This window comes from Nocardia sp. CNS-044, assembly GCF_059570515.1.
The window spans coordinates 925117-1037131 of sequence record NZ_JCANSX010000005.1 but is presented as its reverse complement, the minus strand read 5'-3'; the positions used below and the strand labels follow the sequence as shown (position 1 = coordinate 1037131).

Sequence of the window (112015 nt, the reverse complement as noted above, 5' to 3'; positions counted from 1 at the left end):
TCGCCCTTAGCCAGCTCGACGGAATCGTTGCTCCCGGCGCTGACACCCTTCGCCAGCTCGACCGAATCGGCGCTCCCGGCGCTGGCATCCTTCGTCAGCTCGACCGAATCGGCGCGCTTGGAGCTGACCTCCTGGCTGACGGAATCGGCCCCCTGCACTGACGACGCACTCTCGGCGCTGACACCCTTAGCAGTCCCAGCACTTCCCGCACTCGTCACCGCCGCGGCACCGACCCGCTCGGTGACCTTCTCCGTCACCGCGGACGCGTCCTCCACCGGCGGCCCCGCCGACCGACTGGCCCGCCTGCGCGTGCGATGTGCATCTCCGTTGATTTCACTCATCGTTGCTGCTCCTCGAACATCGCCTGCCAGCTGGACGGTACCGTGCCGGAACCACCGGGTCCGATATCTCCCTGTCGGTAGGTCCGGCCGTCGGGGCCGATGTAGACACCGGTAGCCGGATCGTAGGACTTCGCCGCCGCGGGCGTGCTGTACGACGCGGGCGCGACCTCGGTCCCTTCGGGCTCGGACCCGCTCGCGGGCGCCACCGGCTGCGGCGGGCCGAACGGCGGGTTGTCGCCCACCGGCACGTAACCGGTACGGCACAGCTCCGGCGTCGGCGCGCGCACGCCCGGGTACTCCATGCACGGCGTGTTGCGGATGCCACGCACCTCGATGGGCGAGTCCTGCGGGATCTTGCAGTAGAGGCCGGGCGGCGTGTCGACGATATCCAGTTCGCTCGGCGAGCGGCGCTCGTCTTCGGGCAGGAAGCCGGTGGTGCAGGCGGGCGGGTCGTTGACCGTCGCCATGAAGTCGACGAGCACGCCGTATTCGACCGGGCCGCGCACCGCGGTCATCAGCGCTGCCACCAGTGGCGGGTACACGACCAGGATCTGTTCGAGTCCCGCGTGGTAGATGTTGGTCACCTGACCGACGCTGACCAGGTTCGAAAGCAGCAGCGGCAGTGTCGGTTCCAGATCCTGGAACTGCGCGGTCACCCGCCGCACGGCGGCCGGGCCTTCGCGCAGGATGTTGGTGAGCGCCGGGTCGTGCGCGCGCAGCTGATCGGTGACGGTGGCCAGGTCGGCGGTCCACGACCGGATCGCCGCGTCCGAGCGGATCTGGGTGTCCAGCAGCGGACCGATCTGCTCGATCAGTTTCTTGGTCGGCTCGCTGCTGTTCTGCGCCTCCTGCACGAGCAGCGAGGCCGAGTCGATGAAGCGCTGCAGATCCGGTCCCGCGCCGTTGAAGGCGCGGAAGGCCTCGTCGATGACCTGACGCAACCGCGTGTCGGCGACGCTGGAGAGCAGGCGATCGGTCTGGTCGAGCAGCGTGCCGACGTCCTGCGGCAGCTTGGTGCGATCCTGCGGAATCACCGCACCCGCCGCCAGATTGCCGCCCTTGGGGCTCTCCGCGGGAATCAGGTCGACGTACTGTTCGCCGATCGCCGAGACACTGCGCACCCAGGCGTCGACGTCGGAGGGGATCTTGTAGTCGCTGTCGATGGACAGCTTCGCCTCGACGCCGTCCGGCGTGAGCCGGACCTCTTGCACCTTGCCCACATTGGTGCCGCGATAGGCCACGTTGGCGGTCGGGTAGAGGCCGCCGGTCGCGGCGAGCTGCACGGTGACGTCGTAGCGCCCGATGCCGAACATGGCGGGCAGCTGTACGTAGGTGCCCGCCATGATGGTCAGGCCGATCACGGTCAGCACGGCGAAGATGCCGAGCTGCACGCGGACGAATCGGGTCAGCTTCATCGGCCCGGACTCCCTTGCGGCGCAATGTTTCCCGCTCCCGGCAGCGGCACGGTCAAACCTGGAATGGCGGGCAGACCGGGTATCGGCGGCAAACCGGGGATGGTCGGCGTCGGCTGGCCCGGGGCGGGCGTCTGCAGCGGGCCGGTCGCCGGGTTGCCGCTGTCGCTCGCGGTGGGCGGGGCGAAGCTGCCGACCACGCCCTCGACACCTCCGAACCGGCCGCCGAGCGGGGTACCGGTGAGCCAGTTGGAGTCGAGGCGCTTGGCCGTCATGTCCACCGTCATGAACAGATTCAGGTAGTCACCCTTGATCGCCTTGTCGAGGTTCTTCATCGGGAACGGGAAGGTGAGCAGGATCTTCAGCGACTCGATGAGGTTGTTTCCCGTGTCGGACAGCTGCTGGAGCACCGGCTCGAGGTTAGCGAGGTTCGCCTTCAGGTTCTCCCCGCTCATGCTGACGACCCGCTGGGTCACGTCGCTCAGCTCACCGAGCGCGGTGATGGCGTGGGTGATGTTCGCCCGCCGGTCGGCGAGCACGGTCAGCGCCGGGTGGATGCGCTCGATCGCGCTGCCGAGGACGTCGCGCTGCTGCGCGAGCTGCCCGCCGAGGCGGTCGAGGCCCTCCAGCGCGGCGATGATGTCGCCGGTCTGCGCCTGCAGGTTGGTGGTGAGCTCGTTCAGCTGCGGAAGCAGGTCGCGGATAGCGTCCTCGCGTCCGCTCAGCGCGGCGTTCAGCTCGCGAGTGATGGTCTCGAGCTGCGCGACGCCACCGCCGTTGAGCACCACTGACAGCGAGGAGAGCACCTGCTCGGTGGTCGGGAACGCACCGGCCCGATCCAGCGGGATGACGTCGCCCGCCTTCAGCTCGCCCTCCGCGGGCACGTCGGTCGGCGGACCGAGTTCGATGTGGTTGCTGCCGAGCAGACTGGTCTGGCCGATCTTGGCGACCGCGTTGGCGGGCAGTTTCACGTCGGGGTTCAGCGAGACGGTGACCAGCGCGTGCCAGTTCTCCACCTCGATGCCGGACACCGTGCCCACCGGGACGTCGTGCACGCGCACCGGCGAATTCTGAGTCAGCGTGGTGACATTCGGCATCTGGATGCGGATTTGGTAGGAGCCCTCGCCGGTGCCTTCGGCGCCCGGCATCGGCAGCGAGTTCAGTCCGTCCCACTGGCAGCCGGTGGCGCCGAGGGTCAGCGCGACACCCATCGCGAGGACGGCCGTCTTCCGCAGCGGTCGCATCATCGCCCTCCTCCCGGAATGGCCAGGCCCGCAAGGCCACTCGGCACGCTGATCGGCGCGGGCTGCGGTGTCGGCGCGGGTGCGCGCTCCTCCAGGCTCGGCGGGCTGTACGTCAGCTGGTTGGGGAAGGCGTGCACCCCGGTGGCCGGGTTCGCCATGATCGGCACGTAGTTCATGGCCAGCGAGTCGATGACCGGCGCGAGATAGGTGGCGCACAGATCGGCGGAGCGATCGGAATCGTTCTCCTCCAGCGCGCGCACCGAGCCGCACAGGAAGCTCAGCGGGTCGGCCGGGTTGTTCAGCGCGATCGCGCCGGTGACAGTGCCCTGGGCAGGCTTGTAGAGCTGGTAGAAATTCACCAGCGCCGTCGGGCCCGAGTGCAGCACCCGTTCCAGCTCGGGGCGCTTGTCCACCAGGATCTGGGTGACCTCGGCCAGTCGCTGCACGCCCTCGGTGAGCTCGGCTCCGCCGCCGTCGAGGAAGCGCTTGACGTCGGCCATCGCGATATCCAGATTGTCCAGTCCCGCACCGAGATCCGACGAGACGCCGGCCAGCACCGAAGACACCGAGGCGAGCCTGCCGCCGAACTGAACGATCTGCTCGTTGCTCGCCGAGAGCACCTCGACGAACTGCTGCAGGTTGCGGATGGTGCCGAACAGGTCGGTGCGCCCGTCGGAGAGGGTGGTCAGGGTGGCCGAGAGTTCGCGCAGGGTCTCGCGCATCCGGTCGCCGTTGCCGTCCAGGTTGTCCGCCGCGGTGTTGACGAAGCGTCCGAACGAGCCCTGCTCGTCGTCGCCGACCGGGCCGAGAGTAGTTGCCAGCTTGGACAACTCGGCCTTGATGTCGTCCCACTCCACCGGGACCGCGGTGCGCTCGATCGGAATGGTCGCGCCGTCGGTCAGCTTGGGTCCGCCGGTGTAGGCCGGGGCCAGCTGGATGAAGCGCGCCGAGACCAGCGAGGGCGAGATGATCACCGCGCGCGCGTCGGCGGGGATGTCGATGCCGCGATCTATGGTGAACTCGACCCTGACCTGTTCGCGGCCGGGCTCGACCTTGTCGATCCTGCCGACGTCGACGCCGAGCACCCGCACGTCGTCGCCGACGTAGAGGCCCGTGGTGGACGGGAAGAACGCGGTGACTGTCGTGGTCCCGATCTTGGTGATGCCGCGGTACGTGCCCGCGAGCACCAGCGCGGCGACCAACACGCCCGTGAGTATCCACACCCAACGAGGGGCCTTCTGAACTACTTTCGGCATTTTCATCGCGGCGGCTCCTGGACCGCAGGCCCGATCGACGGGGGCGGATTCAAGAAGAAGTTGCGCAGGTCGTCGGGCAGGTGCTGCGGCCACACCAGCGCGTCGACCAGAGGCTGAAGACCGACAGAGGTCGCGTTCACCACGTAGGCGTTGAACCACGGGCCGTTGCCGACCTGCTCGCCGAGTGCGGCGGCGAACGGGCCGAGACCGTCGAGAGCCTTGGTGAGGTTGTCGCGGTTGCGCTGCAGCAGACCGAGCACCGAATTCAGCCGGTCCAGTGCGGGTTTCAGCTGCGCCTCGTTGTCGGCGACGAGGCCGGACAGCTGCTGGGCGAGCCCGTTCACGTGCACGATCAGCTGCGAGATCGCGGTGCGGCGGCGGTCCAGCTCGCCGAGCAGTTCGTTGCCGTCCAGCAGCAGCGCGTTGATCTGGCCGCTGCGGTCGGACAGGATCTTGGTGACGTTCTGCGCCCGCCGCAGCAACTCGGACAGCGCCTCGTCCCTGGCGTTGATGGTGCGCGAGAGCTGGGTGACGCCGTCCAGTGCGGAGCGCAGCGGGGCCGGGGTGTCGGCGAAGGTGGCCGAGAGAGCGTCCAGGGTCTCGTCGACCTTCTGCATATCCAGGCCCTGGACCGTGCCCGCCAGATCACCGAGCGCCTCGTTGAGCGAGTACGGCGAAGTGGTGCGGTCCAGCGGGATGGTGTCGTCGCGGCGCAGCGCGCCCCCGCCTTGCGGCAGCAGCTCCAGCGACTTGCGGCCGAGCACGGTGTTGGTCTTGATGGCCGCTGAAGTCTTGTCCCCCAAGATGATCGACTCGTCGAGGGTGAACTTCACCAGCACCTTCGCGCCGTCCAGCTCGACGTCGTCGACCCGGCCCGAGCGCACGCCAGCGACCTGCACCGGGTCGCCGGGCACCAGCCCGCCCGCGTCGGCGAAGTAGGCGGTGTAGAGGGCGCCGCCGCGGATGAACGGCAGCCGGTCGAATTGCAGCGCCGAGAGCGCCACCGCTATCGCGACGACGATGCCGACGATGCCGATCGTCACGGCCGGAGATCGCTGCTCGTTCATTCGGGGGCACACCTTCCCGTCTCCTGCCCGCCCGGCATGTTGATGTGCAGCGGCTGTCCGTTCGGCCCGTCGATGATGAAGTTCGTGCTGCATACGTAGAGCGCGAGGAACGAACCGTAGGAACCGATGCGGATCAACTTCCGGTAGGTCTCCGGCAACCGTTCCAGCACCCACTGGACGGTGTCGGAACCGTTGTCCAGGTTGGTGGCCAGTCGACCGGTCTGCTCGATGGTGCCGCGCAGATCCGGCCGGGCCTGCGCGAGCAGGTCGGTGAGATCGCCGGTGGCGCCCGCGATCCTCGGCAGCGCGTCACCGATCGGATCCCGGTCGGCGGCCAGCCCGCTGACCAACCGCTGCAATTCGGTGAGCGTGGTGTCGAACTGCTCGCCGCGCTCGTCGATGGTGGCCAGCACCGCGTTCAGGTTGTCGATGACGCTGCCGATCAGCGCGTCGCGCTCGCCGAGCGTCTTGGCGAACGAGCCGCCGCTGTTGAGCAAGGAGACCAGCGTGCCGCCCTGGCCCTGGAAGATCTGCAAGAGCGCGTTGGTGAGATCGTTCACCTGACCGGGGTCCAGCCCGCGCAGCAGCGGTTTGAAGCCGCCGAGCAGCATGTCCAGATCCAGCGCGGGCGAGGTCTTGTCCTTGCCGATGGTGCCGCCCTCGTGCAGCTTTTGGGCCGAGCCCGGCCCGGCGAGGAGTTCCATGTACCGGTCGCCGACCAGGTTCTCGTACTTGATCGTCGCGCGGGTGCTGGTCAGCAGCTGGTACTTGCGGTCGACGTCGAACTCGACGTGCGCCAGGTTGTCCTTGCCCACCTTCACCGAGGTGACCGAGCCGACCGGCACGCCTGCGATGCGCACTTTGGCGCCGGGCAGCATGCCCGAGGAGCTGGTGAATACGGCGTGGTACCCGTACTCCCGCGCGAAACGCATCTGGCTGAACACGATGACAAGTCCGGCGAAGACCAGCGTCATCACCAGGGTGAAGATGGTCAGCTTCACCGTCGTCGCGGTATTTCTCACGGCGCGCTCACCCCCGGCAGCCCGGCGAACAGCAGCTGGAACACCTTGGGGCCGTTGAATTCGATCTTCATCGACGGCACGTAGGGCGCGCCCTCGTTGGTGTCGGTGACGACGTAGTTCGCGTGGCTGCCCGGCACCCGGTCTTCGAGCCCCTCGCAGCGCGGGCCGCCGGTCGCGTTCACCTTCGGCAGGTCCTCCGGATACTTGTACGGCTCGGCGCCGAACATGAAGTTGGTGTTCATCGTGACGCCGGGTTGCATGCCGCCGAACATCGCGTCGGCGACCGGCATCAGCCGTCCGATCGCGTTGATCATGCAGTGCAGACCGGGGACGTACTCCTCGAGCAGCCCGGTGGTCGGGCGCAGCAGATCGAGCGCGGTGCCGAGGTTGTTCTCGTTCTCGCGCAGCACCGAACCCGTCGTGTCGGCGAGGCCGACCACGTTGGCGAGCACGTCGTCGAGGCCCTGCCGCTCGTCGACCAGCGTCTGGCTGGTGGTGACCGCGTTGTCCACGGTTCGCAGCAAATCACCAACGGTGTCCGCGTAGATGTTCGACACTTCGGCGGTGGCCGCGAAATCCTGCTGCAGCGTCGGCAGCGTCGGGTTCATCTCGCGCAGGTAGACGTCGAGGTTCACCAGCAGCTCGCCGAGCGTCTCGCCGCGGCCCTGCAGCGCGGTGCCCAGCGCGGAGAGTGTCGCGTTCAGCTTCTCCGGCTCCACCTTGGCCAGCACGTCGGACAGGTGCTGGAACAGCGTGTTGAACTCGACGGTCACCTTCTCGGCGACGACGGTCGCGCCGGGCTTCAGCGAATTCGACGAAGGCTCTTCCGGCACAACGAAGTTGACGTACTTCGCGCCGAACACGGTGGTCGACCTGATGTCGACGCCCGCGTTGGCGGGCACCAGCTTCAGCATCTCGGGATCGAGCGCCAGCTTCAGCCGCGCGCCGTCGGCCTGCTGGGTGACATCGGCGACCCGGCCGATCTCGACGCCACGCACCTTCACTTTGGCGTCGGGGTCGAGCACCAAGCCGCTGCGCGGCGCTTCGACCAGCACCGTGGCGGTCTTGGTGAACCCGCCGACGAACATGGTCAGCGCGATCGCGACCACCGCGACCAGCACGAGCACCATGGCGAGGCCGGCGAGTTTGTACTTGAACTTCTCCATACCGCCTACCCGGAAAGATGGAAGTTGCCGGAGGTGCCGTAGATGGCCAGCGAGATCAGCAGGGTCACCGTGACCACCGCGACCAGCGAGGCCCGCACCGCGTTGCCGACCGCCACACCCACGCCGACCGGGCCCCCCGCGGCGTAATAGCCGTAGTAGGTGTGGATCATCATGACCGCCAGTGCCATGAAGATCGCCTGGGCGAAGGACCAGAGGATGTCGCTCGGGATGAGGAACGTCGAGAAGTAGTGGTCGTAGACGCCCGCCGACTGCCCGTAGATCACCACCGTGGCGAACCGGGCCGCCACGAACGAGGCGATCACCGCCAGCGCGTAGAGCGGCACGATCGCGATCATCCCGGCCAGCACCCGCGTCCCCACCAGATACGGCACCGGGCGGATCGCCATGACTTCCAGTGCGTCGATCTCCTCGGAGACCCGCATGGCGCCGAGCTGCGCGGTCGAACCCGCGCCGATGGTGGCCGCGAGGCCGATGCCCGAGATCACCGGCGCGGCGATGCGCACGTTGATGAACGCGGAGAAGAAGCCGGTCAGCGCCTCGACGCCGATATTGCCCAGCGAGCTGTAGCCCTGCACCGCGATGGTGCCGCCCGCGAACAGCGTCAGGAACCCGACGATCACCACCGTGCCGCCGATGACGGCGAGCGCGCCGGTGCCCATGCTGATCTCGGCGATCAGCCGGATCGTCTCGGTTCGGTAGTGGATGAGGGCGCGCGGCATGGAGGCCAGCGCCTGCCCGTAGAACACGGCGTGCTTGCCCACCGAGTCCAGCGAATCCGATATCCGGCGCACCCGCCGCACCGCCCGGGGGAAGCGGGACTGGATCACGAAGGCCATCGCGTCACCGCACCGTGAACTTGATGCCGACGGCGGTGACCACCACGTTCACCACGAACAGGGCCATGAAGGCGAAGACGACGGTCTGATTCACCGCATCACCGACACTCTTGGGACCGCCTTTGACGTTCAGGCCGAGGTAACAGGCCACCAGTCCGGCGATCAGCCCGAACAATCCGGCCTTCACTTCGGAGATGATCAGCTCGGGCAATTTGGTGAGCAGCGTGATGCCGTTGACGAACGCGCCGGGGTTCACGTCCTGCAGATAGACGGAGAACAAGAATCCGCCGACGATGCCGATCGTGCACACCAGGGCGTTGAGCAAGAGCGCGACGAACATCGAGGCCAGCACTCTCGGCACCACCAGCCGCTGGACCGGGTCGATGCCGAGAACGCGCATCGCGTCGATCTCTTCCCTGATGGTTCGAGCGCCGAGATCCGCGCAGATCGCGGTGGCGCCCGCGCCCGCCACGATGAGCACGGTGACGATCGGTCCGACCTGGGTGACCGTGCCGAACGCCGCGCCCGCCCCGCTCAGGTCGGCCGCGCCGATCTCGCGCAAAAGAATGTTCAGCGTGAAGCTCACCAGGACGGTGAACGGGATCGCGACCAGCAGGGTCGGCACGATGGACACGCGCGCGATGAACCAGGACTGATCGATGAACTCACGCGCTTGAAAAGGCCTGCGGACGCTCGCGCGGGCGACTTCCGCGGTGAGTTCGAAGAACCCACCGACGGCCCGCAACGGGACAGCAAGGACCTCGTTCATCCGCGATCCTCCTAGCTCAACTGCACGTACTGCTGCATGGCGCGACACGGCACCATGGCCGCGTCGCCGGATTGATTAGAACATGTTCACATGGTCGTCGTGCGGTTTTCTTCACATTTGAACTGCACGTTTTCTAGATGACGGCCCTCGAATATGAAACGTGTGTCATACGAAGGCGGTGACCCCGTTGTGAGGAGTCACACACCATCACCATGTCTACCAAGTGCCGGACTCATGATCAACAGCTGGACAGTTGATCAGTTGTTTCCTCGCCGATCGCGGCGATCGCCCAAGCGCTCAGCCGAGTTCGGTCAGCGAAGAGGCCGAGAAGGTCTGGCCCGCCGGTCGCTCGGCGAAGTAGCCGGAGAGCGTGTCGGCGAGATCGCCGGAGTCCCAAGCGTCGCCCGCGGCATCGAAGCGCCGCTCCACGACGGGCGCGGCCATCAGCGCCACCATCGGTCCGTAGACCACGAACAACTGCCCGTTGACCGAGTCGGCCGCGGGCGAGGCGAGATAGGCGACGAGCCGCGCGACGTGATCGGGCGAGAGCGGATCGACACCGGCCTCGGGAGCCGCGCTGAACACCGCCTCGGTCATCGCCGTGCGCGCGCGGGGCGCGATCGCGTTGGCTCGCACGCCGTAGCGCGACAGCGCCCGGGCGGCCGAGAGAGTGAGGGCGGTGATGCCCGCCTTGGCCGCGCCGTAGTTGGCCTGGCCCTCGGGGCCGAGCAGGCCCGCCTCGGAGGAGGTGTTGATCAGGCGGCCGTAGACCGGCGCGCCCGCCTCCTTCGACTTCGCGCGCCAGTAGGCGGCGGCGTTGCGGGACAAGAGGAAATGGCCGCGCAGGTGGACCGCGAGCACGGCGTCGAAGTCCTCGTCGGACATGTTGAACAGCATCCGGTCACGAGTGATGCCCGCGTTGTTGACCACGATGTCCACGCTGCCGAACGCCTCGTTCGCGGTGCCGATCAACGCGTCGGCCGTCGAGCGTTCCGCGATGCTGCCCGCGACGAACTCCGCCTTGGCGCCGAGCGCCCGGATCTCGGCGAGCGTCTCGGCGACCGCGTCGGATTCCGCGAGGTCGTTGACCACCACCGACGCGCCCGCGCCCGCCAGTGCGAGCGCCTCGGCCTTGCCGAGTCCCGCGCCCGCGCCGGTCACGATCGCCACACGGCCCGCCAAACTCAGATCAGTTTCGTTCACCGGCCCGACTTTAGAACGTGTTCCAACCTACTGGCAAGAAACTTTCACTGAAGTTTCAGCGCGGCTTTCGGGCACTGCGCCACCGCGTCCTCGACATCGCCGAGGCGGTCCTCCGCCACGTCGGCCGTCAGGATGTGCAGCTGGTCCTCGTCATCGAGTTCGAACACGTCGGGGGCGATTCCAACACAGATTCCGTTCGCCTCGCACAGATCCAGATCGACGCTGACCTTCATGGAAACTCCTTTACTGCGACTCTTCTCGAAGCCTACAAGCCCGCGCTGCCACGCGCGCCGCCATCGGCCGGATTCCTCGGCAATACTGGAACATGTTTCAGTCGATATGCAATCATCGGGACAAGCGAATCGAAGGACACGAGGTTTTGCCATGCGCATTGCGTACACGCCGCAGCAAGAAGAGCTCCGCGCCGAGTTGCGCGACTACTTCGCGCGGCTGATCACACCGGAGCGCCGGGCCGCGCTGAGCGCGACGACCGGTGAGTACGGGCACGGCAATGTCTACCGCGAGGTCGTCCAGGAGATGGGCCGCGACGGCTGGCTGACGCTGGCCTGGCCCAAAGAGTACGGCGGCCAGGACCGGCCGACCATGGATCAGCTGATCTTCACCGACGAGGCCGCCATCGCGGGCGCCCCGGTTCCGTTCCTCACCATCAACTCGGTGGCGCCCACGATCATGCACTACGGCAGCGAGCTACAGAAGAAGTTCTTCCTGCCCAAGATCGCCGCGGGCGAGCTGCACTTCTCCATCGGCTACTCCGAGCCGGGCGCGGGCACCGACCTGGCCAGCCTGCGCACCTCCGCCGTGCGCGACGGCGACGAGTACGTGATCAACGGCCAGAAGATGTGGACGAGCCTGATCGCCTACGCCGACTACGTCTGGCTCGCGGTGCGCACCGATCCGAGCGCCAAGAAGCACAAGGGCATCAGCATGCTCATCGTGCCGACCACGGCCGAGGGCTTCTCCTGGACGCCGGTGCACACCATGGCGGGCCCCGACACCAGCGCCACCTACTACCAGGACGTGCGCGTTCCGGTCAGCTCGCTGGTCGGCCAGGAGAACGGCGGCTGGGCGCTGATCACCAACCAGCTCAACCACGAACGCGTCGCGCTCACCTCGGCGGGGCCGCTGACCGTCGCGCTGAACCAGACCCTCGAATGGGCGCGCAACACCAAGGCGGGCGACGGCTCGCGCGTCATCGACCAGGAATGGGTGCAGCTGAACCTGGCCAAGGTGCACGCCAAGGTCGAGTACCTGAAGCTGCTCAACTGGGAGATCGCCAGCCGCGCCGACGCGGGCGGCGACGCGGCGCCGCGCCCGTGGGACGCCTCGACCTGCAAGGTATACGGCACCGAGCTGGCCACCGAGGCGTACCGGCTGCTGATGGAGGTCCTCGGCCCGCAGGCCTACCTGCGCCAGGACTCCCCCGGAGCCGAACTGCGCGGCCGCCTCGAGCGCTTCCACCGTGCCGCGCTGATCCTGACCTTCGGCGGCGGCACCAACGAGGTGCAACGCGACATCATCGCCATGACCGCCCTCCGCCAGCCCGCCGCCGCGCGCTGAGCAGAAAGCAGAGACCACCATGGATTTCACCCCCACCGAAGCTCAGCTCGACCTGGCCCGTCTGACCGGCGAGGTGTGCGGCAAGCTCGTCACCGCCGACCGGCTGCGCGCGCTCGACGTGGCGGGCCGGTTCGACGAGCCGCTGTGGAAGTCGTTGGCCGAGACCGGGATTCTGGCCGCGGCGCTGCCGGAGAACGTCGGTGGCAGCGGACTCGGCGCGCTGGAGCAGACCGCGGTGCTTCGCGAACTCGGCAAGTCGGTCGCCGCCGTTCCCTACCTCTGGTCGATCGTGGTCGGCGCGGGCGCGCTGGCGCGGTTCGGGTCCGAGAGCCAGCAGGCGCTTGCCGCTCAGGCGGGCGAGGGTTCGGCGATCTTGACCGCGGCGCTGGCCGAAGAGCACAACTACGAACCGGCCAAGCCGACCACCGTCGCGCGCGAGAGCGACGGCGGGTGGCGGCTGACCGGCGCCAAGACCACGGTGCCCCACGCCGATCGCGCGGCCCGAATCCTGGTGCCCGCCACGGTTTCCGGCGTGCCCGCGGTCTTCCTCGTCGATCCCGCCGACGCTTCGGTGTCGGTCACCGCGCAGCACGTAGTGGATCTCAGCGCGGAGTTCGGCGTCGAATTCACCGACACCCCTGCCGAATTGGTCGGCACCGTGGACGGCGGCGCGGAGCTGCTCGACTGGATCCTCACCCGCGCCTGGCTCGGGCTCAGCGCCCAGCAGTTGGGCACCGTCGAGAAGGCGCTGGAACTGGTCGCCGACTACGCGCGCGAACGCGAGCAGTTCGGCAAGGCCGTCGGCAGTTTCCAGGCGGTCGCGCAGCGTTTGGCCGACGCCTACATCGACGTGCAGGGCTTGCGCCTCGCGGTCACCCAGGCCGCATGGCGGCTCGCCGAGGACCTGCCTGCCGCCGAGGCCGTGCACACCGCCAAGTTCTGGGCCGCCGACGCGGGCCACCGCGTCGCCCACACCGTCGTGCATGTGCACGGCGGCGTCGGCATCGACCGCGACCACATCGTGCACAACTACTTCACCGCCGCCAAGCACAACGAATTCGCCCTCGGCGCCGCCACCGACCACCTCCGCGCCCTCGGCGCCCTCCTCGCCACCCCTTCCTGATCCCAGCGGCACAACCGCTCCCGGACATCGGCCCGTCGGCACAACCGACGGGCCGATCGTCGTTCCGGGGACCACCGGCAACGTCGTTTACTGAACTAATTCAGATAAGTGGCTACACTGGCGTCATGGCAGCGAAGAACTTCCCGTTCAGCGACTTGATCCGGAAGCAGACGTCCGTTTTCCCGGCACTCGAGAACGCCGACGTCATCCTGGAGCGTCGTGACGCGGAGAACCTGGTGCTGTCCAGGTCCGAGCGCTTCGAAGCCAAGGACACGGCCGTGCGACTGCTGGCGCGCACGATCGCGATCATCGCCAAGTCGAACCGCGGTCTCGCCGAAGAGGTATTCGCCGAGGAACTGCCGTGGCTCAAATGGCTACCAGAGACCGGCAGGAGCGAAGCGGTCACGGAACTACTCGACCATCTCATCGCCGGTGCGGACACCGGATTGTTCACACCGTTCGCACGCGACTTGATCGCCTGGCAGCACACGGCCGAGATCTACGCGCAGCCGGAATTGGCGCGGCAACTCGCAGGTTCCTTCGAGCTGTCGGACTTCGGTGAGGTGCCCCGACCCGGATCCGCGGAATGAAGCTGCGGAAGGGTGACGACGTACCGCGACCCCGTCCGTGGCGCGTCGTCGTACACAACCTCAACGCGGCACGGGGCTGGGCCGAATTGCTCGCCCAAGCTCCGAGCAATCTCGACCGAGCTTGGACCGACATCACCGCCGACCCGCGCAGTGTCACCAACCCGGCTCGCCAGCACCGGCTGAAGTACGACCTCGGCTCGGTCAAGGTGGGCGGCGCCGTCCTCGAACAATGGCAATACGAGATCACCAGCGGCGGGCGGATCTGGTACGCCATCGACGACGAGACCCGCACGCTGTACCTGACGCTCGCCGGCACCGGCCATCCCCGCCAAACCGACCGTCGCCGTTAGAGATCGAGGCGCGGGCGAAAGACGCACCGGCAGGGCTTCCGGTGGCCGACCGAAGGCTAGGCGGTGGGTGGGGTGGAGGTCAGGTAGCGCTGGAGGGTCGGGGCGATGTCGGCGATGAGTTGGGGTGGGGTCATGGCGACGACCGGGGGGAGCCGGAGGACGTAGCGGCACAGGGCCAGGCCGAGTAGTTGGGTGACGACGAGGCCGCTGCGGCGGGGAGCGTCGGCCGGATCGCCGAAGCGGAGGACCGCGGGGAGCACCTGTTCGGCGAAGACCGCCCGGAAGCGGTCGGAGACGGCGTCGTCGGTGATGGACGAGCGCAGCAGAATCAGCAGGACGGTGTTCTGCTGATCCTCCCAGATCGCGAGAAAGCGGCGGATCAGCAACTCGCCCAACGTGTCCGGCTCGGCGGCGGCCAGATCCGGCAGTTCGAGATCGATGTCGACGGCCGCCGCGAACAGCCCGTCCTTGCTGCCGAAATAGCGCATCACCATGGACGGATCGATGGCGGCGTCGGCGGCGATGGCGCGGATCGTGGCTTTGCGAAATCCTTCGCCGGCGAAACGCGCCCGCGCCGCCTCGAGAATCGCGGCGCGGGTCGCGTCGGAGCGACGTGCGGGGGGCTGATCAGACGACTCTGTCATGCCAACGATTGTAGGCCAACAACTGTTGACTTCCATGCGACCCCGGCTCTATCGTTATGCCAACAAGCGTTGGCCTACAGTTGTTGACATAGGAGCCAGTCATGAACGCCACCCCGCTCCCCAGCACCACCTCGGTACTCGTCGTCGGCGCCGGACCCGCCGGACTCACCGCCGCCATCACCCTCGCGGACGCGGGCGTCGACGTCGTCGTCCTGGACCGGCTCACCGAGGGCGCCAACACTTCTCGCGCGGCCGTGGTGCACGCGCGCACCCTCGAGGTCCTCGCCGAACTCGGTATCGCCGACGAACTGATCCTGCGCGGAATCCAGGTTCCGCATTTCACCGTGCGCGACGGCGCGCACACCCTCGCGACCATCGAGTTCGGCGACCTCCCGACCCCGTACCCGTACACCCTGATGACCCCGCAGGACACCACCGAGGCGGTACTGCTCGAGCGCCTGCACAAGGCAGGCGGCCGGGTGCACCGGCCGTACGTGGTCACCCGTGTCGTGAACGAAAAGGACGGTGTCACGGTCGAATACACCGATGCGGCGGGCGACGCGGGTGTCATTCGCGCCGACTACGTCATCGGCGCCGACGGCATGCACAGCACCGTGCGCGAGCACGCGGGCATCGGCTTCACCGGCGACACCTACCCGGCGTCGTTCGTCCTTGCCGACGTGCGGATGACGTGGCCGATCGCCAGAGACGAAGTAGCGCTGCACCTTTCGCCGGAGGGCGTGACTGTCGTAGCGCCGCTGCCCGACGCCGCGCAACCCGACCGGTACCGGGTGGTCGCCACGCTGGACGAGGCGCCCGAACACCCCACCGCCGACGACATTCAGGCGATCCTGGACGCGCGCGGCCCCGGCGGCGACATCCGAGTGCGGGAAGTGCTGTGGTCGTCGCGATTCCGTGTGCACCACCGGGTGGCCGACCGTTACCGCGCGGACCGGATCCTGCTGGTGGGCGACGCCGCTCACGTGCACAGCCCGGCGGGCGGTCAGGGCATGAACACCGGCATCCAGGACGCGGCCGCCCTCGGTCCGTTGCTCGCGCGGGTACTGGCGGGTGAACCGCAGGCGCTCCTGGACGAGTACGAAGCCACCCGCCGCCCGGTCGCTGTGGAGGTGGTGGCGTTCACCGACCGCATGACGAAGATGGCCACCCTGCGCCCGCGCGTCGCGCGGCTCGCGCGCAACACCGCGCTCTCGGCGCTGACTCGAATTCCCGCGTTCCGCGATCGCCTCGCCTTCCGCTTGGCCGAGCTGACGACCCGCTGATCGAAAGCAACTGTCGATCAGCGACTTCGATGGGCTGCCGGGATCGGGCAGCGGAACAACCGGACACGACGAAGGGCCGCCGCGATCTTCAACGCGGCGGCCCTTCCCGTATTACCGACTACTTGGCGCTCGCCTCGGCGTGCTCGTCCGCCGGACGCGCCTCGGTTTGAGCCTTGGCCCACCGGTAGTCCGGCTTGCCCGCGGGGGAACGCTTGATCTCCTCGACGTACCAGAGGCTGCGCGGGAGTTTGTAGGGGGCGATCTCCTTGGTCAGCACGGGGCGCAGATCCTCCAGGGTCGGGCGGTTGTCGCCGCGACACTGGACGACCGCGACGACGCGCTGGCCCCAGCGATCGTCGTCGACGCCGACCACCAGGGCGTCGAAGATCTCGGGGTGCGACTTGAGCGCGCCCTCGACCTCCTCGGGGAAGATCTTCTCGCCGCCGCTGTTGATGCTGACCGAACCGCGGCCGAGCATCGTGACGGTGCCGTCCTCCTCGACCCGCGCGTAATCACCGGGGATCGAGTAGCGAATCCCGTTGAACTCCTTGAAGGTCGCGGCGGTCTTCGCCTCGTCCTTGTAGTAGCCGAGCGGAATGTGCCCCTTGCGCGCGAGGATGCCGATCTGGCCGGATCCCGGCACCACCGGATTGCCCGCCTCGTCGAGCACCTCGGTGGAAGCGTCGATCTTGACCCGCGGGCCGCCGGTGTGCGCCTCGCCCTTCGTGACCATGCTGAGCCCGCCGAACCCGGTCTCGGAGGACCCGATCGAGTCGGTGATCATCCGGTTCGGCAGCAGATCGAGCAGCTTCTCCTTGATGGCGGGCGAGAAGAGCGCCGCGCTGCTGGCGATCGCGAACAGCGTCGAAAGGTCATACGGCTTTCCGGTTTCCGGGTTGCCCTCGATCAGCGCGTCCAGCATCGGCCGCGCCATGGCGTCGCCGGTGATGAAGATGAGGTTGATGCCGTGGCGGTCGATGTGCTGCCATACGCCGTGCCCGGTGAACTCCGGGATCATCACGGTCTTGCCGCCGCCGAACAGGCTCTGGAAGGTGGCCCACTGCGAGCCGCCGTGGATCATCGGCGGAATCGGGAACCGGGTCATCGGCGGGTTGGCCGCGCCGAGCTTGGCGAGATCCCATTCGTCGGGGACGTATTCACCGGTGAGGAAGTTGATGCCGCCACCGAGCACGCGCCACACGTCCTCCTGCCGCCACATCACGCCCTTGGGCATGCCGGTGGTGCCGCCGGTGTAGAGCATGTACAGGTCGTCGGGGGAACGTTCGCCGAAGTCGCGCGCGCCGGAGGACTGCGCGAGGGCCGCCTCGTATTCCACCGAATCCGCTGCGGTGGGGATCGTGCCGGTCGTATCGTCGTCCACGACGATGACGGTGCGCAGCTGCGAGGACGCGGCCCGAACCGCGGCCACTTTGTCGCTGTAGCGGCGCTCGTGAATCAACGCGACCATGTCCGAATTGTCGAAGATGTATTGCAACTCGTTCTCGACGTATCGGTAGTTCACGTTGATCATCACGGCGCGGGCCTTGAACACCGCGACCATGGCCTCGACGGCCTCGATGGTGTTGCGCGAGTAGATGCCCACCTTGTCGCCCGGCTGAACACCGTGTTCCAGCAGGTAGTGGGCCAGTTTGTTGGCGCGCTCCTCCAGCTGGGCGTAGGTCACCTCACGGCCGTCGTCGGCCAGCGCGACGCGATCGGGCATGAGGTCGATGGCATGTTCGACGAGGTCGGCTATGTTGTGGCTCACACGCTAAAAATAGAACGTGTTACTGTTCTTGACAAGGCTCGAAAGTCAGGAGAATCAGCAATGCCGCACTGCCTCGTCGAGAAGCGCGATCACGTTCTCATCGTCACCATGAACCGGCCCGAGGCCCGCAACGCGCTGTCGGCCGAAATGATGGCGATCATGCGCGACGCCTGGGACCAGGTGGACAGCGATCCGGAGATCCGGGTGGCGATCCTGACCGGCGCGGGCGGCGCCTTCTGCGCGGGCGCGGACCTCAAGGCGATGACCGCACAGCACCCCGGCGATTCGTTCAAGGGCGGCGGCTGGGATCTGTCCAAGATCGAGGCGCTGCTCAAGGGCCGCAGGCTCACCAAGCCGCTGATCGCGGCGGTCGAGGGCCCGGCCATCGCGGGCGGCACCGAGATCCTGCAGGGCACCGACATCCGCGTGGCCGGCGAGAGCGCGAAGTTCGGTGTGTCCGAGGCGCGCTGGGGCCTGTTCCCGCTCGGTGGCTCCGCGGTGCGCCTGGTGCGCCAGATTCCCTACACCGTCGCGGCCGACATCCTGCTCACCGGCAGGCACGTCACCGCGGCGGAGGCCAAGGAGATCGGCCTGATCGGGCACGTCGTCCCGGACGGCACCGCGCTGGACAAGGCGCTCGAACTGGCCGACCTGATCGCGGCCAACGGCCCGCTCGCGGTGCAGGCCATTCTGCGCACCATCCGCGACACCGAGGGCATGCACGAGGAAGAGGCCTTCAAGATCGACGCCGAACTCGGGACAGCGGTCTTCAAGTCGGCGGACGCCAAGGAGGGGCCGAAGGCGTTCGCGGAGAAGCGCAAGCCCACTTTCACCGGCAACTGAGCGCCGAATACGACTCGGCCCCCGGCGCGTTCGCGCTCGGGGGCCGCGTCGCGTCCGGGCGTCAGTTGGCGCCGGGGTAGTCCATCCAGAACGGCTCCCACTGGTGGCCGTCGGGGTCGATGAAGGTACGGCCGTGCATGCCGACCTGAGCCTCCTGCGCGCGCTTCTCCTCGTTCACTTCCTCGGTGGCGCCCGCGGCGACGGCGGCGTCGGTCAGCTGGTCGACCTCCTGCGCGCTGGACAGCGAGAGCGCGTAGGCGGCGGCCGTGGCCGAGACGGTGTCGGCGATCGGGCGCTTGCTGAAGGTGGTGAAGTATTCCCTGGTCAGCAGCATCAGGCAGATGTTGTCGTCGACGACGATGCAGGAGGCGTTCTCGTCGGTGAAGTCCTGGTTGACCTTCCAGCCCAGTGCCTCGTAGAAGGCCTTCGACCGGTCCAGATCGGTGACCGGAAGGTTGATGAAGATCATCTTGCTGCTCATGTTCTCGTCCTCTCGGGGCGCGTCGGCGTGTTCACAGGTAGAGACGGAGCCCGCGGCAGGAACTAATCGCTACCAGCGCCTGTGATCGCGGTCACGCTGTTTTCGGCCGATCTTGGTCCGGGTACCAGCGGGTTTTCGGGCCTGTTTTGTGTCGGTGTGCTGTGGCATGGTGGCACCCATGACCGACTCGTCCAGCCCGTCCACCACCCTCTCCCCCGACGTTCTCGCGTCGTTCGAGGGTCACCGGCGGGAGCTGTGCGCCTACGCGTACCGCATGCTCGGCTCGTCCTTCGAGGCCGAGGACGCGGTGCAGGAGACCTTCACGCGGGCGTGGAAGTCCTACGCCTCCTTCGAGGGCCGGGCCAGCCTGCGATCCTGGCTGTACCGCATCGCCACCAACGTCTGCCTCGACATGCTCGACGGCCCGCAGCGCCGCGCCAGGCCGATGGACCTCTCCGGCCCCGGCACGCCGGATTCGCCGCTGCCCCCGCCGCAGCCCGACTACGTCTGGATCGAGCCGATCCCCAACGCCCTTGCCTTCGGGGCGGATCCGGCCGAACACGCGGCGACCAAGGACACCCTGCGCCTCGCTTTCGTCGCGGCCTGTCAGCATCTGCCCGCGACCCAGCGCGCCATCCTGATCATGCGCGAGGTGCTGCGCTTCTCGGCGAGCGAGACCGCCGAGGCGCTGACCATGTCGCCCGCCTCGGTGAACAGCGCCCTCCAGCGCGCCCGCGCCACCATGTCCAAGGTGCAGCCCACCAGCACCGACGGCTACGACGAATCCGACGACGACCAGCGCAAACTCGTCGACGACTTCGTCGCCGCGTTCGAGGCCTACGACATGGACGCGCTGACCACACTGCTGAAAGCCGATGTGGCACTGTCCATGCCGCCCTTCGATCTCTGGATCTCCGGGCCGGAGAACGTGGCCGAGTTCATGCTCGGCACCGGTAGCGCTTGCGCGGGCTCGCGAATGGTGCGGTTGGAAGGGGCGAACGGTCATCCCGCGTTCGGGCATTACAAGCCGAGCGAGGAGCCGGGGGTCTTCGTGCCGTGGTCGATCACGGTGTTGGAGTTGGATGGGGAGACCATCGCGGGGCTGAACTTCTTCTTGGATACGGAGCGGTTGTTCCCGCTGTTCGGGCTGCCGATGGAGTTGCGGGACTGACTATCGACCCCCGCAACATTGGGAACTGTCTCCCCAACCACAGGCCCCGCACCCGAGAACCGCGACCCAGGGCCCCGACGCTCCCACACACCCGCCGAACGCCTCACATAGGCACCGCCTATGCGAGGCGTGTACAAGGTGTGTGGGACCAGCCAGACTCCGAACAACCCGGATGCAGGCGCATGGGGAAGGCTTCAGCGCAAGGACTGAGGCCGCCTAGGCGAATCAGCGGCGGCTCCGCAATTCACGACGCGGGCACGTAGCGCTCTCGGAGTTTGCGCTTGTACAACTTCCCGTTGGGGTCCCGGGGGAGCTCCGCGAGGTAGTCGATCGACCGCGGCATCTTGTACTTCGCCAACTGCGTTGCCGCGAAAGCGAGTAGTTCCTCGGTAAGCCCGTCGCCGACCTCCACCCCGTCCGCGGGCTGGACCACCGCCTTCACCTCCTGCCCCCAATCGGGATGCGGGATACCGAAAACCGCCACGTCCGCGACCTTCGGATGCGTGACGAGGACGCTCTCGATCTCGGCCGGGTAGATGTTCACCCCGCCGGAGAGGATCAGATCCGAGCGCCGGTCGCAGAGGTAGAGGTAGCCGTCCTCGTCGAGGTAGCCGATGTCGCCGACGGTGAACAGGTCGCCGACTCGCGCGTCCTCGGTCTTGGCCTTGTCGTGGTGGTATTCGAAGCTGGAGGCGCCCATCTTCATGTACACCAAGCCCGTTTCGCCGGCGGCGACCTCGCTGCCGTCCTCCTCGCTGAGCACCTTGATCACCGACCACGGCCACGCCTTGCCGACCGAGCCGGGCTTGCGCAGCCAGTCGGCGCCGTTGATCACCGTGCCGCCGCCTTCGGTCGCCGCGTAGTACTCGGTGACCGTCGGTCCCCACCACTCCAGCATCTGGCGCTTGGTCTCCTGCGGGCACGGCGCCGCGCCGTGCACCATGCTGCGCAGCGAGGTGACGTCGTACTTCGCGCGCACCTGCGCGGGCAGCGCGAGCAGCCGGTGGAACTGGGTGGGCACCATGTGGCTGTGGGTGACCCGGTACTTGTCGATCAGGCGCAGCATCTCCTCGGGTTCCCACTTGTCCATGAGAACGAGCGTGTGCCCCAACTGGATCGAGATTGTCGCGAAGTTCAGCACCGCGGTGTGGTACAGCGGCGAACCGCAGATGTGCACGTGATCGTCGTAGGGCGCGAGCTCGAACAGGCCGAAGAAGGCGGTGGTGTGCGGCGGGACGACGTCGGGGTCGGCGCCGGTGAGCGGACGCCGAACTCCCTTGGGCCGGCCCGTGGTTCCCGAGGTGTAGAGCATCGGCGCGCCGGTGGCGCGCTCGGACGGACGACCGGTGTCGGCCGCGCCGAGCCAGGCCACCGACTTGAAGCCCTCGATCTCGCCGACCGAAAAGCGCGCCGACGCAGGCAAACCGGCCTCGTCGGCCGCCGCCTTGGCCGCGGCGGCGAACCGGTCGCTCGCGATGAACGCCTTGGCCTCGCTGTCCTGCAGGATGTAGGCCACCTCGGGACCGGTGAGGTGCCAGTTCACCGCCACGATGTACAGGCCCGACTGGTAGGCCGCGAAGTAGGCGGCGACCGCCTCGACGCAGTTGTGCACCATGCTGACCAGCACGTCGCCGGTCCGCAGGCCGAGGGCGCGCAGCCCGTTGGCGTAACGGTTGGCGAGTGTGGCCAGTTCGCGATAGGTCACCTCCCGGCCCGAGGGATCGACCATGGCGATCCGATCGGGTTCGGCGTTCGCGATGTTCCACAGACCGAGAATTTGCACTGACTCTTGCACAGGGGGACGGTGCGGAGGCGGAGCCGAGGGGGTGGGTGAGGCAGTCACCTCATTGAATCTAGAACGCGTTCTACTGATCGACAAGGGGTGCGAGTCGGTCCAATTGCGCCAGATCCGGAACCGACACCAGCATCATGGTGACACCCGCGGCCTCCCAGACCTTCAATTGCTTCCGCACATGCTCCTCGTCGCCGATGATGGCGGTGTCCAGAATCAGCTCGTCCGGGACGACGGCCGCCGCCTCGGCCTTCTTGCCCGCCTGGAACAGCTTGCCGATCTCGTCGACCTCGCGGTCGTAGCCCATCCGGCGGTAGACCTGGGCGTGGAAGTTCAGCTCCGGAGCGCCCATGCCGCCGATGTAGAGCGCCATGATCCAGCGCATCTTCTCCAGCTCCGCGGCGGGGTCGTCGGTGATCACCACCTGGCAGCTGGCCGCGATCTCGAAGTCCTCGCGCGACCGGCGAGCGCCCGCCCTGGCAAACCCCTCGTCGAGCCAGTCGTTGTACATGTTCGCCAGGCGCGGCGCGTAGTAGATCGCCAGCCAGCCGTCGGCGATCTCGGCGGTGAGGGCCACGTTCTTCGGCCCCTCCGCGCCGAGCCAGATCGGCAAATCCGCACGTAGCGGGTGCACGATCGGCTTGAGCGGCTTACCGAGCCCGACCGAACCCGGCCCGGTGTAGGGCAGCGGGTAGTGCGGGCCGTCGCTGGTCACCGGCGCCTCCCTGGCGAGGATGCGGCGGATGATGCCGACGTACTCGCGGGTGCGCTGCAAGGGCTTGGCGAACGGCTGCCCGTACCACCCCTCCACCACCTGCGGACCGGAAACCCCGAGCCCGAGGATCGCCCGGCCGCCGCTGAGATGGTCGAGGGTCAGCGCGTGCATCGCGGTCGCCGCGGGCGTGCGTGCCGACATCTGCACCACCGAGGTGCCAAGCCGCACCCGCTCGGTGGACGACCCCCACCAGGTGAGCGGACCGAAGGCGTCCGAGCCCCACGATTCCGCGGCGAACACGGCGTCGAATCCGGCTTTCTCGGCCGCGACGACCAACTCCCCCGCATTCTGCGGCGGCTGCGCCATCCAATAGCCGAGCTGCAATCCGAACTTCATGATCGTCCCTTTCCGAGCAACGTCCCTTGCCACCAGAATAAGAACCTGTTCTACTCGATAGCGTGACCAAGGGGAATACCGCGTCCAGCGTATTCACGGGTGGGGGCCCGACGGGATGAGCACCGCCGCGAGCTGGCGGGACGAACCCGCCCTGGCGCGCGGCGCGACGACGGCCGCCGGAACAGCGGCGGGTGATGAACAGCTGAGAGAGGGTCGGAATTGGACACCAGCACGGCACCCGATGTGCTGAGCGCCCCGCTGCGGGCGCGATTCGACTACACACGGTCGGTGGGACCGACCATCGGCCGATTCCTGACCGGTCTGCGGAGCCGCAAGGTGGTCGGCGTGCGCGGGACGGACGGCCGGGTTCTGGTGCCGCCGCCCGAATACGACCCGGTCACCAGCCTGCCGCTGACGGAGTTCGTCGACGTCGCCGACACCGGCGTCGTCACCTCCTGGACCTGGGTGCGCGAGCCGCTCCCCGGCCAGCCCTTCGACCGGCCCTTCGCCTGGGCGCTGATCCAGCTGGACGGTGCGGACAGCAGCATGCTGCACGCCGTCGACGTCGCCGGACCGGACCAGATGCGGACCGGCATGCGGGTGCGCGCGCGGTGGGCCGAACAGACCGAGGGCACCATCAAGGACATCGTCTGCTTCGAGCCGGGCGAGCAGTCCACCGCCGAGCCCGTCACCGAGAGCGGCGAGCCGGTGACGATGATCGTCACGCCGGTCGACCTTTCCTACAAGCACACCGCTTCCCCGCAGGAGACCGTCTACCTGCGCGGACTCGCCGAAGGCAAGCTGATCGGCGCGCGCACCGACGCCGATGGCAAGGTGTACTTCCCGCCGCGCGGGGCCAACCCGACCGACGGCAGGCCGACCGACGACTTCATCGAGCTGTCCGATCACGGCACGATCACCACGTTCTGCATCGTGAACGTGCCGTTCCTCGGGCAGCGCATCAAACCGCCGTACGTCGCGGCCTACGTGCTGCTGGACGGCGCCGACATCCCGGTTCTGCACCTCGTACTCGGTTGCGAGGCAAGCGAAGTACGGATGGGCATGCGCGTGAAGGCGGTGTGGAAGCCGCGCGAGGAGTGGGGTCACGGTCTGGAGAACGTCGACCACTTCGAGCCGAGCGGCGAGCCGGACGCCGATTACGAGACCTACAAGCACCACCTGTGAGAGGCGCTTACGTTGACTGACAACGCCACCGACATCGCGGTCGTGGGCTTCGCCCACGCGCCGCACGTGCCGGAGACCTTCGGCACCACCAACGGTGTCGAGATGCTGGTGCCCTGCTTCCAGCAGCTCTACGCCGACCTGGGCATCACCAAGTCCGACATCGACTTCTGGTGCTCGGGCTCCTCCGATTACCTTGCCGGACGCGCCTTCTCGTTCATCTCGGCCGTCGACGCCATCGGCGCCGTGCCGCCGATCAACGAGTCGCACGTCGAGATGGATGCCGCGTGGGCGCTGTACGAGGCGTTCGTGAAGCTGAAGTCCGGGCAGGCCCGCACCGCGCTGGTCTACGGCTTCGGCAAGTCCTCGGCGGGCACGCTGCGCCAGGTGCTCACCATGCAGCTCGATCCGTACCTGGTCACTCCCCTGTGGCCGGACGCGCTGTCCATCGCGGGTCTCCAGGCCCGGGCCGGTCTCGACGCGGGCCGCTGGACCGAGCGCGACATGGCCGCGGTCGCGGCGGGCGACTCGGGTGACGTCGAAAGCCTGCTCGCCACACCGTATGTGGCCGATCCACTGCGCGCGCACGACTGCGCGCCGATCACCGACGGCGCGGCCGCCATCGTGCTCGCGGTCGGCGATCGCGCCCGCGAATTGTGCGAACGGCCCGCCTGGATCACCGGCATGGCCCACCGCATCGACACCCCCGTGCTCGGCGCCCGCGATCTCACCGTCTCCCCCTCGACTTCGGCTGCGGCGCAGGCGGTTACCGGCGGCGACCTGAGCGGCTTCGATATCGCCGAATTGCACGCGCAGTTCAGCCACCAGCAGCTGATCCTCACCGAGGCAATCGGATTGAAGCCGGAGACCACGGTGAATCCGTCGGGCGGCGCGCTGGCCGCCAACCCGATGTTCGCGGCGGGACTGGAGCGCATCGGTTTCGCGGCCGAAGCCATCATGGCGGGCAACGCCAACCGCGCACTCGCCCACGCCACCAGCGGCCCCGCGCTGCAGCAGAATCTTGTGACCGTTTTGGAGGCGCAGGCATGACCGTTCCGGCCGCGGTGCTCGGCACCGGACAGACCCATCACGTGACGAAACGAACCGACGTGTCGATGGCGGGCATGTGCCGCGAGGCAATCGATCGCGCGCTCGCCGACGCCGGGCTCACCATCGCCGATATCGACGCGGTCGTGGTCGGCAAGGCGCCGGACCTGTTCGAGGGCGTCATGATGCCCGAACTGCACATGGCCGATGCGCTGGGCGCTTCAGGAAAGCCGCTGCTGCGCGTGCACACCGCCGGTTCGGTCGGCGGTTCCACCGGCGTGGTGGCCGCCAACCTGGTGCAGGCGGGTGTGCACAAGCGGGTGCTCGCGGTGGCCTGGGAGAAGCAGTCGGAGTCGAATGCCATGTGGGCGTTGTCGATTCCGGTGCCGTTCACCATGCCGGTCGGCGCGGGCGCGGGCGGCTACTTCGCGCCGCACGTGCGTTCCTACATCCGCAGGTCGAACGCCCCGACCCACATCGGCGCGATGGTCGCGGTGAAGGACCGGCGCAACGGCGCCAAGAACCCGCTGGCCCACCTCCGGCAGCCCGACATCACGCTGGAATCGGTGCTCGCCTCGCAGATGCTGTGGGATCCGATCCGCTTCGACGAGACCTGCCCGTCCTCGGACGGCGCCTGCGCGATCGTCATCGGCGACGCGGAGGCGGCCGCGGCGGTCGAGGCCGAAGGCAAGAAGGTCGCCTGGGTGCACGGCACGGCGATGCGCACCGAGCCGACCACCTACGCCGGGCGCGACCAGGTCAACCCGCAGGCGGGCCGAGACGCGGCCGCCGCGCTCTGGAAGGCGGCGGGCATCACCGATCCGCTCGAGGAGATCGACGCGGCCGAGATCTACGTTCCGTTCTCCTGGTTCGAACCGATGTGGCTGGAGAACCTCGGTTTCGCGGCGCAGGGCGACGGCTGGAAGCTCACCGAGAAGGGCGAGACCGAGATCGGCGGACGCATCCCGGTGAACCCCTCGGGCGGCGTGCTCTCCTCCAACCCGATCGGCGCGTCCGGCCTCATCCGGTTCGCCGAGGCCGCCAAGCAGGTGATGGAACGGGCGGGCGACTACCAGGTCGATGGCGCGCGCAAGGCCATGGGTCACGCGTACGGCGGTGGGTCGCAATACTTCTCGATGTGGGTTGTCGGTTCGGAGAAGCCGGAATGACCGCCACCGAGCACCCCGCGCGCGCCGCCGGACTCGCCTCGCAGACGGCGGTGCGGGCACGAGACAAGGACGGCTGGCTCGATCTCTTCGCGACCGACGGGATCGTCGAAGACCCCATCGGCCCTTCGGGTTTCGATCCGGAGGGCAAGGGGCACCGCGGGCGCGACGCGATCGCGGCGTTCTGGGACAAGGCGATCGCGCAGACCGAATCGATCGAGTTCCTGTTCGACGATTCCTTCGCCTGCGGCAAGGAAGTGGCCTTCACGGGCACCATCCGCACCCGCATCGGCGGTCATGAGATCGACGCCGAGGGCGTGTTCACCTACAAGGTCGACGACGCGGGCAAGATCGTCGCTCTGCGCGCGTTCTGGGAAGTCGACCGGGCCATGTCGACCACCCGGCGCGTCGACTGATACCTGCTGCCCTTCCCTGCAGCACACGAAAGGCCCTCGAACCGGCTGGGTACTCCGGTTCGAGGGCCTTTCTCGTCCGTCAGTGCGCGACGGGACAGCCGCCCGTCTTGTAGTCGACCTGGAATTCCTTGATTCCGTTCAGCCAGCCGGAACGCAGCCGCTTCGGGTCGCCGAGCTTGGTGATGTCGGGCAGGTGGTCGGCGATGGCGTTGAAGATCAGGTCGATCTCCAGGCGGGCCAGGTTCGCGCCGATGCAGAAGTGCGCGCCGGTGCCGCCGAAGGACAGGTGCTGGTTGTCCTTGCGGGTGATGTCGAACTTCATCGGGTTCTCGAAGACGTCCTCGTCGAAGTTGGCCGACCGGTAGAGCATCACCAGCCGCTGGCCCTTCTTGATCTGCACGCCGCTGAGTTCGGTGTCCTCCAACGCGGTGCGCTGGAAGGAGGTGATCGGGCTGGCCCACCGGATGATCTCGTCGGCGGCGGTCGCCGGGCGCTCCTTCTTGAAAAGCTCCCACTGATCGGGGTTGTCCAGGAAGGCCATCATGCCCTGGGTGATCGCGTTGCGGGTGGTCTCGTTGCCCGCGACGGCCAGCAGGATGACGAAGAAGCCGAACTCCTCCTCGCTGAGCTTGTCGCCGTCGACATCGGCCTCGATCAGCGTGGTGACGATGTCGTCGGCGGGGCAGGCCTTGCGCGCGACGGCCATCTGATAGGCGTAGCCGAGCACCTCGGCGGAGGCGGCCACCGGGTCGGCGTCGTTGTCCGGGTCGTCGTAGCCCGTCATCTGGTTCGACCAGGCGAACACCTTCATCCGGTCTTCCTGCGGCACGCCGATCAGCTCGGCGATCGCCTGCAGCGGCAGCTCGCACGCGACCTGGGTGACGAAGTCGCCCGCCCCCGACGCGGCCGCCCTCTTCACGATGTCCTCGGCCCGGGCCGAGAGCTCGGCGCGCAGGCCGTTGATGGCGCGCGGGGTGAAGCCGCGCGAGATGATCTTGCGGAGCTTGGTGTGCTCGGGCGCGTCCATGTTGAGCAGCACGATGCGCTGCAGCTCGATCTGCTCGCGGGTGATGTCGTCGTTGAAGCGTGGGATCGCGGTGTTCTCGAAGCTGGAGAACACATCGCTGCGCCGCGAGATCTCCTTGACGTCGGCGTGCTTGCTCACCACCCAGAAGCCGTCGTCGTGGAAGCCACCGGTTTCGGGTGACTGCGGGTTCCACCAGATCGGCGCGGTCTTGCGCAGCTCGGCGAACTCTTCGACCGGAATTCGCTCGGCGTAGATGTCCGGGTCCGTGACGTCGAACCCTTCCGGCAGATTCGGGCGGGCGTTCCGAGTCTCAACCACCAGATGTCTCCTTCGACAAACTGAAACACGTTCTACAATCAATTGCAGCACAGCCGGAAGGACTAGTAAATAAGCGCGGCCCATCCGGCTGGCACACGTTTCAGTTTTGTCCCCTAGTGGAAGGTTCAAAGATGGGCACACCCGTCATCGTCGAGGCCGCTCGCACCCCGATCGGCAAGCGCGGCGGCTGGCTTTCCGGTCTGCACGCCGCCGAACTCCTCGGCCTGACCCAGCGCGGACTGCTCGAGCGCGCCCACCTGGACCCGGCCCAGGTGGAACAGGTGATCGGCGGCTGCGTCACCCAGGCGGGCGAGCAGTCCAACAACGTCACCCGGGTCGCGTGGCTGCACGCCGGGCTGCCGTGGCAGGCGGGCGCGACCACGATCGACGCGCAGTGCGGTTCGGCCCAGCAGGCCAATCACCTGGTGGCCGGCCTGATCGCCGCGGGCGCTATCGACATCGGCATGGCATGTGGCGTCGAGGCGATGAGCCGAGTTCCATTGGGCGCCAACGTCGGCGAGCACGCGGGGCCGCGCAGGCCCGCGTCATGGAGCATCGACTTGCCCAACCAGTTCGAAGCCGCGGAGCGTATTGCCAAGCGGCGCGGCATCTCTCGCGACGACGTCGACGCGTTCGGCGCGCGCTCGCAGCGGCTGGCCGCTCAGGCGTGGGCCGAGGGTCGCTTCGACCGCGAGGTGCTGCCGATCACCGCGCCCGCGGTGGACAAAGAAGGCAACCTCACCGGCGAGAAACTGGACGTCACGCGGGATCAGGGGCTGCGCGAGACGACAGTGGAGGGCCTCGCCAAACTGAAGCCGGTGTTGGAGGGCGGAGTTCACACGGCGGGCAGCTCGTCGCAGATCTCCGACGGCGCGGCCGCAGTGCTGCTGATGGACGAAAAGGCCGCGCAGCGAGCGGGTTTGCGGCCGCGGGCGCGGATCGTGACGCAGGTGCTCGTCGGCGCCGAACCGGAGTTCCACCTGGACGGTCCGGTGCAGGCTTGCACCCGCCTGCTCGAGCGCTCCGGAATGAATATCGGCGACATCGACCTTTTCGAGATCAACGAGGCATTCGCTTCGGTCGCACTTTCTTGGGCTTCTGTACATCAGCCGGACATGGACCGGGTGAATGTCAACGGCGGGGCGATTGCGATCGGCCACCCCGTCGGGTCGACCGGATCCCGGCTCATCACAACGGCTTTGCACGAACTGGAACGCACCGGTGGCAGCACCGCGATGGTGCTCATGTGTGCCGGTGGCGCACTGGCGACAGGTACGATCATCGAGAGGTTGTAGCAACTTCAACTAATTTCGCACCCATTTGTTGAACGTTCATCCCAGAAGCCGCAAAACGTGTCGTACGCCACACAATGGCCAGTACAGCCGACTAGATGAGATGTCAGCTATCTTTTCGCTATCATTGCCTGGTCCGGGAAGAACCCCGCGACGGGCCAGAACCGGGTCGTACCGCCCTTGGACTAGAGACGTTGGCGCGACCCGCAAACGCAACCGTCTCAGTGACTTCGCCGACGGCGCGCCTAGAAGCTTCAAGGAAATCCTGAATCAGGCGTAGGTTTTCAGTTACTGAGCCGCTAATATCAATGATACGTATCCGAGATAACGACTGTTAGTACAGCGAAGGGAATTGGGCGGCTCACAATGGCTGATTTCGCGGCGCGGCTGAACAAGCTGTTCGAAACCGTGCATCCCCCGGGGCGCAAGCCGCACACCAACGCGGAGGTTGCGGCTGCGCTGACGGCCTCCGGGCATCCGATCTCGAAACCGTATCTCTCGCAGTTGCGGTCGGGCCAGCGGACCAACCCGTCGGACGAAACGGTGGCTGCACTGGCCAAATTCTTCAAGGTCAAGCCGGACTACTTCTTCAACGACATCTATGCCGCCAAGATCGATCACGATCTAGAGCTGCTGTCCCAGCTGCAGGGCTACGGACTGCGTCGGCTGTCGAGTAGGGCGTTCGATCTTTCCGAAGAATCGCAGAACCTCCTCACCTCCATGGCGGAGAAGTTGCGGGCGAGTGAGGGCTTGCCCGAAATTCCTCCGGATGGAACCGAATAGGGTTCTCCCACAGCGCAGCACAGTGCGGCCCTCGGTCGCACTGTGCTGCGTTGTGCGCGAGCCAGCCTGTGACCGCGCCGAGACCGTTCGCGGCGCAGACGTTTCCGCCGAAGTCAATTCGGCGGCGTAGTCGCATTCCGTAGTTCTGCCGATTGCGTTCGCAACGATTCGCAATCCGCGCTGCGCAAGAACGTTTGAAAGTGCATCTGCGATCGATACTGCGGCGGGCGGGATCGTCATTGCGCAAACGCGTGCCACGCAACGTCATCGAAGCCGAGACAGTTCTGTCTCTTTTCGGTCGCCCCTATTTTCAGGGGCATTCCCTTTCCCTCCATGGACACCGGTCCAACTCAGAGTACGCATCGCTGTCGTCACGGTGACGATGCCATCACCGTCCGGGCGTCAGCGCTGTGAGCGGTTGGGCAAGGTCATCGGGGGGCGGGGCGCTCCGCGTGCGCACCCGCTGTGGATTCGTAGGCGCGGGCGATCGCCTGCACCCAGCCACGCGGGCTGACGCCCGCCGGCGGAGCGATCCAGCGCGCGTCTATCACTGTGTCGCCCAAGGGATTTCGCGCCCAATGCGCCACCCGATCGGCACGCTCGTGCACGGCCGCGGGCGGTGTGCCCGCGGCGGCCAGCTCGACACCGCCGCCCGATTGCAGGTAGAGCGCGTCCATGATCTGGGCGACCTGGTCCGAAGCCCGCAGCTGCGTGGAGGTTCCGGTCTGGTCGTGTGCGATAACCTCGGGGAACCGGCCGACCATCAAACGGTGCAGCGGCCGAATCCGGTGCAGCAGCACCCGCGCTCGCACCCACAGTTCCACCACGATCCACACCGCGCCGAAAGCGATGAGCAGAGCGGCGATTTCCCACGCGGGCCAGCCCCACGTCGGTTCACCCGCGGGCGCGCGCGGTTCGTCGGCCGAGGCGCGCTGAACATGAAGGGCGGCGAGCACGCCGACCAGCGCGGTGCCCGCGGTGTAGATGGCGATGCCGCGGCCGAGCGTCGTCCAATCCAGATTCCGCAGACCGGTCACGACGATGAAGATCGCGCCGAGCACCACGAGCACCCAGCCGAACGTGTACGACAGGGCCAGCGCGACGGCCACCGCGGTGGCGCCCGCCGCGTAGATCACCATGGCGATCTGGCGCAGGTTACGCCGGGAGACCACCGGCCACGCCGCGGCCGCCACCACCGAGGTGGCGGTGACGAACGCGAGCCAGGCCGACACCACGACACCGTCGGAGACCAGTCCTGAGCGCAAGCCGTGCGGGCGCAGATTGTCTATGGCGAGGGCGATCTCGGGCACCGCGACCGTCGCGCCCAGCGCGACCGCGGCCACCGCGACGACGATCGCCACGCGTGCCGTCGTCGCGGGCTTCACCAGCACGCGCCCCACGCGCGCGCCCGCGGCGACCCACACCAGCATGGCCGTCAACCAGAGCGTCATCCGAGTGCCTCATCGAATCGTAGGACCGAGACGCCTGCGCCTCGACTGTTGAAGACGCGCAACCGGGTCATCAGCATGGCGGCGAAGGTCTCGGCCTCCCACTCGGCGAGTTCGTCGGCGCCGTCGTCGACGATCTGCTGGTGGGCCCGCTGACTCAGCATGTAGGCGATCAGGTCGTCGCTCGCCTCCAGCGTCACCGCGGGCGCGGGCGCACCCTCGTGATCGAAGACGATGTGACCGAGTTCGTGGGCCAGCGTGTGCTCGCGGCTGGGCAGCGCGGTCGCCAGCACGATGACGTCGCGATCGGGATAGAACCTGCGCTGGCCGCAGACGCCGGGACCCAGTTGGGCACTGGCGATTTCGATCGCCCGCTGGCGCTCGTCGGCGACGGCGGCGACGACTTCGTCCAGCGTGGTCGCGTCGAAGTCGGCCGCGACGGCGCACACCGCGTCGACCGCCGCCGCCACCCTGCGGTAGGACCGGGAGCTGCTCTGGGTCCTGCTCTCACTCATCGCCGCTCCTCACGACCTCGGGCCGAAGAACTGTGCCCGGGCGGCGTCCACCCTGGCCTGCGCGGCGGCGGCGCTCTGGAAACTCACCGCGCCGGAACCGGTTCCGGCCAGCGCGAGCGCGATGAGGCCGCCGACGACCGAGAGCATGTTCGGTTCGGGCAGTCCGTCGTCGGCGCTCGTCGGGCGCACGTCGTGGTCCGGCTTGGCGGGCGCTTGCGGCGCGGGCGGCGGGGGCGCCTGTTCGGGGACGGCCTCGGGAGCGTGCGGCGCGGCGACGGGAACGGGCGCGAGTGGCGGAGTCGGGATGGCGGGCACTGGCGGAATGACCAGGGGCGCTGGAGGAATCGTGGGTGCGGGCGGGGTGGGGATCGGGATCAGCAAAAGCAACAAGGGCGAGGCGGAACCGACCGCGGCCGAACCGAGGCCCGCCGAACCGACACCCGCCGAACCGACTCCCGCCGAACCGACGGCGGCGGAGCCAACTCCCGCCGAGCCGACGCCCGCTGAACCCACAGCCGCGGAACCGATAGCGGCCGAACCGGTTCCGAGCACGACGCCCAGTCCAGCCGACCCAGTACCGACAAGTGCGCCCAACCCGGCGGAGCCGGTGCCGACCAGCGCGCCCAACCCAGCCGACCCTGTACCGAGCACAGCGCCCAACCCGGCAGAACCGGTACCGAGCAGCGCGCCCAACCCGGCCGAACCCGTTCCAAGGACAGCACCCAAACCAGCGGAACCGGCGGCACCGGCCGAACCCAACCCAGCGGAACCCGCAGCACCAGCCGAACCCAGCCCAGCCGAACCCAATCCGGCCGAACCCGCAGCACCAGCCGAACCCAGCCCAGCGGAACCCGCAGCACCAGCCGAACCCAGCCCAGCCGAGCTCAGCCCAGCCGAGCCCGCAGCACCGGCCGAACCCAGCCCAGCCGAGCCCGCAGCACCGGCCGAACCCACCCCAGCCGAACCCAATCCGGCCGAACCCGCAGCGCCAGCCGAACCCAACCCGGCGGAGCCAGCGGCACCAGCCGAACCCAATCCGGTGGAACCTGCGTCACCGATCGAACCTGCGCCGGACGAACCGATTTCCGCGGCGGCGGGTTCTGGAACCATTGGGAGGAGGGGCAATCCAGGACCCGCGGGGATGCTCGGTTGTGCTGGTTCCTCGAGCGGTATGCCACCCGGTTGCGCGATCGCCGCGACAGAGCCGAGTAGCGCGAAACCGGCCACAGCTCCGGCTAGAGCCAACGCACGGGCAGTGCGACCAACGGCCATGCGCCAGCCTTCCCCTCTTCGTACAGCGCAGATCTGTGCCCGGTCGCAACACCTCATCCGGGACTTTTTGACGGACGGGTGCCCATAGTAAACCCCCGTTCCGAACCTCGCAGGAAAAGGATCGGCGCGCACAGCGACACCCCGAGCGACTCGCGGCGCGAATCACTCGGGTTAGCCACAACTTCACTGGACGACGTCGAGGGCCGTCCAGCAAACAGAAGGAGGGAATCCGTCGACCACGGCAAGGCGGCCGGAGCGCCAGGGGGACGCCCAACCGACATCGCCGGAACAATCCCGTCGATAGTCCGCGCAGGGCCGGAGCAACGACGAAGGGACGACCAACGCCGCCGGAGAGAGCTTCTCGACCACCCGCGCGTGGCTGGAGCGACGGCCAAGTAGGCCAGCGCACGCAGCCGGACGGTATTCACCGATAACCGCCACGCGGGCCGCGACGGTGAAAGTAAGCCCATATGACGCCTCTGGGCGGCGACCGCCCTCAGCTCGTGGTCGACCGGAGCCAGAGCGGAGGTGCGCCCAGCAGACGCGACGGATGGAGTCTCCTCAGCCGAACACGGCCGAAGTGAAGACGAAAGGACGCCAGCCGATGCCAACGGACACGGCCGTCGGCAGTGGCGTACGGCCGGGGCGACAGCGGGGACGCCCGACGGCACTGCCGGGCAACTGCGTCGATCGCTCGCGCAGGGCTGAAGCGACAGCGGGGGGCGCCCGGCAGGCCCGGGACGGACGCGGTCCGCCCTCAGCCCGGCACGGCCGAAGCGAAAGCCAGATATGCCCGGCGGGCGGGACCGACGGAGTCCGCCCGCAGCCCGCGCCCCGCTGGAGCGACGGCGGATCTACACCTCAGGCCCCGTAGACCGGCTCCGGCGCAGCGCCTTTCGCGATGAGATCGGCGACGACCGGCCCGAGTTCGGCGGGTTCCCACCGCGCACCGCGATCCACCGCGACACCGTGCCGCCAGCCTTCGGCGAGCGCGACCTTGCCGCCCTCCACCTCGAACATGCGGCCGGTGACCCCGGCGGACTGCGGGCTGCCGAGCCAGACCACCAGCGGCGAGATGTTCTCCGGCGCCATGGCGTCGAACCCGTTCTCCGGCGCGGCCATCGTCTCGGCGAACACGGTCTCGGTCATCCTGGTACGCGCGGCGGGCGCGATCGCGTTGACGGTCACGCCGTAGCGGGCGAACTCGGCGGCCGCGGTGAGGGTCAGACCGGCGATACCCGCCTTCGCGGCGCCGTAGTTGCCCTGGCCGACGCTGCCCTGGAGGCCCGCGCCGGAGCTGGTGTTGATGATGCGGGCGTCGACCGGGCGGCCCGCCTTGCTCTCGCCGCGCCAGTACTCGATGGCGTGGCGCATGGTGGCGAAATGGCCCTTGAGGTGGACGCGCACCACCGCGTCCCACTCGTCCTCGCTCAGGTTGACCAGCATCCGGTCGCGCACGAAACCGGCGTTGTTGACGAGCACGTCCAGGCCGCCGAAAGTATCGACGGCCTGGCGGATCAGGTTGCGCGCGCCATCCCAGTCCGCGACATCGTCACCGTTGGCGACGGCCTGCCCGCCCATCGCCTCGATCTCGCCGACCACCTGCTGGGCCGGGGTCTCGGCCGTGGCCGCGCCGTCGAGTGCGGAGCCGAGGTCGTTGACCACCACGCGCGCGCCCGCGGCCGCGAAGGCCAGCGCGTGCGCCCGGCCGATGCCGCGGCCCGCGCCGGTGACGATGACGGTGCGCCCGGCGCAGATCTGCTCACTCATGCCTGCACCTCGCTAGCGCTCGGCTCCGGCATGCCCGAGGGCGCTGTGCCCATGATTCGCTGACTCCGTTCGCTCATTACCTGTTGTCCTCTTTCGTTGTTCGGGATCAGGCCCGCTGCTGGTCGTGCGCCGCGGTGGACGCGGCGAGGAAGGCGGGGCGCTCGCCGCCGCCGTGCACCGGCAGCGAGGCGCCGGTGACGTAGGCGGCCAGCGGCGAGGCGAGGAAGGCGGCCGCGCGGCCGATGTCCTCGGGGCGGGCCATGCGGCCGAGCGGAACCGTGGCGGCCACGGCGTCGACACCGTCTCGATCGCCGTAGTGCATCTCGCTCAGCTCGGTCTCGACCAAGCCGACCACCAGCGAGTTCACCCGGACCTTCGGCGCCCACTCGACGGCGAGCGACTGCGTGAGGTTGTCGATGCCCGCCTTGGCCGCGCCGTATGCCGCGGTGCCCGGCGAGGGCCGGTGGCCGCTGACGCTGGAGATCATCACGATCGATCCGCCGTCAGGCTGCTTCTGCATCACCGCGTTCGCGGCCTGCGAAACCAACAGCGGCGCAAGCAGGTTGAGCTCCACGATCTTGGCGTGGAAGTTCTTGCTCGCCTCGGCGGCGAGTGCGAAGGGGGCCCCGCCCGCGTTGTTCACCAGTGTGTCCAGCCGACCGTGACGCGCGAGCACGGCGTCGATCATGCCTTGGACCGCGTCACCGTCGCGGACGTCGCAGGGCAGGTATTCGATCTCCCGGCCGTCGTACGCCACCGGGGCGTCGGCCGGACGCCGCGCGCAGGCGATCACGGTCGCGCCCGCGGCCAGAAAGGTCTTGCTGATGCCCGCGCCGACGCCGCGCACGCCGCCGGTGACCAGAACGACGCGATCGGCCAGATCGATTTCGAGTCCCACCGTGCTAACCTACCAAGCAACTGCTTGCTTTGCCAATGCCGACATACTTCGGCACGCACCACGAGCTCAGAAACGAAGGACATGCGATGGGGATCAACCGTCACTCCGAATCAACCGGCATCACCGTGGTCACGGTCGACTACCCGCCGGTCAACGCCATCCCGACCGACGGCTGGTTCGCCATCGCTGACGCCGTGCGCGCGGCGGGGCGCGATCCCGAGACCAAGGTCGTGGTGCTGCGGGCGGAGAACCGCGGCTTCAACGCGGGGGTCGACATCAAGGAGATCCAGAGCAAGCCGGGCCACCAGGCGCTGATCGACGCCAACCACGGGTGCTTCGAGGCGTTCGCCGCGGTCTATGACTGCCCGGTGCCGGTCATCGCGGTGGTGCAGGGCTTCTGCCTCGGCGGCGGGATCGGCCTGGTCGGCAACGCCGATGTCGTCGTCGCCTCCGACGACGCCACCTTCGGCCTGCCCGAGGTGGATCGCGGCGCGCTCGGCGCGGCCACCCATCTCTCGCGGCTGGTCCCCCAGCACCTGATGCGCGCGCTGTTCTACACCGCGAGCACCATCACCGCCCAGCAGTTGCAGCACTACGGCTCGGTGTACCAGGTGGTGCCGCGCGCCGAACTCGACGCCGCCGCAATGGAAGTCGCCAAGAACATCGCGGCCAAGGACGGCCGGGTGATCCGGGCCGCCAAGCGCGCGCTCAACGGCATCGACGTGCAGGACGTGCACCGCAGCTACCGCTACGAGCAGGGTTTCACCTTCGAACTGAACCTCGCGGGCGTCGCCGACGAGATCCGCGCCAGGTTCGACGACGACCTCGCGGCGCGCAAGGCCGACAAGTAGCCCGCCCACCGGAAACAGGAGAACACATGCGGGACAAGCGAATGTCGCTCGACGACGTAGTCGGCGAGCTGCGCAGCGGAATGACCATCGGCATCGGCGGCTGGGGTTCCCGGCGCAAGCCGATGGCGCTGGTGCGCGCCATCCTGCGCTCGGATATCACCGATCTGACGGTGGTCAGCTACGGCGGACCGGATCTGGGTCTGCTCTGCTCGGCGGGCAAGGTGCGCAAGGCGTACTACGGCTTCGTGTCGCTGGATTCGGCGCCGTTCTACGATCCGTGGTTCGCCAAGGCGCGCACCGAGGGCGCGATCACGGTCCGCGAGATGGACGAGGGCATGGTCAAGTGCGGTCTGCAGGCCGCTGCCGCGCGGCTGCCGTTCCTGCCGATCCGCGCTGGGCTCGGTTCCGCGGTCATGGACTTCTGGGAGGGCGAGCTGAAGACCGTCGCCTCCCCCTACCCCGCCGCCGACGGCCGCACCGAAACGCTCGTCGCCATGCCCGCGCTGAATCTCGATGCGGCGCTTGTGCATCTGGATCTCGGCGACCGGCACGGCAACGCCGCCTACACCGGTGTCGACCCCTACTTCGACGATCTGTACTGCCTGTCCGCCGAGCGCCGCTACCTGTCGGTGGATCGACTGGTCGAGACCGAGGAACTGGTGAAAGCCGTTCCGCAGCAGGCGATCATCCTCAACCGCATGATGGTCGACGGCGTCGTCGAGGCCCCCGACGGCGCGCACTTCACCTTCTCCGGCAGCTACGGCCGGGACGAGAAATTCCAGCGCCACTACGTGGCGGCCGCCAAGACGCCCGAGTCGTGGGCCGAGTTCAAGGCCACTTATTTGGACGTCTCCGAGGACGAATACCAGGCGGCCGTCCGCGCTTTCGCCACGCAGGAGGGCTGATTCGATGACCGAGACCACCACCAGCACCCGCGCCGAAGTCTGCGTCGTCGCCTGCGCGGAGATCTTCCGCGGCGCGGGCGAGATCATGGCGAGCCCCATGTCGCCGGTCACCACGATCGGCGCGCGCCTGGCCCGGCTGACCTTCGAACCGGACCTGCTGCTCTCCGACGGCGAGGCGCTGTACCTGGCCGAGACTCCCGCGCTCGGCGCGAAAGCGCCTATCGAGGGCTGGATTCCGTTCTCCAAGGTGTTCGACGTCGTCGCCTCCGGACGGCGGCACGTGGTCATGGGCGCCAACCAGATCGACAAGTACGGCAACCAGAACCTGTCCGCCTTCGGCCCATTGCAGCAGCCGACCAGGCAGATGTTCGGTGTCCGCGGCGCGCCGGGCAACACCATCAACCACGCCACCAGCTACTGGGTGCCCAAGCACAACAAGCGGGTGTTCTGCGAGCAGGTCGACATCGTCTCGGGCATCGGCTACGACAAGATCGATCGCACCAACCCGGCTTTCCGCTTCCACCACCTGCATCGTGTCGTGAGCGATCTGGGCGTCTTCGATTTCGGCGGACCAGGTCACACGATGCGGGCACTCTCGCTGCACCCGGGCGTCGACGCGGACGAGGTCGCGGAGAACACCGCGTTCGAGATCGCCGGGCTCGCCGAGGCGCGCGAGACCCGCCTGCCGACCGAGGAGGAGCTGCGGATCATTCGAACCGTGCTGGATCCCAGAGGCATTCGCGACAAGGAGGTAGCCGCATGACCGGGTCAGGGCCCGGAGGAGGCAGCTTGCCCCTCGGACATGCGAGAAAGGACACGGCATGACCACGCGCCTGCACACCCCGCTGACCGAACTGGTCGGCATCGAGCATCCCGTCGTGCAGACCGGCATGGGCTGGGTGGCGGGCCCGAGCCTGGTCTCGGCCACCGCCAACGCGGGCGGTCTCGGCATTCTCGCCTCGGCGACCATGACCTTCGCGGAGCTGGAAGCGGCGATCGCGAAGACCAAGGCGCAGACCGACAAGCCGTTCGGCGTGAACATCCGCGCCGACGCCAGCGACGCCAACGAGCGCATCGACCTGCTGATCCGCGAGAAGGTGAAGGTCGCGTCGTTCGCACTCGCGCCCAAGCAGGACCTCATCGCCAAGTTGAAAGACGCGGGCGTGGTGGTGATTCCGTCGATCGGCGCGGCCAAGCACGCGGTCAAGGTGGCCTCCTGGGGCGCCGACGCCGTCATCGTGCAGGGCGGCGAAGGCGGCGGGCACACCGGTCCGGTGGCGACCACCCTGCTGCTCCCCTCGGTGCTGGACGCGGTCGACATCCCGGTCGTCGCGGCTGGCGGCTTCTTCGACGGACGCGGCCTGGCCGCCGCCCTCGCCTACGGCGCCGCGGGCGTCGCGATGGGCACCCGCTTCCTGCTCACCCGAGAAAGCTCGGTGCCCGACGCGGTGAAGCAGGAGTACCTGCGCAGGCAGTTGCAGGACACCGTGGTCTCGCTGAAGGTCGACGGCATGCCGCACCGGGTGCTGAACACCGAACTCGTTCAGAAGCTGGAGAATTCGGGCCGTTGGCGCGGATTCGCCGCGGCGGTGTCGAACGCGGCGCGGTTCAAGAGCATGACCGGCATGAAGTGGTCGACCATGGTTCGCGACGGGCTCACCATGCGAAAGACCAAGGACCTCAGCTGGTCCCAGGTCGTCATGGCCGCCAACACACCAATGCTGTTGCGCGCCGGGCTCGTCGAGGGCAACACCCAGGCGGGCGTGCTGGCCGCGGGGCAGGTCACTGGGATCATCGAGGACCTGCCGACCTGCAAGGAGCTCATCGAGCGGGTGGTCACCGACGCGGTGGAGCGGATCGAGGCGATGTCGGCGCTCGCCGGTCAGTCGACGGCCACCAAGTCCTGATCCCCTGTATTAATTACTGACGCAAAGGCCGCTCGATCCGCCCGGGTCGAGCGGCCTGTCAACCCTCCAACCGCCATTTCTCTACCGTCGATAGAGAAATGGTTTCCACGGTAGTCATATGGTCGCTGTTCGATCTTGAAACGCCACCAATGACTACCGTCGATCGACCCGCACGTGTGGCCTCCGGCCCGCGCAGGACGATCCGACCGGGCGCGCCTTGCAATGGTTCAGTCGAGCCCCTTGGCGCGAAGCAATGCAACGCATGTAGCATACTGCTACGCTCGTAGCATGACCGCGATACCCGCCCGCGACCTGCGGAATCACACAGCCGAGATCCTCCGGCGTGTCGAGACAGGCGAGGAGATCGATATTCTGCGGGACAACCGTCCCGTCGCGAAGATCATCCCCTTTCCGACGCGTCGCCAGTGGATTCCGGCCGGTGAGATACTCGCCGAGCTGGCACGCCTAGGGCCGGATCCCACCGGACTGCGCGCCGAATTGCGGCAGACGCTCAGCGAGACGACGGACGACCTGCCGTGGTGAAAGAAACCCGACGGGCGCTGGCTGACACCTCCATCTTCATCGGCTTGGAGGCGCAGCGATTCGACCCGAGCGAGTTCGAGGGCTTCGAGTGGGGCGTGTCGGTCGTGACACTGGGCGAACTACGACTGGGCGTCCTGCACGCGGCTGGGCCCGAGTCCGCGTCTCGACGGCTGTCGACTTATCAGCTCGCGCAACGATTCGAGCCTCTCGATATCGACAGCGCTGTTGCCGACGCATGGGCGCTGCTGGTGTCCCGGCTGCGGGCTGCCGGACGGAAAGTGCCGATCAACGACAGCTGGATCGCCGCCACCGCGATAGCCCACGGCATCCCGATCGTGACACAGGACGGCGACTACACTCCGATGCAGGACTTGCAGGTCATCAGGCTCTGACTTCACCCGCGCGCCTGTGCGTGTGTTCTTCCTGCACTCGAAGAGCGGTCCACGTGCGCGGCGGAACTGGGTACGCGCGGGCGAACGGAGCGTGCGGCGGACAGGTGCGGACAACGAAAACCGCGCCGGGCGAACGACATTCACCCCGGCGCGGACTCCGCTAGCGTTTACAACCGCTCGATGATGGTGGCGTTGGCGGTGCCGCCGCCTTCGCAGATGGTCAGCAGACCGTAGCGCCCGTTGCGGCGCTCCAGCTCGTTGAGCAGGGTGGCGAAGAGCTTGGCTCCGGTGGCGCCGAGGGGGTGGCCGAGGGCGATGGCGCCGCCGTTGACGTTGACCTTCTCCGGGTCGGCGCCGGTCTCCTTCAGCCAGGCGAGGACCACGGGCGCGAAGGCCTCGTTGATTTCGACCACGTCGATGTCATCGATGGTGAGGCCGGTCTTCGCCAGCGCCCACTTCGTGGCCGGGATGGGGGCGGTGAGCATGAAGATGGGGTCGGCGCCGCGGGCGCTGACGTGGTGGATGCGGGCGCGCGGCTTCAGGCCGTACTCCTGCACGGCCCACTCGGAGGCGAGCAGGGTCGCGCTCGCGCCGTCGGAGATCTGGCTGGCCACCGCGGCGGTCAGCGGGCTGCCTTCGGCGAGGGCGGGCAGCGAGGCCATCTTCTCCAGCGACGTCTCGCGCGGGCCCTGGTCGATCCAGAAGTCGCCGACGGGGACGATCTCGTTGTCGAACTTGCCTTCCTTGATGGCCTGGCGGGCGCGCTCGTGGCTGCGCAGCGCCCATTGCTCCATGTCCTGACGGGTGATGCCCCACTTCTCGGCGATCAGCTGCGCGCCGCGGAACTGCGAGACCTCGTCGGTGCCGTACCGGTGGTCCCAGCCCTGCGCGCCGACGAACGGCGACTCGAATCCGTACTCCTTACCCGCCAGCATGGCCGCCGAGATCGGGATGGCGCTCATGTTCTGCACGCCGCCGGCGACGATCACCTCGGCGGTGCCGCTCATGATGGCCTGCGCGCCGAAATTGATGGCCTGCTGGGAGGATCCGCACTGCCGGTCGACGGTGACGCCGGGGACTTCCTCCGGGTAGCCCGCGGCCAGCCACATGGTGCGGCCGATATTGCCCGCCTGCGGACCGACGTTGTCGACGCAGCCGACGATCACGTCGTCGACGTTGATCGGGTCGATCGGGTTGCGGTCCAGCAGACCTTTCAGCGCGGCCGCACCGAGATCGGCCGGGTGCACACCGGCCAGCGCGCCGCCGCGCTTGCCGACCGGGGTGCGCACCGCGTCGACAACGTAGGCGTCCCGCAGGGGGGTGTAAGGGGGACGGTCGCCGGCGGAGACGGCGGGGTGGGTAGACCCAGCGCGGCGGGCGGAAGGTGCAGACATGAAGACTCCTAGTCGGTGTGCCGCGAGACGGTGAGACCGTCGAGAACGATGGTGAGGTACTGCTTGGCGAGGTTTTGGACGGTGATGGGTCCGCCAGGCTGGTACCAGCGCACGGCGACCCACACGGTGTCGCGCAGGAATCGGTAGGCCAGTTCGACGTCGAGCTCGGGACGGAAGCTGCCGTCCTCGACACCGTTGGTCAGCACCTGGTGCCAGAGTTCGCGGAACTCGCGGTTGTATTCCTCGATGTAGGCGAACCGCTCGGCATCCCGCAGCCGCTTGGCTTCGGCCTGGTAGATCGCGACGGCGGCGTGGAAGCGGTCGAACGACTCGTAGGACGCGATCACCAAGGCTTCCAAGGTGTCTCGCGAACTGAGGCCGGAGCCGACGATCTCGCGGTAGCGTCCGAACAGGTCGTCGAGGAAGCCGCGCAGGATCTCGTCCACCATCGACTCCTTGGAATCGAAGTGGTGGTAGAGGCTGCCCGATAGGATTCCGGCCGCGTCGGCGATATCGCGCACCGTGGTCGCGCGCAAGCCGCGCTCGGCGAACAGTTCGGCCGCCAGCGCGAGCAGTTCGTTGCGCCGGGCGGATTTCGAGGCGTCTGGTGCGGTCACGAGGGACATAATACAACCAAGCGTTTGCTTGGTGGTAGTGGGCGCGTACGTTCCCGTCACGTATGCGGCCACCGGCTCGGCCAAGGCACTCCATCGACCTCGAGAGCCTCCAAATTGCTTCGCCGCGAAGGGATGCCGATCGTCCCGTCGGATTCGTCAGCCGTTGATGTCGTCTGATCCGCGATGTAGCCTCGGGATTCGGTCGGTCGCCTACACCGGGCTACGGCCGTGGCCATCACAGAAGTGTCTGAGTTATGACCAGAAGGGGGGCAGGTGTCCGAAGAATTCAAGGTAACGCCGGATGACCTGGACAATTTCGCCGGCACGATGAAAGATTTGTCCGCCCAAGCGAGCAGGGCGAGAAGCTACGCCAGCAGCTATCTGAACATCGACGCCGAACAAGGGCGAATATATCTCAGCACAAACGAACTGGTCGACGAAATTCAAGCAAATCTGACAGCCAACTACGAAAAATTGGCAACGCTTTGCGATTCGGCTGCCTTGGAATTGACAAAGAGCGCGCAGATGTACCGCACAACAGATCTCGATGCAGCCAAGCGTCAAGATGCCCTTTACCCAGGCGCTGAGCGATGACGAACCAAGACCTTGGGCGGCCTCAAGACGCGTTGCGAGAGCCGAACGCCGAAGATCACATCTCCAACGATGTAGCATTCTGGCTGGGAGCGAACTTTGTCTCACCAGCATATGGGGTCAAATGGGTGATACAGAAATTCACCGGCGTCGACATCCTCGAGTGGGTGGCATCGCAGGTTGCCGGCGATTGGCAAGCCGTAAAACGATCGTCGATAGCGGTTCAAAATCTAGCGGAGTTCAATTCCGCGTTCAGTCAGTCGATCAAGACCGACTGGAACAAGCGGTTGAACCAGTCCTGGGATGGAAATGCCGCGGAAAGTGCCAAGCAGTATTTCGATAGGCTGACATGGGCGCTGGATGGCCAAGTTGGGCAGCTCAAAGGAATCGCACAGGAACTGAACAACCTGGCTGACGCTATGGCCGATTTGTGTCGAGGGCTGGGTGATCTACTTCAGGAGATCATCGACCTGGCTGTCGTCGCACTTGCGATGTCGTGGACCGCACCGGAGAATCCGGCTTTATGGGCAGTCGTCGTGAGGATGCTGGTCAAGGTGAACCAGGCGTTCTCATGGCTGGGTTTGGCCTGGACAACCTTCACAACTGGCAGTGCCGCCATTCGCAGCCTGAATGCGGACACAGATCCGTCTGCCTTCCCCGAACTTGGAGTCGTCGTAAGCAGGACCGAAGACAGCAAGCGGTACGGAACCCCTATCGAGGCATACGATCACCCGGGAGCGTGATGAGCAACTGGCCGCGGCAGGAGCTGATCCTCGATGTTGCGAAAGGTGACGTCGGCATATCACGCGCACTGCGCAAATCACTCGAAACAATTAGGTCGTCGATTTCGGACCAGCAGATCAGAAGCAGTCTTGACGACGTACTCGCCGGTCGGATGGGCATGCGAGAATTCGGCAGATCCGAGATGTTTGCCAAACTACTCGATCAGAGCTCGATGGATCGAATCGACAAGCTTATTTCGTCCGTCTCGGATGAGGAGCGAGAAAGGCTGGCCACAGACGGCGAAGCATTTCTGGAGAACCTTCGCTCTCAGGCAGCCGACGAGAGTACTCAAAAAATTCGCGCGGAAGTAACTCCCCCTATCCTCGAACCAAACACATCATCGGCTGAGCAATCGACGAAAGCCTCCGCTTCTGTCTCTTCCGCAACGGTATACCCAGGCACCCGAAAGCCCAACCGTGAACGGGTCGTCATCCCGGAAGAACCCGATGACGACGATCTGTACTTCGGTGAGCGTCGACAACGGGGCTGGTTGGAATGATGGCGCGATATCCGGATGCTGTGGTGCCTGTAGAAGTTCCCGTGGTTACCACAGTTCGACCTCCATCGAAGTGGACGCGAGATACGGGAATCCGATTCGAGATCGAGCTTCGCGAGCCCCTGCCGGATATATGCAGCGAGCATGGTCTTCCCGCGGTCGATCGTCGCTCCGAGACGATTGCTTTCCACGAAGGTACCCGCGGACGGGAACAACTCACGCCGGGATCGATGTTTCGCGCCTTGGCATACAAGATACTCAGCTTCGGGTTCAACGCCCTCGAGATCGATACCAGATTCCGCGGCGAGTGGCCGGTATGCCACCGTTGCCTCCAGTCGTCGCGCAGATATAAGCGGCTTGGTCGAAGCATTGTCTTCTTCGGGCTATTCTGCATCGCCGGACTGATGATTGCAAAAATACTACAGGTGGATCAAGTAGTTATTGCATTCTTGGCGGTCGGGATATTTCCGATCTGGTTTCCCGCAGGGCTCTTGGTGGCCTCTATGGTCCATCGTCGAGCAAATACTTTCCTTCGGTGTCGTCCGATAATTGCCGAGGATACTGTTGTGGTCGAGGCGCACCCGAGATTCGCCGCTGCGATGGCCGACTCGACGAATGGTGGTATCGCCTAGCGTCCCAACGCCGAGATCGACCGTGGCCGCCGTGGCAGCTGAGGTCGGGATCGGCAATCGCCTCTGGCACGGCTGGTTCGTGCCACATAGCCAGTGGCGTCACAGTAACACTGGTAAACCATCCGTGTCCGTCGCGGAGAGACGTCGGCGCACTAACGCAGGGAGTAGCGGATCGGGGAGGACACGGAGAGATCGGCGAGGAGGCGGTCGCAGATGATGACCGGGGAGACGCCGGCGCGCGCCATGCGGGCGACGAGCGCCAATCTTCGCTCAGGCGTGTCCCATTCGACGGTGAGCGGCCCGCGGCCGGGGCCCGCGTCGACGGTCGCCATCACTCGGGGCGGGCCGTACGGGACGGGTTCTTCGATGAGTTTGAGGACCATCCCGCGCTGCCAGGCGTGATAGGCGTCCATGTCGGCGCCGACCACCAGCTTGTCCGTGGCGGCGCACAGACCCTGGGCGATCTCGTCGGCGACGGCGCCGCGGTCGTAGTGGTGTCTGCGGCAGCGGCGCAGCACCTCGATCAGGTCGGCGCGGACCTCGCGCAACAGGGCGGTCTGGCGCTGTCGCCGCCGGTCCTGCTCGGAGGGAACCCCGGCCGGAGACTTCAAGCCGATTCGCCGGGCGCGGGCGTTGTCGCGGAGCATGTCGGCGCGCAACGCGGCCCTCGGATCGCGCTCGACCTCGTTCTCGTCGACCGCGTACATCTCGAGGATCTGGGCGGCGCGGCACGCTGTCGCCCGCGCGGATTCGTGGTTCATGAGTTCGGCGCCGAGTGTCAAGGCGGCTAGAACCATACTGTCGAGCCGTCGTCTGGCAAGCACGACCTCGCGCACGACGTCGAGTTCCAGTTGTTCGCGGGCAGGTGGGCGATCCAGGCCCATAGCCAACGCCCCTTACGAAATTGCGGGATCCGTCCATCCCCAGCATGGCACACCCCGGCCAGCTGCGCGCCACCCTTTTTCACCTGATCGGGCGCCCATTTCCACGGAGGGAAGCGGACGCCCGAAGGCGATCTCAATCAGGCGCCTCAGGCCCGCTGGCTGCTCACCGAAACCACCTCGCCGGTGAGGTAGCTGGTGTAGTCGCTGGCCAGCATCGCGATGGTCGCGGCGACCTCCCACGGCTCGGCCGCGCGGCCGAAGGCCTCCCGCTCGGAGAGCTGATCGAGCAGTTCGGTCGAGCTGACCTTGTCGAGGAAGGCGTGCCTTGCGATGCTCGGCGCGACCGCGTTGATCCGCACGCCGAGTTCGGCGGCCTCGATCGCGCTGCACCTGGTCAGCGCCATCACGCCCGCCTTGGCGGCCGCGTAGTGCGCCTGACCGTACTGCGCGCGCCAGCCGAGAACGCTGGCGTTGTTCACGATGACGCCGCCGTGCCCCGCCGAACGGAAGTAGGCCAGCGCGGCGCGGGTGCAGCGGAAGGTGCCGTTGAGGGTGACGTCGAGGACGCGGTCCCACTGCTCGTCGGTCATGTCGACGACCGGCGTCTCGCCGCCGAGACCCGCGTTGTTGACCATGATGTCGATGCGACCGAGCGCTTCGGCCGCGCCGCGGACCAGCGCGTCCACCTGTTCGGTGCTCTGCACGTCGCAGGCGATCGCGGCGACCCGGCGATCCGGGAACTCGCCCTTCAGCTCGACCTCGGTCTCCGCGAGCCGACGCTCGTGCCAGTCGGAGACGACCACGTCGGCGCCCTCGGCGAGCAGTCTGCGCGCGGTGGCCGAGCCGATGCCCGTCCCCGCGGCCGCGGTGACCACGGCGACGCGTCCGGTCAGCAGGCCGTGCCCGGCGACGGGCTCGGGGGCGACCGAAAGGGGCCGCGCGGTCACGGCCGTGCCTCGCGCGGCAGACCGAGCACGCGCTCGGAGATGATGTTGCGCTGCACTTCGTTCGAACCTCCGTAGATGGTGTCGGCGCGGGTGAACAGATACAGCCGCTGCCATTCGTTGAGATCGTCGTCCTCGTCGGCCACCAAGCCGCGCGCGCCGAGCACGGCCATGGCCAGCTCACCGAGCCCGCGGTGCCAATTGGCCCAGAGCAGTTTGGCGACCGACGCCTGACCGCCGTCGTCCACGCCGGTGCCTTCCATGGTGCGCAGCGCGTGCGCGCGCAACACGCGCAGGCCGACCCAGGCCCGGTCGATCCGGTCGGCGATGAGCGGGTCGTCGGCCGCGCCGATGCGGCGGGCCAGCGCTTCGACGTCGGCTAACTCACGCGCGAAGCGGATCTGCTGGCCGAGGGTCGAGATGCCGCGCTCGAAGGTCAGTGTGCCCATCGCGATGCGCCAGCCGTCGCCCGGCGCGCCGACGACCAGGTCTGCCGCGGTGCGGGCGTTGTCGAAGAAGACCTCGTTGAATTCCGAGGTCCCGGTGAGCTGGATGATCGGGCGCACCTCGATACCGGGCTGCTTCATGGGAACGAGCAGGTAGGACAGGCCCTTGTGCCGGGACGAGCCCTTCTCGGTGCGGGCGACGACGAAGCACCAGTCGGCCACGTGGGCCAGCGAGGTCCAGATCTTCTGGCCGTTGATCGACCACTCGTCGCCGTCGAGGTGCGCGGCCGTGCTGATCGCCGCGAGGTCCGAGCCTGCGCCCGGTTCCGAGTAGCCCTGGCACCACAGTTCGGTGACATTGCGGATGCCGGGCAGGAAGCGGTCTTTCTGCGCCTGGGTGCCGAATGCCAGCACGGTCGGACCGAGCAGTTCCTCACCCACGTGCGAGACCCGCGCGGGCGCGTTGGCCTTGGCGTACTCCTCGTGGAAGATCACCTGCTGGCGCACGCTGGCCTCGCGACCGCCGTACTCCTTGGGCCAGCCCAGGCAGGTCCAACCGGACGCGGCCAGATGCCGGTCCCAGGCCAGGCGCTCGTCGAACGCCTCGTGTTCGCGGCCTGGACCGCCTAGTCCGCGCAGCTCGCGGAATTCTCCGTTGAGATTCTCGGCCAGCCATTCCCGCACTTCGGCGGAAAACCGCGCGTCCTGCGCGGCAGTGTCGGAATCTGAGGTCTGGATCGCAACCACGCCGGTAGGATAACCTACCAAGCACTTGCTTTGTAGAGTGCGTGCATAAGTACTCGCGTGAACGGTGAGGAACACCCGTGACAACCCCTGCACAAACGACACCGCTGGCCCTGCAAGACGCCGCGCGGACCTTCGGCGCCGCCCCCGCACTGGCCGACGGCGACGTCCGTCTCGACTGGACCCAGCTACTCGCCGCGGTCCAGGAGGCGGCGCGCGCGCTGATCGCGCGCGGCGTGCAGTCCGGCGACCGGGTGGCCATGTGGGCGCCGAACACCTATCACTGGGTGGTCGCCGCGCTGGCCGCGCACTACGCCGGCGCCGCCTTGGTGCCGCTGAACACCCGCTACGTCGCCGACGAGGCCGCGGACGTGCTGTCCAGGGTCGAGGCGAAGGCGCTGTTCATCGCGGGCGGGTTCCTCGGCCGGGACCGCCTCGCGGAACTACAGGCCGCCGCACCCGAATTGGCCATCCCCACCATCGTGGTGATTCCCGTCGAGCCGGGCGGCGAGACGACGAGCACCGATCCGGCCGTGCTGAACTGGTCCGATCTCGCGGTGATCGCCGAGACCGTCCCGGTCGAGGACGCCGAGAAGCGCGCCGCCGCGGTGGACGCCGAGGACATCTCCGACATCCTGTTCACCTCCGGCACCACCGGCCGCAGCAAGGGCACGCTGGTCGCGCACCGGCAGGCGCTGTCGGTGGTCCGGGCCTGGGCCGAGTGCACCACACTGAACAGCGACGACCGCTATCTCGTCGTCAGCCCGTTCTTCCACAATTTCGGTTACAAGGCGGGCATCCTGTCCTGCCTGGTCACCGGCGCGACGATCATCCCGCAGGCCACCTTCGACGTGCCGCAGACGATGCGACTGGTCGGCCAGGAGAAGATCACCGTGCTGCCCGGGCCGCCGACGATCTACCAGACGATCCTGGACTTCCCGGACCGCGACTCCTACGACCTGAGCACCCTGCGGGTGGCGGTCACCGGTGCGGCGACGGTGCCGGTGGTGCTGGTCGAGCGGATGCGGTCGGAGCTCGAATTCGGCGTCGTCATCACCGGTTACGGCCTCTCCGAGGCGGCCGGGTTCGGCACCATGTGCCGCGCCGACGACGACGCCGAGACCATCGCGACCACCTGCGGCAGGCCGATCGCCGACTTCGAGCTGAAGCTCAGCGACGCGGGCGAGGTGCTGCTGCGCGGCCCCAACGTCATGCTCGGCTACCTGGACGATCCGAAGAGCACCGCCGAGACGATCGACGCGGACGGCTGGCTGCACACCGGCGACATCGGCACGCTCGACGAGCGCGGCTACCTCCGGATCACCGACCGGCTCAAGGACATGTACATCTCCGGCGGCTTCAACGTCTATCCGGCCGAGATCGAGCAGGCGCTGGCGCGGCTCGACGGTGTGGCCGAGTCGGCGGTCGTCGGCGTGCCCGATGCCAGGATGGGCGAAGTCGGCAAGGCCTACGTGGTGCGCAAGCCCGGCTCGGCGCTGACCGAGGACCAGGTGCTCTCGCACGCCACCACCGTGCTGGCGAATTTCAAGGTGCCGCGCTTCGTCGAATTCCGCGACCAGCTGCCCTACAGCGCCGCCGGGAAAGTGCTCAAGCGTCAATTACGTGAGGAGAAGTCGTAATGCCAGACCAACCCGCTGCGGAGCGCTCGGACGAACCACCGCACGGCTCGGTGCCGGACGAAGGCGAGGTCGTCACCTACGAGCGGCGCGGCCGGGTCGCGATCGTCACGATGAACCGGCCCGACTACCGCAACGCGCAGAACTCGGTGATGACCTACGCGCTCGACGCCGCCTTCCAACGGGCCGTCGAGGACGATGAGGTCGGCGTGATCGTGTTGGCGGGCAACGGCAAACACTTCAGCGCCGGGCACGACATCGGCACGCCGGGCCGCGACCACCACGTGCGCTACGAGAACAAGGCGACGCTCTGGTGGGACCACGTCGACAAGCAGGGCGGCGACCAGCGATTCGCCAGGGAGTCCGAGGTCTACCTCGGCATGTGCCGCCGCTGGCGGGAGATGCCCAAGCCGACCATCGCGATGGTGCAGGGCGCCTGCATCGCGGGCGGGCTCATGCTGGCCTGGGTCTGCGATCTGATCGTCGCCTCCGAGGACGCGTTCTTCTCGGATCCCGTGGTGCGCATGGGCATTCCGGGTGTGGAGTACTTCGCGCACCCGTGGGTAATGGGACCGCGCGCGGCCAAGGAGTTCCTGTTCACCGGCGACCGCTTCGGCGCGGCGCAGGCCAAGGAATGGGGCATGGTCAACCGGGTGGTCCCGCGCGCCGAACTGGAGGCCGAGACCATGGCGCTGGCCGAGAAGATCGCCGCCATGCCGCGTTTCGGCCTCGCGCTCACCAAGAAGGCGGTCAACCAGGCCGAGGACCTGATGGGCATGCGCACCGGCATGGATTCGGTCTTCGGGCTGCATCACTTCGCGCACGCGCACAACGCCGAGGTCGGCGCGGACTCACTGGGCGGCATGAACGCCAAGACGATGAAGGCCAGTGCGAGCACGGCCGAACAGAACGGGACGACGTAGTGGATCTGGATCTGGACCAGGCGACGCAGGAATTCCAGCGGGAAGTCCGCGAATTCCTCGCCGCCGAAAAGCCCTCGACGCCATTGCCTTCGATGGATACGAAGGCCGGTTTCGAGGCGCACCGCGACTGGGAGCGCACACTGGCCGACGCGCGGTTGTCGGTGGTCTCCTGGCCGAAGGAGTACGGCGGGCGCGACGCCTCGCTGCTGGAATGGGTGCTGTTCGAGCAGGAGTACTACGCCGCGGGCGCGCCGGGGCGGGTCAGCCAGAACGGCATCTTCCTGCTCGCGCCGACATTGTTCGAGCACGGCACTCCCGAGCAGCTCGACCGCATCATGCCGCGCATGGCGCGCGGCGACGACATCTGGGCGCAGGCCTGGTCGGAGCCCGAGGCGGGCAGCGACCTGGCGGGCATCCGGTCGACGGCGCGGCGCACCGAGGGCGGCTGGCTGCTCAGCGGTCAGAAGACGTGGAGCTCGCGGGCGGCGTTCGCGGACTGGGCCTTCGGCCTGTTCCGCAGCGATCCGGAGGCGGAGCGGCACAAGGGACTCACCTATGTGATGTTCCCGCTCACCGCCGACGGCGTCTCGGTGCGGCCGATCCCGCAGCTGGACGGTGAACCCGGCTTCGCCGAGATCTTCCTCGACGACGTCTTCGTGCCGGACCGCGACGTCATCGGCGCGCCGGGCGAGGGCTGGCGGGTCGCCATGAGCACCTCGAGCAACGAGCGCGGTCTCTCGCTGCGCAGCCCCGGCCGGTTCAGCGCCACCGCGCGACGGCTGGTCGACCTGTGGCTGGACAGTGGCGACCGCACCAACACCGCCCAGCGCGACGCCGTCGTCGACGCGTGGATCGGCAGCGAGGCCTACCGCCTGCACACCTTCGGCACCGTCACCCGGTTGAACGAGGGCGGCAAGCTCGGCGCGGAATCCTCGATCACCAAGGTGTTCTGGTCCGAACTCGACATCGCCATGCACGAGACCGCGCTGGACGTGCTCGGCGCGGCGGGCGAACGGTCCGGGCCCTGGACCGACGGCTACCTGTTCTCGCTGTCCGGCCCGATCTACGCCGGTACCAACGAGATCCAGCGCAATATCATCGCCGAGCGCATCCTCGGCCTACCGAGAGGGAACGGCCGATGAGATTCGCGCTGAGTCCGGAACAGATCGATTTCGCCGCCAGTGTGCGCAAGCTGCTGGACGCCGGACGCACGCCGACCGCGGTCCGCGCGTGGGCAACCGGTGACCAGCGGCCGGGCCGGGCGCTGATCCGGCAGCTCGCCGGTGCGGGCGTGCTCGGCCTCGCGGTCGATGAGGCGCACGGTGGCGTCGGCGCGGATCCGATCGACCTCGTCGTCGCGTTCGTCGAGATCGGCCGGTCCGCAGCCCCGGGACCGTTGGTCGAGACCGCCGCCGCGATTCCCGTTCTGCTGCAATCGCTCTCGGATTCCGCGGCGGCCGAGCGCTGGCTGCCCGGGCTCGCCGAGGGCACCGCGCTCGGCACTGTCGCCTTCGCCACCCCTGGCACCGATCCGGTCGCGCTGGACGCCGATGTCGCCGACGTGACGCTGCTCGTCGACGGCGCACAGGTGTTCTCGGCCGAGCGTGGCGCGGCGATCCGCTCGGTGGACCCCGCGCGGAAGCTGTTCGCGGTGACGGCCGCCGAACTCGTCGCCAACGACGACCGGGTGCTGGAGGCGGGCGCGGTCGCGTTCGACACCGGCGCGCTGGCCGCCGCCGCCCAGCTGCTCGGCGCCGGTCGCGCGCTGCTGCACGCCGCCACCGAATACGCCAAGCAGCGCAAGCAGTTCGGCAAGCCGATCGGTGAATTCCAGGCCGTGAAGCAGAAACTCGCCGACGTGCTCATCGCGCTCGATCTGGCCGAGCCGCTGCTCTACCGCGCCGCGCTCACCATGGGCGAGCCGACCCGCAGCCGCGACGTGTCGGCCGCGGTGCTGGCCTGCGGCGACGCCGCGCACACCGCCGCGCGAGCCGCATTGCAGGTGCACGGCGCGATCGGCTACACCGCCGAGTACGACCTGTCGCTGTGGCTGACCAAGGTCACCGCGCTGCGCGCCGCGTGGGGTACGCCGGACCTGCACCGCGCCAGGATCGCCCGCGCACTGCGCGACGAGGCCGTCCGGGACCGAGCGATCAGGGGTACCGCATGAGTGAAGGCAGTGAGCGAATCATGCGCCAGCGCGCCTCGCGCATGCCGGAGCCGAGCGTCAGCGAGGTGCAGGCATGAGTGAGCACGAGGAATTCGCCGCCTCGGTACGCGCGCTGCTCACCAAGCACGCGGGCCGCGACGCCGTGCGCGCCGCGATGGACACCGAACTCGGCTACGACCCGAAGCTGTGGCGGCTGCTCTGCGAGCAGATCGGCGTCGCGGCGCTTGCCGTGCCCGAGGAGTACGGCGGCTTCGGCGCTTCGCTGGTCGAATCCCTGCTGGTGGTAACCGAACTGGGCCGGACGCTGGCGGGTGTGCCGATGCTCGGTTCGGCCGTGCTCGGCGCGCAGGCCGTTTTGCTCTCCGGCGACGAGGACGCCTGCGCGCGACTGCTGCCCGGCGTCGCGGAAGGCACGACGACGCTCGCGGTGTGCTGGGCGAGCGCGACCGGCTGGGACGTGCCCGGTGTGCACGCCGATGGCGAGAAGCTGTCCGGCACAGCTCATTACGTGCTGGACGGCGTGCAGGCCGATACGTTGCTCGTGGTCACCGCGAGCGGGCTTTTCGAGGTAGAGGCGGGCGCCGCCGGGATCACCCGGCGTCCGGTCGCGACCATGGACCCGACGCGCAAGCTCGCCGAGATCGGCTTCGACGGCGTCGCCGCGCGCAAGCTCGGCACCGGCGATCCGGTCGCGCTGACCACGCGGCTGCGCGAGATCGCTTGGGCCGCAGTGGCCGCCGAGCAGGTCGGGGCGGCCGAGCAGTGCCTGGAGATGACGGTCGAATACGCCAAGTCCCGGGTGCAGTTCGGGCGCGTGATCGGCAGTTTCCAGGCGCTCAAGCATCGGATGGCCGATATGTACGTGCTGCTGGAGTCGGCCAAGTCGGCGTCCTACGCCGCCACCGCCGCGGTCGCCGAGGGGCTTCCGTCGGCCGCCGAGGACGTGTGGGTCGCGCGGACGCAGTGCTCCGAGGCGCTGACCGAGATCGTCTCCGAGACCGTGCAGCTGCACGGCGGCATCGCGATCACCTGGGAGCACGACGCGCACCTGTTCTTCAAGCGCGCGCACGGCGACGCCCAGCTCTTCGGCACGCCGCACCGGCCGCTGGCGCATACCTAGCGCCAGCGCTTCGCGGGCCCCGGTGAGTCCTCGACTCGCCGGGGCCTTCGCCGTTCTTCCACACACCTTCCACACGGTTCACATAGGCACCGCCTATGTGAGGAGTGTGAAAGGTGTGTGGAAGCGAGTTGGCGGTGCGCAGTGCACGGCGGTCGGCGGTGGGCTGTCTCACGGTAGATAGATAGTTAGCTTATGTAATAATATTTGGGTGCAGCATGCTCCCTTGACGACAGCAGACATCGTGGTCGATCTCCTCGTCACCGCGGGCAGGCTGACCCGGCTGGCCGGGGCGATCGGCGACGACGATCTGCCGCGAGCCGTGCTGCGGGCCCTTGCCGTCCTGGACGAGCACGGCGCGGTGCGGGTCAGCGAATTCGCCAGGATCGATCGATGCTCCCAACCGGCGGCAACGGCGCTGCTCGGGCGGCTCGTCGAAGACGGATTCGCGACGAGGACCAAGGACCCCGAGGACTCGCGGGCGGTCGTCGTCGACCTCACCCCGGCCGGACGCGAGCGACTGGCCCGAGCCCGCGCCGCCTACGGCACGGCCATGGCCGCCCGGCTCGCCGAATTCGACGTCGAACGACTCGAGCGAATGGATACCGATCTGAACGAACTGCTGGAAGCGCTGAAAAAGGTGGCTCCCCAGCACGATCCGTCGAGGGAACACCTATGAGCGAACGAAGTGAGCGAGGCGCAGGCATGAGCACCGTGATCACCCGCGCCGATACCAGCGCGCCAACGTCGACCAAACAGCCGAAGGCGGTCTGGGCGGTCGCCTTCGCCAGCGTCATCGCCTTCATGGGCATCGGCTTGGTCGACCCGATCCTGAAGCCGATCGGCGAGCAACTGCACGCCTCGCCGTCGCAGGTCTCGCTGCTGTTCACCAGCTACATGCTGGTGACGGGCGTTGCGATGCTGGTAACGGGCGTGGTGTCCAGCCGCTTCGGCGCGAAGAAGACCTTGCTCGCCGGTTTGGCCATCATCGTCGTGTTCGCGGCGCTGGCGGGCATGTCCGGCACCGTCGGGGAGATCGTCGGTTTCCGCGCGGGCTGGGGTCTCGGCAACGCGCTGTTCATCGCGACCGCGTTGGCCACCATCGTCGGCGCGGCGAGCGGCGGCGTCGCGCGCGCCATCATCCTGTACGAGGCGGCGCTCGGCATCGGCATCGCGACCGGCCCGCTGGTCGGCGGCGTGCTCGGCGGAATCAGTTGGCGCGGACCGTTCTTCGGCGTCTCGGTGCTGATGGCGATCGCGTTCGTCTGCATCGTCGTGCTGCTGCCCGAGGGCCCGAAGCCGGAACATCGCACCTCGCTCGCCGCACCGTTCCAGGCGCTGCGCCACCGCGGACTGCTCACCGTCAGCATCACCGCGCTGCTCTACAACTTCGGCTTCTTCACCCTGCTCGCCTACACCCCGTTCCCGCTGGACATGGGCACCTACGCGATCGGCTTCATCTTCTGCGGCTGGGGCATTCTGCTCGCGATCGCCTCGGTCTTCCTGGCTCCCGGCTTGCAGCGCCGGTTCGGGACGCTGCCGATGATGGGTCTCGCGCTCGGGTTGTTCGCCGCGGACCTCGCGGTGATGGCGCTGTTCGCGGAGCACAAGACGGTGCTGATCGTCGGCACGGTGCTCGCCGGTCTGTTCCTCGGCGTGAACAACACCCTCATCACCGAGGCCGTGATGATCTCCGCGCCGGTGGAGCGTTCCACCGCGTCGGCGGCCTACAGCTTCGTCCGATTCGCCGGTGGCGCTGCCGCGCCGTGGCTGGCGGGCAAGCTCGGCGAGCACAGCATCGCGCTGCCGTTCTGGGTGGGCGCGGCTTGCACCGCCGCCGCCGTGCTCGTCCTGGTGGTGGGACGTGCCGCGCTCGCCCACATCGACGAGCACGATCCCGCGCCGCATTCGGTGGAAGAGGCGCAGGCGATCACCGTCGGCGACTGAGATTTTTCGCGGGCCCCGCTGTCGCGGCGGGGCCCGTTTCGGGGTCCGGAACCTGTCACCCGTTCGGCGTACCGTCGAGAATATGACCGAAGAGCAGCGAGGCCGCGTCAAGGTCGCGACCAGCCAGAAGCGAGTCCGGGTTTATCTCGGCGGGCACCTGGTGGCCGATACGGACCGCCCGGTGCTGGTATGGGAGATCCCCTACTACCCGACCTACTACATCCCCGTCGCCGATCTGCGCGCCAAAATCGAGCCGAACGGCGAGACCACCCATTCCCCCAGCCGTGGCGAGGCCACGGTGTACGACGTGATCGTCGACGGCGTCACCGCGCCGGGAGGCGCGCTGCGCTACCACGATTCCCCGCTGCCGGAACTGAACGAGCTGGTCCGGCTGGACTGGGACGCCATGGGCGACTGGTTCGAGGAGGACGAGCCGGTCTACGTCCATCCGCGCGATCCGTATTCACGCGTCGACATCCTCGGCAGCTCCCGGCACATCCGGATCGAGATCGGCGGCGTCGCCGTCGCGGACTCCCACAGCCCGCGCATCCTCTTCGAAACCGGCCTTCCCGCACGCTATTACCTCCCCCTCACCGACGTGCGCCTCGACCTCCTACATCCCTCCGACACCCACTCCCGCTGCCCCTACAAGGGCACCGCCGACTACTGGACCGTCCGCATCGGCGACAAGGAATACCCCGACATCGCCTGGGTCTACCGCACCCCGCTACCCGAGAGCCAGAAGATCGCGGGCATGGCGTGCTTCTACAACGAGAAGGTCGACGTCTGGATCGACGGCGTGCTCGAGGAGCGCCCCCGCTCCCCCTTCAGCTGAAAACCCCTCGACGCCGGATATACGCGCTGATATCTTCGATATACGCGGAGATATCAGGAGGTGCGCCATGGCTCGGACGGTGATCGACCTCGATGACGAACTCGTCGCCGAGGTCGCCAAGGAACTCGGCACCGGCACCAAGAAGGACACCGTCAACGCGGCGCTGCGGGAAGTCCTGGAGACCCGCCGCCGGGCGCTGGCGCTCACCCGTTTGCAAGATGCCGTCGCCGAGGGCGCTTTCGACCTGGACATCCTCGAGAACAAGCGGGACTACCGGCGGTGAGTGCGGCGCGGTTCCTGATCGACACCAGCGCGCTGGTTCCGATCATGCGCCAGGATCCGGATTCCTTTGCCTGGCAACGCGCGGTCGCCGCGGGACTGGTCGCGATCTGCCCGATCGTGGAACTCGAGTTCTTCTACACCGCCCGCTCCGCCGCCGACCGCGAACGCACTATCGACGACATGCGCGTGCTATTCGGCTGGGAACCGGTCGACGACCGCGCCTACGCCCGAGCCTGGGAAGTCCAGGGCGAACTGACGAAACGCGGCAAGCACCGCAGCGCGGGCCCGGTCGACCTCGTCCTCGCCGCCACCGCCGAACTCCGCGGCCTCAGCCTCCTCCACCGCGACCACGACTTCGACCAGATCGTCGCCATCACCGGCCAGCCCCACCGCTGGCTCGGCAAAGGCGACAACGACTTGGATTAGTCGGCGGCGCCTCGCCTTTTTAGGGGATTACGAGGAGCAGTTGGGGCGCCACCCGCTGCGACAGCACGAAGGCGGCGATCGCTGTGGTGACCGAGATGTTCAGATTCATGACGGTCCGCTGCCCACGGCCGATCTCGTCCAGCTCGTTGCGCAACGCGACGAACTCCGCCAAGGCCGCGTCCAATACCCGCCGCGCCGACTCGTCCGCGGTCGTGCTCACGGGACCTCCCCTCCCGAGCGAACGGCGATAGCTCATGCGCACCGCTGATATTCATGATGCCGGATGGCTCCCCCGCCGAACGTCGGTTTCTAGACGAGACTTCCAGATTCCCCTGCGTTCACCTTCCAAGACGAAACTCCCCTTTTCCGCCGCACGCACCGGAACTTCACCGGACACCCGACCCAGCCGGCGAGGTCGGACCGGCCGCAGCGCCTCGGCAGCGCGCGGCAGCGCGTCACACGGCGATCGGGGTTTGGGTGGGGGTGCGGCGGTGGTGGCCTGGGGCCTCGCCGTAGGCGCGTTTGAAGGCCTTGGCGAAGGCGAATTCGGAGGTGTAGCCGACTTTTCGGGCGATGGTGTGCAAGGGGGCGTCGGTGTCGCGGAGGAGGCGGGCGGCGGTGAGGAGGCGCCAGCGGGTGACGTAGGAGAGTGGGGGTTCGCCGACGGTGGCGGTGAAGCGGCGGGCCAGGGTGGCGCGGGAGACACCGGCGATGTCGCTGAGGTCGGGGACGGTCCAGGCGCGGGCCGGGTCTTCGTGGACGGCGCGCAGGGCGGCGGCGACGGCGGGGTCGGCGAAGGCGGCCGCCCAACCGGTGGGGTGGGCGTCGGCCTGTTCGTCGAACCAAGCGCGCAGGATGAACAGCAGCATGGTCTCCAGCAATGCGGGCACCGCGGCATCGCTGCCCTGGCGCGGTTCGGCGATCTCGGCGGCGAGCAGATCCACCGCACCGCGCAGCGCGGGATGACGGCCGGGGCGGGCGGGCAGGTGGATGAACTCGGGCAGTTCGTCGAGCAGCGGGTGCGACCGGGCCCTACCGAGTTCGTATGCGCCGCAGAGTAGTTCGGCCCGCAACCCCGGCCCGGGGATCTCGCGCGGCTCGCCGGGCCGAGCGGTTTCGGTGACCGGGCTCTCGAGATTGTCGACCAGATCGTGATCGGCGCCGCGCGGCATGAACAGCACGTCGCCGACACCGAGCGCGATCGGTTCACCGCCGGGCGGGACCGCCCAGCAGGATCCGCGCAGCACGACATGGAACCCCGCGCCGGGCACCACCGGATAGCGGCGACCCCACGGCGCGTGCCTGATGAACAAGCCGGACGCCGGATAGCCGGTGCGAATGGCCGCTATGGTCTCGCTGAGGATGTCCACGGCAGCAACAATACGCTCAGTTGTTGAGCGTTTCAGACATGAATGTGAGCTTGTAAGCCATTCATTTGCTCGCATCGTGCCCATAAGGTCATTTGCATGACACAGCGGACGACCTCCCCCACCATCGCCGTCTACGGCGCCACCGGCCACACCGGCGGCCACCTGCTCGCCGAACTCCACCGCCGCGGCCTCACCCCGATCCTGGTGGGCCGCAACGCCGATCGCATGCGTGCCGCCGCCGAAGCCGCGGGCCTGACGAACGCCGAAATCCGTGTCGCCGACCTCACCGACCACGCCGCCCTTGCCGCCGCGTTCACCGGCGCCGACGCGGTGATCAGCAGCCTCTCCGCCTACGTGCGCAACGGCGAACCGGTACTGGCCGCCGCCATCGCCGCGGGCGCGCACTACACCGACATCTCCGGCGAACAGCTGTTCCTGAAGAAGGTCTTCGACGATTACGCCACCGAGGCCGAAACAGCCGGTGTAACAGTCGTTTCCGGTATCACGGACAACAATATCGCGGGCGACCTGCTCGCCAATCTCGTCGCGCGCCGGGTGAACGGCCCGGCGGAGATCGTCATCAGCCACCTGAGCAAGAGCGGGGGCAACGGCTCGAAGGGCAGCGCCAAGACGGTGTTCGCCAGCCTCGACTGGTTCAGCAGCGGCGGTTGGCATTTCGCGGACGGCGAGCTGCGCACCGGTCCCGCGCGGCATCCGGAGATGACCTTCCCGGGAGACTCCGCGCCCACCGCCGTCGGGAAGTTCCCGCAGCCGCCGGTGCTCACCGTCCCGCGGCACACCGAGGTCGCGTCGGTGGAGGGCGTCCTCGCCGCCGAGATCCTCAGCACGCTGGGCTCTTTCACCGAGGAGCTCATCGAGCAGATTCCCGACGAGCCGAGTTCGGACCTGCGCTACCAGGTGATCGTGGACGCGCACAGCGACGGCCGGGTGGTGCGCGGCGTGGTCGACGGTGTGGACTCCTACCGTGATTCCGCCCTGCTCGCCGTCGAGATCGCGACCCGATTGGCCGCCGGGTCCGCCAAGCCGGGCGCGCTGGCACCGGCCGAAGCGTTCGAGCCCGCCGAATTCCTCGACGCCCTCGCCCGTTTCGGCATCACGTGGCGCATCGAGGAGTCCTGAGCTCAGCGAGTGGCGAGTTTCGCCGCCACTGGGTCGCCCCGAGCGGAACAAGCTGGACGAAGTCAGCGCGCTGCGAGTCCTCCGCCACCAGGCCGGCCCCGAGCGGAACTAGCCAGCCGAGCCCGGCATCGGGTGAGGACCGCGCGCGACCTCCTCCTCCGCGCCGAGCCGGTCGAGCACGGCGACGAGGCATAGAGTCGAGAGATGACCGACGACCGGCCCGCGCTGGCCATCGCACTCGACTTGACGCCGCACCCCGAGGGCGGCTGGTATCGCCAAACATGGCGCAGCCCGGTGGAATTCACGCCCGACGGCTATCCGGGATCGCGCGCCGCGGCGACGGCGATCCATTTCCTGCTGATGCCGGGTGAGCGCTCGGCCCCGCACACGGTGCGCTCCGACGAGCTGTGGCTCTGGCACCGCGGCGGACCGCTCGCGCTCGACATCGGCGGCGAGGAAATCGTCCTCGGTCCCGATGTCGAGCGCGGTCAGCTGTTGCAGGCCGTGGTTCCCGGCGGTGTCAGCCAGGCCGCGCGGCCGCTCGGCGACGAGTACGTGCTGGTGAGCTGCATCGTCGCTCCGGGCTTCGATTTCGAAGACTTCCGGCTCGACTGAGCCGTCGCCCGCCGCGCACGGCCCGAGCGAACGCGGAGGAAGCCGCGCACGGCCGGAGCGAATGCGGAGGTACGCCTACTTCGGAACCTCGATCACACCCTCGTCGACCGCCCACTTGATGGTCTTCTCCAACTGCGGACAAGTCTCGGGACGACCGGGGCGGCCGCCCGACGCGGCGAGCTCGGCGAAGACCGGGCAGTGCGTTTCGGGCGGCTCCGTCCACTGCACGGAGGTCTGGTGCGAGCTGGACTTGCGCACCAGCACCTCGCTCCGGCAGGCCTGACACCGCAACGGCGTCAGGCCCTCCTCCAGGTAGCGCTGTTTGTCGACCACGGTCTGGGCCTGCACCGCCGCCCGCCGCGCGGGCTGATCGGCGAAGTCCGGCGCCTTGGCCCAGGTCGCGGCCATCAGACCCCGGCCTCTGCTTCCTTCGTCGCCTGCTCGGCCTCTTCGGCTTCGCGCTTGCGACGCAGGTTCTCCGCGACCTCGGCTTCCCACGCCTCGTTCGCCTTGGTGGTGTCCACCTCGAACTCGAAGCGCTGGGTCATCTTCTCGGTGACGTCGGCGGCGTCCACGTAGAACTGGTCGTACCAGCGGCGCAGCTGGTACACCGGGCCGTCCTCCTCGCACAGCAGCGGGTTCTCGACCTTGGACTTGTGCTTCCAGATCTCGACATCCTGCAGGAAGCCGACGCTGATGCCCTCGGTCATCTTCTCGGCCAGCTTGTCGGCCATCTCGCCGTCGACGCCCTTCGGCTTCTCCAGCGTGATGCCCCACTGCAGCATGAACGAGTCCTGCGTGACCGGGTAGTGGCAGTTGATCAGGACGCTCTTGACCTCGTAACCGCTGTAGATGTTGATCAGCGGGTTGATCATGTACGAGGGGCCGAAGTACGAGGCCTCGGACTTCAGCAACGTGTCGCCGCCGTACTTGGAGGCCATACCGATGTCGGGCCTGCCCTTGGTCTCCAGGAACTGGGTGGCGATGTGTCCCTCGAAGACGTTCTTGAAGTACGTCGGGAAGGCGAAGTGGATGTAGAAGAAGTGGGCCATGTCGACCACGTTGTCGATGATCTCGCGGCAGTTCGCGCCCTCGATGAGCATCGAGTTCCACGTCCAGTCCGTCCAGCCGCTGTCGAGCTGGTCGGTCGGGTTGCCGTCCGCGTCGGTGTACGGCCCCTCGATGTGCGGGATGGTGATCTCCGGCGGCGGCTCGTTGCCCTCGTGGTCGTGCCAGACGAACAGCTGACCGTTGCGCTCCAGCGTCGTCCACTTCCTGGTGCGCGCCAGCGGCGGCACGCGCCGCGCGTAAGGGATGGAGCTGCACTTGCCGTTGACACCGGACCAGCGCCAGTCGTGGAACGGGCAGGCGATGTCGTCGCCCTTGACCTCGCCCATGCTCAGGTCGCCGCCCATGTGCCTGCAGTAGGCGTCGAGCACCCGCAGTTCGCCCGCGCTGTCGACCCAGACCACCAGCTTGGTACCGAACACGTTCACCGCGTGCGGCTTACCGTCCCGGAACGTCTTGGCCAGGCCGAGGCAATGCCATCCCCGCGCATAGCGGGTAGGCGCCGAGCCGACATCCAGCTCCCTGTGCTTACCCACCCCGCCGGCTCCGCCGGCTGCCGACCCCGAGGCCCTTGCACCGCTCCCCTTGGGGGTAACTGCCATCGCGATTCTCCTCCTTCTGTACTAGAACACGTTACAAAAATGTCCCGCTTCATGCCAGCGATTCGGCTCACTTCCTGCGCATGTGCATTCACGACCTGCGATGAACGCCGGTTCTCGACAGAAATAAGAACCTGTTCTAGTCTCAGAGGCAAATGAGTACCGGTTACCAATCCGACCAGGCAGGAGCAGGTCCCGAGATGACGCAAGAAGTGACCGAGCGGGTCGAAGCGCTGTTGCCGACACTGCGTGAGCGCGCGCAGGAGGCCGAGGACCTGCGGCGCATCCCCGACGAATCGATCAAGGCGCTCCAAGAGACCGGCTTCTTCCGACTGCTGCAGCCCAAGCAGTGGGGCGGACACGCCGCCGACCCGGTCGTCTTCTACGACACCGTCCGCAAGCTGGCCAGCGCGTGCGGTTCCACCGGGTGGGTGGCGGGCATCGTCGGCGTGCACAACTGGCACCTCGCGCTGTTCGACCAGCAGGCGCAAGAGGACGTATGGGGTGAGGACACCGAGGTGCGGATCTCCTCGTCCTACGCCCCGATGGGCGCGGGCACCGTGGTGGACGGCGGCTACATCGTCAAGGGCGCGTGGGCCTGGTCCTCCGGCTCCGACCACGCCACCTGGGCGGTGCTCGGCGGTCCGGTCATCAAGGACGGCAAGCCGGTCGACTTCGGCAGCTTCCTCATCCCGCGCACCGACTACCGCATCGACGACGTGTGGAACGTGGTCGGCCTGCGCGGCACCGGCTCCAACACCGTTGTGGTGGAGGACGTTTTCGTGCCCAAGCACCGGTTCCTGAGCTTCCGCGCCATGAGCGAGCTGAAATCGCCCGGCCTGGCGCAGAACCCGGACCCGGTCTACAAGATGCCGTGGGGCACCATCCATCCCACCACGATCTCCGCGCCGATCGTCGGCATGGCCTACGGCGCCTACGCCGCGCACGTCGAGCACCAGGGCAAGCGGGTGCGCGCGGCCTTCGCCGGCGAGAAGGCCAAGGACGACCCGTTCACCAAGGTCCGCGTCGCCGAGGCGTCCAGCGATATCGACGCGGCGTGGCGCCAGCTCTCCGGCAACGTCGCCGACGAATACGCACTGCTGGTGGCGGGCAAGGAGATTCCGTTCGACCTGCGGGTCCGGGCCCGCCGCGACCAGGTGCGCGCGACCGGGCGGGCGATCGCCTCGATCGACAAGCTCTTCGAGGCCTCGGGCGCCACGGCGCTGGCCAATGGCACTCCGCTGCAGCGCTTCTGGCGCGACGCGCACGCGGGCCGGGTGCACGCGGCCAACGATCCCGAGCGCGCGTACGTCATGTACGGCACCCACGAGTTCGGCCTTCCGGTGACCGACGGGATGGTGTGATGACCTCGACGGTGGAGCTCACCTACGAATCGACCTCGCGCTACGCGCAGGTGCGGCCGGATCTGCGGCTGCACTACCACGAGGCGGGCACCGGCAACGGTCCGACGATCGTACTGCTGCACGGCGGCGGCCCCGGTGCGTCGTCCTGGTCGAATTTCGCACGCAACATCCCGGTGCTGGCGCAGAATTTCCATGTGCTCGCGGTGGATCAGCCGGGTTTCGGCAAGTCGGACAAGCCGGTCGAGCATCCGCAGTACTTCGCGCACTCCGCGTCGGCGGCGAAGGATCTGCTCGACCACCTGGAGATCACCGACCGGGTGCACATCCTCGGCAATTCGCTCGGCGGCGGAGCGGCGGTCCGGTTCGCGCTGGACTACCCCGAGCGCGCGGGCAAGCTGGTGCTGATGGGCCCCGGCGGACTCAGCCTCAACGCCTTCGCGCCGGACCCGACCGAGGGCGTGAAGCTGCTCTCCCGCTTCAACTTCGAGCCGACGAGGGCGAATCTCGAAGCGTTCCTGCGGATCATGGTCTTCGACCAGAAGCTGATCACCGAGGAACTGATCGACGAGCGCTTCGAATCGGCCAAGACTCCCGAAGCGCTGGCCGCGACCCGCGCCATGGGCAAGTCGTTCTCCGGCCCCGATTTCGAGCTCGGCATGCTCTGGCGCGACGCCTACAAGCTGCGCCAACCGGTGCTGCTGATCTGGGGCCGCGAGGATCGGGTCAACCCGCTCGACGGCGCCATCATCGCGACCAAGATGATCCCGCGGGTGCAGTTGCACGTGTTCGGCGGCTGCGGCCACTGGGCGCAACTGGAGAAGTTCCACGAATTCAACCGGCTGGCAACGGACTTCCTGTCCGGATCCGGCAAGGAGAAGTAGACATGGGCATTCGATCGCTCGGCTACCTGCGCATCGAGGCCACCGACATGGCGGCCTGGCGCGAATACGGCCTCAAGGTGCTCGGCATGGTGGAGGGCAAGGGCAGCGTCCCGGACGCGCTCTACCTGCGAATGGACGAATTCCCGGCCCGGCTGGTCATCGTCCCCGGCGAGAAGGACCGGCTGCAGGTCTCCGGCTGGGAGACGGCCAATGCCGAAGAGCTGCAAGACATCCGGAATCGGTTGGAGGCCGCTGGCGTGCCCTACAAGGAGGGCACCGCGACGGAGAAGGCCGACCGGCGCGTCTACGAGCTGATCAGTTTCGAGGACACGTCCGGCAACGTGCTCGAGGCGTTCCACGGCGTCGCGTTGGAGCACCGGCGGGTCGTCAGCCCGTACGGGCACCGGTTCGTCACCGAGGAGCAGGGTCTCGGCCACGTGGTGCTCAGCACCTCCGACGACAAGGCCGCGCTGGAGTTCTACCGCGACGTGCTCGGCTTCCGCCTGCGCGACTCGATGCGGCTGCAACCGCAGATGGTCGGCCGTCCCGCCGACGGCGAACCGGCCTGGCTGCGGTTCTTCGGCTGCAATCCGCGCCACCACTCGCTGGCCTTCCTGCCGATGCCGACCCCGAGCGGCATCGTCCACCTCATGCTCGAGGTGGAGAACGCCGACGACGTCGGACTGGCCCTCGATCGCGCGCTGCGCAAGAAGGTCAAGATGTCGGCCACCCTCGGCAGGCACGTCAACGACAAGATGCTGTCCTTCTACATGAAGACGCCCGGCGGCTTCGACGTCGAATTCGGCTGCGAGGGACTGGAAGTCGACGACCACGACTGGATCGCCAGGGAGTCCACCGCCGTGAGCCTGTGGGGCCACGACTTCACGGTGGGCCAGCGCCAGCAATGACCGACGGGGTGAGCGAGCCTGTGATGGAGACGAAACCGACCACCGACGGACAACCGGTGATCGATCCGCGCCAATTCCGAAACGTGTTGGGGCAGTTCTGTACCGGTATCACCGTCATCACCGCCTTCGGTGACGACGCGGCGCCGATCGGCTTCGCCTGTCAATCGTTCGCCGCCCTGTCCCTCGAACCGCCGCTTGTGCTGTTCTGCCCCACCAAGGCGTCACGCTCCTGGGCGGCGATCGAGAAGACCGGACGCTTCTGCGTCAACATCCTCGCCGAGGAACAACAGCAGCTGTGTGCCCGATTCGGTTCCCGCGAACCCGACAAGTTCGCCGGAACCACTTGGCACACTTCGGATCTGGATCTCCCGGTATTGGACGACGCGCTGGCCACGATCCAGTGCACGGTGGACAGCGTCGTCGACGGCGGCGATCACTACATCGTGATCGGCCGCGTGCAGGTCCTGTCGGAGTCCACGGACTCCGGCAGGCCCCTGCTGTTCTATCGCGGTCAGTACACCGCCATCGAGCCGGAGAAGACGGTGCCCGCGCCGTGGCGGGCCGATCTCGACCACTTCCTGACCACTACGACGCTGGACACCTGGTTGTAGGAGACCGTACCTCCGCCTTCGCTCCGGGCGCGGGCTGGAGACGCACCGCTTCCGCAGCGTCAGAAGTAAGCGTTCCCCTGGTCGGCGCTGACGAACTGCGCCCACTTCTGCGTGCCGTCGGCGTGGTCGGGGCAGGTGTTCCGACCTTCGCGGAACGCTCGCGCCACCTCGCCCGGCGCGGGCACGCGGACGACCCGGCGCGGACGCGATCTGATCGTGCGCCATGTTTCGGCGAGTTCGCCCAGGCTCAGCACTTCGGGACCGCCGAAATCCGGCGCGCGGCCGAGGGGCGGGCCCTGGATCAGTTCGGCGGCGCGTGCCGCCACGTCCGTCGCGGCGACCGGCTGGAACCGAAAGTCGGTGGGCAGCGGCGCGATCGGCAGCCGTTCCACGCCGTAGAGGATCGACGCGATCAGCTCGTGGAATTGCGTCGCGCGCAGAATCGTATGCGGCACACCGCTTTCAGTGACAAGTTGTTCGCAGGCGAGCTTGTTGCGGTAGTAACGGAACGGGATGCGGTCGATGCCGACGATCGAGACGTACAGCAGGTGATCGACACCCGTCGCGGCGGCGAGCAGATTGCGGGTCTGCTCGATGTCGGGCCCGCCGAACTTACGGAAGTCCGAGGCCGCGTGCACGACGGCGTCCACGCCTTCCACCGCTTCCGCGACGCCTTCGCCCGTCCGCAGATCGCCCACGTGCGTGCCCGCGCCCGGTCGGCGCGAGAGGACTCGCACCGCATGCCCCTCCCGGCGAAGCAGCGCGACGATGTGCCTGCCCAGCGCTCCGGTTCCTCCGGCGACAAGAATGTTACCCATGAGTAACTAGTACTCCTCCCTCGTCCCGCACCACAAGTGCGGCGTGCCCGCGAGTCGGATGACAAAACTGCTCAATTGGTGAGCACTTATCTGCGGAGAATCAGAGGGAGAGACCATCCCAGCACCTCGGAGACCACCATGAACCAGCTCGACGGCACCGCTGTCCACACCTTCGCGGACTCCGCGCACTGGGAGGCGTGGCTCGCGGCCAACCACGACCGGTCGACCGGCGTCTGGTTAAAGATCGCCAAGAAGAACGCGACGAGCGCGACGCTCAGCATCGCCGAGGCGCTCGACGGCGCACTGTGCTACGGCTGGATCGACAGCCACCGCCGGGCCCTCGACGACGACCACTACCTACAGCGCTACTCGCCGCGCCGCCCGAAAAGCCCGTGGTCGCAGGTCAATGTCGACAAGGTGGAGGCGTTGACCGCCGCGGGGCGGATGCGCGAACCCGGCTTGGCCGCCGTTCGCGCGGCGCGAGCGGACGGGCGCTGGGACGCGGCCTACGAACGGCAGCGCACCGCGACCATCCCGGACGATTTGAGGGCGGCGCTGGAAGGGAACCTGCGGGCGCGCGGGCGATTCGATCAACTCGACCGCACCGGGCAGTACGCGCTGTTCCTGCGGTTGATGAAGACTCGTGGCGAGAGCGAACGCGCCGCGCGACTGCGGCAGATCGTCGAAGAACTCGATCGCAGCGCAAGCTGATCCACCAACGTAGCTCCATTGCTACACGCGGCTACGCCCAATACTCAGCCCTCATCGCCTGGGTTCGAGCAGGAACGCCGACGCCAGGGCGACCACCTCGCGACGGGTGCGATGGCCGTGGTCGGCGGCGAGCAGATGTTTGCCGACCGCGAGGCTGAAGGCCAGCATGCTGCGGGCCTCGATCTCGTCGGGGTCGGTGCAGTAGGTGCCGAACAGTTCGCGCAGATACGCCATGCGCTCGTTGTCCACCCGGCGCAGTCGCTCGGCGACCGCCTCGTTGCGGCGCGCCCAGTCGCGTACGGCCAGGTCGATCGGCCGGAGGCGATCGTCGGAGAAGGTGAGCAGACCGGCGCGCTGGATCTTGGTGCGCGCGTCGCCGCCCTCCTGCTCGACCCGCTCGACCACCGCGCGGGTGCTCTCCTGCTCCCAGGTGTCGAGCATTTCCTCCAGCAGGGCGTTGCGGTCGGCGAAGTGCCCGTAGAACCCGCCCTTGGTGACGCCGAGCGCCGCGGCGATGCTCTCGACGCGCACGGCGTCGGGGCCGCCCGCGGCCAAGGCGACAAGTCCCTGCTCGACCCACCGGCTGCGGGGTGTGCGTGTGACGGCGACCATGCCACCAGTATCGCCGAGGGTGTCGACAGCGGGGGTGGAGCGGTCTACGATCGATGTTATACGGCGACGTATATTTGAAAGCTGTTGCCGCATAAGGATGTTCATGTTTCATTGGACGACAGAGGAGGCCGACGTGACGACTCCGTTCCCGGTGCCGAGCACACGAGCCGAGACGAGACTCCCCGACACCGAGCACACCGAACGTCCGTGGCGAATCCACGAGATCGCCCACGATTTCGTGCTAGAGGATGTCTGGGCGCTGCCGACGCCCGGCGGTCCCGACGATCTGCCGCGCTTGGTGCGGTTCATCGCAACGGACGACGACACACCGCAACCCCTGATCTTCCGTGCCCTGTTCGCTATCCGCTGGAAGCTCGGCGCGCTGCTCGGCTGGGACGACGCGGGCACGAAAGTAGGCACCCGAGTCACCTCGTTGCGCGAGCGGTTGCCCGACGATCTGCGCGCGGGACCACGCGGCCCCGATACCGAGAATCATCCGTTCACGTCGGTCTACCTCACGGACACCGAATGGGCGGCGGAGATGGCCAACCGCACCATGCACGGGGTGATGCACATCGGCTGGGTGCCCGACGGATCCGGGGGTTACCGAGGGCAGATGGCTGTGCTCGTCAAGCCGAACGGGTTGTTCGGCAAGATGTACATGGCGGCGATCAAACCGTTTCGGTACGTGCTCGTGTACCCCGCGTTGATGCGTATCTTCGAGCGCGGCTGGCAGCGGCAGGGCACGTAGCGCGCGTCGGCGTCGGCCGAGAACGGCGGTCTCTGCGGCCCCGACGGAATCGCGGCGCACCGTCTGCTGTTCGTGATGGTTTGTACCGGCAAACAGCACTTCGGAGGTTCTGGCCATGCGCGCCAACAGCTCTCGTTTCGACGACAAGATCGCCCTCGTCACGGGCGGCACCAGCGGGATAGGACTCGCGGCCGCACGCCGCCTCCTCGACGAGGGCGCGCGGGTGATCGTCACCGGCCGCGACAAGAGCCGACTGGACGCGGCCGTCGAAGAACTGGGCGGCGGCGAGCGGCTGCTCGGAATCCGCAGCGATGTAGCGGAACTCGGCGACATCGACGCGCTGGCGGACACGATCCGCGAGCGCCACGGTCGCCTCGACGTGCTCTTCGCCAATGCGGGCATCGCCGCCTTCCTGCCGACCGCCGACATCACCGAAGCCGAGTTCGACCGCGTCATCGACATCAATTTCAAGGGCGTCTTCTTCACCATCCAGAAGACCCTCCCCCTGCTCGCCGACGACGCGGCCATCGTCGTCAACGCCTCCTGGGCTTTGCACCGCGGCGTCCCCGGCGCCTCCCTCTACTCCGCCACCAAAGCCGCCGTGCACAGCCTCACCCGCACCCTCGCCGCCGAACTGGCCCCGAGGAGTATCCGAGTCAACTCCGTCAGCCCCGGCTACATCGAAACCCCCTCCTACCGCGAGAACGTCTCCGCCGAAGCCAAAGCCGCCGCCATCGCCGCCGTCGCCGCGGGCCGCCTCGGCACCCCCGAGGACATCGCCGACGCCGTAGCCTTCCTCGCCTCCCCCGAAGCCTCCTACATCAACGGCCAAGACCTCCTCGTCGACGGCGGCCTCATCACCGCCATCCCCGACCGCATGCTGTAGCAGCAGATGGGTCAGCGCCCGGTGCGGGCCGGGCGTTGGCGTGCAGTCCAGCTGGATCAGTGGTCAGGGGTTCGCGCGTGGGTTAATATAAGTACCAACTTATTGAAGGAGGTTGGTATGGCCTTGTTGACGGATCCCGTGGGGATCGCCGGGCTGGTGGCTCGGGAGGTTCGGACCGGGGAGCGGGGTGGGGAAGTTACGCGGATCGCGGTGGCTCGGCGGAGTTATCCGACGGATCAGGCGGATCTGTGGGACGCGTTGACGAATGGGGAGCGGATTCCGCGGTGGTTTCTGCCGGTGAGCGGGGATCTGGAGCTGGGTGGGAAGTACCAGCTCGAGGGGAACGCGAACGGGGTGATCGAGGAGTGCGAGGCGCCGCGGCGGTTCGCGGTGACGTGGGAGATGGGCCCGCAGGTGTCGTGGCTGACGGTGACGCTGAGCGCGAGCGAGGACGGGACCGTTCTGGAGCTCGAGCACGAAGCGCCGGTCGATCCGGAGTTCTGGGCGCAGTACGGTCCGGGGGCCGTGGGCGTCGGCTGGGATCTCGCGCTGCTGGGACTCGGTCTGCACGTGGAGTCCGCGGCGGCGTTGGACGCTGCCGAGGTGCTGACTTTCCACACCACTCCCGAGGGTGTGGAGTTCATCAGGAGGGCCGCCAACGGGTGGGCGGACGCGGCGGTCGCCGACGGCGACGACCCGACCGAGGCGATCACGGCGGCGGACCAGACGGTGACCTTCTACACCACCGAGCCCGAGGACGGCGCCGAGTCCTGATGGTCGCGTCTCCGGCGAAGATCTTCGAGGCGCTCGGCGATCCGATCCGCCGCTACATCCTCGAGCTGGTGGCGGCCGAGGAGCAGCCCGCGGGCGCGCTTGTCGCGGCCGTGCAGCAGCGCGCCTCCATCTCCCAGCCCGGCGTCTCCCAGCATCTCAAGGTGCTGCGCGACGCCGGGTTGGTGAGCGTGCGCGCCCAGGGCACGCGCCGCCTGTACGCGCTCGACCCCGCCGGTCTGGACGCGGCCCGCGCCTGGCTCACCGAATTGACCGAACCGCTGCACCGGTTCAGCCAGCCCCTCGACGCCCTCGCCACCGAAATCGCCCGTGGCAAACGGGCCCGCCGCACCGCCGAGCCGCCCGTCGAGGAGGCGAGCAGGAGCGCGCGGCAGGCGTGAACGGAGCCGCACCGCCGGGAACCAGGCAGCGCCCGAATCAGCCGCGGGCTACGGAGCGCCGCGAAACAGGGAGCGCCGCGTGAGCGACAGGCGCGCCGGCCGCCGAGCCGAGCCTCTTCGCGCGGCGCTCACATTTCACACAGCCGGTACCAACCACCGGAACGCCCGGGAGTCGCGACGGCGGAGTTGTTGCGGAAGTACAGATTCGCGCCATCCTTGTAGGGCACCGCGAGGTCGATCTTCCCGCTCCGGTAGATGATGTGGAGGTCATCGGCCGCGACGATGGGCGCGTCTTCCATGCCCGCAAGGAACCCGCTGTAGACCATGGTGTGCGTCTCGCTGGTGACGACACCGTTCTGCACGATGGCCGTCTGGTTGATGACGGCGGTGAAGGTTCCCCATCCGGCGACCGCGCCCGCGCAAGAGTCGGCGTGCGCTCCCGCTCCGGCCGACGCCGTACCTGCGCCGCCGCAGAGCGCGAGCCCCAGAGCCGCCAGTGCCACGAAAGTTCTCATGAACAGACCATGGCTGCCGCGGCTTGCGGGCTCCTTGAGAAATGCTCCGAATCAGAAAGCGATGAAAAGGATCTCGTCGCGCGAGTACTCGTGCCCGGGGTGCTTCTCCGCGAGATGCGCCTGGGTCTTGGCGACGAGATCGTCTTCGTCGGCGCCGACGATGGACTCACCGCAGGGGCAGTTCAGGTTTCGCTTCATTGTTCGTCCTAGGTCGCGGTCGGCGGGTCGCCGACCGAATGGAAAGTGATATCAGGGCTTTCGGGCCAGACCGGCGACGATCAGCTGCTCCCATACGGTGAGCTCGCGAACGGGGGTCGGGCCGGTGACGGGGCCGGGCCGCCAGTGCGGGACCGGGACGATACCCGGTTCCACGATCTCGAGATCACCGAAGAGTTCGGCGATCTCCTCGTCGGTGCGCCACCGGCCGCGGCCGAAGGTGGACTGCAACTTCTGCTCCACCGCTTCGGTCTCGGCGTTGTTCCCGGAGCGGAAGTGCGAGATGAAGACCGCGCTGCCGGAGGGGATCTGGTCGGTCCAGAAGCGGACGATCTCCGCCGGGTTCTCGTCGTCGTTGAGGTGGTGCAGGATCGCGCTGAAGACGACGGCGACCGGCTGCTCGAAATCGATCAGCCGGATGACGTCGGGATGCTCGCGAATTCCCTTCGCATCGCGGACGTCGGCCTGGATGACGACCGTCCGATCGTCGGCCTCCAGCAGCGCGCGCCCGTGCGCGAGGACGATCGGATCGTTGTCGACGTAAACGACTTTGGCGTCCGGTACGTGCCGCTGCGCGACCTGGTGCACGTTGTCGGCGGTCGGCAGGCCGCTGCCGAGGTCGATGAACTGCCGCAGGCCCGCCTTGGCGAGCTCGCCGACGGCGCGAACCAGCACCTCGCGATTGGAGGTCGCGATGACCACCGAACCGGGAAGGTTGTTCTTGAAGTGGTCGCCGATCTCCTGATCGACGGGGTAATAGTCCTTACCGCCGAGCAGGTAGTCGTAGACCCGAGCGATGCTCGGCTTGGACTGATCTATCACGTTCGAGCTATCGGACACATTCGCACCCCCGACTCGCCGGACATTGTCCCCGCCAATAGTAGGAGATCACGCTCGGCCGCGGCAGGCCGTCAGCCTCCGACTGTCAACGACCGCAGCCGAATTCGCATCGGTACCGGCCCGCGAGCGGTGGCAATCCGCTCGCGGACCGGGATTCTCGAAACCGTTTCAGGCGGAAACCGCGGCCTGCTCCCGCTGCAACTCCAGCGCGATGTCGATGAGCTGGTCCTCTTGACCGCCGACGAGCTTGCGCTTGCCCGCGCGGACGAGCATCTCGGCGGCGGAGACGCCGTAGCGTTCGGCCTGGCGCTCGGCGTGCTTGAGGAAGCTCGAGTACACGCCCGCGTAGCCCATCATCAGGGCCTGGCGGTCCAGCAGGCACTCCTGCGGCATGGCCGGGCGGACGACGTCTTCCGCGGCGTCGGCGATGGCGAAGAAATCGATGCCGGTCTTGATGCCCAGCTTGTCGCAGACGCCGACCAGTGCCTCGACCGGCGTGTTACCCGCACCGGCGCCGAAACGGCGTGCGCTGCCGTCGATCTGGGTCGCGCCCGCGCGAATGGCGTAGATGGAGTTGGCCACCGCGAGATCGAGGTTCTCGTGACCGTGGAACCCCACCTGCGCGTCGTTGCCGAGTTCGGCGACCACGGCCGCGACGCGATCGGAAACCTGTTCCAGGACAAGCGCTCCCGCCGAGTCGACGATGTAGACACACTGGCATCCGGCGTCGGCCATGATGCGTGCCTGCTTGGCGAGCACCTCCGGCGGCTGGGTGTGCGACATCATCAGGAAGCCAACGGTTTCCAGCCCGAGCTCGCGAGCCAGTCCGAAGTGCTGGATGGAGACGTCGGCCTCGGTGCAGTGGGTGGCGATGCGGCAGATGGACGCGCCGTTGTCCTGGGAGACCTTGATGTCTTCCTTGACGCCGACGCCGGGCAGCATGAGCACCGCGATCTTGGCCTGCTTGGCCGTCTGCGCGGCGATCGTGACCAATTCCTGCTCAGGAGTTTTGGAAAAACCGTAGTTGAACGAGGAACCGCCGAGTCCGTCGCCGTGGGTCACCTCGATGACCGGAACGCCCGCGCCGTCGAGTGCGGCGACGATGTCGCGCACCTCGGTGGCGGTGAACTGGTGGCGCTTGTGGTGCGAGCCGTCGCGCAGCGAGGTGTCGGTGACGCGGATGTCGAGTTCTGCTGAGTAAGCCATGGGGACTGCTCCTTACACCCGGCTCGTAGCGATTTGCTGTGCCATGACCTCGCCGACCTTCGTGGCCGCGGCGGTCATGATGTCGAGGTTGCCCGCGTACGGGGGCAGGAAGTCGCCCGCGCCCTCGACCTCGATGAAGACCGAAACCTTCGCCAGGCCACCGGAAACCACCGACGGCTCGTCGAACTGCGGTTCGTTGAGCAGGCGGTAGCCGGGCACGTACTGCTGGATGTCGGCGACCATCCGGTGGACGGAGTCCGCGATCGCGTCGGTGTCGGCGTCCTCCGGGATGGCGCAGAAAATGGTGTCGCGCATGATCATCGGCGGCTCGGCCGGGTTCAGGATGATGATCGCCTTGCCGCGCTCGGCGCCGCCGATGGTCTCCACGCCGCGGCTGGTGGTCTTGGTGAACTCGTCGATGTTGGCGCGGGTGCCCGGACCGGCGGACACCGACGACACTGAGGCGACGATCTCGGCGTACGGCACCGGCACGACGCGCGACACCGCCGCGACGATCGGGATGGTGGCCTGGCCGCCGCAGGTGATCATGTTGACGTTCGGCGCGTCCAGGTTGGCGCCGAGGTTCACCGGCGGCACCACGGCGGGACCCACCGCGGCCGGGGTGAGGTCCACCGCGCGGATGCCCGCCTCGGCGTACTTCGGCGCGGCGGCGCGGTGCACGTAGGCCGAGGTGGCCTCGAAGACCAGGTCCGGCAGCTCGGACTGGCCGAGCAACCAGTCGACGCCCTCGTGCGAGGTCTCCAGCCCGAGCCCGCGGGCCCGCTTCAGGCCCTCGCTCTCCGGATCGATGCCGATCATCCAGCGCGGCTCGATGACCTCCGAGCGCAGCAGCTTGTAGAGCAGATCGGTGCTGATGTTGCCGGACCCGACGATCGCGGCGGTGACGGTCCCGTTGGACACGACAGGCCTCCTAAATGAATTGCAAACGGACGGAACCGAGTCCGGCGAACTCGGCGTGGAACTTGTCGCCAGGACGGGCGTCGATGGCGCGGGTGCAGGAGCCGGGCAGCACGACGTCGCCCTTCTTCAGCCGCACGCCGAACGAGGCGACCTTGCGCGCCAGCCAGGCCACCGCGATGACCGGATCGCCGAGCACCGCGTCGCTGCGGCCCTCGGCGACCACCTCGTCGTTGCGGGTGAGCACCGCGTCGATGGCCTTGATGTCGATGTCCTTCGGCGCGACCCGTTCGGGTCCGAGCACGTAACCGGCCGAGGACGCATTGTCCGAGATGGTGTCGCACAGGCCGATGTTCCAGTCCTTGATCCTGGAATCGATCAGCTCGATCGACGGCGCGAAAGCGACGGTCGCGGCGAGCACGTCCTCCTCGGTGCAGTCCGCGCCGGGCAGGTCGGCGCCGAGCACGAACCCGACCTCGACCTCGACGCGCGGGAAGAGGTAGCGGTTCGCCTCTACCGGAACGTCTTCGAACACTTGCATTTCCGCGAGCAGGTGCCCGTAGTCGGGCTCGTCCACGCCCATCATCTGCTGCATGGCCTTGGACGAGAGGCCGACCTTGTGGCCGACCACGCGCGCGCCGCTGTCGAGGCGGCGGCGGATGTTGATCAGCTGGATCTCGTAGGCGTCGACCACGTCGATGTCGGGGTATCGCGCGACCAGCGGGTCGATGGCGACCCGATCGTTCTCGGCCCGCGCGAGTTCGTCGGCGAGTTCGGTTCGTACCGCGTCGGACAGCACGCTAATTTCCTTCCGCTGTTGCTTTTTCGAGGACTGTGTTCAACTCGCGCCGCTCCCGGTCCCCTTCGTGGTCACGCTGGCTACCGCCTCCGTGGCCGTCGCTCGCGCCGCCACCTGTTCGCCCGCCGCGGACCGTCCCGCGCGTCGACCGGAGAAGACGCAGTCGGCCAGCGACAGACCGCTGACGTAGGAATCCGAGCAGATGCCGACGGCGGTCCGTCCCGCGGCGAACAGGCCCGGAATGTCGTCGCCCTCGGCGTTCTTCACCGCACCGGTCTGCTCGTCGACGACAACGCCGCCGAGGGTGAGCATCGGGCACGGGTTGGTCAGGCTCGGCTTGATCCCCACATCCAACAACCAGTACGGGCCGCTGCGCACGGGTTCGGTGAATTCGGCGGGCTTGCCGACCGGGTCGGGCGTGCCGTGCTCTATGGCGGCGTTGTGCGCGTCGACGGTCGCGCGCAGTCCGGCTGGATCGATACCCGCTTTGGCCGCAACGGCTTCCAGCGTCGCGCCGCGCACCGCGTTGCGGCGCATCACCTCGAACTGGGCGCGTTGGAACCAGGTCGCCTGGGTGCGGATCTGCTCGATCGCGGTGCGCATCAGTCGCGCGTCGGCGAGCAGCCAGCCTTTGCCTTCGTGCTCGTTGATCAGCTTGTTGCCGACCGCGGCGCCGTAGCGGGTCTCGTCGATGACGCGGCGGCCCTGCGCGTCGACCAGCACCGAGCCGGTGAAAGCGCTGGGCGGCAGGATGAATCGCCAGGCCGAGACGTTGCCCATGTGGTCGGTCGCCGCGCCGACCTGCCGCGCCATCAGGATGCCGCTGCCATCGTCGCCGGTGGTGCCGAGCGCGAGACCGGCGCGGTACTGCGGGCCGTACTCCGCGAGCATGGCGCGATTGGCGATGAAGCCGCCCGCGCTGACCACGACGCCGCGCCTGGCCCGCACCCGGATCGTCGTGCCGTAGCGGCGATCGAGCAGGTCGAGGCGCTTCTCCAGCGACTTGCGCAGCGGCGGATAGTAGATGCCCGGTTTGGCGGCGGCCTTGGCCATGCGGCTGTAGCGGTCGCGGACCCGGCCGGGGGCGTCGCGCAGCGATCGGCACTCGACGCCGATCACCTCGCCGTTGTCGTCGGTGATCAATCGCGTTGCGGTGGTGAGGGTTTCGACGCGCACACCGCGACGCGCGGCGGAGGCGGCGAGCGGACCGGTGAGCTGCTTGCCCGAGGTGCCCTTGCCCTTGACGCGGTGGCCGCGCTGCGCGGGCTCGGCGACCTCGCGGCCGTAACCGGAGACCTCGCTGCCGGAGTAGTACAGGTAGTAGCTGTCGTTCGGGTACGAGGTCTTGTACGGGCAGAGCGAGGCCTCGAACGGCACGCCGTGCCCCTTCAGCCACTCGATCATGGCCGGGCTCTCGTCCACGAAACGGCGCAGCGTCGCCGGTGTGACGGCCGTGCCGACCTCGCGTTCCAGATAGGCGAGCATCTGCTCCGGCGTATCGCGCACCCCCGCCTCGCGCTGCACCGACGTGCCGCCGCCGGCGTAGATGATGCCGCCGGACAGCGCCGACGCGCCGCCTCCGTTGAACCGCTCCAACACCACTACCTGCGCGCCCGCCTCCGTCGCTTCCAACGCGGCGGACGCGCCCGCGGCGCCGTAGCCGACGACGACCACGTCAGCGGTGAGGTCCCATTCGAGGCCCATGTACTTCACTCCGGTCCGAAACTGAAACAAGTTTCCTCGGCAAATGGAACGCCGAGCAAGTCTTCTGCCACACAACATAGACCAATGGCGCGTCCATTCTATAACGTGTTCTACATGACAGATCCGGTTCTCGAGCCACACAGCTACGACGTGGTGGTGGTCGGCAGCGGCGCCGCGGGCATGACCGCCGCCCTCACCGCGGCCCACCACGGCCTCAGCGCGGTCATCATCGAAAAGGCCGCGCACTACGGCGGGTCGACCGCGCGCTCCGGTGGCGGCGTGTGGATCCCCGGCAACAAGGCGCTGCGCGCGTCGGGTCGTCCCGACGACCGGGAAGACGCGCGCACCTACCTGCACAGCATCGTCGGCGACGTGGTGCCCAAGGACCGGATCGACACCTACATCGACCGCGGCGCCGAGGCCTTCGACTTCGTGCTCGACCACACCCCGCTGAAGATGAAGTGGGTGCCCGGGTACTCGGACTACTACCCGGAGGCGCCCGGCGGTCTCGGCGAGGGACGCTCCTGCGAGCCCAAGCCGTTCGACATCAAAGTGCTGGGTGCGGAGAAGGACAAGCTGGAGCCTCCGTATGCGAAGGCGCCGCTGAACGTGGTCGTCATGCAGGCGGATTTCGTTCGCCTCAACCTCATCCGCCGCCACCCCAAGGGCATGATGCGCGCCATGCGCGTCGGCGCGCGCACCTACTGGGCGAAGTTCACCGGCAAGCACATCGTCGGCATGGGTCAGGCCATCATCGCCGCCATGCGCAAGGGGCTGCTGGACGCGAACGTGCCGGTGCTGCTGAACACGCCGATGACGGAACTCGTCGTGGAGAACGGCGTGGTCACAGGCGTGCGGGCGCTGGTGGACGGCAAGCCCGTCGTGTTCACCGCGCGCCACGGCGTCGTGCTGGGCAGCGGCGGTTTCGAGCACAACGCGGAGATGCGCGCGAAGTACCAGCGCCAGCCCATCACCACCGAGTGGACGACGGGCGCGGCGGCCAACACCGGCGACGGCATTCGCGCGGGCATCGAGGCGGGCGGCGCGGTCGACTTCATGGAAGACGCCTGGTGGGGGCCGACCGTCTTCAAAGGCGGTCGCCCGTGGTTCGCCCTCGCCGAGCGCAATCTGCCCGGCTGCGTCATCGTCAACCGCGACGGCAAGCGATTCGGTAATGAGTCCGCTCCTTACGTCGAGGCTGGGCACACCATGTACGGCGGCGAATACGGGCAGGGCGAGGGTCCGGGCGAGAACATCCCGGCGTGGCTGGTGTTCGACCAGCGCTATCGCAACCGCTACATCTTCGCCGGATTGCAGCCTGGTCTGCGCTTTCCGTCCCGCTGGATGGAAAACGACAACATCGTCAAGGCCGACAGCCTGGAAGAGCTGGCGACCGCGATCGGCGTGCCAGCGGAGAATCTGGCCGCGACCGTCGAGCGGTTCAACAAGTTCGCCGAGACCGGCACCGACGAGGACTTCGGCCGCGGCAACAGCCACTACGACCGCTACTACGGCGACCCGACGGTGAAGCCGAATCCCTGCCTCGCCGGACTGGTGCAGGGCCCGTTCTACGCGGCCAAGATCGTGCCCGGCGATCTCGGCACCAAGGGTGGTCTGGTCGCCGACTCGGCGGGCCGGGTGCTGCGCGAAGACGGCAGCACCGTCGAGGGCCTCTACGCCTCTGGCAACTGCTCAACGCCGGTCATGGGCCACACCTACGCCGGGCCCGGCGCGACCATCGGACCCGCGATCACCTTCGGCTACCTGGCGGTCCTCGACATCGCCAAGCGCAAGCAGGAGCAGCCCGAGGCGGCCGCCTCCGAGGCGTAACCGCATGCCGTTGCCACAGAGCCACCACACGGTTCGCACAGGCGGTGCCTATGTGAACCGTGTGAAAAGTGTGTGGCAACCGCTGTCCCGGCGAGTGGGTACGGCGTTGTCAGCGGGGCGCGCTCGCCCGCAGGATCGATTCGTGGGCCGCGATCGAATCCGTCCACAACCATGCACAAGGAGAACTGATGCCCATCGACCCGAAGATCGCGCTCGGCGCGGAACTGCCGAGCAGGGAGTTCGCGTGGACGCCGTCGGATGTGCAGCTCTATCAGCTCGGGCTCGGCGCGGGGGCGCGGTGGACCGACGCCGCAGAGCTGCGCTACCTCGACGATCGGGAGCCACAGGTGCTGCCGACCTTCGCGACCGTCGCGCAGACTCTGCACGAGACGGAGCCGCCCAAGGTGAGCTTCCCGGGGATCGACATCGACCTGGCGAAGGTGGTGCACGGACACCAGGAAGTGGAGGTGCACCGCCCGATCCCCGCCGCGGGCAAGGCGACCAGCACCGGTCGGATCAGCGAGCTCTGGGACAAGGGCTCGGCCGCGGTGGTCGTGCAGGAGCACACCATCACCGGCTCCGACGGCGCGCCGCTGTGGACCACCCGCTCGTCCATCTTCGCCAAGGGCGAGGGCGGCTTCGGCGGTGAGCGCGGCCCGAGCACGAAGTCGGAGCTGCCCGACCGCGCACCGGATTTCGACGTCACCACGCGCACGCTGCCGCAGCAGGCGCTGCTGTACCGGATGCTCGGCGACCGCAATCCGCTGCACTCCGACCCCGAATTCGCCCGCGCCGCAGGCTTCCCCAACCCGATCCTGCACGGCCTGTGCACATACGGAATCGTCTGCAAGACCGCGACGGACACCGCGCTGGACGCCGACGCGAGCCGCGTCACCGGTTTCCGCGCGCGCTTCGCGGGGGTGCTCTACCCGGGCGAGACCATCCGCACCCGGATCTGGCGCACCGACGGCGAACTCGTCATCGCCGCGACCGTGGTCGAGCGCGAGGACGCGCCGGTGCTCGCGGACGTCAGCCTGAAGTTCAGCTAGGCGGACGTAAGCCTGGAGTTCAGCTAGACCGGAGGTGACCGTCGCTCGCGGCGCGGACGGGCTGCTGACCACACGGCGTCGCGCGGGCTAGGCCCTGTCTCGAAGTCCGGCCGGATGCATCGTGGATCTGGGCCGCGGAGGCGCCGGATGGGACTTCGAGACAGGGCCTAACTCGAGGGCGGGCCGACCATTGCCTCCGGGCGGCTGCGGCGCGGGCCGAGGCCCTGGATCACCAAGGCGTACAACACGATTACGACGACCGGCGCGACCGCGGGAGCCCAGGCCAGACGTAGCGGCAGGAGCGCCGCGCCTACCGCGCAGGCGGCGAAACCTACCGCGCCGACGACCGAGGGCAGCGTGGTGGGCACGACGCCGATCGGCGCGGTCACGGTCGCGGCGTTCAGCAGGTAGGTGGTGGCCACCAAACCCGTTGCGGCCGCGGCGAGCACGCCGGTGTCCGCCCAGGCGAGCGCGCCGATCGCGACGAGCACGGCGGCGACCGCGGCGGGACGGAACCACCAGCCCGCCGCCGTCAGGATCAGCGCGGGCAGGGCCGCGAGCGGCGACATCAGCAGAACCGACGTGACGAGCAGGACGCCGGCGAGGACGGCGAGGAATCTGGTCATCGGCGCACCCGCACTGTCCTGCGGTGCTCGGGCAGCAGGCGCATGATCTGGTCGAGCCTGGCGTCCTGCGCCCACGGCACGATGTCGACGCCGACGGTGCCCATGTCGCGGTACATGGAGGCGCGTTCCAGCTGCCACATGCGCGCGAGCGTCTGGTCGAGTCCGTCCCGAAACGGCGTGCCGCGCAGCACGTCCACCACCACGACGACGTGCCCGCGCTTGCGCAGATCGATCAGCGCCAGCGCGAACTGGGTGTCGAGCAGCGTGGAGAACGCCACGACGATCGCGCCGAGCGGCACCGCGGCGTGCGGCGCCAAGGTGCCGGTGGTGGGGATGTGCTCGTCGCCCACGTCGAGCACGGTGTCGACGATCCGGTAGAACTGGCGCCGCCCGATGTCGGGCCGCAACCAGCGCGGGCCCTGGCCGAGGCAGACCACCGCGGTCCGGTCGCCCGCCTGCAATGTCGACTGCACGACCTGGGCCGCGCCGCGCACCGACAGCTCGAGCGAATCGGTCGCCGGGCCCGGCGCTTGCTGCGAGGTGTCGACGAGTACGACGACGTCGGCGGACCGGTTGGTCAGCCGCTCGGTGACGTAGAGGCGCCCGCGCCGCGCGCTGACCGGCCAGTTCACGATCCGCAGCTGATCGCCCGGAGCGTAGGCGCGGATGTCGGCGTATTCCACGCCGGGGCCGTGCCTGCGGGTCAGGTGGGTGCCGAGCCGTTCCGGAAGGTCGGTGCGCGGCAAGCGCATTCGCTGCGGATCGGTCACCGGGTAGACGAACAACTGTCCCGCGGGCAGCGTCGCCGTCGCGACGGCGAGCCCCGCCGGGCTGAGCGCGGACACCCGCACCGACACCGGGTAGCGACCCCAGCGCCCGGCCGAGAGCGCCAGCCGCAGCCCGGCGGGCGCCGCCCCGGAGTCGCTCGCCTCCTCGATCTCGACCCCGAGTCCCTGCACCGTCTGCGGCTTCAGGCGCAGCAGCGCGTGCCCCGCCTCCACGAAGGCGGCGACGGTGAGCACCACCTCCTCGGTCTCGAAGCAGCGCAGCGTGCCGCCACCGTCGACCTGGATCCTGGTCCGCGACTGCTGCCACGGCGCCGTCGCGAGCACGCCGAGCAGCGGCGCGGCGAAGACCACCAACTGCCACCGCGCGAAGACGACCGCGACCACCAGCGCCACCGCCGCGCAGCAGGCCAGCATGTACACCAACGGCGCTGGACGCCACCGCAATTCGGCCTCGACGGTGGCGCTGGCGTCGCGGTGCCTTGACCGGGTCATGTCACGGTGGCGCGCGGGACCGGCAGGCGGCGCAGCAGTTCGGCGATGACGTCCTCGCCGCGGATCCGGCGCACCCACATCTCCGGGCGCAGCGTGATCCGGTGCGCCATGGCCGGAATCGCCAGCGCCTTCACGTCTTCCGGGATGACATAGTCCCGGCCGAGTAGCAGCGCGCGGGCGCGCGACATCTGCACCAGATCCAGTTCGGCGCGCGGACTCGCGCCGACCTCGACCTGCGGGTGGCCGCGGGTCGCGCCCGCCAGTGCCACGACGTAACCCACCACGTCGGGATGCACCGTCACGTACTCGACCGACTGCCGCATCTCCAGCAGCCCATTGGCGTCCACCACCTGACTGATCTGCGGCGGTGTCGCGCCGCGCTCGAGGCGTCTGCGGATCATCTGGGTCTCGTCGTGCTCGGAGAGGTAGCCCAGTCGCAGCTGGATGGCGAAGCGGTCCAGCTGGGCCTCGGGCAGCGGGTAGGTGCCCTCGTATTCGATGGGGTTGTCGGTGGCGAGCACGATGAACGGCTGCGGCAGCGGGAAGGTCTCGCCGTCGATGCTGACCTGTCCCTCCGCCATCGCCTCCAGCAACGCGGCCTGGGTCTTCGGCGGGGTGCGGTTCACCTCGTCGGCCAGCAGCACGTTGGTGAAGACCGGGCCGCGCCGGAAGTTGAACCGGCCCGAGTTCATGTCGTAGATGGTGGAGCCGAGCAGGTCGGCGGGCAGCAGGTCGGGGGTGAACTGCACCCGGGTGAAGTCCAGGCCGAGCGCGGCGGCGAAGGATCTGGCGATCAGCGTCTTGCCGAGTCCCGGCAGGTCCTCGATGAGGACGTGCCCACCGGACAGCACGGCGATCATGATCAGCTGCAATTCGTCGCGCTTGCCCACGACGACGCGGCCCAGCTCCCGCAGCACCGCCTCGGTTCGCTGGACGGTCGCGTCCAGTGGCATCGTCATTTGTCTACTCGCACTCGCTCAACCCATTTCACATTCTCTGCAGGCGGCGCAGGATCTCGTCCAGCGCCGCCCGGCCCGGTGCGCGCGTCGTCTGATCGCGCAGTGCCGAGTTCGCCGGATCCACCCAGCGCCACAGTTCCGGTCCGAACTGCAGAATCCCGGCCGCTTCGGTCGCCCTGCGGTTCTTGGCTACCCGCATGCCCGTGGACAACTCGAATTCTTTGGCGAGCAACGGTCGCAGGTGCCGATCCCAGTCGGCCCGGCTGCCGTCGGCGCGCTCGGCCAGCATCTGGGCCCGCGCCTGCCAGCGGTTCAGCATTTCCAGCGGGCCGTTCTCGATGTCGTCGGCGCGGTCGTCGTCGTCGGAGTTTCCGCGCTCGCGCAACGTCAAAATCAACTGGAACAGCGCGAGGGCGACCGGGACGGCGGCGAGCAGCAGCATCGCACCGCGCGCCCTGCCGAACGCGACCAGCTCCAGCACCACCACCGCGACGATCGCGGCGGCCGCGATCCCGGCCCTGTTCATCCGGCCACCACCACCTCTCCTTGCAGGTCGGCGAGCACGATGCGCAGCAGCTGCTCGGCGCGCATGCGCTGCCACTCCAGCATCGAGTGCGGGCTGAACCTGGCCTCCTCGAAGAGCGCGACCAGCTCGCGGGCGGACGCGTCGTGCAGCGCGCCGCGCTCGAACGCGCGGGCCAGCACTTCCATCGGGGTGTCGGAGGCCAGCGGCGCGGCCGCGCGGTCGACGGCGAGGCCACGCTCCATGGCGACATAGCAGGCGATGATCGCCGTGCGCGGCTCCTGGCCCGGCGCGTTCATCGCGGCCAGACCCATTTCGGCGGCCCTGGCGAGCGAGTCGACGACGGTCGGCGGCGCGGGCGTCTCCGGCGGCGGCGCGGCGACCGGCTTGCGGCGGGCTGTCGCGGCCACCACCACCAGACCGACCAACGCGACACCGACCAGGACGCCCGCGCCCACGATCGTCAGAACCAAGCTGGTTCCGGTCAGGCTCTCGGCTCCGCCCGGCTGAGGCGGCGGCGTGGTCGGGAGATATTCGGGCGGCGCGCCCTCGCCGGTGGCGGGCGTCGGCTCGGACGGCTGCACTTCCCTGCCGACGCCGACGAAGAACACGGCGGAGGCCGCGGCCAAGACCAGCGCGAGCCCGGCCAGCGCCGCGAGCACCAGCAGACCGACACGGCCGAGTCGCCATTGGCGGCGCTCCTCCTCGCGATCGGGTTCGGGCATGGCGAGCGGCAGCCGGTGCTGACTGGCGATCACGCCCGCGAGCAGGATCACCACCGAGACCGTGAGCAGCACCGGCATCAGCGCCAAGGCGAGCGCGGAGGGACCGGAGCGACGATCGGCGGTCTCGACCGCGCCGGGAATGTGCCCGCGCAACGCGATGGCGGCAACGGCCAGCAGCGTGATCAGCACGATCACGCGCGATATCGCCGCTCGCGCCCTGACCACCAGCGTTTACCACCAAACCTGAGAACTGCTCGAATCAGCCACATAGTTACATGCCGAACGGTCCGCTCGGGAGGGAATCGAATACTTCGGATCATGTCCGTTTTAACTCGGGTCACCGACGAGTCGTCGCAGGTAGGGCGGGCAAAGTGCGGCTACCCAGCCGCGGCGTTCACCGCTTGTGAGATCTCACAGAGGCGGCTGGCGGTGCGCGAAATATCCGGAACGCCGACCACGCCGTCGACCAGCTCCGGAAGCGGCGCCGCGGCGCAGAGCGTGAGTTCTAGATTCGCGTCGTAGAGGACGTCGACAAGGTTCACCAGACGCATCGCCCAGTCCGGCGGAACCTCGCGCAACCGGGGGACGTTGTGGATCGTCCAGCGCCGGAAGCGCCGGGTCAGGTTTACGTAGTCGGCGGCCGAGGTGGGGGTGCCGCAAAGTGCGGTGAAGTCGAGGGTGATCGCGTCGCCGTCGACGGCGCGGGCTCGAAGTGCGCGGTCGCCGATGGGTACGGTGACGGCGTCGGCTGCAGGGGCGGTGCGGTCACCGACCGGAACCGAAATCGCGTCGGCCGTGCGGGCAGCGCAATGGTCGACCGAGACCGTGACCGCATCGGCGGCCGCGCCGCTTGCGGGCCCGCCGAGACTCTCTTCTTCGGTCTCGGTCGGCACGACCAGATAGCGGCCCGCCGCGAAACCACTTGTGGCGTCGCGCTTGCGCAGTGTGCGGTAGTCGGTGGGTCCGTCCACCGAGATCACGTCCAGGTGCTCGACGATGCGCGCGATGGTCGGCACGAACCGGTCGTGGAACAGCGGATTCGGCAGCAGCCGCTCGGGCGGGTAGTTCGAGGTGAGCACCAGCGCGATGCGGCGGGTGAAGAGGGCATCGAGCATGCGGGCGACGAGCATGGCGTCGCCGATGTCGTGCACGTGGAACTCGTCGAAGCAGACCAGCCGCGCGGCGCCGAGCAGACGCTCGATGGCGGTGTGGATCGAGCCGGTTTCGTGTGCGGTGCTGTGCAATTCGGCGAAGAACCAATGGAAGTGGTATCGCTTCGCGCGGTCGGCGTCGACGGTGGCGAGGAAGCGGTCCATCAGCATGGTCTTGCCGCGGCCGGGTCGACCGTGCAGGTAGACGCCGCGCGCACCCTTGACCGGGCGTCCACGCCGGTCCACCAGACGCGCCAGCCGCTCGGCCGCCGCGCGCTGATCTCGAGCGAGTTCGATCGTCATCCAGCCTCCTCACTCTACAGATGTAGAGTCCTCTACAGTTGTAGAGCACAGCCTGGCAGGCGACCAGAGAAGGTGATGATGTCCACAACCGACCGGCGCACTCTGATCGTCGACGCGGCCATCGAGCTCATCGCCCGGCGCGGCCTGCGCGGGCTGACACACCGCGCGCTGGACACAGAGCTGGAACTGCCGCCGGGGTCGTCCTCTTACTACTTCCGCACCAAACGCGCGCTGATCGAGGCGATCGCCGACCGGATATCCGCCCGTTCCCGAAGCGATTTCGTCTCGGCGAAGTTCGACGCGCCCGAGACGGCCGACCTTTCATCCATCGCACGCGGCATCGCGATCTGGTTGGACCGGCTGCTTCTCGAACGCCGCGACCACCTGATAGCCCGGCACGCACTGATCGTCGACCTCATCGGCGACCCGGAGCTGCACGCCCGGCTGGCCAACAGCCTCTTCTCGGTCGAACGTGCCCGAGAACTGTTCCGCGCCAACGACTTCCCCGACCCGGATACCGCCGCCGCCGACTTCGTCGCGGTCTTGGAGGGCGCGGTCTTCGACCGCTTCGGGGGCAACCGCAGCACTCTGCCCGCGGGCACCCCCGCCAGCGTCACCCAGCTGACCACTCTCCTGTCGGCCTACCTCCGCCGCTGAAGCCTCCTCGAAGGGGCCACTCGGTAGTTCTTCACGGCGAATGTCGAGCGGAGGTGCCTCGATTCGCGGCGTCGGTGATAGCAGTGGCGAAGGCTCGCGGATTCTCCAGTGGAATGAAGTGCCCAGCGTGCACGTGGCGGACCTGTAGCTCGGCGAAGTAATCGGGCAGCCGGTCGGCCCAACCGCTGGGGAACAACACGTCGTCGTCCGGCCAGAGCACCGTGGTGGGAACGGCAAGGCGCTCGTCGGGGGCGGGCGCCCGTTCGGCGGCGATGCGGGCGACTCCGCCCGTGCCGACCCGGTACCAAGCCAGCGATGCCGTGAACGCACCCGGCGGGGAGTACACCGAGACGAGGTGATCGAGATGATCGTCGGCGAGCGCGAAGCCAGGTCCGGACCAGTGCGACCAGAAGTGGCGCAGAAAGGCACGTACGGCCTCGGGCTTGCCATCGATGAGTTCGTCGGCGAGCCGGAGTTGGTTGAACGGCACGTACCAGAACTCTCGTTGCGCTTCGGCCGAGAGGATCCGTTCCCCGATGCCCGGCAGAGGCGGCGTCAGCACCAATTCCCGGATCAGATCCGGTCGTAAGCGCGCCACCGCGACCGCGATCCTGCTGCCGATATCGTGCCCGCCCAGCACCGGCCGGTCCAGCTGTAGTTCTTGGATCAGTCCGATGACGCTGCGTGCTTGCGCGTCGACGCTGTACTGGGTCGAAGGGTCCGCGAGATGCTTGTCGGACGCACCGAAGCCGCGGAGGTCCGGCACGACGACATCCAGCGTCGGCAACAGCGAAACCACGTCGCGGTATTCGGTCCTGTCGCTCGGCCACCCGTGCAGCAAGACGACCGGGGTCCCGGCCCCGGCTCGGTCGTAGGCCAACCGGAATCCGTCGATCGCGGACGTCCGCTCGACGCGCTGACCGGAGGGCCGAGAGACCGGCCAACCGCGCTGGGAGTAAGTCGCGCCGGTGAAGTAGGCGCGGATGCCTGCGGCCGGGTACTCGATGACATCCCCCGGCAACGCCGTCAAGGCGAACCAGGCCAGCTCGTAGCACTTGTCGGGCTCGCGGTTGACCGGTTCGCCGGACCAATTCACGGCCTCGAAGAAGAGCCCGAGACGGGCTTCGCGCCCGGAGCCGACGACGTGCGCGGTGTGGATGTGGCGGAGGTCGGCGGGATCGACGACCACGCCGATCTCCTCCAGCGCCTCGCGGGCCGCGCCGGCCGTGGCCGACTCGCCCGCTTCCAGCTTCCCCGCCGGTAGGTGCCAGCGCCCGTCGAATTCGTCGGCGCTGCGCCGCCTGCTCAACAGCACCTCGCCGCCGCGGACGAGCATGATGTGGACGTCGACAAGGTGCCGGTCGGTCATGAGACTCCTCCCGTCGCGGCGACGATGCCGCTCCAACCTACGCGCGGCGACCGCCGCTCGATACCGCGGCGGCACAACCGGACACCGCGTGCAGGACACCGACGCCGCGGCCCGCGGCAACCCAGACGAACGCCGGCGCGAGCGCCGACGACTGCCGCACCCGCACTCGCCCGAGCGCCGCGGCGAACGAGGCGCACCGGTAGCTCCGACCTGTTGACAGCGAACGCTGCCAGTCCGCAGACTTCGCGGGTGGTCTGGCATCGAAGAGCTGTGTCGGCCTCTTTCCGGAGTCCTCGATGCGGTCGGAGAAACTGCCTGTGAACAAAGATCCCTTGCTGCTGTTGCACGGCGTGACTATGTCGGCCGCCGCCTGGGACAGCATCGTTCCGCTGCTCGCCGACGAGTTCGATCTCATCGTGCCGACCGCTGCCGGGCACCGCGGCGGTCCGCGCATCGAGGGCGTGGCGACGATCGAGCATCTCGTCGACGTCACCGAACAACTGCTCGACGAACGCGGCATACGCACGGCGCACATCGCCGGAAACTCGCTGGGCGGGTGGATGGGCATCGAACTCGCCCGCCGTGGACGCGCCCGCTCGGTCTGCGCACTCTCCCCGGCGGGATTCTGGACAACCGGCGCCGCCGACGAAACCGCGCCCACCGGCAAGCTCCGCCGCACGAAACGACTCGCCGACGCCGTACACCGGATCGCCCCGCTGCCGCTGCGCTCGGCTGTCGTCCGCCGACTGATCTTCAATGATGTTGCCGTACACGGTGATCGCCTCACCGCGACCCAAGCGCTCGGCGCGGTACAGGATCTCGTCGACTGCTCCGCCGCCTACGACATTCTGAGCACCACCGAAAGCGTCACGCCCCTGGGCACGCTGCCATGCCCCATCACACTCGCCTGGTCGGCGAAGGACCGCATCTTCCCGCCCTCGGTGAACGGAGCGGTCGCACGGCGCCGAATTCCCGAAGCGCGGTATGTGGAACTTCCCGCCGTCGGGCACGTCCCGATGATCGATGACCCGGCCCTGTGCGCGGCGACCATCCGCACGGCTGCCGGGGTCACCGAACAGGAACGCGCCGACCACAGCTGATCGACGCGCACCGGGACCGGTATCTCGGCGGGCGACACCCGCGGGCACCTTCGGCGGAAATCAGTTGGCGCTCAATACCAGACCGGAGGTCGGCACGCCGGTCCCCGCGGTGACCAGCACGTTGCGCAGCGAGTCGACCTGGTTGACCGAGGTCCCGCGAATCTGGCGCACCGCTTCGGCGATGCCGTTCATGCCGTGGATGTACGCCTCGCCGAGCTGGCCGCCGTGCGTGTTGAGCGGAAGCCTGCCGCCGAGCTCGATCGCGCCGTCCTCGATGAACTCCTTGGCCTCGCCGCGACCGCAGAACCCGAGCTCCTCGAGCTGCATCAGCACGAACGGGGTGAAGTGGTCGTAGAGGATCGCGGCCTGCATGTCCTGCGGACCCAAACCGCTCTGCGCCCAGAGCTGTTCGCCGACGAGACCCATTTCCGGCAGGCCGGTCATGGCGTCGCGGTAGTAGCTGGTCATCACGTACTGGTCCGCGCCGGAACCCTGTGCGGCGCCGACGATCACCGCGGGCCGCTGCGGGAGGTCGCGGGCCCGCTCGACGCTGGTCACCACGAGGGCGACGCCGCCGTCGGACTCCTGGCAGCAGTCGAGCAGGTGCAGCGGCTCGGCGATCCAGCGTGAATTCTGGTGGTCCTCCAAGGTGATCGGCTTGCCGTAGAAGAAGGCGTCCGGGTTCACCGCGGCGTGCTTGCGGTCGGCGACGGCGATTCGGCCGAAGTCCTCGCTGGTCGCGCCGTAGACGTGCATGTAGCGTCGCGCCACCATGGCGACCTGCGCGGCTGGCGTGCCGAGCCCGTGCGGATAGGACCAGCCCGCGTCGATGCCCGAGGAGGTCGGCGCGGTGGCCAGCGCCGTGGAGAACTGGCCGAACCGCGACACCGAGCGCTCGTTGAACGCGCGGTAGGCGACAACCACGTCGGCGACGCCGGTGGCCACCGCCATGGCCGCCTGCTGCACGGTCGCGCAGGCCGCGCCGCCGCCGTAACCGATGTGGCTGAAGAACTTCAGCTGCGGTATCCCCGTCGCCCTGGCGACCGCGGCCTGGGTGTTGGTGTCCATGGTGAAGGTGGTCAGGCCGTCCACGTCGGCGGGCGTGAGGCCCGCGTCGGCCAGCGCGGCCGTCACCGCCTCGGCCGCCAAGCGCAGCTCGCTGCGGCCGGAGTCCTTGGAGAAGTCGGTGGCGCCGATGCCGACGATGGCGGCGCGGCCCGACAGTTTCTGCTCAGTCATTCGTACCCCGCAGCGCGATGACGACTTTCGCCGTGATGTGGTCGCCCAGGCTGTCGCGCCCGACGACGTCGATGTGGATGTCGTCGCCGTCGACCGCGCTCACCGTGCCGGTGAGGGTGAGCGTGTCGCCCGCGTACAGCGGCACGCCGAGGCGCAGCGCGATCGACTTCACGATGGCGCGCGGGCCAGCCCAGTCGGTGACGAAACGCTGCACCAGGCCGGTGTCGGTGAGGATGTTGACGAAGATGTCCTTCGACCCGCGCGCGACGGCCTTGTCCCTGTCGTGGTGCACGTCCTGGAAGTCGCGGGTGGCGAGGGCCGTGCTGATGACGAAGGTCGGGTCGGCGTGCACGGCCAACTCCGGCAGCGTCGTGCCGACCTGCACGGAGGTGGGCTCGGGTGCACCCGCCCGGCCACCACCCCTCACTGAATCGCTCCGCGATGCGGTTGTCATTTGTTCACCGTCCAATACGGCAGCACGGCCTCGTCGTCGAGCGTCTCGAACTCCACCCGCACCGGCAGGCCGACCTCGACCTCGGCCGGGTCGATGCCGCGCAGTTCACCGAGCATGCGCACGCCCTCCTCCAATTCGACCAGCGCGACCACGAACGGCAGTTGCCGCCCAGGCACTTTCGGCGCGTGATGCACGACGTAGCTGAACACCGTGCCGTGACCCGAGGCGACCAAGTAGTCGGTCGGCTCGGATTTGTCCTTCCACAGGGCGGGGATCGGCGGGTGCCGCAACGTGCCGTCCGGCAGCTTCTGGATCCGCAGTTCGCCGAGTTTCGTGCCCTCCCAGAAGAATTCGGTGTCCCACGAGACCAGCGGCTTGACCCGGTCCCCCGCCGGCTTCGCCGGGGCGGCGGCTGTGCCCGGCGCGAACTTCAGTATGCGGAACAGCATTTCGGTGACGAGCTCGTCACCCACCCGCCACGAAGTGCGGAAGGTGACGAACCAGCCGTCGCCGAGCCCGGTGCGCTTGGGTCCGGTGATGCTCTCCAGGCGACTGGTGACGCTCACCTGTTCCCCGGGCACCAGGTAGCGGTGGTATATCTGCTCGCAGTTGGTGCCGACCACCGAGGTGAAGCCCGCCTCGTCGAGCAGTTCGGTGGTGGCGCCCATCGGGTCGTCGGACGGGCGAACACCGTTGAGCCCGAACATGGTCCACACCTGCGCCATGGCGGGCGGTGCGACGACGCCGGGGTGGCCCGCGGCGCGGGCGGCGGCCTCGTCGACGTAGATCGGGTTGGTGTCGCCGATGGCCTCGACCCAGTTGTTGATCATCGGCTGGTTCACCGGGTCGCGCGCGAGGCGCGGCGCGCACTCGCCCGCCGCGATGATCTTCTCGGCGGCGGCGACGATCGCTTCCGGCGTTGACGTGTCCGGCACGACGCGGCTCCTTCTTTTATCGGGGTACTCGCGGCAGGTTCAATCCGGCGGTGGCGACGAGCTCGCGCATGATCTCGTTGACGCCGCCGCCGAAGGTCACCACGAGGTTCTGTTTGGTGCGCCGGTCCAGCCAGGTGAGCAGTTCGGCGGTGGCGGGCTCGGCCGGATCGCCGTGGCGGCCGACGAGCTCCTCGGCGAGACGGCCCGCTTCCTGGAGCGATTCGGTGGAGAACACCTTGGTGGCCGAGGCGTCGGCGATGACCTGCGACTGATCGCCGTCTACGGTCGCGGCGACCTGCCAGTTCAGCAGTTCGTTGAGCCGGACCATGGCGTGCATGCGCCCCAGTGAGCGCCGCACGTCGGGCTCGACGAGCAGCCCGCGCGGACTCGCCCAGTCGCGCACCCGGTCGTAGAGCTGTTCGATCTTGCCCGACGGCCCGAGGCTGACCCGCTCGTGATTGAGCTGGGTGGTGATCAGCCGCCAGCCCCGGTTCTCCTCGCCGACCAGCATGTCGGCGGGGACCCGGACGTTGTCGAAATAGGTGGCGTTGGTGTGGTGGGCGCCGTCGCAGGTGATGATCGGCGTCCACGAATAGCCGGGGTCCTTGGTGTCCACGATCAGGATCGTGATGCCGCGATGGCGCGATTCCACGGAACCGGTGCGGCAGGCCAGCCAGACGTAGTCGGCCTCGTGCGCGCCGGTGGTGAAGATCTTCTGCCCGTTGACGATCCAGTCGCCGGAGGCGTCGCGGACCGCGCTGGTGCGCAGCGAGGCCAGGTCGGTGCCCGCCTCCGGCTCGGAGTAGCCGATCGCGAAATGGATGTCGCCGGAGAGGATTCCGGGCAGGAACTTCTTCTTCTGCGCCTCGGTGCCGAAGGACTGCAAGGTCGGGCCGACGGTCAGCAGCGTCACCAGCGGCAGCGGCACATCGGCCCGCACCGCCTCGTTGAAGAAGATCTGCTGTTCGACGGGCCCGAAACCCTGCCCGCCGTATTCCTTCGGCCAGCCGACCCCGAGCCGGCCGTCACGGCCCATGCGCCGCACGACGGCGCGGTAGGCGTCGCCGTGCCGGTTCACCGCCATCTCGGCCTCCTCTTCGGGAGTGACGAGATCGGCGAAGTAGGCGCGGAGTTCGTCGCGCAGCGCGCGCTGCTCGGCGGTCAGATCGATGAACATCTTGCTCCTAGACGATCCAGGCGGAACGACGCGCCGCCGAGCCAGCGGGCGATGTCCTTGGCCTGGGAGTAGTAGCGGTGCATCGGATGGGTCACGTCGACGCCGAGGCCTCCGTGCAGGTGGTGACACTTCTGCATGGCGGCGGGCAGCTCGGAGGTCACGGTATAGGCGAGTACGTCGAGGTCGTCGTCGACGCGCTCGAGGTGCGCGGAATCGGCGTCGGACAGCGAGAGCGCCCAGTTCGCCGAGACCGCCGCGGCGTGCAGGGTGCGGGATACCACGTACAGATCGGCGATCTGCTGGGCCACCGCTTGGAATTCGGCGAGCGGCCTGCCGAACTGCTTGCGCACCCGCAGGTGCTCGGCCGTGAGCACGAGCGCGCCTTTCAGCAGTCCGTCGGCGACCGAGCCGATGCTCGCGACGGCCAGCCGGTGCAGCTGCGCCAGATCACCGGGAAGCAGCCGCTCGGCGGGGATCTCCACGTTGTCCAGCAGGACGCTGCCCTCGGGCAGACCGCCCGAGGTCGGTGACGGCGTGACGGTCAGGCCCGCGGCGTCGCCCTCGACGAGCGCGATGCCGGAATCGGTCGGGATCAGCAGCCAGCGCGCCTGCTCGGCGTAGGGCACCGCGACCTTGTGCCCGCTGACGCGCACGACGGCCCCCTCGGCGACCGCGGTCGTCTTCGGCGTCGCGGCGAAGGGCGCACCCGGCTCGCTGAGCGCCGCGGTGAGCACCGCGCCCTTGGCCAGCTCGGGACAGATGCTTTCCGCGAGCGCGTCGGGCAGGACGGGTAGCAGCGCTAGCAGGCCGATACCCAGTGTCGGCAGGGCGGGCACGGCGACCGCGTCGGTGGCCAGCTCGGTGAGCAGCACCGAGATCTCCGGCAGGCCCATGCCGTCGCCGCCGAACTGCTCCGGTAGCGCGACCGAGAGCAGACCCGAATCGACGAGCGCCGGCCACAGCTCCATATCCCGCGCGGATTCGCGCTCCAGCAAACTCACTACTACTTCGGCGACGGCGTCTTGGCGCTCGTCCCTGGTGAAGTCCACGCTGTTCTCCCAGTTATAGCTTCGTATCGCGCAGCGATTGGCCGGGCGACGGGTGGGCTCAGCTGTCCGCGTCGCGCGGCAGCCCGAGAATCCGCTCACCCGCCACGGTGAGCAGGATCTGCTCGGTGCCGCCCGCGATGGAAAGACAGCGCGTGAGCAGGAATTCGGTCACCTCGTCCGACTCCTGCGCACCGTTCGGTCCCGCCGCCTCGACGGCGAACTCCGCGACCGCCTGGCGGTGCCGCACACCGACCAGCTTGCGCACGCTGCTCTGCGCGCCGGAGTCGGCGCCCGCCAGCATCGCGACCGCGGCCCGCTGTTCGAGCAGCAGTCCGGCGATGGCCTCGGCGACGAAGCCGCCGAGCCGGTCGTTGCGCAGCTCCGCGCCGGGACCGGTGGCGGGCAGCTTGGCGATCAGCTCCTCCAGCACCGGCCCGATTCCGTTGCCGCCCATGGCGACTCGCTCGGTGGACAGCGTGGAGCGGGCGATCTTCCAGCCGTTGTTCAGCGCGCCCACCAGGCAGTCGTCGGGGACGAAGACGTCGTCGAGGAACACCTCGCTGAACCGCGCCTCGCCGGTGATCTGCACCAACGGGCGGATCTCCACACCCTTGCCGCGCATGTCGACGAGGAAGTAGGAGATGCCGCGGTGCTTGGGCGCGTCGGCATCGGTGCGCGCCAGGCAGATGCCCCAGTTCGCCTTGTCGCCCAACGAAGTCCAGACCTTCTGGCCGTTCAGCACCCAACCGCCCTCGACCCGTTTGGCGGTGGTGCGCAGCGCGGCGAGATCGGAACCCGCGCCGGGCTCGCTGAACAGCTGGCACCACACCACCTCGCCGCGCAGGGTCGGCCAGGCGAACCGGTCGATCTGCTCGGGGGTGCCGTGCTGCAACAGGGTCGGGATCGCCCACCCGCCGATGGCCAGGTCGGGTGCGGTCACGCCCGCGCGGCGCAACTCCTCGGAGATCACCAGTCCGGTCATGGGGTCGGCGCCGCGGCCGTAAGGCGCCGGCCAGTGCGGCATGGCCAGGCCCGCGTCCACCAGCGCGTCGCGCTGCCGGTCCGCGGGCAGCGCGGCGATCGCGGCCACCTCGGCGGCCAAGTCGTTGGGGGCAGCGCCGTCCACGTCGACGCCCTCGGCGGCGAAGACCCGGTCCGCGCCGGTGGTCCGGCGCATTCCGTCGCGGGTCAGTTCGGTGACCCTGGCCCGCCAGCGCGCCGAGCCGCCGAGCAGCTGGCGCAGCGCCGTCGCCCTGCGCAGGTAGAAGTGGGCGTCGTGTTCCCAGGTGAAGCCGATGCCGCCGAGCACCTGGATGCAGTCCTTGGCGGTCTCCACCGCGGCGTCCAGCGAGATGGCCGCGGCGATGGCGGCCGCGATCGGCAGCTCGGCGCCGCCCTCGTCGACGGCGGCGGCGGCGTCCAGCGCGACCGAGCGGATCAGCTCGGTGCGGCACAGCATCCACGCGCAGATGTGCTTCACCGCCTGGAACGAACCGATCTTGCGGCCGAATTGCTCACGCACCTTCGCGTATTCGACCGCGGTCTCCAGACACCAGCCCGCGAGACCGGCGATCTCGGCGGCCACGAGCGCGACGAGCACGTCTTCGACGCGGTGCGCGGCGGTGAACACCCGCTCGGCGGGCACCGCGACATCGGCGCAGTGCACGCGGGCCAGCGGGGTGCTCGGGTCGGCCGAGGTCAGCTCCTCGACGCGCAGACCGGCGGCGTCCGGCGGCACCAGGCACCAGCGCGGTCCGTCCGGGCTGGTCACGGGAAGTAGCACGGCGGTGCCGGAAGCGGCCCCGAGCACGAGGTCCCAGACACCGGTGAGCAACACGTCCCCGTCGGCGGCGGGTACGCTCACACCCGTCTCGGACGAAACATCCGGACCGACAACGACGTCGAGCGCGACACCGCACGGGAGGTCATCGGCAAGAGCGCCCGCGGTGACCAGGTTGGCGAGGGCGGTGCTGAGCACCGGGCCGCCCACCAGGTCGTGCGCCGCCTGCTCCAGCAGGACGGCGAGATCGGCGACCGACCCGCCGTCGCCACCCGCGTCCTCGGCCACCGCGACACGGAAGATCCCGAGTTCGGCCAGCGCGGGCCAGTACGCGTGCCAGAAGCCGACCGGCTCGGCTCGCATTGTTGCAATCGGCCGGACCGATCCCGCCCAGCCCCGCATCGACTCCTGAACGGCTTTATGCTCGTCAGTGGTGGCGATGGTCACACTCCAACCCGCCTTTCCGGCGTGACTCCCACACCTAGAACATGTTCTAATATCATGGCCGGGCGGAAGTCAAGAGACGGCCAGTCCGCATCGGTGAGCACCGCGCGCCAGGCCGCCGTACGACGTTCGAGGAAAGGACCCTTTTCGATGGCCAGCCCCTCCCGATCGCAGCCCGCCGACACGAGCGCTGCCCGCCCAGCGACCGTGACGACGCTCAGCGAGGACGATCTGAGCTCGGCCGCGCAGCGCGAGCGGCGTAAGCGCATCCTGGACGCGACGCTGGCGCTCGCCTCCAAGGGCGGATACGACGCGGTGCAGATGCGCGCCGTCGCGGAGCGCGCGGATGTGGCCGTCGGCACTCTCTACCGGTACTTCCCATCCAAGGTGCACCTGCTCGTCTCGGCGCTGGCCAGGGAATTCGAGCAGATCGAGGGCAAACGCAAGCCGCTTGCCGGTACGACGCCGCGCGAACGCATGCACCTGCTGCTCACTCAGATCACCAGGATGATGCAGCGCGACCCGCTGCTCACCGAGGCCATGACCCGCGCGTTCATGTTCGCCGACGCCTCGGCGGCCGCCGAGGTGGACCGAGTCGGCAAGGTGATGGACCGAGTTTTCGCCCGCGCCATGAACGACGGAGAACCGACCGAACGGCAACTCGCGATTGCGCGCGTCATCAGTGACGTGTGGCTTTCCAATCTGGTGGCGTGGCTCACTCGACGGGCTTCCGCGACGGATGTCACAGATCGTCTCGAACTGACCGTGGATCTCCTCCTCGGAGATCAAGCGGCGAAATAGCCGGAGGCGATTACCGCCCCAACTGAAACGGATCGGCGAGCCCGGTCGACGGGCACACCGCCCGCGACCGGGCTACCGTGGTGTTATGCCGCGCTTGCCACTGCACGCGGAGCAGACCGCGAACCGCCATGTCCGACAAAGCGACTCGCATCCGGCTCGCCCGCCGGAGCGAATCGGTACTGGCGTGCCGATTCTCGCGATCGCCGCGCGACCCGACTTCGCTCGCGTCCGCGGAAAGTTACTTGCTGGTTACCTGTGCGTTAACTGGGCAAATCCCGATAACCGGGTTGCAATCGTGCGCACGCATACCGGCGCGCTGCGGTGCGATGAATTCAACACAGTATTGTTTTGCCCGCCCCTGAAACAACTCCTCCGATCACTAGGTTGGATGCGTGAGCGCACAGGATCTGCCACAAGAACTTCGACGAGCTTTGTCGACGGTCGCGCGCGAGCCGAGACTCTTGGTCGCGTCGGACTACGACGGGACTTTGGCCCCGATCGTCTCCGACCCGGCTAAGGCGTATCCGCACCGAGAATCGGTGAGCGCGCTACGCGCCCTCGCCGGTCTCACCGGAACTACGGCGGCCGTCATCTCCGGCCGCGCGCTGCGCGATCTCGCGGCACTCTCCCGGCTTCCGGTCGAGGTGCAACTGATCGGTAGCCACGGCTCGGAGTTCGACGTCGGTTTCGTGCACGCGATCGACAACGACGCCAAGCAGCTACTGCAAGAAGTACAGACCGCGCTGACGCAGATCGCCGCGGGCAATCCCGGCGTCGCCGTCGAGATCAAGCCGGCGAGCGTCGCACTGCACGTCCGTAACGCCAGCCCCGAGATCGGGCGACGGGCGCTGACCTCGGTGCGCCAGGGGCCCGCCTGCTGGGTCGGCGTTCAGGTCACCGAGGGCAAGGCCGTCATCGAGCTCGCCGTCGTCCCCACCGACAAGGGCACCGCGCTGGACACCATCCGTCACCAGGAGGGCGCGACGGCGGCGGTGTTCTTCGGCGACGACGTCACCGACGAGAAGGCCTTCCGCGTCCTCTCCGGCCCGGATGTCGGCATCAAGGTCGGCGAGGGCGACAGCCTGGCCAAGTATCGCGTGGGCACCACCGAGGAGGTCTCCTGCGCGCTGGCCTTCCTGCTGGAGGAACGACGCACCTGGCTGGCGGGCGCGAGCGCGCCGCGCATCGAGCGACTGACCATGCTGGCCAGCCCGCGCTCGGTGGCGCTGCTCACCCCCGACGCCACGGTCACCTGGTTCTGCCACCCGGAGCCGGACTCGGCCGCGGTGTTCGCGCACCTGCTCGGCGGGCCGCAGGCGGGCCACTTCACGATCGCGCCGGAGCGGCCGGGGCTGCCGCTCTCGCAGCGCTACGTGGACGGCACCATGACCGTCGAAACCCGTTGGGCCAGCTTGCAGGTCGTCGATTACCTGCCGCACGACGTGGCGCCCAACCGCACCGATCTGACCCGGGTGATCACCGGTGTGGCCAAGGCGGTCGTCACCTTCGCGCCGCGACCGGAGTTCGGCCAGGTGCCGGTCACCCTCGAGTCGGAGCCGTCCGGTCTGCGGGTGCTCGGCACGAACGACCCGATGGTGCTGCGCTCCCCCGGCGTCCACTGGACGATCGAGAGCGACGGCACGCACGATGTCGCACGCGCCGTGGTGGATCCGTCGAGTGGCCCGATCGTGCTGGAACTGCGCTGCGGCACACAGGATCTCGCGCCCGCCATGACCGGCGAGCCGGAGCGCCGCAGGGAGGCGCAGCGGTACTGGTCGGAGTGGTCGAGCGCGCTGGAGCTGCCGCCGCTGAAGCCCGACCTGATGAAGCGCTCGGCGCTCACCCTGCGCGGACTGGTGCACGCGCCGTCCGGCTCGATCCTCGCCGCGGCGACCACCTCGCTGCCCGAGGACATCGGCGGCGTGCGCAACTGGGACTACCGCTACTGCTGGCTGCGCGACGCCGCGCTCACCGCGCAGGCGCTGGTCAACCTCGGTTCGCTCACCGAGGCGGACGAGTTCCTCGGCTGGGTGCACCGCGTGCTCGAGACCCTGCCCGGACCGGAGCGCCTGCACCCGCTGTACACCATCTACGGCGAGACGCTGCCGCCCGAGGCCGTCATCGACCAGCTGCCCGGCTACGCCGGATCGCGGCCGGTGCGCGTCGGCAACGCGGCGAACATGCAGGTGCAGCTGGACGTCTTCGGCCCGATCGTCGACCTGATCGCGACCCTCGCGCACGCACGCGAGCGCAAGGGCATCACCGATCCGGCCCGTGCGCTGCCGGACGCCGACTGGCAGCTCGTGCACGCCATGGTCTCCGCGGTGCAGCGGCGCTGGACCGAGCCGGACCACGGCATCTGGGAGATCCGCGGCAACCCGCGTCACCACGTGTACTCGAAGGTGATGGGTTGGCTGACGGTCGACCGGGCGCTGACGCTGGCGCAGAAGTTCGACCGTGAGATCGACCCGGAATGGCTCGAACTGCGCGAGACCATCGCCGAGGAGGTCAAGACCAAGGGCTGGAACGACGAGGTCCAGTCGTTCACCGCGGCCTACGACGGCACCGACCTGGACGCGGCCACCCTGCACATCGGCCTGAGCGGGCTGATCGACCCCTCCGACCCGCGCTTCGCCGCGACGGTGGTGGCCACCGAGGCCGAGCTGCGCAGCGGTTCGACCGTGTACCGGTACCACCACGACGACGGCCTGCCCGGCGGCGAGGGCGGGTTCCACCTGTGCGCGGCCTGGCTGGTCGAGGCGTACCTGTTGATCGGCAAGCGTTCGGACGCCGAGGCGCTGTTCGCCCAGCTGGTGGACGTGGCCGGTCCGACGGGGCTGCTCAGCGAGGAGTACGACCCGGTGGCCGAGCGGTCGCTGGGCAACCACCCGCAGGCCTACAGCCACCTCGGTCTGCTGCGGTGCGCGCAGCTGCTCGCGCAGCCGGTGGAAGTGCTCGTCTGAGCGGTCGCTGACCGGCCTTAGAGGCCCGCGGACCGAGCGGTTCGCGGGCCTTCGCGTGTCCGGGCCGGATTCGGCAGCGGTGTGGCGGTGGCCGGGCGGTGGTCGGGTTGCGGGTTGCTGATAAAGTAAAACGGTAACGGTTTCCATTATGATTTGGAGCACTCACCCTGCTCTATCCGCATTGCCAGGAGTTTCCCCGCGTGAGTAGTCGTATAGCCCTGAAGTTCGTCGGCGCCGCCGTGGGGATGGCGACCCTTCTCGCGCTGACCGCGTGCGGCAGCTCCGACACCTCGGACAAGCCCGAGGTGGTCGCCTCCACCAACGTGTGGGGCAATATCGCCGCCGCCGTCGCCGGGCCGGACGCGACCGTGACCTCGATCATCACCGATCCGGCCGCCGACCCGCACTCGCACGAGACCTCCGCGGTGGAATCGGCGAAGATCAGCGACGCCGATCTGGTCGTCTACAACGGTGGCGGCTACGACGAGTTCATCGAGAAGGCCGTCTCCGGCAGGGACAAGCGCACGATCGACGCCTTCGAGTCCCGGACCGACAAGGCCGACGAGAACGAGCACGTCTGGTACGACGTGAGCACCGTCGGCGCGGTCGCCGAACAGATCGCCGCCGCGCTCGGCGAGATCGATTCGGCGCACGCCGCGGACTACACCGCCCGCGCCGCGACCTTCAAGACGCAGCTGGCCGGAATCACCGCGGCCACCGGCACGATCGCCGCCGCGCACCCGAAAGCGCCTGTGCTGCAGACCGAACCGCTCGCGCACTACCTGCTGCGCGCCGCTGGCGCGGAAGATCGCACTCCGCACGAGTTCCAGGAAGCGATCGAGCAGGAGACCGATCCCGCGCCCGCGGCCGTCGCCCAGACCCGGGATCTGCTGACCGGAAAGCAGGTTCGCGCACTCGTCTACAACGTGCAGACACAGGACAAGATCACCCGAGACCTGCGCGGCCTCGCCGAAACCAACGGCGTCGCCGTCGTCGAGGTGACCGAAACCCTGCCCGAGGGAATGGATTACGTCCAGTGGCAGACCCAGAACACCGAAGCGCTGGCCAAGGCGCTGGGCTGATCGAAGAGCAGTTGGTCGAGATGGTCATGAGCGAGAGAGTTCCGCTTACCGAACAGGTGCGGCGACATGCGGACACCGACGGCGCGGCCGCCATTCGGCTCGACGACGCCCGGCTCTCGTTCGGCGACCGCACCCTCTGGCAGGGCCTCGATCTCGACGTGGCGCCCGGCGAGTTCATCGCCGTGCTCGGGCCCAACGGCTCCGGCAAGACCTCGCTGTTGAAGGTGCTGCTCGGCCAGCTCACGCTGGGTTCCGGGCGGGCGTTCGTCGCCGGTTCGCCCGCGCGGGCGGGCAATCCGGATATCGGCTATGTGCCGCAACAGAAGACGATCGACGCGGGCGTGCAGCTGCGCGGTGTCGACCTGGTCGGTCTCGGCGTGGACGGGCACCGGTGGGGCCTCGGGCTGCGCGGGCGGGCCGAACGCAACCGGAAGGTGGCCGCCGCCATCGCGGCCGTCGGCGCGGAGAAGTTCGCGCACGCGCCGCTGGAATCCATGTCCGGCGGCGAACAGCAGCGGCTGCGGGTGGCCCAGGCGCTGGTCGGCGATCCGAAAGTGCTGCTCTGCGACGAACCGCTGCTCAGCCTGGACCTGGCCAACCAGCGGCTGGTCGCCGAGCTCATCGACCGGCGCAGGCGCGGCCACGACACCGCGGTGCTCTTCGTGACCCACGAGATCAATCCGATTCTGCCGCTGGTGGATCGGGTGCTGTACCTGGTGGACGGCAAGTTCCGGATCGGCACGCCCGACGAGGTGATGACCTCCGAGGTGCTTTCCGAGCTGTACCAGACCGAGGTCGACGTGCTGCGCGTGCGCGGGCGACTGGTGGTGGTCGGCACCGGTGACACCATGGACGCGCTCGGCGCGGCGGGGGCGCAGCACTGCCACGCCGAGCCGGACACGAGCGGGGTCCGCGCGTGAACGACAAGCTCGCCGATGTGTTCTCCAAGATGTTCGACCTGTCCACCACGGTCGACCTGCTCTCCTACGACTTCGTGCAGCAGGCGGTGCTCGCCGCCGCCCTGCTCGGCCTGCTCGCCGGGGCGATCGGGCCGCTGATCATCAGCAGGCAGATGTCGTTCGCGGTGCACGGCACGAGCGAACTCTCGTTGACCGGCGCGGCCGCGGCGCTGCTCGCCGGAATCGGTGTCGGGCTCGGGGCGATCATCGGGTCGGTGGTGGCCGCCGTGCTCTTCGGCGTGCTCGGAACCCGTGCGCGGGAGCGTGATTCCGTGATCGCGGTGGTGCTCTCGTTCGGTCTCGGGCTCTCCGTGCTCTTCCTCTGGCTCGGGCCGGAGCGCGCTGGTTCGAAGTTCTCGCTGCTGACCGGTCAGGTGGTCAGCGTCGGCTACAGCGGACTCGCGCTGCTCATCACCTGCACCGTGCTTGTGCTCGCCGTGCTCGCGGTGATCTACCGGCCGCTGCTGTTCGCCAGCTCGGACCCGGAGGTCGCGGTCGCGCGCGGTGTTCCGGTGCGCGCCCTCGCGGTGGTCTTCGCCGTGCTGCTCGGCATCACGGCGGCGTTCGGCGTCCAGATCGTCGGCGCGTTGCTCGTCCTCGCCCTGCTCATCACCCCCGCCGCCGCGGCCGCCCAGCTCACCGCCAATCCGGCCCGCGCGACGGTGTTGGCGATCGTCTTCGCGGAACTCGCCGCGGTGGGCGGCATCCTGCTGTCGCTGGCTCCGGGCGTTCCGGTGTCGACGTTCGTCACGGCGATCTCGTTCGTGATCTACGTGGTATGCCGGGTCATCGGCAACCGCCGCCGCCAACTCGCGCGCGTGCGCTGAGTGGATTCGCGGGAGTCCTCGCGGACGTAATCGGTCCGACGAGCCGGTCAACCGCGAGCCCGACAAACATCCCCGCCTACTCCACCCGCGCCACCGCGCCTGGTCCGTCTAGTCCCACACAGTTTCCGCACGCCCCACACAGCCGGTGCCTATGTAGACCGTGCGAAAGGTGTGTGGCGCAAGCCGTTCGCCCTCGGCACGCTGGGGAGCGCGGGTGTGCGTCACAGGTCGGCGAGGCCTACCGCGGTGCGGAGGCGCCTCAGGGCTTCCGACCTCGGCAAGGTCGCGGTGCGGTGGTAGGCGGCCTTGTAGGTTTCGGCGCCGAGGCGGTCGGTGAGGGTGGTTACCAACGCGGTGAGGCGGGGTTCGCCCGCGTCGAAGTCGCCGCGGATGGCTTCGCTGAGGCCGAGGGCTTCGGCGGCGGATTCAGGGGCGTCCTCGAGGGTGCGCAGTTCGGCGAGGAGTTCGGCGACGTGGGCGGTGTTCGCGGCGTCTCCCAGCGAGAACAGGCCCGCGGCGGCGCGCGGGAGGTGGGCGCGGGCCTCGGCCGGTGCGCCGTCGGCGAGGCGGTTGGCCAGGCGGGCGGCGGCGATGAGATCGGCGGCCATGCTCTCCGGGAGGCCGAGGCGGTCCGCGATCGAGTCGAGTTCGTCGATGGTCTGGTCGGCGGCAGGCACGTCGCCCGCGCGGCGGTGCCATTCGGCGAGCTCGAAGAGAGTCTCGGCGGCGCTGCGGCGGTGGCCGCGGGCGGTCGCCTGTCGACGCATGGCCTCGATGTCGCGAAGCGCGCCGACGAGATCGCCAGCACGCATGCGTTCGACGGTGAGCCGGGCGCGGCAGTGGAACAGGTCGTCCTGGCCGCCCAGCTCGCTGCTGACCGCGACGCCGCGTTCGAATACGGCGATGGCGCGGTCGTGTTCGCCGCGCAGCGAGTGATCGCGGCCGACGGTGAGTAGCGCCATGCCGAGACCCCAGCGGTCGCCGACCTCCTCGAAACCGTGCAACGCCGCGGCACGGGCCTCGGCGCCCGCGGCACGGTCGCCCCGTTCCGTCCACACGTAATCCCGCGCCCAGTGCGCGCTGGCCCGGACCCAGGGATCCGGGTTCGTCTGCGCCTGATCGAGGACGCGGTCGCCGAGTTCGTCGGCCCCCACCGAGACGGCGAGCAGCGGAATCCACAGCATCAGCGTGGGGTGGAAGTCGAGTGCGTCGGCGGCCGCGCAGTCCTCGATGAGCGTCCGCACCGGAACGTCTTCCGCGATCGGCGCGCCCGCGAGCAACTGCACGAGTCGCAGCGCGGACCGTTCGCGGGCGGGCAGGGCGGCGTCCAGGCGCAGCACGGCGGCGAGGAAGGTGTCGAACTGGGTGCCCATGCCGCGGATGCCCCAGTACCAGAACAGCGCGCCGACGAAGCGTGCGGCGCGCACGGCGTCGCCCGCGTCGAGTGTCGAACGTAGTGCGGTTACGAAGTTTTCGTGTTCGGCGTCGAAGACACCGATGGCGCGCAGTTGTTCTCGCGTGCGCAGCAGTGGTTCGTTGTGTTCGGCCAGCGCCAGGTAGTGCTCGGCGAAGCGGTCGGCCAAATCGTCGCCGGATTCCGCCAGCCTGTCGGCCGCGTAGGCGCGGATCGTCGCCAGCATGCTGTAGCGCTCGTCGGTAACCGTGACGACGGACTTCTCCACAAGCGCGTCCGCCACGTACAGCACGTCCGCGGCGGGCAGTGCCGCGTCGGCGCAGATAACCTCCAGCGCGTCGAGTGTCGCGCCGCCGGGGAACAGCGAAAGCCTGCGGGCCAGTACGCTTTCCGGTTCGGTGAGCAGGTCCCAGCTCCACGCCACCAGGGCCAGCAGCGTGCGCTGGCGCGGCAGTGCGGTTCGGCTGCCGGAGGTCAGCAGACGGAAGCGGTCGTCGAGTCGGCGCGCGATCTGCTCGACGCTCATCGAACGCAGCTTGGCGGCGGCCAATTCGAGCGCGAGCGGCAGGCCGTCGAGCTGTCGGCAGATGTCCACGACCGGGCCGACGGTCTCGGCGTCGAGGACGAAATCGGGGCGTGCCGCGACCGCGCGATCCAAGAAGAGCCGTACGGCGGGAGCATCGACCGCATCGGTGAATTCGGCTGCCTCCCCGGGCAATTCGAGCGGGCCGAGCTGGTACAGGGTCTCCCCGGCGATGGCGAGGGGCTCCCTGCTGGTCGCGAGAATCCGCAGCTGCGGCAGTCTTTCGAGTAGACCGTCGGCCAGTTCGGCGGCGGATTCGATCAGGTGCTCACAGTTGTCGAGCACGAGGACGACGGGGCCGACGTCGAGCAGTTCGGCGATGCGGTCGTGGCCGGTGAGCGGCTGGCGAGTGTCGGAGACGCTCATGTCCCAGGAGGCCAGCGCGCCGAGCACGGTGTCGGTGAGCTGTTCCGCGGTGCTCACCCCGGCCAGCGGCACGAACCAGACTCTGCCGCGTTCGTAAGCCCGATGGCGGGTGACGGTTTCGACCGCCAGCCGGGACTTGCCGGCACCTCCCGGACCGACCAGCGTGACCAGACGACCTGCGGCGAGCAGCTCCGAGACGCGGGCCAGCTCGCGGTCGCGACCGACGAAGTTGGTGAGCGGCAGCGGAATTCGGCTCGCGGAAGGCTCCTGGCGCGGGGCGGGTCTATCCAGTTCACCGCGCAGCAGTGCCAGGTGGATATCCCGGAGTTCGGCGGAGGGGTCGACGCCCAGTTCGTCGCCGAGGCGCTCGCGGATCTGTTCGTAGACGGCGAGCGCGTCGGATTGGCGACCAGCGGCGGACAAGGCGCGCATGCGTAGACCGGCGAGCCGCTCGGCGAGCGGGCGTTCGGCGGCGGCGGTTTCCAGATCGGCGAGCACCTCGGCATGCCTGCCGAGCCGCAGCTCGACATCGTAATTGTCCTCGGCGACAGCGGCTTTCAGTTCCTCCAGCCGCGCGACCGAGAGATCGGCGAACGGGGCGTCCCGCACGTCGGCGAGTGCGGGGCCACGCCACAGCGCGAGGGCGTCCGCGAGGGTGGCCGCCGCCGCCTCGACCTTGCCCGCGGCCAGTTCGCGGCGTCCTTCGGCGGCCGCTGCTTCGAAGCGGTGGGTGTCCACGTCCTCGGGTCGCACCGAGAGCCGGTAGCCGCCGGGGCCGAGTTCGAGGGTGCCCGCGCCGCGTATCACCTTGCGCAGGCGGGAGACCAGCGCCTGCAATGCTCCGGCCGCTTCGGCGGGCGGCTGCTCGCCCCACAGTCCGTCGACGAGCGCGTCGACCGAGACCGGGCGGCCTGCCTCCAATGCGAGCCTGGCCAGGAGCATTCGGAGCCGGACACCGCCGAGATCGAGAGGGGCGCCGTCGTCGGTGTAGGCGGCGACCGGGCCGAGTAGAGCAACACGCACTGGTTCAGCCTGTCAGAAGGGGTGGGAGTCGCGTGCGTGGGGAGCTGAGTCCGTCCAGGTTCGGTTGGGGCGTGCGGGATGGATGTCGACCGCGGCGCCTTCCCGGGGTGGTGCACGGTGGCGGTGCGCGCGGAGTGGGGCTGCTTCGAACGCGAAGAACCCGGTTTCGCGGTGCGAAACCGGGTTTCGGGCTCGGAGGTGTCAGGCGGCGAGCAGGGCGATGAAGACCAGGATCGAGCCGCCGAAGACGATCGCGTGGCGGGAGTTCTGCAGGTAGGGCATGACCCAGCGGGGGAAGGCGCCCTCGGCCGCGGCCAGGAAGCGGCCGGCGTCGATGCGAGCGAGCTCGGGGTCGCCGGTCTTGGCGAAGGCCGCCTCGACACCCTTGGCGGCGGACAGGTTGCTGTAGAGGATGACGATGTTGACGAGCACGACCAGCACCTGACCGATCCAGGTCAGCGTCTGACCCCACGGGTTGCCCGCCAGGTTGAGGACGGCCAGGCCGGTCATGGCCAGGGCGATGGACAGCGGCGCCCAGGTCTCGTGGCCGCCCGCGTCGAACCGCATGCCGTGCTCGGCGAGCACACCGGGCCGGACGCCCTGGCGGTTCAGTTCCGCCTCGGCGGCGGCCTTGGCCGCGGCGCCGTAGCGGTGGCGAACCAGCGGGATGCTCACGAAGGCGAGGGCGATGAGCAGCTGGGCGATGGCGGCGACGGTCATGGTCTTCTCCGAATCCTTGGTCTGGCGGGGCCGGTGTGGCCCGCTCTCGATGAACCAAAGATGTCCGGCCGCGCTGACAGGCCGGTCGCAGTGCGCTGACAGCGCCTGTCAGTGCAGGTAGAAGCATCATTCGACGGTATCGACACCCCAATGGAGGCTCAGTGATGGCAGCCGCCTTCAGTCTGTCCCGGCGGGTTTCGTATGCTCGGACTCACCCGCCGCCGAACGAATGGTGACCAACGATGATCGACTTCTCGATTCCCGCCGAACTCGCCGCCGAACGCGACCGCGTCCGCCAGTTCGTCATCGACAAAATCGTTCCGTTCGAGCGCGACCCGCGCCTGACCGCGCACGGTCCGACCGACGAACTGCGCCAGGAACTGGTGGAACTCGCGCGCGCCGAGAAGCTGCTGACGGTGCAGGCGCCCGAGGCGCTCGGCGGGCGCGGGCTCAGCCACGTCGAGCAGGCCGTCATCTACGAGGCGGCGGGATGGTCCACCCTCGGCCCGATCGCGATGAACTGCGCGGCGCCCGACGAGGGCAACATGTTCCTGCTGTCCAAGGTCGCGAACCAGGAGCAGACCGACCGCTACCTGATGCCGGTGATCAACGGACACCAGCGCTCGGTCTTCGCGATGACCGAACCCGACGGCGCGGGCTCGGACCCGGCGCAGCTGGCCACCGAGGCGGTCTTCGACGGCGAGAACTTCACCGTCAATGGACGCAAATGGCTGATCACCGGCGCGAACGGCGCCAAGACCTGGATCATCATGGCCCGCCTCGCCGCCAACCCGCACCTGCCCGAGGGACCGACCCTGTTCCTGACCGACGGCGACCAGCCGGGCATCGTCATCGAGCGAACCATGAACACGATGGACCGCAACTACGTCGCCGGGCACGGCGTCGTCCGCTTCGACAACCTGGTGCTGCCGAAGTCGGCGCTGCTCGGGGAGGCCGGGCAGGCGCTGCGCTACGCCCAGCTGCGGCTGGCCCCGGCCCGGCTCACGCACTGCATGCGCTGGCTCGGCGCGGCCGAACGGGCCCAGAGCATCGCGGTGCAGCACGCCAAGACCCGCACCGCGTTCGGCAAGCCGATCGGCGAACACGAGGGCGTGTCGTTCATGTTGGCGGACAACGAGATCGCGCTGCACCAGTGCCGACTGACCATCTGGCACGCCTGCTGGCTGATGGACCAGGGCGAGAAGGCGAGGCACGAGAGCTCGATCGCCAAGTCCTACGTCTCCGAGGAGCTGTTCAAGGTCGCCGACCGCTGCGTGCAGGTGCTCGGCGGGATCGGCATCAGCGACGAGACGGTAGTCGAGATGATCTTCCGCGACATGCGCGCCTTCCGCCTCTACGACGGCCCCACCGAGGTCCACAAGTACGCCATCGGACGCAAGATTCTGCGCTGAGCCACTACGATCCTGTGGCATGAGTTCGGAACTGCTCGTCGATGTCTCCGCGGGCATCGCCGTGCTCACGCTCAACCGGCCCGCCCAGCAGAACGCGTTCACCCCGGCTATGGCCGCGGAACTCGGCGCAGCGCTGCAACGCTGTGACAGCGAGGACGCCATCCGCGCGGTGGTGATCACCGGGACGCCGCCCGCGTTCTGCGCGGGCGCGGATCTGTCCAGCCGGGTGGGCGAGGTCAGCGCCACCATCGAGCCCGCCCCGTGGCGGGTGCGCAAACCGGTGATCGCCGCGGTCAACGGGCACGCGGTCGGCATGGGGCTGGCGCTGGCCCTGCAATGCGACCTGCGGTACATGGCGCGCGACGCGGTCTACGGACTGACCCAGGTGCGCCGCGGCGTGCTCGCCGACGGCTACGCGCACTGGACGCTGCCCCGGCTGGTCGGCATGGCCAACGCCGCCGACATCATGCTCACCGGCCGCACCTTCGACGGCGAGGAGGCCAAGGCGATGGGCCTGGCCAACGCCTGCCTCGCGGGCGGCGAAGTGCTGCCGACCGCGCTCTCGGTGGCGCACGATCTGGTCAACGGCTCCGCGCCGCTACCGGTGGCGCTGTCCAAGCGACTGCTCTGGGAGGGCCTCGGCATGAGCCCGTCCATGGTTGGTCAGCTGGAGTCCGAACTCAACGCCCACGTCGCCAAGAGCGTCGACGGCGGCGAGGCGATGGCGGCGTTCCGTGACCGCAGGCAGCCCAACTGGACCGGCAGCATCAGCTCCGAATGGCCCGCGTGGGACAACAAGGCCGACGCCGACCGACCGGTGCTCGACTGAATCGCGACCTCTTACGCGTTGCCGCCCAGCACGATGAGCAGAAAGAGGATCGCCATCAGAACCATGAGGACGGTTCCGATGACACCGAGGATGTAGCCGACCAGTACCTGTGCTCGGCCGCCGAGGGCGCCGCCGGAGTCCTCGATCTGGTCGAGGGCGCGCTTGCCCAACGCCCACGCCACCGGGCCGAGCGCTCCGCAGCAGAAGATGCTCGCCGCGCCGAGAAACAACACGGCCGTGGCATTCGGATGCTCGACCGTCGCACCGATGGGCTGGTTGGGTATCACCACCAGCCGAATTCTACGGGGCTACCGGGGAACTCCGCGTATTTTGCGGATCGCGCGTGACTCGGGGCGTTTCGTGTCGGCCGGGAAACGCCGTTCACCTGCGCCGTCGCCGAAACGGTTGGCGCGTACGAACATTCGGCCCGGCGGTCGAATCCGTCAGACCCGGCGCTGACGGGCGATCTCGGCGAGCACCACGCCCGCCGCCACCGACGCGTTCAGCGACTCCACCGGACCGGCCATCGGGATGCTGAGGATGCTGTCGCAATTCTCCCGGACCAGGCGCGAGAGACCCTTGCCCTCCGAGCCGACCACGATGACCGTCGGTGCGGTGCCGTCGAACTCGTCCAGCGTGGTGTCGCCGTCCATGTCCAGGCCGACGATCTGGAAGCCCTGGTTGGCCCAATCCTTCAGCGTGCGAGTCAGGTTCGTGGCGCGCGCGACCGGAAGCCGGGCCGCGGCGCCCGCGCTGGTCCGCCACGCGACGGCGGTGACGCTCGCGCTGCGCCGTTGCGGGATGAGCACGCCGTGGCCGCCGAACGCCGCGACGGAGCGGATCACCGCGCCGAGGTTGCGCGGATCGGAGATGTTGTCCAGCGCGACGAGCAGCGCGGGTTCGGCCGTACCGCGCAGCCGGTCGAGCAGATCGTCCGGGTGGGCGTAGCGGTACGGCGGCACCTGGAGCGCGAGACCCTGGTGCAGACCGTTGTTGCTCATCCGGTCCAGATCGGTGCGCGGCACCTCGAGGATGGAGATGCCCGCGTCGGCCGCGGTCTGCACGCTCTCGGTGAGCCGGTCGTCGTTCTCGGTGCCGACCGCGACGTAGAGCGCGGTGGCCGGGACGCCAGCGCGCAGACACTCGACGACCGGGTTGCGGCCGAGCACCAACTCGGGACCGTCCTCGGTCTTGCGACCCGCGGGGCGGCCACCGGCGGCGCGGCCGGTCGGACGACCCTTCGCCTCCGCCTTGGCCTTGGCCGCGGCGCGCTTGGCCGCGGGGTGCTTGGTCCGCATCTCGGCGGGCGGCGTCGCGCCACGCCCCTCGAGTGCGCGCCTGCGCTTGCCGCCGGAACCGACGACCGCGCCCTTCTTGCTACCCGTCTTGCGCACAGCGCCGCGACGCTGCGAATTCCCTGCCATCAGTTCGCCTTTCCGCGCGCGGCGCCCAGCGACCACTCGGGTCCTCGGGCGGTGTCGGTCACCTCGATGCCCGCGGCGGCCAAACGGTCGCGCACGGCGTCTGCGGTGCCCCAGTCCTTGTCGGCGCGGGCCTGCTGGCGGCGGTCGAGTTCGGCGCGCACCAGCACGTCGAGCGCATCCTGCGCCGCGGAGGTGTCCTCCGGCGCGTACCACTTCGGGTCGTACGGGCAGACGCCGAGGATGTTCAGCATGGCCCGCACCTGCCCGGCCAGCTCCCGCGCGGTGTCCACCGCGCCCGATTCCAGCGCCTTGTTGCCTTCGTGCACCACGCGGTGCACCTCGGCGAGCGCGCGCGGCACGGCCAGGTTGTCGTCCATCGCCTCGGCGAACGCGTCGGTCCACTTGCCGACCGGGATCTCACCGGCCCGCTCGGCGACCCGGTGGATGAACGCCTCGATCCGCTGATAGGAGGCCGCGGCGTCGTAGAGCGCCTTGTCCGAGTACTCCAGCATCGATCCGTAGTGCGCGCTGCCGAGATAGAACCGAAGCTCCACGGCGCGAACCTTTTTCAGCACGTTGGGCACCGACAGCACGTTGCCGAGCGACTTGGACATCTTCTCGCCGCCCATGGTCACCCAGCCGTTGTGCAGCCAGTACTGCGCGAACCCGTCGCCGGCGGCCTTGGACTGGGCGATCTCGTTCTCGTGGTGCGGAAACACCAGATCCATACCGCCGCAATGGATATCGAATTCCGCACCCAGATAGAACTCGGCCATCGCGGAGCATTCCAAATGCCAGCCGGGGCGGCCGGGACCCCACGGCGACGGCCAGTTCGGCTCGCCGGGCTTGGCCGCCTTCCACAGCGTGAAATCGCGCGGGTCGCGCTTGCCCTCGCCCGCGCTCTCGCCCTGGTGCACGTCGTCGAGCTTGTGGCCGGACAGGTTTCCGTAATCCGGGTAGCTCTGCACGTCGAAGTAGACGTTGCCCTCGGAGGCGTAGGCGTGCCCGCGGTCGATGAGCCGCCGCATCAGATCGACCATCTGGGTGATGTGGCCGGTGGCCCGCGGCTCCGCGGAAGGCGGCTGCACACCGAGCGCTTCGTAGGCGCGGTCGAAGGCCCGCTCGTAGGTGGCCGCCCACTCCCACCACGGGCGGCCCGCCTCGGCGGCCTTGTTCAGAATCTTGTCGTCGATGTCGGTGACGTTGCGGATGAAGTGCACGTCGTAGTCGTGCGCCTGCAACCAGCGGCGCAGCACGTCGAACGCGACGCCGCTGCGGACGTGACCGATGTGGGGTTCCCCCTGGACGGTGGCGCCACAGAGGTACACCGAAGCGCGGCCGGGAACCAGCGGCGCGAAATCGCGCATGGTTCGGCGTTCGGTGTCAAAGAGGCGCAGTGTCACGGCAGTCGATCCTAGTCGGCGCCGTCGAGGGACTTCCGTCCAGGCTCACACACGACCGGCGGGAACTCTGAGGTTGGTCCGGCCGGTCGGAGCAGGGCGTTCGCGCCTCGGCTCGACCGAGGGGCGCCCGGGTGCTATGTGCGGGCTTGCAGCAACGCGGTGGCGATCGACGCGACACCCTCCC

At 68.4% G+C, this 112015-nt stretch carries 113 protein-coding genes (2 of these 113 running past the window's edge); 54 read left to right on the top strand and 59 right to left on the bottom strand.

Annotated elements, in window-relative coordinates:
- The 11 genes from T333_RS05775 to T333_RS05725 form a co-directional block, all read right to left on the bottom strand.
- Positions 1-341, bottom strand: the beginning of a protein-coding gene (locus tag T333_RS05775) for an Rv1363c family protein (RefSeq protein ID WP_496423845.1). Its footprint begins 646 nt before the window's first position; only the first 341 of its 987 coding nucleotides appear in the window; it begins with the start codon at positions 339-341; its stop codon lies off the left edge, out of view.
- Complete coding sequence (locus T333_RS05770) at positions 338-1756, bottom strand: MCE family protein (RefSeq protein WP_355000351.1); 1419 nt, start codon at positions 1754-1756, stop codon at positions 338-340. The genes T333_RS05775 and T333_RS05770 overlap by 4 nt, the downstream gene beginning before the upstream one ends.
- A complete protein-coding gene (locus T333_RS05765; protein ID WP_355000352.1) occupies positions 1753-2997 on the bottom strand; it encodes an MCE family protein in 1245 nt (414 codons plus the stop codon). The genes T333_RS05770 and T333_RS05765 overlap by 4 nt, the downstream gene beginning before the upstream one ends.
- Complete coding sequence (locus tag T333_RS05760) at positions 2997-4253, bottom strand: MCE family protein (RefSeq protein ID WP_496424149.1); 1257 nt, start codon at positions 4251-4253, stop codon at positions 2997-2999. The genes T333_RS05765 and T333_RS05760 overlap by 1 nt, the downstream gene beginning before the upstream one ends.
- Before the next feature lie 2 nt (positions 4254-4255).
- The gene (locus T333_RS05755) at positions 4256-5320 is read right to left on the bottom strand and encodes an MCE family protein (protein WP_355000354.1); all 1065 of its coding nucleotides are present in this window, start codon (positions 5318-5320) and stop codon (positions 4256-4258) included.
- A complete protein-coding gene (locus T333_RS05750; protein ID WP_496423844.1) occupies positions 5317-6342 on the bottom strand; it encodes an MCE family protein in 1026 nt (341 codons plus the stop codon). Before T333_RS05750 ends, T333_RS05755 begins: the two co-directional genes overlap by 4 nt.
- A complete protein-coding gene (locus T333_RS05745; RefSeq protein ID WP_357246337.1) occupies positions 6339-7508 on the bottom strand; it encodes an MCE family protein in 1170 nt (389 codons plus the stop codon). The genes T333_RS05750 and T333_RS05745 overlap by 4 nt, the downstream gene beginning before the upstream one ends.
- A gap of 5 nt (positions 7509-7513) precedes the next feature.
- Positions 7514-8365, bottom strand: a complete 852-nt coding sequence (locus tag T333_RS05740; RefSeq protein WP_355000357.1) for an MlaE family ABC transporter permease — start codon at positions 8363-8365, stop codon at positions 7514-7516.
- Between the two features lie 4 nt (positions 8366-8369).
- Positions 8370-9134, bottom strand: a complete 765-nt coding sequence (locus T333_RS05735; RefSeq protein ID WP_067791272.1) for an MlaE family ABC transporter permease — start codon at positions 9132-9134, stop codon at positions 8370-8372.
- 297 nt (positions 9135-9431) lie between these two features.
- The gene (locus T333_RS05730; RefSeq protein WP_496423843.1) at positions 9432-10337 is read right to left on the bottom strand and encodes a 3-oxoacyl-ACP reductase; all 906 of its coding nucleotides are present in this window, start codon (positions 10335-10337) and stop codon (positions 9432-9434) included.
- A gap of 44 nt (positions 10338-10381) precedes the next feature.
- The gene (locus T333_RS05725) at positions 10382-10570 is read right to left on the bottom strand and encodes a ferredoxin (RefSeq protein WP_141807579.1); all 189 of its coding nucleotides are present in this window, start codon (positions 10568-10570) and stop codon (positions 10382-10384) included.
- 151 nt (positions 10571-10721) lie between these two features.
- On the opposite strand from T333_RS05725, the gene T333_RS05720 reads away from it, so the two are divergent.
- The 4 genes from T333_RS05720 to T333_RS05705 all read left to right on the top strand — a co-directional run bounded on the left by T333_RS05720 (position 10722) and on the right by T333_RS05705 (position 13978).
- The gene (locus T333_RS05720) at positions 10722-11915 is read left to right on the top strand and encodes an acyl-CoA dehydrogenase family protein (protein WP_496423842.1); all 1194 of its coding nucleotides are present in this window, start codon (positions 10722-10724) and stop codon (positions 11913-11915) included.
- Positions 11916-11934: 19 nt separating this feature from the next.
- Complete coding sequence (locus tag T333_RS05715; RefSeq protein ID WP_355000360.1) at positions 11935-13038, top strand: acyl-CoA dehydrogenase family protein; 1104 nt, start codon at positions 11935-11937, stop codon at positions 13036-13038.
- Between the two features lie 125 nt (positions 13039-13163).
- Positions 13164-13628, top strand: coding sequence for a hypothetical protein (locus tag T333_RS05710; RefSeq protein ID WP_496423841.1), 465 nt, complete (start codon positions 13164-13166; stop codon positions 13626-13628).
- The gene (locus tag T333_RS05705; RefSeq protein WP_496423840.1) at positions 13625-13978 is read left to right on the top strand and encodes a hypothetical protein; all 354 of its coding nucleotides are present in this window, start codon (positions 13625-13627) and stop codon (positions 13976-13978) included. Before T333_RS05710 ends, T333_RS05705 begins: the two co-directional genes overlap by 4 nt.
- 56 nt (positions 13979-14034) lie before the next feature.
- Here T333_RS05705 and T333_RS05700 read toward each other — a convergent pair whose 3' ends face one another.
- On the bottom strand, positions 14035-14622 hold the full coding sequence (locus T333_RS05700) for a TetR/AcrR family transcriptional regulator (protein ID WP_496423839.1): 588 nt from the start codon (positions 14620-14622) through the stop codon (positions 14035-14037).
- Positions 14623-14723: 101 nt separating this feature from the next.
- Here T333_RS05700 and T333_RS05695 point away from each other — a divergent pair, with 101 nt between their 5' ends.
- Complete coding sequence (locus T333_RS05695) at positions 14724-15905, top strand: FAD-dependent monooxygenase (protein WP_496423838.1); 1182 nt, start codon at positions 14724-14726, stop codon at positions 15903-15905.
- Between the two features lie 118 nt (positions 15906-16023).
- Here the strand turns inward: T333_RS05695 and T333_RS05690 are convergent, their stop codons facing one another.
- Positions 16024-17673 (bottom strand): acyl-CoA synthetase, encoded by a 1650-nt coding sequence (locus tag T333_RS05690; protein ID WP_355000364.1) that lies wholly within the window; start codon positions 17671-17673, stop codon positions 16024-16026.
- A 60-nt stretch (positions 17674-17733) separates the two neighbouring features.
- Here T333_RS05690 and T333_RS05685 point away from each other — a divergent pair, with 60 nt between their 5' ends.
- Positions 17734-18516: a crotonase/enoyl-CoA hydratase family protein gene (locus T333_RS05685; protein ID WP_355000365.1), complete on the top strand. Its 783-nt coding sequence runs from the start codon at positions 17734-17736 to the stop codon at positions 18514-18516.
- A gap of 61 nt (positions 18517-18577) precedes the next feature.
- On the opposite strand, the gene T333_RS05680 is transcribed toward T333_RS05685, so the two are convergent.
- Complete coding sequence (locus T333_RS05680) at positions 18578-18997, bottom strand: VOC family protein (protein ID WP_067791250.1); 420 nt, start codon at positions 18995-18997, stop codon at positions 18578-18580.
- Between the two features lie 178 nt (positions 18998-19175).
- On the opposite strand from T333_RS05680, the gene T333_RS05675 reads away from it, so the two are divergent.
- Positions 19176-20168: a sigma-70 family RNA polymerase sigma factor gene (locus T333_RS05675; protein ID WP_357246361.1), complete on the top strand. Its 993-nt coding sequence runs from the start codon at positions 19176-19178 to the stop codon at positions 20166-20168.
- Between the two features lie 244 nt (positions 20169-20412).
- Here the strand turns inward: T333_RS05675 and T333_RS05670 are convergent, their stop codons facing one another.
- Together T333_RS05670 and T333_RS05665 are read right to left on the bottom strand one after the other, a co-directional pair.
- Complete coding sequence (locus T333_RS05670) at positions 20413-21963, bottom strand: acyl-CoA synthetase (RefSeq protein ID WP_496423837.1); 1551 nt, start codon at positions 21961-21963, stop codon at positions 20413-20415.
- A 70-nt stretch (positions 21964-22033) separates the two neighbouring features.
- Positions 22034-23071: an LLM class F420-dependent oxidoreductase gene (locus T333_RS05665; RefSeq protein WP_355000369.1), complete on the bottom strand. Its 1038-nt coding sequence runs from the start codon at positions 23069-23071 to the stop codon at positions 22034-22036.
- Between the two features lie 219 nt (positions 23072-23290).
- Here T333_RS05665 and T333_RS05660 point away from each other — a divergent pair, with 219 nt between their 5' ends.
- From T333_RS05660 to T333_RS05645, 4 genes are read left to right on the top strand one after another with little or no spacing between them, the layout of a single operon-like run.
- The gene (locus T333_RS05660; RefSeq protein WP_496423836.1) at positions 23291-24256 is read left to right on the top strand and encodes a Zn-ribbon domain-containing OB-fold protein; all 966 of its coding nucleotides are present in this window, start codon (positions 23291-23293) and stop codon (positions 24254-24256) included.
- 12 nt (positions 24257-24268) lie between these two features.
- Positions 24269-25303 carry a thiolase family protein gene (locus tag T333_RS05655; protein ID WP_357246370.1) on the top strand — a complete coding sequence of 345 codons (1035 nt, stop codon included), beginning with the start codon at positions 24269-24271 and terminating at the stop codon, positions 25301-25303.
- Positions 25300-26469: a thiolase family protein gene (locus T333_RS05650; protein WP_355000372.1), complete on the top strand. Its 1170-nt coding sequence runs from the start codon at positions 25300-25302 to the stop codon at positions 26467-26469. The genes T333_RS05655 and T333_RS05650 overlap by 4 nt, the downstream gene beginning before the upstream one ends.
- Complete coding sequence (locus T333_RS05645) at positions 26466-26882, top strand: nuclear transport factor 2 family protein (protein ID WP_496423835.1); 417 nt, start codon at positions 26466-26468, stop codon at positions 26880-26882. Before T333_RS05650 ends, T333_RS05645 begins: the two co-directional genes overlap by 4 nt.
- Positions 26883-26961: 79 nt before the next feature.
- Here the strand turns inward: T333_RS05645 and T333_RS05640 are convergent, their stop codons facing one another.
- Positions 26962-28227: a cytochrome P450 gene (locus tag T333_RS05640; protein ID WP_357246377.1), complete on the bottom strand. Its 1266-nt coding sequence runs from the start codon at positions 28225-28227 to the stop codon at positions 26962-26964.
- A gap of 131 nt (positions 28228-28358) precedes the next feature.
- Between T333_RS05640 and T333_RS05635 the strand changes: the two genes are divergently transcribed.
- A complete protein-coding gene (locus T333_RS05635) occupies positions 28359-29522 on the top strand; it encodes a steroid 3-ketoacyl-CoA thiolase (protein ID WP_355000375.1) in 1164 nt (387 codons plus the stop codon).
- A gap of 363 nt (positions 29523-29885) precedes the next feature.
- A complete protein-coding gene (locus T333_RS05630) occupies positions 29886-30302 on the top strand; it encodes a helix-turn-helix domain-containing protein (protein ID WP_011207048.1) in 417 nt (138 codons plus the stop codon).
- 428 nt (positions 30303-30730) lie between these two features.
- On the opposite strand, the gene T333_RS05625 is transcribed toward T333_RS05630, so the two are convergent.
- The 5 genes from T333_RS05625 to T333_RS05605 all read right to left on the bottom strand — a co-directional run bounded on the left by T333_RS05625 (position 30731) and on the right by T333_RS05605 (position 36205).
- On the bottom strand, positions 30731-31753 hold the full coding sequence (locus tag T333_RS05625) for a hypothetical protein (protein ID WP_496423834.1): 1023 nt from the start codon (positions 31751-31753) through the stop codon (positions 30731-30733).
- Positions 31750-32265, bottom strand: a complete 516-nt coding sequence (locus tag T333_RS05620; RefSeq protein WP_357246384.1) for an ImmA/IrrE family metallo-endopeptidase — start codon at positions 32263-32265, stop codon at positions 31750-31752. The genes T333_RS05625 and T333_RS05620 overlap by 4 nt, the downstream gene beginning before the upstream one ends.
- A 9-nt stretch (positions 32266-32274) precedes the next feature.
- Positions 32275-32778 carry a hypothetical protein gene (locus tag T333_RS05615; protein ID WP_496423833.1) on the bottom strand — a complete coding sequence of 168 codons (504 nt, stop codon included), beginning with the start codon at positions 32776-32778 and terminating at the stop codon, positions 32275-32277.
- Between the two features lie 1620 nt (positions 32779-34398).
- Entirely contained in the window at positions 34399-35307 is a 909-nt protein-coding gene (locus T333_RS05610) for an SDR family oxidoreductase (RefSeq protein WP_357246390.1), read from the bottom strand.
- A gap of 106 nt (positions 35308-35413) precedes the next feature.
- On the bottom strand, positions 35414-36205 hold the full coding sequence (locus T333_RS05605; protein ID WP_496423832.1) for an SDR family oxidoreductase: 792 nt from the start codon (positions 36203-36205) through the stop codon (positions 35414-35416).
- Positions 36206-36291: 86 nt separating this feature from the next.
- Here T333_RS05605 and T333_RS05600 point away from each other — a divergent pair, with 86 nt between their 5' ends.
- The 6 genes from T333_RS05600 (at position 36292) to T333_RS05575 (ending at position 40803) form a co-directional block, all read left to right on the top strand.
- Complete coding sequence (locus T333_RS05600; RefSeq protein WP_067792642.1) at positions 36292-37056, top strand: enoyl-CoA hydratase family protein; 765 nt, start codon at positions 36292-36294, stop codon at positions 37054-37056.
- A 26-nt stretch (positions 37057-37082) separates the two neighbouring features.
- Positions 37083-37961, top strand: coding sequence for a CoA transferase subunit A (locus T333_RS05595; protein WP_355000380.1), 879 nt, complete (start codon positions 37083-37085; stop codon positions 37959-37961).
- A 4-nt stretch (positions 37962-37965) separates the two neighbouring features.
- Complete coding sequence (locus T333_RS05590; protein ID WP_496423831.1) at positions 37966-38724, top strand: CoA-transferase subunit beta; 759 nt, start codon at positions 37966-37968, stop codon at positions 38722-38724.
- A gap of 58 nt (positions 38725-38782) precedes the next feature.
- On the top strand, positions 38783-39868 hold the full coding sequence (locus T333_RS05585; protein WP_357246403.1) for an NAD(P)H-dependent flavin oxidoreductase: 1086 nt from the start codon (positions 38783-38785) through the stop codon (positions 39866-39868).
- Between the two features lie 288 nt (positions 39869-40156).
- The gene (locus T333_RS05580; protein ID WP_496423830.1) at positions 40157-40411 is read left to right on the top strand and encodes a type II toxin-antitoxin system Phd/YefM family antitoxin; all 255 of its coding nucleotides are present in this window, start codon (positions 40157-40159) and stop codon (positions 40409-40411) included.
- Positions 40408-40803 carry a type II toxin-antitoxin system VapC family toxin gene (locus tag T333_RS05575; protein ID WP_355000384.1) on the top strand — a complete coding sequence of 132 codons (396 nt, stop codon included), beginning with the start codon at positions 40408-40410 and terminating at the stop codon, positions 40801-40803. The genes T333_RS05580 and T333_RS05575 overlap by 4 nt, the downstream gene beginning before the upstream one ends.
- A gap of 167 nt (positions 40804-40970) precedes the next feature.
- Here T333_RS05575 and T333_RS05570 read toward each other — a convergent pair whose 3' ends face one another.
- Both T333_RS05570 and T333_RS05565 read right to left on the bottom strand, forming a co-directional pair.
- A complete protein-coding gene (locus tag T333_RS05570) occupies positions 40971-42119 on the bottom strand; it encodes an acetyl-CoA C-acetyltransferase (RefSeq protein ID WP_355000560.1) in 1149 nt (382 codons plus the stop codon).
- Between the two features lie 86 nt (positions 42120-42205).
- The gene (locus tag T333_RS05565) at positions 42206-42823 is read right to left on the bottom strand and encodes a TetR/AcrR family transcriptional regulator (RefSeq protein ID WP_355000385.1); all 618 of its coding nucleotides are present in this window, start codon (positions 42821-42823) and stop codon (positions 42206-42208) included.
- 264 nt (positions 42824-43087) lie between these two features.
- On the opposite strand from T333_RS05565, the gene T333_RS05560 reads away from it, so the two are divergent.
- The 3 genes from T333_RS05560 to T333_RS05550 are packed head-to-tail and all read left to right on the top strand — an operon-like array spanning position 43088 to position 44687.
- Positions 43088-43408, top strand: a complete 321-nt coding sequence (locus T333_RS05560) for a type VII secretion target (protein WP_355000386.1) — start codon at positions 43088-43090, stop codon at positions 43406-43408.
- A complete protein-coding gene (locus T333_RS05555) occupies positions 43405-44148 on the top strand; it encodes a WXG100 family type VII secretion target (protein WP_496423829.1) in 744 nt (247 codons plus the stop codon). Before T333_RS05560 ends, T333_RS05555 begins: the two co-directional genes overlap by 4 nt.
- Positions 44148-44687, top strand: a complete 540-nt coding sequence (locus T333_RS05550) for a hypothetical protein (RefSeq protein WP_496423828.1) — start codon at positions 44148-44150, stop codon at positions 44685-44687. The genes T333_RS05555 and T333_RS05550 overlap by 1 nt, the downstream gene beginning before the upstream one ends.
- 781 nt (positions 44688-45468) lie before the next feature.
- On the opposite strand, the gene T333_RS05545 is transcribed toward T333_RS05550, so the two are convergent.
- The 3 genes from T333_RS05545 to T333_RS05535 form a co-directional block, all read right to left on the bottom strand.
- Complete coding sequence (locus T333_RS05545; protein WP_355000390.1) at positions 45469-46200, bottom strand: hypothetical protein; 732 nt, start codon at positions 46198-46200, stop codon at positions 45469-45471.
- 146 nt (positions 46201-46346) lie between these two features.
- Complete coding sequence (locus T333_RS05540; RefSeq protein ID WP_357246417.1) at positions 46347-47147, bottom strand: SDR family oxidoreductase; 801 nt, start codon at positions 47145-47147, stop codon at positions 46347-46349.
- Positions 47144-48337 (bottom strand): acyl-CoA dehydrogenase family protein, encoded by a 1194-nt coding sequence (locus tag T333_RS05535; protein ID WP_355000391.1) that lies wholly within the window; start codon positions 48335-48337, stop codon positions 47144-47146. Before T333_RS05535 ends, T333_RS05540 begins: the two co-directional genes overlap by 4 nt.
- A gap of 77 nt (positions 48338-48414) precedes the next feature.
- On the opposite strand from T333_RS05535, the gene T333_RS05530 reads away from it, so the two are divergent.
- The 10 genes from T333_RS05530 (at position 48415) to T333_RS05485 (ending at position 57671) form a co-directional block, all read left to right on the top strand.
- Entirely contained in the window at positions 48415-49974 is a 1560-nt protein-coding gene (locus T333_RS05530; protein WP_496423827.1) for a FadD3 family acyl-CoA ligase, read from the top strand.
- The gene (locus T333_RS05525; protein WP_496423826.1) at positions 49974-50894 is read left to right on the top strand and encodes an enoyl-CoA hydratase; all 921 of its coding nucleotides are present in this window, start codon (positions 49974-49976) and stop codon (positions 50892-50894) included. Before T333_RS05530 ends, T333_RS05525 begins: the two co-directional genes overlap by 1 nt.
- Positions 50894-52036 carry an acyl-CoA dehydrogenase family protein gene (locus T333_RS05520; RefSeq protein ID WP_355000394.1) on the top strand — a complete coding sequence of 381 codons (1143 nt, stop codon included), beginning with the start codon at positions 50894-50896 and terminating at the stop codon, positions 52034-52036. The genes T333_RS05525 and T333_RS05520 overlap by 1 nt, the downstream gene beginning before the upstream one ends.
- Positions 52033-53064: an acyl-CoA dehydrogenase family protein gene (locus tag T333_RS05515; protein ID WP_357246429.1), complete on the top strand. Its 1032-nt coding sequence runs from the start codon at positions 52033-52035 to the stop codon at positions 53062-53064. Before T333_RS05520 ends, T333_RS05515 begins: the two co-directional genes overlap by 4 nt.
- 73 nt (positions 53065-53137) lie before the next feature.
- The gene (locus tag T333_RS05510; RefSeq protein WP_496423825.1) at positions 53138-54184 is read left to right on the top strand and encodes an acyl-CoA dehydrogenase family protein; all 1047 of its coding nucleotides are present in this window, start codon (positions 53138-53140) and stop codon (positions 54182-54184) included.
- A 223-nt stretch (positions 54185-54407) separates the two neighbouring features.
- Positions 54408-54860, top strand: coding sequence for a MarR family winged helix-turn-helix transcriptional regulator (locus tag T333_RS05505; RefSeq protein WP_496423824.1), 453 nt, complete (start codon positions 54408-54410; stop codon positions 54858-54860).
- A 26-nt stretch (positions 54861-54886) separates the two neighbouring features.
- A complete protein-coding gene (locus T333_RS05500) occupies positions 54887-56128 on the top strand; it encodes an MFS transporter (RefSeq protein WP_355000398.1) in 1242 nt (413 codons plus the stop codon).
- 82 nt (positions 56129-56210) lie between these two features.
- Entirely contained in the window at positions 56211-56963 is a 753-nt protein-coding gene (locus T333_RS05495; RefSeq protein ID WP_355000399.1) for a DUF427 domain-containing protein, read from the top strand.
- Between the two features lie 67 nt (positions 56964-57030).
- A complete protein-coding gene (locus T333_RS05490; RefSeq protein ID WP_496423823.1) occupies positions 57031-57246 on the top strand; it encodes a type II toxin-antitoxin system VapB family antitoxin in 216 nt (71 codons plus the stop codon).
- Positions 57243-57671 (top strand): PIN domain nuclease, encoded by a 429-nt coding sequence (locus tag T333_RS05485; RefSeq protein WP_357246444.1) that lies wholly within the window; start codon positions 57243-57245, stop codon positions 57669-57671. Before T333_RS05490 ends, T333_RS05485 begins: the two co-directional genes overlap by 4 nt.
- Before the next feature lie 19 nt (positions 57672-57690).
- On the opposite strand, the gene T333_RS05480 is transcribed toward T333_RS05485, so the two are convergent.
- Both T333_RS05480 and T333_RS05475 read right to left on the bottom strand, forming a co-directional pair.
- Complete coding sequence (locus T333_RS05480) at positions 57691-57891, bottom strand: hypothetical protein (RefSeq protein ID WP_357246447.1); 201 nt, start codon at positions 57889-57891, stop codon at positions 57691-57693.
- 235 nt (positions 57892-58126) lie between these two features.
- On the bottom strand, positions 58127-59041 hold the full coding sequence (locus T333_RS05475; RefSeq protein ID WP_496423822.1) for an AraC family transcriptional regulator: 915 nt from the start codon (positions 59039-59041) through the stop codon (positions 58127-58129).
- Between the two features lie 96 nt (positions 59042-59137).
- Between T333_RS05475 and T333_RS05470 the strand changes: the two genes are divergently transcribed.
- Together T333_RS05470 and T333_RS05465 are read left to right on the top strand one after the other, a co-directional pair.
- Positions 59138-60181, top strand: coding sequence for a saccharopine dehydrogenase NADP-binding domain-containing protein (locus tag T333_RS05470; protein ID WP_496423821.1), 1044 nt, complete (start codon positions 59138-59140; stop codon positions 60179-60181).
- Between the two features lie 204 nt (positions 60182-60385).
- On the top strand, positions 60386-60796 hold the full coding sequence (locus tag T333_RS05465) for a cupin domain-containing protein (protein WP_496423820.1): 411 nt from the start codon (positions 60386-60388) through the stop codon (positions 60794-60796).
- Positions 60797-60871: 75 nt separating this feature from the next.
- On the opposite strand, the gene T333_RS05460 is transcribed toward T333_RS05465, so the two are convergent.
- Positions 60872-61204, bottom strand: a complete 333-nt coding sequence (locus T333_RS05460) for a hypothetical protein (RefSeq protein ID WP_141807625.1) — start codon at positions 61202-61204, stop codon at positions 60872-60874.
- Positions 61204-62466, bottom strand: coding sequence for a 3-ketosteroid-9-alpha-monooxygenase, oxygenase component (locus T333_RS05455; RefSeq protein WP_496423819.1), 1263 nt, complete (start codon positions 62464-62466; stop codon positions 61204-61206). Before T333_RS05455 ends, T333_RS05460 begins: the two co-directional genes overlap by 1 nt.
- A gap of 197 nt (positions 62467-62663) precedes the next feature.
- On the opposite strand from T333_RS05455, the gene hsaA reads away from it, so the two are divergent.
- Genes hsaA through hsaB form a run of 4 tightly spaced genes read left to right on the top strand, consistent with a single transcriptional unit; the run spans position 62664 to position 66227 of the window.
- Positions 62664-63827 carry a 3-hydroxy-9,10-secoandrosta-1,3,5(10)-triene-9,17-dione monooxygenase oxygenase subunit gene (gene hsaA, locus T333_RS05450; RefSeq protein WP_355000408.1) on the top strand — a complete coding sequence of 388 codons (1164 nt, stop codon included), beginning with the start codon at positions 62664-62666 and terminating at the stop codon, positions 63825-63827.
- A complete protein-coding gene (hsaD, locus tag T333_RS05445) occupies positions 63827-64708 on the top strand; it encodes a 4,5:9,10-diseco-3-hydroxy-5,9,17-trioxoandrosta-1(10),2-diene-4-oate hydrolase (RefSeq protein ID WP_496423818.1) in 882 nt (293 codons plus the stop codon). Before hsaA ends, hsaD begins: the two co-directional genes overlap by 1 nt.
- A gap of 2 nt (positions 64709-64710) precedes the next feature.
- Positions 64711-65616 (top strand): iron-dependent extradiol dioxygenase HsaC, encoded by a 906-nt coding sequence (hsaC, locus tag T333_RS05440; protein WP_496423817.1) that lies wholly within the window; start codon positions 64711-64713, stop codon positions 65614-65616.
- 23 nt (positions 65617-65639) lie between these two features.
- The gene (gene hsaB / locus T333_RS05435) at positions 65640-66227 is read left to right on the top strand and encodes a 3-hydroxy-9,10-secoandrosta-1,3,5(10)-triene-9,17-dione monooxygenase reductase subunit (protein ID WP_496423816.1); all 588 of its coding nucleotides are present in this window, start codon (positions 65640-65642) and stop codon (positions 66225-66227) included.
- Positions 66228-66286: 59 nt separating this feature from the next.
- Here hsaB and T333_RS05430 read toward each other — a convergent pair whose 3' ends face one another.
- Entirely contained in the window at positions 66287-67045 is a 759-nt protein-coding gene (locus T333_RS05430) for an SDR family oxidoreductase (protein ID WP_496423815.1), read from the bottom strand.
- Between the two features lie 138 nt (positions 67046-67183).
- Here T333_RS05430 and T333_RS05425 point away from each other — a divergent pair, with 138 nt between their 5' ends.
- Positions 67184-67756 carry a YdeI/OmpD-associated family protein gene (locus tag T333_RS05425; RefSeq protein ID WP_496423814.1) on the top strand — a complete coding sequence of 191 codons (573 nt, stop codon included), beginning with the start codon at positions 67184-67186 and terminating at the stop codon, positions 67754-67756.
- A gap of 51 nt (positions 67757-67807) precedes the next feature.
- On the opposite strand, the gene T333_RS05420 is transcribed toward T333_RS05425, so the two are convergent.
- On the bottom strand, positions 67808-68368 hold the full coding sequence (locus T333_RS05420) for a TetR/AcrR family transcriptional regulator (protein ID WP_496423813.1): 561 nt from the start codon (positions 68366-68368) through the stop codon (positions 67808-67810).
- Between the two features lie 133 nt (positions 68369-68501).
- Between T333_RS05420 and T333_RS05415 the strand changes: the two genes are divergently transcribed.
- From T333_RS05415 to T333_RS05400, 4 genes are all read left to right on the top strand, one after another.
- Positions 68502-69119: a DUF2867 domain-containing protein gene (locus T333_RS05415; protein ID WP_496423812.1), complete on the top strand. Its 618-nt coding sequence runs from the start codon at positions 68502-68504 to the stop codon at positions 69117-69119.
- A gap of 115 nt (positions 69120-69234) precedes the next feature.
- A complete protein-coding gene (locus tag T333_RS05410; protein ID WP_496423811.1) occupies positions 69235-70005 on the top strand; it encodes an SDR family NAD(P)-dependent oxidoreductase in 771 nt (256 codons plus the stop codon).
- A 6-nt stretch (positions 70006-70011) separates the two neighbouring features.
- The gene (locus T333_RS05405) at positions 70012-70779 is read left to right on the top strand and encodes an SRPBCC family protein (protein WP_496423810.1); all 768 of its coding nucleotides are present in this window, start codon (positions 70012-70014) and stop codon (positions 70777-70779) included.
- The gene (locus T333_RS05400) at positions 70779-71177 is read left to right on the top strand and encodes an ArsR/SmtB family transcription factor (RefSeq protein WP_496423809.1); all 399 of its coding nucleotides are present in this window, start codon (positions 70779-70781) and stop codon (positions 71175-71177) included. The genes T333_RS05405 and T333_RS05400 overlap by 1 nt, the downstream gene beginning before the upstream one ends.
- Positions 71178-71305: 128 nt before the next feature.
- Here T333_RS05400 and T333_RS05395 read toward each other — a convergent pair whose 3' ends face one another.
- From T333_RS05395 to T333_RS05365, 7 genes are all read right to left on the bottom strand, one after another.
- Positions 71306-71692, bottom strand: a complete 387-nt coding sequence (locus T333_RS05395; RefSeq protein ID WP_355000419.1) for a hypothetical protein — start codon at positions 71690-71692, stop codon at positions 71306-71308.
- 51 nt (positions 71693-71743) lie between these two features.
- Entirely contained in the window at positions 71744-71890 is a 147-nt protein-coding gene (locus T333_RS05390) for a DUF1059 domain-containing protein (protein WP_141807638.1), read from the bottom strand.
- Positions 71891-71941: 51 nt separating this feature from the next.
- Complete coding sequence (locus T333_RS05385) at positions 71942-72748, bottom strand: SAM-dependent methyltransferase (protein ID WP_355000420.1); 807 nt, start codon at positions 72746-72748, stop codon at positions 71942-71944.
- Between the two features lie 168 nt (positions 72749-72916).
- A complete protein-coding gene (gene dmpG / locus T333_RS05380; RefSeq protein ID WP_141807640.1) occupies positions 72917-73954 on the bottom strand; it encodes a 4-hydroxy-2-oxovalerate aldolase in 1038 nt (345 codons plus the stop codon).
- A gap of 12 nt (positions 73955-73966) precedes the next feature.
- Positions 73967-74875 carry an acetaldehyde dehydrogenase (acetylating) gene (locus tag T333_RS05375; protein ID WP_496423808.1) on the bottom strand — a complete coding sequence of 303 codons (909 nt, stop codon included), beginning with the start codon at positions 74873-74875 and terminating at the stop codon, positions 73967-73969.
- A gap of 10 nt (positions 74876-74885) precedes the next feature.
- Complete coding sequence (locus tag T333_RS05370; RefSeq protein ID WP_357246484.1) at positions 74886-75671, bottom strand: 2-keto-4-pentenoate hydratase; 786 nt, start codon at positions 75669-75671, stop codon at positions 74886-74888.
- A 39-nt stretch (positions 75672-75710) separates the two neighbouring features.
- Entirely contained in the window at positions 75711-77375 is a 1665-nt protein-coding gene (locus T333_RS05365; RefSeq protein WP_357246620.1) for an FAD-binding protein, read from the bottom strand.
- Between the two features lie 105 nt (positions 77376-77480).
- Here T333_RS05365 and kstD point away from each other — a divergent pair, with 105 nt between their 5' ends.
- Both kstD and chsH3 read left to right on the top strand, forming a co-directional pair.
- On the top strand, positions 77481-79205 hold the full coding sequence (kstD, locus tag T333_RS05360; RefSeq protein WP_496423807.1) for a 3-oxosteroid 1-dehydrogenase: 1725 nt from the start codon (positions 77481-77483) through the stop codon (positions 79203-79205).
- Between the two features lie 188 nt (positions 79206-79393).
- Positions 79394-80254 carry an enoyl-CoA hydratase ChsH3 gene (gene chsH3, locus T333_RS05355; RefSeq protein WP_496423806.1) on the top strand — a complete coding sequence of 287 codons (861 nt, stop codon included), beginning with the start codon at positions 79394-79396 and terminating at the stop codon, positions 80252-80254.
- A 167-nt stretch (positions 80255-80421) separates the two neighbouring features.
- On the opposite strand, the gene T333_RS05350 is transcribed toward chsH3, so the two are convergent.
- From T333_RS05350 to zapE, 6 genes are all read right to left on the bottom strand, one after another.
- Positions 80422-80880, bottom strand: coding sequence for a hypothetical protein (locus T333_RS05350; RefSeq protein ID WP_357246493.1), 459 nt, complete (start codon positions 80878-80880; stop codon positions 80422-80424).
- Positions 80877-82160, bottom strand: coding sequence for a DUF58 domain-containing protein (locus tag T333_RS05345; RefSeq protein WP_496423805.1), 1284 nt, complete (start codon positions 82158-82160; stop codon positions 80877-80879). The genes T333_RS05350 and T333_RS05345 overlap by 4 nt, the downstream gene beginning before the upstream one ends.
- Positions 82157-83119 carry an AAA family ATPase gene (locus T333_RS05340; protein WP_355000427.1) on the bottom strand — a complete coding sequence of 321 codons (963 nt, stop codon included), beginning with the start codon at positions 83117-83119 and terminating at the stop codon, positions 82157-82159. The genes T333_RS05345 and T333_RS05340 overlap by 4 nt, the downstream gene beginning before the upstream one ends.
- Before the next feature lie 28 nt (positions 83120-83147).
- Positions 83148-83645, bottom strand: a complete 498-nt coding sequence (locus T333_RS05335) for a DUF7261 family protein (protein ID WP_496423804.1) — start codon at positions 83643-83645, stop codon at positions 83148-83150.
- Positions 83642-84592, bottom strand: coding sequence for a DUF4129 domain-containing protein (locus tag T333_RS05330; protein ID WP_357246503.1), 951 nt, complete (start codon positions 84590-84592; stop codon positions 83642-83644). The genes T333_RS05335 and T333_RS05330 overlap by 4 nt, the downstream gene beginning before the upstream one ends.
- 152 nt (positions 84593-84744) lie before the next feature.
- Entirely contained in the window at positions 84745-85821 is a 1077-nt protein-coding gene (gene zapE / locus T333_RS05325) for a cell division protein ZapE (protein WP_496423803.1), read from the bottom strand.
- A gap of 78 nt (positions 85822-85899) precedes the next feature.
- Between zapE and T333_RS05320 the strand changes: the two genes are divergently transcribed.
- Positions 85900-86478 carry a TetR/AcrR family transcriptional regulator gene (locus T333_RS05320; protein ID WP_357246509.1) on the top strand — a complete coding sequence of 193 codons (579 nt, stop codon included), beginning with the start codon at positions 85900-85902 and terminating at the stop codon, positions 86476-86478.
- A 31-nt stretch (positions 86479-86509) separates the two neighbouring features.
- On the opposite strand, the gene T333_RS05315 is transcribed toward T333_RS05320, so the two are convergent.
- Positions 86510-87847 (bottom strand): alpha/beta fold hydrolase, encoded by a 1338-nt coding sequence (locus tag T333_RS05315; protein WP_496423802.1) that lies wholly within the window; start codon positions 87845-87847, stop codon positions 86510-86512.
- Between the two features lie 317 nt (positions 87848-88164).
- Here T333_RS05315 and T333_RS05310 point away from each other — a divergent pair, with 317 nt between their 5' ends.
- The gene (locus T333_RS05310; RefSeq protein WP_496423801.1) at positions 88165-88947 is read left to right on the top strand and encodes an alpha/beta fold hydrolase; all 783 of its coding nucleotides are present in this window, start codon (positions 88165-88167) and stop codon (positions 88945-88947) included.
- Positions 88948-89007: 60 nt separating this feature from the next.
- On the opposite strand, the gene T333_RS05305 is transcribed toward T333_RS05310, so the two are convergent.
- Genes T333_RS05305 through T333_RS05280 form a run of 6 tightly spaced genes read right to left on the bottom strand, consistent with a single transcriptional unit; the run spans position 89008 to position 96028 of the window.
- Complete coding sequence (locus T333_RS05305; RefSeq protein ID WP_496423800.1) at positions 89008-90186, bottom strand: lipid-transfer protein; 1179 nt, start codon at positions 90184-90186, stop codon at positions 89008-89010.
- Positions 90179-90613, bottom strand: coding sequence for a MaoC family dehydratase (locus T333_RS05300; RefSeq protein WP_496423799.1), 435 nt, complete (start codon positions 90611-90613; stop codon positions 90179-90181). The genes T333_RS05305 and T333_RS05300 overlap by 8 nt, the downstream gene beginning before the upstream one ends.
- Positions 90614-90636: 23 nt before the next feature.
- Positions 90637-91575, bottom strand: coding sequence for a bifunctional MaoC family dehydratase N-terminal/OB-fold nucleic acid binding domain-containing protein (locus T333_RS05295; protein ID WP_496423798.1), 939 nt, complete (start codon positions 91573-91575; stop codon positions 90637-90639).
- Between the two features lie 16 nt (positions 91576-91591).
- Positions 91592-92752, bottom strand: a complete 1161-nt coding sequence (locus T333_RS05290; protein WP_496423797.1) for an acyl-CoA dehydrogenase family protein — start codon at positions 92750-92752, stop codon at positions 91592-91594.
- Positions 92737-93801 carry an acyl-CoA dehydrogenase family protein gene (locus T333_RS05285; RefSeq protein WP_355000437.1) on the bottom strand — a complete coding sequence of 355 codons (1065 nt, stop codon included), beginning with the start codon at positions 93799-93801 and terminating at the stop codon, positions 92737-92739. Before T333_RS05285 ends, T333_RS05290 begins: the two co-directional genes overlap by 16 nt.
- A gap of 58 nt (positions 93802-93859) precedes the next feature.
- A complete protein-coding gene (locus T333_RS05280) occupies positions 93860-96028 on the bottom strand; it encodes an acyl-CoA dehydrogenase family protein (RefSeq protein ID WP_496423796.1) in 2169 nt (722 codons plus the stop codon).
- 147 nt (positions 96029-96175) lie between these two features.
- Between T333_RS05280 and kstR the strand changes: the two genes are divergently transcribed.
- The 5 genes from kstR to T333_RS05255 all read left to right on the top strand — a co-directional run bounded on the left by kstR (position 96176) and on the right by T333_RS05255 (position 102657).
- The gene (kstR, locus tag T333_RS05275; RefSeq protein ID WP_067790127.1) at positions 96176-96826 is read left to right on the top strand and encodes a cholesterol catabolism transcriptional regulator KstR; all 651 of its coding nucleotides are present in this window, start codon (positions 96176-96178) and stop codon (positions 96824-96826) included.
- A gap of 392 nt (positions 96827-97218) precedes the next feature.
- Positions 97219-99789 carry a trehalose-phosphatase gene (otsB, locus tag T333_RS05270; protein WP_355000439.1) on the top strand — a complete coding sequence of 857 codons (2571 nt, stop codon included), beginning with the start codon at positions 97219-97221 and terminating at the stop codon, positions 99787-99789.
- A 245-nt stretch (positions 99790-100034) separates the two neighbouring features.
- The gene (locus T333_RS05265) at positions 100035-100871 is read left to right on the top strand and encodes a metal ABC transporter solute-binding protein, Zn/Mn family (protein WP_496424148.1); all 837 of its coding nucleotides are present in this window, start codon (positions 100035-100037) and stop codon (positions 100869-100871) included.
- A gap of 26 nt (positions 100872-100897) precedes the next feature.
- Positions 100898-101791, top strand: a complete 894-nt coding sequence (locus T333_RS05260) for a metal ABC transporter ATP-binding protein (RefSeq protein WP_496423795.1) — start codon at positions 100898-100900, stop codon at positions 101789-101791.
- Positions 101788-102657 carry a metal ABC transporter permease gene (locus T333_RS05255; protein ID WP_355000441.1) on the top strand — a complete coding sequence of 290 codons (870 nt, stop codon included), beginning with the start codon at positions 101788-101790 and terminating at the stop codon, positions 102655-102657. Before T333_RS05260 ends, T333_RS05255 begins: the two co-directional genes overlap by 4 nt.
- A gap of 221 nt (positions 102658-102878) precedes the next feature.
- Here the strand turns inward: T333_RS05255 and T333_RS05250 are convergent, their stop codons facing one another.
- Together T333_RS05250 and T333_RS05245 are read right to left on the bottom strand one after the other, a co-directional pair.
- The gene (locus T333_RS05250) at positions 102879-106043 is read right to left on the bottom strand and encodes an AfsR/SARP family transcriptional regulator (RefSeq protein ID WP_496423794.1); all 3165 of its coding nucleotides are present in this window, start codon (positions 106041-106043) and stop codon (positions 102879-102881) included.
- A 201-nt stretch (positions 106044-106244) separates the two neighbouring features.
- On the bottom strand, positions 106245-106763 hold the full coding sequence (locus T333_RS05245; RefSeq protein WP_496423793.1) for a hypothetical protein: 519 nt from the start codon (positions 106761-106763) through the stop codon (positions 106245-106247).
- Positions 106764-107005: 242 nt separating this feature from the next.
- Here T333_RS05245 and T333_RS05240 point away from each other — a divergent pair, with 242 nt between their 5' ends.
- Together T333_RS05240 and T333_RS05235 are read left to right on the top strand one after the other, a co-directional pair.
- Positions 107006-108175 carry an acyl-CoA dehydrogenase family protein gene (locus T333_RS05240; protein WP_141807664.1) on the top strand — a complete coding sequence of 390 codons (1170 nt, stop codon included), beginning with the start codon at positions 107006-107008 and terminating at the stop codon, positions 108173-108175.
- A 19-nt stretch (positions 108176-108194) separates the two neighbouring features.
- The gene (locus T333_RS05235; protein ID WP_355000444.1) at positions 108195-109004 is read left to right on the top strand and encodes an enoyl-CoA hydratase/isomerase family protein; all 810 of its coding nucleotides are present in this window, start codon (positions 108195-108197) and stop codon (positions 109002-109004) included.
- A gap of 11 nt (positions 109005-109015) precedes the next feature.
- Here T333_RS05235 and T333_RS05230 read toward each other — a convergent pair whose 3' ends face one another.
- From T333_RS05230 to ispF, 4 genes are all read right to left on the bottom strand, one after another.
- Positions 109016-109294, bottom strand: coding sequence for a DUF4190 domain-containing protein (locus T333_RS05230; protein WP_067790064.1), 279 nt, complete (start codon positions 109292-109294; stop codon positions 109016-109018).
- A gap of 153 nt (positions 109295-109447) precedes the next feature.
- Entirely contained in the window at positions 109448-110428 is a 981-nt protein-coding gene (rlmB, locus tag T333_RS05225; RefSeq protein ID WP_355000445.1) for a 23S rRNA (guanosine(2251)-2'-O)-methyltransferase RlmB, read from the bottom strand.
- Positions 110428-111831 carry a cysteine--tRNA ligase gene (gene cysS, locus T333_RS05220; RefSeq protein ID WP_355000446.1) on the bottom strand — a complete coding sequence of 468 codons (1404 nt, stop codon included), beginning with the start codon at positions 111829-111831 and terminating at the stop codon, positions 110428-110430. The genes rlmB and cysS overlap by 1 nt, the downstream gene beginning before the upstream one ends.
- Positions 111832-111965: 134 nt before the next feature.
- Positions 111966-112015, bottom strand: the final stretch of a protein-coding gene (ispF, locus tag T333_RS05215) for a 2-C-methyl-D-erythritol 2,4-cyclodiphosphate synthase (protein WP_355000564.1). It continues 418 nt past the right edge of the window; 50 of the gene's 468 nt are visible here — the last part of the coding sequence; its start codon lies beyond the right edge, outside the window — the gene reads right to left on this strand; the stop codon is at positions 111966-111968.

What these genes read in the sequence shown, in the direction of transcription:
- T333_RS05630 (WP_011207048.1), top strand. Translation starts at nt 29,886, where the DNA reads ATGGCTGATTTCGCGGCGCGGCTGAACAAGCTGTTCGAAACCGTGCAT.
- T333_RS05245 (WP_496423793.1), bottom strand. Translation starts at nt 106,763, where the DNA reads ATGACCGTCGCCGCCATCGCCCAGCTGCTCATCGCCCTCGCCTTCGTG.
- T333_RS05745 (WP_357246337.1), bottom strand. Translation starts at nt 7,508, where the DNA reads ATGGAGAAGTTCAAGTACAAACTCGCCGGCCTCGCCATGGTGCTCGTG.
- hsaC (WP_496423817.1), top strand. Translation starts at nt 64,711, where the DNA reads ATGGGCATTCGATCGCTCGGCTACCTGCGCATCGAGGCCACCGACATG.
- T333_RS05705 (WP_496423840.1), top strand. Translation starts at nt 13,625, where the DNA reads ATGAAGCTGCGGAAGGGTGACGACGTACCGCGACCCCGTCCGTGGCGC.
- T333_RS05555 (WP_496423829.1), top strand. Translation starts at nt 43,405, where the DNA reads ATGACGAACCAAGACCTTGGGCGGCCTCAAGACGCGTTGCGAGAGCCG.
- T333_RS05710 (WP_496423841.1), top strand. Translation starts at nt 13,164, where the DNA reads ATGGCAGCGAAGAACTTCCCGTTCAGCGACTTGATCCGGAAGCAGACG.
- hsaB (WP_496423816.1), top strand. Translation starts at nt 65,640, where the DNA reads ATGGAGACGAAACCGACCACCGACGGACAACCGGTGATCGATCCGCGC.
- T333_RS05760 (WP_496424149.1), bottom strand. Translation starts at nt 4,253, where the DNA reads ATGCCGAAAGTAGTTCAGAAGGCCCCTCGTTGGGTGTGGATACTCACG.
- T333_RS05685 (WP_355000365.1), top strand. Translation starts at nt 17,734, where the DNA reads ATGCCGCACTGCCTCGTCGAGAAGCGCGATCACGTTCTCATCGTCACC.
- T333_RS05320 (WP_357246509.1), top strand. Translation starts at nt 85,900, where the DNA reads ATGTCCACAACCGACCGGCGCACTCTGATCGTCGACGCGGCCATCGAG.
- T333_RS05635 (WP_355000375.1), top strand. Translation starts at nt 28,359, where the DNA reads ATGGGCACACCCGTCATCGTCGAGGCCGCTCGCACCCCGATCGGCAAG.
- T333_RS05680 (WP_067791250.1), bottom strand. Translation starts at nt 18,997, where the DNA reads ATGAGCAGCAAGATGATCTTCATCAACCTTCCGGTCACCGATCTGGAC.
- T333_RS05400 (WP_496423809.1), top strand. Translation starts at nt 70,779, where the DNA reads ATGGTCGCGTCTCCGGCGAAGATCTTCGAGGCGCTCGGCGATCCGATC.
- T333_RS05515 (WP_357246429.1), top strand. Translation starts at nt 52,033, where the DNA reads ATGAGATTCGCGCTGAGTCCGGAACAGATCGATTTCGCCGCCAGTGTG.
- T333_RS05770 (WP_355000351.1), bottom strand. Translation starts at nt 1,756, where the DNA reads ATGAAGCTGACCCGATTCGTCCGCGTGCAGCTCGGCATCTTCGCCGTG.
- T333_RS05625 (WP_496423834.1), bottom strand. Translation starts at nt 31,753, where the DNA reads ATGACGCTCTGGTTGACGGCCATGCTGGTGTGGGTCGCCGCGGGCGCG.
- T333_RS05610 (WP_357246390.1), bottom strand. Translation starts at nt 35,307, where the DNA reads ATGAGTGAGCAGATCTGCGCCGGGCGCACCGTCATCGTCACCGGCGCG.
- T333_RS05235 (WP_355000444.1), top strand. Translation starts at nt 108,195, where the DNA reads ATGAGTTCGGAACTGCTCGTCGATGTCTCCGCGGGCATCGCCGTGCTC.
- T333_RS05695 (WP_496423838.1), top strand. Translation starts at nt 14,724, where the DNA reads ATGAACGCCACCCCGCTCCCCAGCACCACCTCGGTACTCGTCGTCGGC.
- T333_RS05580 (WP_496423830.1), top strand. Translation starts at nt 40,157, where the DNA reads ATGACCGCGATACCCGCCCGCGACCTGCGGAATCACACAGCCGAGATC.
- T333_RS05410 (WP_496423811.1), top strand. Translation starts at nt 69,235, where the DNA reads ATGCGCGCCAACAGCTCTCGTTTCGACGACAAGATCGCCCTCGTCACG.
- T333_RS05650 (WP_355000372.1), top strand. Translation starts at nt 25,300, where the DNA reads ATGACCGTTCCGGCCGCGGTGCTCGGCACCGGACAGACCCATCACGTG.
- T333_RS05395 (WP_355000419.1), bottom strand. Translation starts at nt 71,692, where the DNA reads ATGAGAACTTTCGTGGCACTGGCGGCTCTGGGGCTCGCGCTCTGCGGC.
- T333_RS05620 (WP_357246384.1), bottom strand. Translation starts at nt 32,265, where the DNA reads ATGAGTGAGAGCAGGACCCAGAGCAGCTCCCGGTCCTACCGCAGGGTG.
- kstR (WP_067790127.1), top strand. Translation starts at nt 96,176, where the DNA reads ATGGCCAGCCCCTCCCGATCGCAGCCCGCCGACACGAGCGCTGCCCGC.
- chsH3 (WP_496423806.1), top strand. Translation starts at nt 79,394, where the DNA reads ATGCCCATCGACCCGAAGATCGCGCTCGGCGCGGAACTGCCGAGCAGG.
- T333_RS05490 (WP_496423823.1), top strand. Translation starts at nt 57,031, where the DNA reads ATGGCTCGGACGGTGATCGACCTCGATGACGAACTCGTCGCCGAGGTC.
- T333_RS05420 (WP_496423813.1), bottom strand. Translation starts at nt 68,368, where the DNA reads ATGGTCGCCGTCACACGCACACCCCGCAGCCGGTGGGTCGAGCAGGGA.
- T333_RS05715 (WP_355000360.1), top strand. Translation starts at nt 11,935, where the DNA reads ATGGATTTCACCCCCACCGAAGCTCAGCTCGACCTGGCCCGTCTGACC.
- T333_RS05765 (WP_355000352.1), bottom strand. Translation starts at nt 2,997, where the DNA reads ATGCGACCGCTGCGGAAGACGGCCGTCCTCGCGATGGGTGTCGCGCTG.
- T333_RS05700 (WP_496423839.1), bottom strand. Translation starts at nt 14,622, where the DNA reads ATGACAGAGTCGTCTGATCAGCCCCCCGCACGTCGCTCCGACGCGACC.
- T333_RS05720 (WP_496423842.1), top strand. Translation starts at nt 10,722, where the DNA reads ATGCGCATTGCGTACACGCCGCAGCAAGAAGAGCTCCGCGCCGAGTTG.
- T333_RS05500 (WP_355000398.1), top strand. Translation starts at nt 54,887, where the DNA reads ATGAGCACCGTGATCACCCGCGCCGATACCAGCGCGCCAACGTCGACC.
- T333_RS05335 (WP_496423804.1), bottom strand. Translation starts at nt 83,645, where the DNA reads ATGAACAGGGCCGGGATCGCGGCCGCCGCGATCGTCGCGGTGGTGGTG.
- T333_RS05565 (WP_355000385.1), bottom strand. Translation starts at nt 42,823, where the DNA reads ATGTCCCTCGTGACCGCACCAGACGCCTCGAAATCCGCCCGGCGCAAC.
- T333_RS05525 (WP_496423826.1), top strand. Translation starts at nt 49,974, where the DNA reads ATGCCAGACCAACCCGCTGCGGAGCGCTCGGACGAACCACCGCACGGC.
- T333_RS05365 (WP_357246620.1), bottom strand. Translation starts at nt 77,375, where the DNA reads ATGGGCCTCGAATGGGACCTCACCGCTGACGTGGTCGTCGTCGGCTAC.
- T333_RS05425 (WP_496423814.1), top strand. Translation starts at nt 67,184, where the DNA reads ATGAACCAGCTCGACGGCACCGCTGTCCACACCTTCGCGGACTCCGCG.
- T333_RS05495 (WP_355000399.1), top strand. Translation starts at nt 56,211, where the DNA reads ATGACCGAAGAGCAGCGAGGCCGCGTCAAGGTCGCGACCAGCCAGAAG.
- T333_RS05550 (WP_496423828.1), top strand. Translation starts at nt 44,148, where the DNA reads ATGAGCAACTGGCCGCGGCAGGAGCTGATCCTCGATGTTGCGAAAGGT.
- rlmB (WP_355000445.1), bottom strand. Translation starts at nt 110,428, where the DNA reads ATGGCAGGGAATTCGCAGCGTCGCGGCGCTGTGCGCAAGACGGGTAGC.
- T333_RS05465 (WP_496423820.1), top strand. Translation starts at nt 60,386, where the DNA reads ATGACCGACGACCGGCCCGCGCTGGCCATCGCACTCGACTTGACGCCG.
- T333_RS05510 (WP_496423825.1), top strand. Translation starts at nt 53,138, where the DNA reads ATGAGTGAGCACGAGGAATTCGCCGCCTCGGTACGCGCGCTGCTCACC.
- T333_RS05345 (WP_496423805.1), bottom strand. Translation starts at nt 82,160, where the DNA reads ATGACCCGGTCAAGGCACCGCGACGCCAGCGCCACCGTCGAGGCCGAA.
- T333_RS05595 (WP_355000380.1), top strand. Translation starts at nt 37,083, where the DNA reads ATGCGGGACAAGCGAATGTCGCTCGACGACGTAGTCGGCGAGCTGCGC.
- T333_RS05460 (WP_141807625.1), bottom strand. Translation starts at nt 61,204, where the DNA reads ATGGCCGCGACCTGGGCCAAGGCGCCGGACTTCGCCGATCAGCCCGCG.
- T333_RS05315 (WP_496423802.1), bottom strand. Translation starts at nt 87,847, where the DNA reads ATGACCGACCGGCACCTTGTCGACGTCCACATCATGCTCGTCCGCGGC.
- T333_RS05740 (WP_355000357.1), bottom strand. Translation starts at nt 8,365, where the DNA reads ATGGCCTTCGTGATCCAGTCCCGCTTCCCCCGGGCGGTGCGGCGGGTG.
- T333_RS05600 (WP_067792642.1), top strand. Translation starts at nt 36,292, where the DNA reads ATGGGGATCAACCGTCACTCCGAATCAACCGGCATCACCGTGGTCACG.
- T333_RS05645 (WP_496423835.1), top strand. Translation starts at nt 26,466, where the DNA reads ATGACCGCCACCGAGCACCCCGCGCGCGCCGCCGGACTCGCCTCGCAG.
- T333_RS05470 (WP_496423821.1), top strand. Translation starts at nt 59,138, where the DNA reads ATGACACAGCGGACGACCTCCCCCACCATCGCCGTCTACGGCGCCACC.
- T333_RS05585 (WP_357246403.1), top strand. Translation starts at nt 38,783, where the DNA reads ATGACCACGCGCCTGCACACCCCGCTGACCGAACTGGTCGGCATCGAG.
- T333_RS05755 (WP_355000354.1), bottom strand. Translation starts at nt 5,320, where the DNA reads ATGAACGAGCAGCGATCTCCGGCCGTGACGATCGGCATCGTCGGCATC.
- T333_RS05305 (WP_496423800.1), bottom strand. Translation starts at nt 90,186, where the DNA reads ATGACTGAGCAGAAACTGTCGGGCCGCGCCGCCATCGTCGGCATCGGC.
- T333_RS05290 (WP_496423797.1), bottom strand. Translation starts at nt 92,752, where the DNA reads ATGTTCATCGATCTGACCGCCGAGCAGCGCGCGCTGCGCGACGAACTC.
- T333_RS05350 (WP_357246493.1), bottom strand. Translation starts at nt 80,880, where the DNA reads ATGACCAGATTCCTCGCCGTCCTCGCCGGCGTCCTGCTCGTCACGTCG.
- T333_RS05735 (WP_067791272.1), bottom strand. Translation starts at nt 9,134, where the DNA reads ATGAACGAGGTCCTTGCTGTCCCGTTGCGGGCCGTCGGTGGGTTCTTC.
- T333_RS05665 (WP_355000369.1), bottom strand. Translation starts at nt 23,071, where the DNA reads ATGAAGTTCGGATTGCAGCTCGGCTATTGGATGGCGCAGCCGCCGCAG.
- T333_RS05240 (WP_141807664.1), top strand. Translation starts at nt 107,006, where the DNA reads ATGATCGACTTCTCGATTCCCGCCGAACTCGCCGCCGAACGCGACCGC.
- T333_RS05590 (WP_496423831.1), top strand. Translation starts at nt 37,966, where the DNA reads ATGACCGAGACCACCACCAGCACCCGCGCCGAAGTCTGCGTCGTCGCC.
- T333_RS05545 (WP_355000390.1), bottom strand. Translation starts at nt 46,200, where the DNA reads ATGGGCCTGGATCGCCCACCTGCCCGCGAACAACTGGAACTCGACGTC.
- T333_RS05260 (WP_496423795.1), top strand. Translation starts at nt 100,898, where the DNA reads ATGAGCGAGAGAGTTCCGCTTACCGAACAGGTGCGGCGACATGCGGAC.
- dmpG (WP_141807640.1), bottom strand. Translation starts at nt 73,954, where the DNA reads ATGGCTTACTCAGCAGAACTCGACATCCGCGTCACCGACACCTCGCTG.
- T333_RS05390 (WP_141807638.1), bottom strand. Translation starts at nt 71,890, where the DNA reads ATGAAGCGAAACCTGAACTGCCCCTGCGGTGAGTCCATCGTCGGCGCC.
- hsaD (WP_496423818.1), top strand. Translation starts at nt 63,827, where the DNA reads ATGACCTCGACGGTGGAGCTCACCTACGAATCGACCTCGCGCTACGCG.
- T333_RS05430 (WP_496423815.1), bottom strand. Translation starts at nt 67,045, where the DNA reads ATGGGTAACATTCTTGTCGCCGGAGGAACCGGAGCGCTGGGCAGGCAC.
- T333_RS05675 (WP_357246361.1), top strand. Translation starts at nt 19,176, where the DNA reads ATGACCGACTCGTCCAGCCCGTCCACCACCCTCTCCCCCGACGTTCTC.
- T333_RS05405 (WP_496423810.1), top strand. Translation starts at nt 70,012, where the DNA reads ATGGGTCAGCGCCCGGTGCGGGCCGGGCGTTGGCGTGCAGTCCAGCTG.
- T333_RS05455 (WP_496423819.1), bottom strand. Translation starts at nt 62,466, where the DNA reads ATGGCAGTTACCCCCAAGGGGAGCGGTGCAAGGGCCTCGGGGTCGGCA.
- zapE (WP_496423803.1), bottom strand. Translation starts at nt 85,821, where the DNA reads ATGACGATCGAACTCGCTCGAGATCAGCGCGCGGCGGCCGAGCGGCTG.
- T333_RS05265 (WP_496424148.1), top strand. Translation starts at nt 100,035, where the DNA reads ATGGCGACCCTTCTCGCGCTGACCGCGTGCGGCAGCTCCGACACCTCG.
- T333_RS05340 (WP_355000427.1), bottom strand. Translation starts at nt 83,119, where the DNA reads ATGACGATGCCACTGGACGCGACCGTCCAGCGAACCGAGGCGGTGCTG.
- T333_RS05725 (WP_141807579.1), bottom strand. Translation starts at nt 10,570, where the DNA reads ATGAAGGTCAGCGTCGATCTGGATCTGTGCGAGGCGAACGGAATCTGT.
- hsaA (WP_355000408.1), top strand. Translation starts at nt 62,664, where the DNA reads ATGACGCAAGAAGTGACCGAGCGGGTCGAAGCGCTGTTGCCGACACTG.